This window comes from Pseudomonas mosselii (assembly GCF_003205295.1).
Taxonomy (GTDB): Bacteria; Pseudomonadota; Gammaproteobacteria; order Pseudomonadales; family Pseudomonadaceae; genus Aquipseudomonas; species Aquipseudomonas mosselii_B.
Window position 1 is genome coordinate 57,672 of sequence record NZ_QJRP01000004.1, and the last position, 114,505, is coordinate 172,176.

The 114,505-nt window shown below is 65.3% G+C and carries 97 protein-coding genes (2 of these 97 only partly in view); 39 read left to right on the top strand and 58 right to left on the bottom strand.

All coding sequences use genetic code 11. The features are described 5' to 3' along the window. A protein-coding gene (locus DMX06_RS05190) for a dermonecrotic toxin domain-containing protein (protein WP_110735262.1) crosses the window boundary here: on the bottom strand, window positions 1–2,949 show its 5' portion. It extends 279 nt beyond the left edge of the window; the window shows 2,949 of its 3,228 coding nt (coding positions 1–2,949); its start codon is at window positions 2,947–2,949; its stop codon lies beyond the left edge, outside the window. Between the two features lie 230 nt (window positions 2,950–3,179). On the opposite strand from DMX06_RS05190, the gene DMX06_RS05195 reads away from it, so the two are divergent. The 4 genes from DMX06_RS05195 (at window position 3,180) to trxC (ending at window position 10,365) form a co-directional block, all read left to right on the top strand. Continuing rightward, window positions 3,180–4,922, top strand: coding sequence for a potassium/proton antiporter (locus DMX06_RS05195; RefSeq protein WP_110735265.1), 1,743 nt, complete (start codon window positions 3,180–3,182; stop codon window positions 4,920–4,922). Between the two features lie 35 nt (window positions 4,923–4,957). Then, complete coding sequence (gene mscK / locus DMX06_RS05200) at window positions 4,958–8,263, top strand: mechanosensitive channel MscK (RefSeq protein ID WP_110735268.1); 3,306 nt, start codon at window positions 4,958–4,960, stop codon at window positions 8,261–8,263. 162 nt (window positions 8,264–8,425) lie between these two features. Then, entirely contained in the window at window positions 8,426–9,886 is a 1,461-nt protein-coding gene (selO, locus tag DMX06_RS05205) for a protein adenylyltransferase SelO (RefSeq protein WP_110735270.1), read from the top strand. Window positions 9,887–9,930: 44 nt separating this feature from the next. After that, window positions 9,931–10,365 carry a thioredoxin TrxC gene (gene trxC / locus DMX06_RS05210; RefSeq protein ID WP_110735274.1) on the top strand — a complete coding sequence of 145 codons (435 nt, stop codon included), beginning with the start codon at window positions 9,931–9,933 and terminating at the stop codon, window positions 10,363–10,365. 6 nt (window positions 10,366–10,371) lie between these two features. Here trxC and DMX06_RS05215 read toward each other — a convergent pair whose 3' ends face one another. The 4 genes from DMX06_RS05215 to DMX06_RS05230 form a co-directional block, all read right to left on the bottom strand. After that, a complete protein-coding gene (locus DMX06_RS05215) occupies window positions 10,372–10,728 on the bottom strand; it encodes a helix-turn-helix domain-containing protein (protein WP_110735277.1) in 357 nt (118 codons plus the stop codon). Next, a complete protein-coding gene (locus DMX06_RS05220; RefSeq protein WP_050707314.1) occupies window positions 10,718–11,026 on the bottom strand; it encodes a type II toxin-antitoxin system HigB family toxin in 309 nt (102 codons plus the stop codon). Before DMX06_RS05220 ends, DMX06_RS05215 begins: the two co-directional genes overlap by 11 nt. Window positions 11,027–11,088: 62 nt before the next feature. Continuing rightward, window positions 11,089–11,862: a ParA family protein gene (locus DMX06_RS05225; RefSeq protein WP_046853870.1), complete on the bottom strand. Its 774-nt coding sequence runs from the start codon at window positions 11,860–11,862 to the stop codon at window positions 11,089–11,091. A gap of 52 nt (window positions 11,863–11,914) precedes the next feature. After that, a complete protein-coding gene (locus DMX06_RS05230; protein WP_110735280.1) occupies window positions 11,915–12,820 on the bottom strand; it encodes a LysR family transcriptional regulator in 906 nt (301 codons plus the stop codon). 122 nt (window positions 12,821–12,942) lie between these two features. On the opposite strand from DMX06_RS05230, the gene DMX06_RS05235 reads away from it, so the two are divergent. Continuing rightward, a complete protein-coding gene (locus DMX06_RS05235) occupies window positions 12,943–14,184 on the top strand; it encodes an MFS transporter (RefSeq protein ID WP_110735282.1) in 1,242 nt (413 codons plus the stop codon). 175 nt (window positions 14,185–14,359) lie between these two features. After that, complete coding sequence (locus tag DMX06_RS05240) at window positions 14,360–15,709, top strand: APC family permease (RefSeq protein WP_110735285.1); 1,350 nt, start codon at window positions 14,360–14,362, stop codon at window positions 15,707–15,709. Window positions 15,710–15,789: 80 nt separating this feature from the next. Here the strand turns inward: DMX06_RS05240 and DMX06_RS05245 are convergent, their stop codons facing one another. Continuing rightward, window positions 15,790–16,362 carry a DUF2780 domain-containing protein gene (locus DMX06_RS05245; protein ID WP_110735287.1) on the bottom strand — a complete coding sequence of 191 codons (573 nt, stop codon included), beginning with the start codon at window positions 16,360–16,362 and terminating at the stop codon, window positions 15,790–15,792. 284 nt (window positions 16,363–16,646) lie between these two features. Here DMX06_RS05245 and DMX06_RS05250 point away from each other — a divergent pair, with 284 nt between their 5' ends. After that, window positions 16,647–17,447, top strand: coding sequence for an RHS repeat-associated core domain-containing protein (locus tag DMX06_RS05250; protein WP_110735290.1), 801 nt, complete (start codon window positions 16,647–16,649; stop codon window positions 17,445–17,447). A 37-nt stretch (window positions 17,448–17,484) separates the two neighbouring features. On the opposite strand, the gene fdhA is transcribed toward DMX06_RS05250, so the two are convergent. The 7 genes from fdhA to DMX06_RS05285 form a co-directional block, all read right to left on the bottom strand. After that, complete coding sequence (fdhA, locus tag DMX06_RS05255; RefSeq protein WP_069015871.1) at window positions 17,485–18,684, bottom strand: formaldehyde dehydrogenase, glutathione-independent; 1,200 nt, start codon at window positions 18,682–18,684, stop codon at window positions 17,485–17,487. A 238-nt stretch (window positions 18,685–18,922) separates the two neighbouring features. After that, window positions 18,923–19,780 (bottom strand): formyltetrahydrofolate deformylase, encoded by an 858-nt coding sequence (gene purU / locus DMX06_RS05260; protein ID WP_110735292.1) that lies wholly within the window; start codon window positions 19,778–19,780, stop codon window positions 18,923–18,925. A 12-nt stretch (window positions 19,781–19,792) separates the two neighbouring features. Next, the gene (locus tag DMX06_RS05265; protein WP_110735294.1) at window positions 19,793–20,425 is read right to left on the bottom strand and encodes a sarcosine oxidase subunit gamma; all 633 of its coding nucleotides are present in this window, start codon (window positions 20,423–20,425) and stop codon (window positions 19,793–19,795) included. Window positions 20,426–20,562: 137 nt separating this feature from the next. After that, a complete protein-coding gene (locus DMX06_RS05270) occupies window positions 20,563–23,580 on the bottom strand; it encodes a sarcosine oxidase subunit alpha (protein WP_110735297.1) in 3,018 nt (1,005 codons plus the stop codon). After that, window positions 23,577–23,912: a sarcosine oxidase subunit delta gene (locus DMX06_RS05275; RefSeq protein ID WP_028688435.1), complete on the bottom strand. Its 336-nt coding sequence runs from the start codon at window positions 23,910–23,912 to the stop codon at window positions 23,577–23,579. The genes DMX06_RS05270 and DMX06_RS05275 overlap by 4 nt, the downstream gene beginning before the upstream one ends. A 16-nt stretch (window positions 23,913–23,928) precedes the next feature. Further along, window positions 23,929–25,179: a sarcosine oxidase subunit beta family protein gene (locus DMX06_RS05280; protein ID WP_110735299.1), complete on the bottom strand. Its 1,251-nt coding sequence runs from the start codon at window positions 25,177–25,179 to the stop codon at window positions 23,929–23,931. A 15-nt stretch (window positions 25,180–25,194) separates the two neighbouring features. Then, window positions 25,195–26,448: a serine hydroxymethyltransferase gene (locus DMX06_RS05285; protein ID WP_110735302.1), complete on the bottom strand. Its 1,254-nt coding sequence runs from the start codon at window positions 26,446–26,448 to the stop codon at window positions 25,195–25,197. A gap of 317 nt (window positions 26,449–26,765) precedes the next feature. On the opposite strand from DMX06_RS05285, the gene DMX06_RS05290 reads away from it, so the two are divergent. Beyond that, entirely contained in the window at window positions 26,766–27,806 is a 1,041-nt protein-coding gene (locus DMX06_RS05290) for a threonine aldolase family protein (RefSeq protein ID WP_110735305.1), read from the top strand. Between the two features lie 210 nt (window positions 27,807–28,016). Here the strand turns inward: DMX06_RS05290 and creC are convergent, their stop codons facing one another. From creC to rloA2, 3 genes are all read right to left on the bottom strand, one after another. Then, window positions 28,017–29,450: a two-component system sensor histidine kinase CreC gene (gene creC / locus DMX06_RS05295; RefSeq protein ID WP_110735307.1), complete on the bottom strand. Its 1,434-nt coding sequence runs from the start codon at window positions 29,448–29,450 to the stop codon at window positions 28,017–28,019. Continuing rightward, a complete protein-coding gene (gene creB / locus DMX06_RS05300) occupies window positions 29,450–30,130 on the bottom strand; it encodes a two-component system response regulator CreB (protein WP_110735309.1) in 681 nt (226 codons plus the stop codon). Before creB ends, creC begins: the two co-directional genes overlap by 1 nt. Window positions 30,131–30,231: 101 nt before the next feature. Continuing rightward, entirely contained in the window at window positions 30,232–30,732 is a 501-nt protein-coding gene (gene rloA2, locus DMX06_RS05305) for a retropepsin-like aspartic peptidase RloA2 (RefSeq protein ID WP_110735315.1), read from the bottom strand. 182 nt (window positions 30,733–30,914) lie between these two features. On the opposite strand from rloA2, the gene DMX06_RS05310 reads away from it, so the two are divergent. Beyond that, window positions 30,915–31,802, top strand: coding sequence for an acyltransferase (locus DMX06_RS05310; protein WP_110735317.1), 888 nt, complete (start codon window positions 30,915–30,917; stop codon window positions 31,800–31,802). 94 nt (window positions 31,803–31,896) lie between these two features. Here DMX06_RS05310 and DMX06_RS05315 read toward each other — a convergent pair whose 3' ends face one another. The 11 genes from DMX06_RS05315 to pilM form a co-directional block, all read right to left on the bottom strand. After that, on the bottom strand, window positions 31,897–32,244 hold the full coding sequence (locus DMX06_RS05315) for a YgiW/YdeI family stress tolerance OB fold protein (RefSeq protein ID WP_028689103.1): 348 nt from the start codon (window positions 32,242–32,244) through the stop codon (window positions 31,897–31,899). Window positions 32,245–32,393: 149 nt separating this feature from the next. Further along, window positions 32,394–33,458 (bottom strand): uroporphyrinogen decarboxylase, encoded by a 1,065-nt coding sequence (hemE, locus tag DMX06_RS05320; RefSeq protein ID WP_110735319.1) that lies wholly within the window; start codon window positions 33,456–33,458, stop codon window positions 32,394–32,396. Between the two features lie 238 nt (window positions 33,459–33,696). Then, complete coding sequence (locus DMX06_RS05325) at window positions 33,697–35,115, bottom strand: FAD-dependent oxidoreductase (protein WP_110735321.1); 1,419 nt, start codon at window positions 35,113–35,115, stop codon at window positions 33,697–33,699. 106 nt (window positions 35,116–35,221) lie between these two features. Next, window positions 35,222–39,667 (bottom strand): glutamate synthase large subunit, encoded by a 4,446-nt coding sequence (gene gltB, locus DMX06_RS05330; RefSeq protein WP_110735323.1) that lies wholly within the window; start codon window positions 39,665–39,667, stop codon window positions 35,222–35,224. A 374-nt stretch (window positions 39,668–40,041) separates the two neighbouring features. Continuing rightward, complete coding sequence (locus tag DMX06_RS05335) at window positions 40,042–41,664, bottom strand: AAA family ATPase (protein WP_110735325.1); 1,623 nt, start codon at window positions 41,662–41,664, stop codon at window positions 40,042–40,044. A gap of 15 nt (window positions 41,665–41,679) precedes the next feature. Beyond that, window positions 41,680–42,777 carry a 3-dehydroquinate synthase gene (gene aroB, locus DMX06_RS05340; protein ID WP_110735327.1) on the bottom strand — a complete coding sequence of 366 codons (1,098 nt, stop codon included), beginning with the start codon at window positions 42,775–42,777 and terminating at the stop codon, window positions 41,680–41,682. A gap of 95 nt (window positions 42,778–42,872) precedes the next feature. Next, a complete protein-coding gene (gene aroK, locus DMX06_RS05345) occupies window positions 42,873–43,391 on the bottom strand; it encodes a shikimate kinase AroK (RefSeq protein ID WP_028689109.1) in 519 nt (172 codons plus the stop codon). A gap of 4 nt (window positions 43,392–43,395) precedes the next feature. Continuing rightward, window positions 43,396–44,604, bottom strand: coding sequence for a type IV pilus secretin PilQ (locus tag DMX06_RS05350; protein WP_258378807.1), 1,209 nt, complete (start codon window positions 44,602–44,604; stop codon window positions 43,396–43,398). After that, window positions 44,576–45,589: a pilus assembly protein PilP gene (locus DMX06_RS05355; RefSeq protein ID WP_110735331.1), complete on the bottom strand. Its 1,014-nt coding sequence runs from the start codon at window positions 45,587–45,589 to the stop codon at window positions 44,576–44,578. Before DMX06_RS05355 ends, DMX06_RS05350 begins: the two co-directional genes overlap by 29 nt. Further along, window positions 45,586–46,053: a PilN domain-containing protein gene (locus tag DMX06_RS05360; RefSeq protein ID WP_181427781.1), complete on the bottom strand. Its 468-nt coding sequence runs from the start codon at window positions 46,051–46,053 to the stop codon at window positions 45,586–45,588. The genes DMX06_RS05355 and DMX06_RS05360 overlap by 4 nt, the downstream gene beginning before the upstream one ends. A gap of 68 nt (window positions 46,054–46,121) precedes the next feature. Then, window positions 46,122–47,018: a type IV pilus biogenesis protein PilM gene (gene pilM / locus DMX06_RS05365; protein ID WP_110735335.1), complete on the bottom strand. Its 897-nt coding sequence runs from the start codon at window positions 47,016–47,018 to the stop codon at window positions 46,122–46,124. 166 nt (window positions 47,019–47,184) lie between these two features. Here pilM and DMX06_RS05370 point away from each other — a divergent pair, with 166 nt between their 5' ends. After that, entirely contained in the window at window positions 47,185–49,638 is a 2,454-nt protein-coding gene (locus DMX06_RS05370) for a penicillin-binding protein 1A (RefSeq protein WP_110735337.1), read from the top strand. 188 nt (window positions 49,639–49,826) lie between these two features. Here the strand turns inward: DMX06_RS05370 and DMX06_RS05375 are convergent, their stop codons facing one another. The 3 genes from DMX06_RS05375 to rpmE form a co-directional block, all read right to left on the bottom strand. Continuing rightward, complete coding sequence (locus DMX06_RS05375; protein ID WP_110735339.1) at window positions 49,827–51,095, bottom strand: malic enzyme-like NAD(P)-binding protein; 1,269 nt, start codon at window positions 51,093–51,095, stop codon at window positions 49,827–49,829. A 179-nt stretch (window positions 51,096–51,274) separates the two neighbouring features. Beyond that, complete coding sequence (locus tag DMX06_RS05380; protein ID WP_110735341.1) at window positions 51,275–52,096, bottom strand: thermonuclease family protein; 822 nt, start codon at window positions 52,094–52,096, stop codon at window positions 51,275–51,277. A gap of 2 nt (window positions 52,097–52,098) precedes the next feature. Further along, complete coding sequence (gene rpmE, locus DMX06_RS05385; protein WP_110735343.1) at window positions 52,099–52,314, bottom strand: 50S ribosomal protein L31; 216 nt, start codon at window positions 52,312–52,314, stop codon at window positions 52,099–52,101. A 169-nt stretch (window positions 52,315–52,483) separates the two neighbouring features. Between rpmE and DMX06_RS05390 the strand changes: the two genes are divergently transcribed. The 3 genes from DMX06_RS05390 to DMX06_RS05400 all read left to right on the top strand — a co-directional run bounded on the left by DMX06_RS05390 (window position 52,484) and on the right by DMX06_RS05400 (window position 57,334). Then, on the top strand, window positions 52,484–54,703 hold the full coding sequence (locus DMX06_RS05390) for a primosomal protein N' (RefSeq protein ID WP_110735345.1): 2,220 nt from the start codon (window positions 52,484–52,486) through the stop codon (window positions 54,701–54,703). Between the two features lie 188 nt (window positions 54,704–54,891). After that, complete coding sequence (gene argS, locus DMX06_RS05395) at window positions 54,892–56,628, top strand: arginine--tRNA ligase (RefSeq protein WP_110735347.1); 1,737 nt, start codon at window positions 54,892–54,894, stop codon at window positions 56,626–56,628. Window position 56,629: 1 nt separating this feature from the next. Then, window positions 56,630–57,334, top strand: a complete 705-nt coding sequence (locus DMX06_RS05400) for an SPOR domain-containing protein (protein WP_110735349.1) — start codon at window positions 56,630–56,632, stop codon at window positions 57,332–57,334. 39 nt (window positions 57,335–57,373) lie between these two features. Here DMX06_RS05400 and DMX06_RS05405 read toward each other — a convergent pair whose 3' ends face one another. Then, the gene (locus DMX06_RS05405; protein ID WP_023630210.1) at window positions 57,374–57,799 is read right to left on the bottom strand and encodes an NINE protein; all 426 of its coding nucleotides are present in this window, start codon (window positions 57,797–57,799) and stop codon (window positions 57,374–57,376) included. A gap of 158 nt (window positions 57,800–57,957) precedes the next feature. On the opposite strand from DMX06_RS05405, the gene DMX06_RS05410 reads away from it, so the two are divergent. Continuing rightward, on the top strand, window positions 57,958–58,605 hold the full coding sequence (locus DMX06_RS05410) for a C40 family peptidase (protein WP_110735351.1): 648 nt from the start codon (window positions 57,958–57,960) through the stop codon (window positions 58,603–58,605). 92 nt (window positions 58,606–58,697) lie between these two features. Here the strand turns inward: DMX06_RS05410 and DMX06_RS05415 are convergent, their stop codons facing one another. Further along, window positions 58,698–59,696 (bottom strand): type IV pilus twitching motility protein PilT, encoded by a 999-nt coding sequence (locus DMX06_RS05415; protein WP_110735353.1) that lies wholly within the window; start codon window positions 59,694–59,696, stop codon window positions 58,698–58,700. Between the two features lie 66 nt (window positions 59,697–59,762). Here DMX06_RS05415 and DMX06_RS05420 point away from each other — a divergent pair, with 66 nt between their 5' ends. The 9 genes from DMX06_RS05420 to DMX06_RS05460 all read left to right on the top strand — a co-directional run bounded on the left by DMX06_RS05420 (window position 59,763) and on the right by DMX06_RS05460 (window position 66,327). Then, window positions 59,763–60,449, top strand: coding sequence for a YggS family pyridoxal phosphate-dependent enzyme (locus tag DMX06_RS05420; RefSeq protein ID WP_110735355.1), 687 nt, complete (start codon window positions 59,763–59,765; stop codon window positions 60,447–60,449). Window positions 60,450–60,487: 38 nt separating this feature from the next. Continuing rightward, entirely contained in the window at window positions 60,488–61,306 is an 819-nt protein-coding gene (proC, locus tag DMX06_RS05425) for a pyrroline-5-carboxylate reductase (protein ID WP_110735357.1), read from the top strand. 10 nt (window positions 61,307–61,316) lie between these two features. Further along, entirely contained in the window at window positions 61,317–61,907 is a 591-nt protein-coding gene (locus DMX06_RS05430; RefSeq protein ID WP_110735359.1) for a YggT family protein, read from the top strand. Window positions 61,908–61,995: 88 nt separating this feature from the next. Then, on the top strand, window positions 61,996–63,135 hold the full coding sequence (gene metX, locus DMX06_RS05435; RefSeq protein WP_050707359.1) for a homoserine O-succinyltransferase MetX: 1,140 nt from the start codon (window positions 61,996–61,998) through the stop codon (window positions 63,133–63,135). 7 nt (window positions 63,136–63,142) lie between these two features. Beyond that, window positions 63,143–63,763 carry a methionine biosynthesis protein MetW gene (gene metW / locus DMX06_RS05440; RefSeq protein ID WP_011531735.1) on the top strand — a complete coding sequence of 207 codons (621 nt, stop codon included), beginning with the start codon at window positions 63,143–63,145 and terminating at the stop codon, window positions 63,761–63,763. Between the two features lie 25 nt (window positions 63,764–63,788). Next, on the top strand, window positions 63,789–64,223 hold the full coding sequence (locus DMX06_RS05445) for a DUF4426 domain-containing protein (protein ID WP_028689126.1): 435 nt from the start codon (window positions 63,789–63,791) through the stop codon (window positions 64,221–64,223). Further along, window positions 64,220–64,816 (top strand): RdgB/HAM1 family non-canonical purine NTP pyrophosphatase, encoded by a 597-nt coding sequence (gene rdgB, locus DMX06_RS05450; RefSeq protein ID WP_110735361.1) that lies wholly within the window; start codon window positions 64,220–64,222, stop codon window positions 64,814–64,816. The genes DMX06_RS05445 and rdgB overlap by 4 nt, the downstream gene beginning before the upstream one ends. After that, window positions 64,813–65,991 carry a radical SAM family heme chaperone HemW gene (gene hemW / locus DMX06_RS05455; RefSeq protein ID WP_181427782.1) on the top strand — a complete coding sequence of 393 codons (1,179 nt, stop codon included), beginning with the start codon at window positions 64,813–64,815 and terminating at the stop codon, window positions 65,989–65,991. Before rdgB ends, hemW begins: the two co-directional genes overlap by 4 nt. 9 nt (window positions 65,992–66,000) lie before the next feature. After that, window positions 66,001–66,327, top strand: a complete 327-nt coding sequence (locus tag DMX06_RS05460; RefSeq protein ID WP_110735365.1) for a DUF3392 family protein — start codon at window positions 66,001–66,003, stop codon at window positions 66,325–66,327. 1,305 nt (window positions 66,328–67,632) lie between these two features. Here DMX06_RS05460 and trmB read toward each other — a convergent pair. From trmB to DMX06_RS05480, 4 genes are all read right to left on the bottom strand, one after another. Further along, the gene (gene trmB / locus DMX06_RS05465; RefSeq protein WP_110735367.1) at window positions 67,633–68,355 is read right to left on the bottom strand and encodes a tRNA (guanosine(46)-N7)-methyltransferase TrmB; all 723 of its coding nucleotides are present in this window, start codon (window positions 68,353–68,355) and stop codon (window positions 67,633–67,635) included. Between the two features lie 9 nt (window positions 68,356–68,364). After that, window positions 68,365–69,177: a thiazole synthase gene (locus DMX06_RS05470; protein WP_110735369.1), complete on the bottom strand. Its 813-nt coding sequence runs from the start codon at window positions 69,175–69,177 to the stop codon at window positions 68,365–68,367. 53 nt (window positions 69,178–69,230) lie between these two features. Further along, complete coding sequence (gene thiS, locus DMX06_RS05475) at window positions 69,231–69,431, bottom strand: sulfur carrier protein ThiS (protein WP_050707401.1); 201 nt, start codon at window positions 69,429–69,431, stop codon at window positions 69,231–69,233. Between the two features lie 102 nt (window positions 69,432–69,533). Then, window positions 69,534–69,905: a DUF423 domain-containing protein gene (locus tag DMX06_RS05480; RefSeq protein WP_110735371.1), complete on the bottom strand. Its 372-nt coding sequence runs from the start codon at window positions 69,903–69,905 to the stop codon at window positions 69,534–69,536. 64 nt (window positions 69,906–69,969) lie between these two features. Between DMX06_RS05480 and mtgA the strand changes: the two genes are divergently transcribed. Continuing rightward, window positions 69,970–70,680 carry a monofunctional biosynthetic peptidoglycan transglycosylase gene (gene mtgA, locus DMX06_RS05485; RefSeq protein ID WP_028689133.1) on the top strand — a complete coding sequence of 237 codons (711 nt, stop codon included), beginning with the start codon at window positions 69,970–69,972 and terminating at the stop codon, window positions 70,678–70,680. A gap of 84 nt (window positions 70,681–70,764) precedes the next feature. Here the strand turns inward: mtgA and rpoH are convergent, their stop codons facing one another. From rpoH to ftsY, 4 genes are all read right to left on the bottom strand, one after another. Continuing rightward, window positions 70,765–71,619, bottom strand: coding sequence for an RNA polymerase sigma factor RpoH (gene rpoH, locus DMX06_RS05490; RefSeq protein ID WP_050707365.1), 855 nt, complete (start codon window positions 71,617–71,619; stop codon window positions 70,765–70,767). Between the two features lie 111 nt (window positions 71,620–71,730). Further along, complete coding sequence (gene ftsX / locus DMX06_RS05495; protein ID WP_110735373.1) at window positions 71,731–72,759, bottom strand: permease-like cell division protein FtsX; 1,029 nt, start codon at window positions 72,757–72,759, stop codon at window positions 71,731–71,733. Next, complete coding sequence (gene ftsE, locus DMX06_RS05500; RefSeq protein WP_011531723.1) at window positions 72,756–73,427, bottom strand: cell division ATP-binding protein FtsE; 672 nt, start codon at window positions 73,425–73,427, stop codon at window positions 72,756–72,758. Before ftsE ends, ftsX begins: the two co-directional genes overlap by 4 nt. Continuing rightward, entirely contained in the window at window positions 73,424–75,004 is a 1,581-nt protein-coding gene (gene ftsY, locus DMX06_RS05505; RefSeq protein WP_110735375.1) for a signal recognition particle-docking protein FtsY, read from the bottom strand. Before ftsY ends, ftsE begins: the two co-directional genes overlap by 4 nt. A gap of 234 nt (window positions 75,005–75,238) precedes the next feature. Here ftsY and DMX06_RS05510 point away from each other — a divergent pair, with 234 nt between their 5' ends. Genes DMX06_RS05510 through DMX06_RS05525 form a run of 4 tightly spaced genes read left to right on the top strand, consistent with a single transcriptional unit; the run spans window position 75,239 to window position 79,747 of the window. Then, window positions 75,239–76,594 (top strand): M16 family metallopeptidase, encoded by a 1,356-nt coding sequence (locus tag DMX06_RS05510; protein ID WP_110735377.1) that lies wholly within the window; start codon window positions 75,239–75,241, stop codon window positions 76,592–76,594. Further along, window positions 76,587–78,080, top strand: coding sequence for a M16 family metallopeptidase (locus DMX06_RS05515; protein ID WP_110735379.1), 1,494 nt, complete (start codon window positions 76,587–76,589; stop codon window positions 78,078–78,080). Before DMX06_RS05510 ends, DMX06_RS05515 begins: the two co-directional genes overlap by 8 nt. Beyond that, window positions 78,080–78,694, top strand: coding sequence for a 16S rRNA (guanine(966)-N(2))-methyltransferase RsmD (rsmD, locus tag DMX06_RS05520; RefSeq protein ID WP_110735381.1), 615 nt, complete (start codon window positions 78,080–78,082; stop codon window positions 78,692–78,694). The genes DMX06_RS05515 and rsmD overlap by 1 nt, the downstream gene beginning before the upstream one ends. A gap of 60 nt (window positions 78,695–78,754) precedes the next feature. Further along, entirely contained in the window at window positions 78,755–79,747 is a 993-nt protein-coding gene (locus DMX06_RS05525) for a hydrolase (RefSeq protein ID WP_110735383.1), read from the top strand. Between the two features lie 104 nt (window positions 79,748–79,851). Here the strand turns inward: DMX06_RS05525 and DMX06_RS05530 are convergent, their stop codons facing one another. Both DMX06_RS05530 and DMX06_RS05535 read right to left on the bottom strand, forming a co-directional pair. Next, window positions 79,852–80,706: a sulfurtransferase gene (locus DMX06_RS05530; RefSeq protein WP_110735385.1), complete on the bottom strand. Its 855-nt coding sequence runs from the start codon at window positions 80,704–80,706 to the stop codon at window positions 79,852–79,854. A 35-nt stretch (window positions 80,707–80,741) separates the two neighbouring features. Next, the gene (locus DMX06_RS05535; protein ID WP_050707373.1) at window positions 80,742–81,407 is read right to left on the bottom strand and encodes a TetR/AcrR family transcriptional regulator; all 666 of its coding nucleotides are present in this window, start codon (window positions 81,405–81,407) and stop codon (window positions 80,742–80,744) included. Window positions 81,408–81,552: 145 nt separating this feature from the next. On the opposite strand from DMX06_RS05535, the gene DMX06_RS05540 reads away from it, so the two are divergent. The 6 genes from DMX06_RS05540 (at window position 81,553) to ggt (ending at window position 87,737) form a co-directional block, all read left to right on the top strand. Further along, a complete protein-coding gene (locus DMX06_RS05540; protein WP_110735387.1) occupies window positions 81,553–82,983 on the top strand; it encodes a coniferyl aldehyde dehydrogenase in 1,431 nt (476 codons plus the stop codon). 12 nt (window positions 82,984–82,995) lie between these two features. Beyond that, on the top strand, window positions 82,996–83,481 hold the full coding sequence (locus DMX06_RS05545) for a twin-arginine translocation pathway signal protein (RefSeq protein WP_110735389.1): 486 nt from the start codon (window positions 82,996–82,998) through the stop codon (window positions 83,479–83,481). A 23-nt stretch (window positions 83,482–83,504) separates the two neighbouring features. Then, window positions 83,505–85,103: a GMC family oxidoreductase gene (locus tag DMX06_RS05550; RefSeq protein WP_110735391.1), complete on the top strand. Its 1,599-nt coding sequence runs from the start codon at window positions 83,505–83,507 to the stop codon at window positions 85,101–85,103. Window positions 85,104–85,214: 111 nt separating this feature from the next. Then, entirely contained in the window at window positions 85,215–85,694 is a 480-nt protein-coding gene (gene coaD / locus DMX06_RS05555) for a pantetheine-phosphate adenylyltransferase (protein ID WP_028689146.1), read from the top strand. Between the two features lie 109 nt (window positions 85,695–85,803). Next, window positions 85,804–86,055 carry a YfhL family 4Fe-4S dicluster ferredoxin gene (locus DMX06_RS05560; protein ID WP_011531711.1) on the top strand — a complete coding sequence of 84 codons (252 nt, stop codon included), beginning with the start codon at window positions 85,804–85,806 and terminating at the stop codon, window positions 86,053–86,055. Continuing rightward, window positions 86,055–87,737 (top strand): gamma-glutamyltransferase, encoded by a 1,683-nt coding sequence (gene ggt, locus DMX06_RS05565; protein WP_110735393.1) that lies wholly within the window; start codon window positions 86,055–86,057, stop codon window positions 87,735–87,737. The genes DMX06_RS05560 and ggt overlap by 1 nt, the downstream gene beginning before the upstream one ends. A gap of 249 nt (window positions 87,738–87,986) precedes the next feature. Here ggt and mutM read toward each other — a convergent pair whose 3' ends face one another. Both mutM and DMX06_RS05575 read right to left on the bottom strand, forming a co-directional pair. Next, the gene (gene mutM, locus DMX06_RS05570) at window positions 87,987–88,799 is read right to left on the bottom strand and encodes a bifunctional DNA-formamidopyrimidine glycosylase/DNA-(apurinic or apyrimidinic site) lyase (protein ID WP_110735395.1); all 813 of its coding nucleotides are present in this window, start codon (window positions 88,797–88,799) and stop codon (window positions 87,987–87,989) included. A 3-nt stretch (window positions 88,800–88,802) separates the two neighbouring features. After that, a complete protein-coding gene (locus DMX06_RS05575) occupies window positions 88,803–89,621 on the bottom strand; it encodes an HDOD domain-containing protein (protein WP_181427787.1) in 819 nt (272 codons plus the stop codon). Between the two features lie 231 nt (window positions 89,622–89,852). Between DMX06_RS05575 and DMX06_RS05580 the strand changes: the two genes are divergently transcribed. Next, complete coding sequence (locus DMX06_RS05580; protein ID WP_110735399.1) at window positions 89,853–91,049, top strand: class I SAM-dependent rRNA methyltransferase; 1,197 nt, start codon at window positions 89,853–89,855, stop codon at window positions 91,047–91,049. Between the two features lie 70 nt (window positions 91,050–91,119). On the opposite strand, the gene DMX06_RS05585 is transcribed toward DMX06_RS05580, so the two are convergent. Next, on the bottom strand, window positions 91,120–92,796 hold the full coding sequence (locus tag DMX06_RS05585) for a DUF4153 domain-containing protein (RefSeq protein WP_110735401.1): 1,677 nt from the start codon (window positions 92,794–92,796) through the stop codon (window positions 91,120–91,122). 318 nt (window positions 92,797–93,114) lie between these two features. Here DMX06_RS05585 and ilvD point away from each other — a divergent pair, with 318 nt between their 5' ends. Next, window positions 93,115–94,956 carry a dihydroxy-acid dehydratase gene (gene ilvD / locus DMX06_RS05590; RefSeq protein WP_110735403.1) on the top strand — a complete coding sequence of 614 codons (1,842 nt, stop codon included), beginning with the start codon at window positions 93,115–93,117 and terminating at the stop codon, window positions 94,954–94,956. A 75-nt stretch (window positions 94,957–95,031) separates the two neighbouring features. Here the strand turns inward: ilvD and DMX06_RS05595 are convergent, their stop codons facing one another. Continuing rightward, the gene (locus tag DMX06_RS05595; protein ID WP_181427783.1) at window positions 95,032–96,087 is read right to left on the bottom strand and encodes a haloacid dehalogenase-like hydrolase; all 1,056 of its coding nucleotides are present in this window, start codon (window positions 96,085–96,087) and stop codon (window positions 95,032–95,034) included. A gap of 247 nt (window positions 96,088–96,334) precedes the next feature. Here DMX06_RS05595 and DMX06_RS05600 point away from each other — a divergent pair, with 247 nt between their 5' ends. Continuing rightward, window positions 96,335–97,726, top strand: a complete 1,392-nt coding sequence (locus DMX06_RS05600; protein WP_110735407.1) for an L-cystine transporter — start codon at window positions 96,335–96,337, stop codon at window positions 97,724–97,726. Between the two features lie 126 nt (window positions 97,727–97,852). On the opposite strand, the gene DMX06_RS05605 is transcribed toward DMX06_RS05600, so the two are convergent. The 4 genes from DMX06_RS05605 to DMX06_RS05620 all read right to left on the bottom strand — a co-directional run bounded on the left by DMX06_RS05605 (window position 97,853) and on the right by DMX06_RS05620 (window position 102,547). Further along, window positions 97,853–100,240: a TonB-dependent siderophore receptor gene (locus tag DMX06_RS05605; RefSeq protein ID WP_110735409.1), complete on the bottom strand. Its 2,388-nt coding sequence runs from the start codon at window positions 100,238–100,240 to the stop codon at window positions 97,853–97,855. Window positions 100,241–100,360: 120 nt separating this feature from the next. Continuing rightward, entirely contained in the window at window positions 100,361–101,344 is a 984-nt protein-coding gene (locus DMX06_RS05610; protein ID WP_258378808.1) for a FecR family protein, read from the bottom strand. Further along, entirely contained in the window at window positions 101,341–101,874 is a 534-nt protein-coding gene (locus tag DMX06_RS05615; RefSeq protein WP_110735413.1) for an RNA polymerase sigma factor, read from the bottom strand. The genes DMX06_RS05610 and DMX06_RS05615 overlap by 4 nt, the downstream gene beginning before the upstream one ends. 154 nt (window positions 101,875–102,028) lie before the next feature. After that, window positions 102,029–102,547, bottom strand: coding sequence for a dihydrofolate reductase (locus DMX06_RS05620; protein WP_110735414.1), 519 nt, complete (start codon window positions 102,545–102,547; stop codon window positions 102,029–102,031). 54 nt (window positions 102,548–102,601) lie between these two features. Here DMX06_RS05620 and DMX06_RS05625 point away from each other — a divergent pair, with 54 nt between their 5' ends. Next, window positions 102,602–103,993 (top strand): DUF2868 domain-containing protein, encoded by a 1,392-nt coding sequence (locus DMX06_RS05625; RefSeq protein ID WP_110735416.1) that lies wholly within the window; start codon window positions 102,602–102,604, stop codon window positions 103,991–103,993. Further along, entirely contained in the window at window positions 103,986–105,350 is a 1,365-nt protein-coding gene (locus tag DMX06_RS05630; RefSeq protein WP_110735418.1) for a GTPase/DUF3482 domain-containing protein, read from the top strand. Before DMX06_RS05625 ends, DMX06_RS05630 begins: the two co-directional genes overlap by 8 nt. A gap of 31 nt (window positions 105,351–105,381) precedes the next feature. Here the strand turns inward: DMX06_RS05630 and DMX06_RS05635 are convergent, their stop codons facing one another. The 8 genes from DMX06_RS05635 to DMX06_RS05670 all read right to left on the bottom strand — a co-directional run. Then, the gene (locus DMX06_RS05635; protein WP_110735420.1) at window positions 105,382–105,795 is read right to left on the bottom strand and encodes a hypothetical protein; all 414 of its coding nucleotides are present in this window, start codon (window positions 105,793–105,795) and stop codon (window positions 105,382–105,384) included. Window positions 105,796–105,799: 4 nt separating this feature from the next. Then, window positions 105,800–106,213: a hypothetical protein gene (locus DMX06_RS05640; RefSeq protein ID WP_110735422.1), complete on the bottom strand. Its 414-nt coding sequence runs from the start codon at window positions 106,211–106,213 to the stop codon at window positions 105,800–105,802. A gap of 2 nt (window positions 106,214–106,215) precedes the next feature. Further along, window positions 106,216–107,118, bottom strand: coding sequence for an NAD synthetase (locus DMX06_RS05645; RefSeq protein WP_110735424.1), 903 nt, complete (start codon window positions 107,116–107,118; stop codon window positions 106,216–106,218). 74 nt (window positions 107,119–107,192) lie between these two features. Then, window positions 107,193–108,122, bottom strand: coding sequence for a type VI secretion system-associated lipoprotein TagQ (gene tagQ / locus DMX06_RS05650; protein ID WP_110735426.1), 930 nt, complete (start codon window positions 108,120–108,122; stop codon window positions 107,193–107,195). 78 nt (window positions 108,123–108,200) lie between these two features. After that, window positions 108,201–109,967 carry a formylglycine-generating enzyme family protein gene (locus DMX06_RS05655; RefSeq protein ID WP_110735428.1) on the bottom strand — a complete coding sequence of 589 codons (1,767 nt, stop codon included), beginning with the start codon at window positions 109,965–109,967 and terminating at the stop codon, window positions 108,201–108,203. Beyond that, window positions 109,960–111,162, bottom strand: a complete 1,203-nt coding sequence (locus DMX06_RS05660; protein ID WP_110735430.1) for an FtsX-like permease family protein — start codon at window positions 111,160–111,162, stop codon at window positions 109,960–109,962. Before DMX06_RS05660 ends, DMX06_RS05655 begins: the two co-directional genes overlap by 8 nt. Beyond that, window positions 111,162–111,866: an ABC transporter ATP-binding protein gene (locus DMX06_RS05665; RefSeq protein ID WP_110735432.1), complete on the bottom strand. Its 705-nt coding sequence runs from the start codon at window positions 111,864–111,866 to the stop codon at window positions 111,162–111,164. Before DMX06_RS05665 ends, DMX06_RS05660 begins: the two co-directional genes overlap by 1 nt. Continuing rightward, on the bottom strand, window positions 111,866–114,505 hold the 3' portion of the coding sequence (locus tag DMX06_RS05670) for a serine/threonine-protein kinase (protein ID WP_110735434.1). Its footprint extends 357 nt past the window's final position; the window shows 2,640 of its 2,997 coding nt (coding positions 358–2,997); its start codon lies beyond the right edge, outside the window; it ends in the stop codon at window positions 111,866–111,868. Before DMX06_RS05670 ends, DMX06_RS05665 begins: the two co-directional genes overlap by 1 nt.

The following is a 114,505-nucleotide window of genomic DNA, read 5'->3' on the forward strand; positions in this document are numbered from 1 at the left end:
CGCCGGCAGTGCATCGAACCGCGCGTTGATATCGTCGACGATCCTGCTTAACAGCGGATTGCCTTTCTGGCTGGCGAAATTGCTGTTGTTCGGCCCGAAGTAATGTGTCCCGTCCATGCCGGACCATTCGATCGGTCGCCCAAACAGCACATCGTGAGGCAAGGCCCTGAAGGATACCGACGACAGTGGCCGTACCAATTCGTCATCGCAATCCAGATAGATCATGCCGTGCTCTTCGACGAGACGAAAACGCAAGGCATCCGAGGCTGCCGCATAGTTGTGATTGGTGCCACGCCTGAAGTATCGATAGGTACGGCCTTCCGGCGCCGCGGTCCAGCGATTGAACCAGGCCTGCTCCCTCAGGTCTTGCACATTGACACCAGCCTCGCGCACCGCGTCGACGACCTGCAGGTCGTCGACATCCACGTACAAGGTGAAGACGTAGTCGGGATTGGCGGCGGCATTGGCCTTCATGCGCCCGATCAGATGGCTGGCGGGTGCCTGGTCGCCCATCCAGATCATGCCGACCTCCCGGGGAATCTCGGCCGCCTGCTCGGGCACGAGAGGCAGCTGAGGAAACGTGAAATCCACCACCAGGGCCGGCTTGGGCAGAGTATGTCGCTCCCGCTCATAATCGCTGGCCGAGCCTGACTCCATCTCGTCCCCATATGGCTTTTCGACATGCACGCCGTATGCGTCGGACTCTGGCTCCGGCCCTGACTCCGGCGCCCCCTTGCCGGTCCACACGTACCGCCCATCACTGACCGTCCGCCAGCATCCGGCATCCGCATCGAAGCAGACGGTGACCCTCGAACCAGAGCGCAAGCGGGCGCTATACCTTCCCAGCAAGTTAACTTCGATGCGGTCCATGGGGATGCTCACACTGATTTTCTCCAGCATGGGCTGCTGTGCAATCCCTTCGATCTCCGTCGGTGGAGGGGTCAGGCCGGCGACAACGCCTGGTCCTCGCACCCTGCCAAGAGCACTCCCGCCACCGCGCAGTCCCAGGCGCAGGTCCAGGTCCCAGTAACCATCCTCCGTGGCGCGTAAAAACGGTCCCCACTGCACCGGTTCGCCGTCCGAACGAATACGAAACTGCCCTTCATGCTCGAGCCATTGCACTCGGTAGACGTCATGACGCAGGTTCACATACAGCTTGCCATCCACCCGGAACGTCCCCCTGCCGCCCCCCTCCACGGCCATGTCTTCGCTGCCTGCCACCTTCAGAGCGGCCATGCGCGTCCTGAGCTCCGGCGACAGCGCGTCCAGCACTGGGCGATGCGCCCTGATCTCGGCCATCAGTGGCCATTGCGCGCCAGGAATGCCATCGTCAGCCATCTCGAGCCGCGCCACCCGCTCTTGAGCGCGCGCCTGCTGCGCGGACTCCAGCGCCATGAGCGGCTCACCTTCGAGCAGCGCTTTCGTGGCCTGCAGTTGTGACTTCACCTCACCGACCAGCGGCAACGCATTGAGCAACCCGAACACCACACGCTGGACACCGTCCATCGTGTCCTCCCGGCACTTGGCCGCGACAACCTCGCCCACGCCCACCGCCAGCAAGCCAACGCCCAGGGCGATCGCCACTGGCACCAGCGCCGGAAACACCAGCGTGAGGGTACCCACCACATTGGCCATCACCTCCAGTCCGGTGGCCACGTTCCTGGCGTAGTAGTCGCCACGGGTGCCGATCTCGAACTTCGCATCGGCGTAGTAGCGCTGTTTGATCAGCCGGGTCATGTGATTGGCTGGGTAGGGCAAGCGACCGCCCAGCGTGATCAGGCTGCTCGGCGACCAACGGCCGGTGTCCCGGTCCAGGCTGGACGGATACCGGGCGATGCCACGCAGGGCAGTTTCCACGCCGCAGAAGAACATGCCATCCAGCCGGTCGCCGGCCTGGAAGTGGCTGGCCAGCGAGGCGCGTCGGCGCGGGTCGCGGCACTGGTGGGCAATCCAGTCGCGCATTTCATCCAGATTGGCAAAGCCGTGCAGCGGCGAAGAGTTGCCCGGGATATACAGCACCACGTCTTTCTCGCCAATGCACTGGATCACCAGGATATCCGAGGCGATGTAACCGTAGATGCGCAGTTCGCACATCGCATGCCTGGACGAGATCAAGTTGTCGGTGAAATAGCGATACGAGGTGTTCTCCCAGCTGGTCTGCGGGTGCAAGGTCATGCTCTTGAGCACAAGCTCGGCATGCCGGGCGCTCAGGCTGCCTTCATCGCGCTGCAGCAACGCAGCACGCACCAGCCCCCCCTTGTACTGCATGGCATAGCGGTTCTCATGGTCCGTCCAGAAGCGATCCAGATGCTCCAGGTAGTGTGCCTGCAGGCGGGTTTCCCAAACGAAATCCCGAAACACCTGAGGGTCGAGATCGACCTGATTCGAGGCGTCATAGGTCTGCGGCGTGGTGCGTCGGTAGATCGCCTCGTAAGCCTCACTGTCGCCCAGTTCGGAAACGCCCAGGGGGCCCAACTCATTCACCGCATAGCCCGAGCGGCGCCACTCCATCGGATGCGCCAGGTGATCGAACCAGCTACCGACGCCGCTCTGCTGCCAGTTGCCGATGGTGGCCTGCACCAGCGTCATGGCATGGGCGACCTGCGCCTTCCAGGGGCCGGGACTGATCTTGACGAAACGCACTACCAGGGTCGCCAGGATCAAGTCCTCGGGATCGTCGTCGATGCCATGACGGACCAGGAACTCGCGGATCTTGCGCACCGCGAACGCTTCCGGCGTCTGCAACGTGACTTTCTGGCGGGCAAATACGCGCTCGATCGATGGCAACGGGTCTGGCTCGATGGTGTCTTGCACATCGATGACATAAGGGCCCAGATAGGGGTCTGCGCCTTCGAGCAGGAAGATGTCCGTCTCGGTGTGGACTGCCGGCTCCGGCAGGTAGGGTTCGCCACGCGCGACGATTTCAGGGTGTACGGGGGTATAGCTCATAAAGCGTCCTTCGATACTCGCTGCTTCTGGTCGGCGACAGAATCACCATTCACCAGCCGGTCAGGTGCTACTGATGCACCACCCTGTCCCTACGCCCTCTCGAAACGGTGCTTTTGTCCTGCTCAAACGCTTTACAGCCTGCCAATTCATCAGGTTAGAATCGGTTGGCACGCGACCTGCTAGTTCATGCCTCAGGTCCCTTTCCCCGCGATGTACCGGAGTAATTGCCTTTGGATGCGAGCACCATCAACAGCCTGTTCCTGATCGGCGCACTGCTGGTCGGGGCCAGTATCCTGGTCAGCTCGCTGTCGTCGCGTCTGGGCATCCCCATTCTCGTCATCATCCTCGCGGTCGGCATGATCGCCGGGGTCGATGGTGGCGGCATCATCTTCAACAACTACCCGACCGCCTACCTGGTGGGCAACCTGGCGCTCGCCGTGATCCTGCTCGACGGCGGCCTGCGTACCCGGGTAGCGAGTTTCCGCGTGGCGCTGTGGCCGGCCCTGTCGCTGGCCACGGTCGGCGTCTTGATCACCACCGGCCTGACCGGCATGGTCGCCGCCTGGCTGTTCGACCTGAGCCTGATCCAGGGCCTGCTGATCGGCGCCATCGTCGGCTCCACCGATGCCGCGGCGGTGTTCTCGCTGCTCGGCGGCAAGGGCCTGAACGAACGGGTCACCGCCACCCTGGAGATCGAGTCGGGCAGCAACGACCCGATGGCGGTATTCCTCACCGTCACCCTGATCGACATGATCGCCAGCGGCCAGACCGGCCTGCACTGGAGCCTGCTGACCCACCTGCTGCGCGAGTTCGGCATCGGCGGGCTGATGGGCCTGGGTGGCGGCTGGCTGATGCTGCAACTGGTCAACCGCATCAACCTGGCCGGCGGCCTGTACCCGATCCTGGTGGTGGCCGGCGGCCTGGTGGTGTTCTCCCTGACCAACGCCCTGCACGGCAGCGGCTTCCTCGCCGTATACCTGTGCGGCCTGGTGCTGGGCAACCGGCCGATCCGCAGCCGCCACGGCATCCTGCACATGCTCGACGGCATGGCCTGGCTGGCGCAGATCGGCATGTTCCTGGTGCTCGGCCTGCTGGTCACGCCCCACGACCTGCTGCCCATCGCCCTGCCCGCCCTGGGCCTGGCGCTGTGGATGATCCTGGTGGCCCGCCCGCTGTCGGTGGTCGCCGCGCTGCTGCCGTTCAAGGCCTTCCATGGCCGTGAGAAAGGCTTCATCAGCTGGGTGGGCCTGCGTGGCGCGGTGCCGATCATCCTGGCGGTGTTCCCATTGATGGCGGGGCTGCCCCAGGCGCAACTGTTCTTCAACCTGGCGTTCTTCATCGTGCTGGTGTCGCTGCTGGTGCAGGGCACCAGCCTGCCGTGGATGGCCAAGCTGCTGAAGGTCACGGTACCGCCGGACCCGGCACCGATTTCCCGCTCCGCGCTCGAGGTACACGTCACCAGCGAGTGGGAGCTGTTCGTCTATCGCCTGGGCGCCGAAAAATGGTGCATCGGCGCCGCCCTGCGCGAGCTGAAGATGCCCGAGGGCACGCGGATCGCCGCGCTGTTCCGCGGTGAGCAACTGCTGCACCCGTCGGGCAGTACCGTGCTGGAAGTCGGCGACATGCTCTGCGTGATCGGCCACGAACATAACCTGCCGGCGCTGGGCAAGCTGTTCAGCCAGGCGCCGCAACGTGGCCTGGACCTGCGCTTCTTCGGCGACTTCGTCCTCGAAGGCGATGCCGAGCTGGGTGCGGTGGCCGCACTTTATGGCCTGAAACTCGACGGTCTGGACGCGAATATGCCGCTGGCGCAGTTCATCCGACAGAAGGTCGGAGGCGCGCCAGTAGTAGGCGACCAGATCGAATGGCACGGCACGATCTGGACCGTCGCGGTCATGGACGGGAACAAGATCCAGAAAGTGGGCGTCAGATTCCCCGAAGGCACCCGCCCCGGCCCCGGGCTGTTCCTCTAAACTCCGATTTGCCGCGTAACACAAGAATTCTGCCTATGTCCCTGCGTGACCATTGCCGCGCAGCCCTGCTGGGGCTGTGCCTGACCCTCTCGTTCGCCGCCGGCGCGGTGGAAATCCCGACCACCCCGGGTATCCAGAGCAGCCTGAGCAAGATCGCCGAGCGCAAGCTGCCGGAAACCGAGCAGAAAGCCGTGCAACAGGTGCTGGAACAGACCCTGGCGCTGCTCAACGCCCGCGACGACAGCGAGAGGAAACTCGAAGCCCTCAAGCAGCAGTTGGCCAATGCTCCCCAGGAGATCCGCGACAGCCAGCGCGAGCTGATCAAGCTCAAGGCCAGCAACGCCGTGCCAGTGGCGCAGCGCTACGCCAGCCTGACGGTGCCGCAGCTCGAGCAGATGCTCAGCGAACGCAGCACCCAGCAGGGCGACCTGCAGAAGGCGCTGTCCGAAGCCAACAGCCTGATCATCAACTCGCAGACCCGCCCTGAGCGCGCCCAGGCCGAGATCAGCAGCAACCAGATGCGCGCCCAGCAGATCAACAACAGCCTCAAGAGCGGCAAGGACAACGGCAAGGCGATCAACGCCGACCAGCGCAACCAGCTCAACGCCGAACTGGCCTCGCTCAACGCGCTGACCCTGCTGCGCCGCCAGGAACTGGCCGGCAATAGCGTGCTGCAGGACCTGGGCAACGCCCGCCACGACCTGCTGATCGAGCGCGCCACCCGCCTGGAGCAGGAAATCCAGGACCTGCAGACGCTGATCAACGAAAAGCGCCTGGCCCAGTCGCAACAGGCCGTCACCCGCCAGTCGATCGAGGCGCAGAAGGCCGGCGGCAGCAACCTGCTGGCCACCGAGAGCACCGCCAACCTGCAGTTGTCCGACTACCTGCTGCGCAGCACCGACCGCCTCAACGAGGTGACCCAGCAGAACCTGCGCACCAAGCAGCAGCTCGACAGCCTCACCCAGGCCGACCAGGCCCTGGACGAGCAAATCAATGTGCTCAAGGGCAGCCTGCTGCTGTCGAAGATCCTCTACAAGCAGAAGCAGGCCCTGCCGCACCTGAAGCTTGACCGCAACCTGGCCGACCAGATCGCCGATATCCGCCTCTACCAGTTCGAGATCAACCAGGAACGCGAACAGATGAGCAGCCCGTCCAACTATGTGGACAAGCTGCTGGCCAGCCAGCCCGAGGAAGATGTCACCCCGCAACTGCGCAAGGCCCTGCTGGAAGTGGCGATCACCCGCAGCGACCTGCTCGAACGGTTGAACCGCGAGCTGTCGGCGCTGCTCAACGAATGCATCACCCTGCAGCTGAACCAGAAGCAACTGCTGAGCACCGCCCAGAACCTGCGCACAACGCTGGAAGAGCAGATGTTCTGGATCCCCAGCAACAAGCCGCTGGACTGGCAATGGTTGCGCGAAGTACCCGAGCGCCTGACCACCCAGGTGGCCAGCCTGCCCTGGGGCGCGGGCATCAAGGAACTGGCTGACGGCCTGGTGCAACAGCCGCTGCTGTTCCTGCCGCTGATCCTGGTGATCGGCGCCCTGTTGTGGCGGCGCAAGGCGCTATACCGGCGCCTGGGCAAGGTCCACCAGGACATCGGCCACTTCAAGCGCGACAGCCAGTGGCACACGCCCCAGGCGATCCTGATCAATATCCTGCTCGCCCTGCCGGTGGCCCTGGCCCTGACCCTGGGCAGCTACGCCCTGCAGCTCGACGCCCGTGGGCAGAACGCCAACCTCGGCGCCGCCTTGTGGCAGATCGCCCAGGCCTGGCTGGTGTTCTACACCGCCTACCGCATCCTCGCCCCGGGCGGCGTGGCCGAGATCCACTTCCGCTGGCACAAGCCCCAGGTCGAGTTCCTGCGCGGCTGGGTGCGCCGGCTCGGCACCGTGGTGCTGGCCCTGGTCGGCGTGGTGGCGGTGGCTGAACACCAGCCGTCGGCACTGGCCGAGGACGTGCTGGGCATCGGCGTGGTGCTGACCTGCTACGCCCTGATGGCCTGGCTGCTCAGCCGCCTGCTGCTGAGCAGCCCGGCGCACCAGAACACTTCGTTGTTCCGCAAGGCCGTCGGAGTGGCCTTCACCGCCTTGCCCATCGCGCTGTTCGTGGCGGTGTGCTTCGGCTACTACTACACCGCCCTCAAGCTCACCGACCGGTTGATCTACACCCTCTACCTGCTGCTGTTCTGGCTGGTGATCGAGGCCGCGTTCGTGCGCGGCCTGTCGGTGGCGGCGCGGCGCCTGGCCTACCAGCGCGCCCTGAGCAAGCGCCAGGCGGCCAAGGAAGGGCTTGACGGCGAGGTGGTGGTCGAGGAGCCGACCCTGGACATCGAGCAGGTCAACCAGCAGTCCCTGCGCCTGATCCGCCTGGCCCTGCTCGGCGGCTTCATCGGCGGGCTGTACTGGGTATGGGCGGACCTGATCACGGTATTTGCCTACCTCAACAACATCACCCTCTACGAGTACAGCAGCGGCACCGGCGCGGCGGCCAGCATGGTGCCGATCAGCCTCGGCGACCTGCTCGGCGCCATGGTCATCGCCGGTATCGCCGTGGCCCTGGCCAGCAACCTGCCGGGCCTGCTCGAAGTGCTGGTGCTGTCGCGCCTGAACCTGGCCCAGGGCAGCGCTTACGCCATCACCACGCTGCTGTCCTATGTGATCGCCGGCGTCGGCATCGTCAGCACCCTGGCCACCCTCGGGGTCAGCTGGGACAAGCTGCAATGGCTGGTAGCAGCGCTGTCGCTGGGCCTGGGCTTCGGCATGCAGGAGATCTTCGCCAACTTCATCTCCGGCATCATGATCCTGTTCGAGCGCCCGGTGCGTATCGGCGACACCATCACCATCGGCAACCTCTCCGGCACGGTGAGCAAGATCCGCATCCGCGCCACCACCATCACCGACTTCGACCGCAAGGACATCATCGTCCCCAACAAGACCTTCATCACCGGCCAGCTGATCAACTGGTCGCTGACCGACACGGTCACCCGGGTGACGCTGAAGCTGGGCATCGACTACGGCTCGGACCTGGACCTGGTGCGCGACCTGCTGCTCAAGGGCGCCCACGAGAACCCACGGGTGCTCAAGGATCCGGAGCCGCTGGTGTACTTCCTCAACTTCGGCGAAAGTTCGCTGGACCACGAGCTGCGCATGCACGTGCGCGACCTGGGCGACCGCAACCCGACGCTGGACGAACTGAACCGCTATATCAACCGCGAGTTCAAGGCGCACAACATCAAGATCTCGGTGCGTCAGGTGGAGGTGTTCCTCATGGATACCAAGGGTGGCAAGCAGCAGTTGATCCCGATGGAGCGCAAGCCGGACAGCACGCCTCCCGTCTGAGTGGACGTCAAAGGGGTAACCGCCCAGAATGCCGGCGAGGGCTTCGCCCTCGTTCGCGGGTAAACCCGCTCCCACAGAGCAAGCGCGCCCCCTGTGGGAGCGGGTTTACCCGCGAAGGGCCGCACAGCGGCCCCAATGGCATCGAATCCAGGAGCAGGCCCCGTGAAGTCCCTCGACCAACTCACCTTCGACAACCGCTTCGCCCAACTCGGCGACGCGTTTTCCACCCAGGTCCTGCCCGACCCGATCGCCGATCCACGCCTGGTCGTCGCCAGCGAATCGGCCATGGCCCTGCTCGACCTCGACCCGGCCCAGGCCGCACTGCCGGTGTTCGCCGAGCTGTTCAGCGGCCACAAGCTCTGGGAAGAGGCCGACCCGCGGGCGATGGTCTACTCCGGCCACCAGTTCGGCTCCTACAACCCGCGCCTGGGTGACGGTCGCGGCCTGCTGTTGGGCGAGGTCCTCAACGAGGCCGGCGAGCACTGGGACCTGCACCTCAAGGGCGCCGGCCAGACGCCCTATTCGCGCATGGGCGACGGCCGCGCCGTGCTGCGCTCGTCGATCCGCGAGTTCCTCGCTTCCGAGGCCCTGCACGCCCTGGGCATTCCCAGCAGCCGCGCATTGTGCGTGATCGGCTCGAGCACCCCGGTATGGCGCGAGACCCGCGAGAACGCCGCCATGCTCTTGCGCCTGGCCCAGAGCCACGTGCGCTTCGGCCACTTCGAATACTTCTACTACACGAAGCAACCGGAACAACAGCGGGTGCTGATCGACCATGTGCTGGAGCAGCACTACCCCGAGTGCCGAGACGCCGAGCAACCCTACCTGGCCATGTTCCGCACCATTGTCGAGCGCAACGCCGAGCTGATTGCCCGCTGGCAGGCCTATGGTTTCTGCCACGGGGTGATGAATACCGACAACATGTCGATCCTCGGCATCACCTTTGACTTCGGCCCCTACGCCTTCCTCGACGACTTCGACGCCAACTTCATCTGCAACCATTCCGATGACCGGGGCCGCTACAGCTACGCCAACCAGGTGCCGATCGCCCACTGGAACCTCAGCGCCCTGGCCCAGGCCCTGACCACGGTGATCGAGGTCGAGCCGCTGAAGGAGGCGCTGGGGCTGTTCCTGCCGCTGTACCAGGCGCACTACCTGGACCTGATGCGCCGCCGCCTGGGCCTGACCACCGCCGAGGACGACGACATGGCGCTGGTCGAACGCCTGCTGCAGTGCATGCAACGGGGTGGCGTGGACTACACCCTGTTCTTCCGCCGCCTTGGCGAGCAGCCCGTGGCCCAGGCCCTGCAGGTGGTACGGGAAGACTTCATCGACCTGGCCGGCTTCGACGCCTGGGGCGCCGAGTACCAGGCGCGCTGCGAGCGCGAACCAGGCAACGCCGAAGGACGGCGTGAGCGCATGCATGCGGTCAACCCGCTGTATGTGCTGCGCAACTACCTGGCGCAGAAGGCCATCGAAGCCGCCGAGGCGGGTGACTACAGTGAAGTGCGGCGGCTGCACCAGGTGCTGGGCAAGCCGTTCGAGGAGCAGCCCGGGATGCAGGCCTATGCCGAGCGGCCGCCGGAATGGGGCAAGCATCTGGAAATCAGTTGTTCGTCATGAACCCCGGGGCCGCTACGCGGCCCCAGCAATATCAAGGAGATGAAATGTCCGAACCACTGGTAATCCCCTGCCCCCACTGCAACGGCCTCAACCGCCTACCCGCCGAGCGCCTGGGCGACAGCCCCAAATGCGGCCGCTGCAAACAGGACATGCTGCTCGCTCAGCCCTTCGAACTGAACGAAAGCACCTACGCCGCCCAGATCAAGGGCGACCTGCCGTTGCTGCTGGATGTCTGGGCCGACTGGTGCGGCCCCTGCAAGAGCTTCGCCCCGGTGTTCGAACAGGCCGCGCGGCAGCTCGCCGGCCGCTGCCGCCTGGCCAAGCTCGACAGCGAGGCCAACCGCAACCTCGCCGGCCAGCTCGGCATCCGCTCGATTCCCAGCCTGATCCTGTTCAGGAACGGCCGTGAAGTGGCGCGCCAGGCCGGCGCGTTTCCACTGCAGTCGTTGCTGGAGTGGCTGCGCAGCCAAGGAGTCTAGATACGCTCACACACTGGCCAGAAGGGACTCATAGGGAATCCTCAGACCATCGTGCAAGCGCTTGATCATCGAGAGGCTCAAGCCTCGCTTGCCGTTCAATACTTCGGAAACGCGACCGCTCGGCCCGATATAACGCTCAAGATCACGCGGCGTCAGCCCTTGCTGGTCCATGCAGAACTTGATCGCTTCGATCGGGCCCGCTGAATGAATCGGATAGTGCTTGTTCTCATAAACTTCGATCAATGTCACAAGCACTTCCATTTCATCCGCCTCCGGTGTCCCGGCTTCGGCCTGGAAAATGGCTTCCAGCCGCTTGAAGGCGGCCTGCAGGTCATCGTCACTGCGAATGGGCTTAATATTCATTGATCGTCTCCACGTCGATCTCGTCATAGCGCTTGTGCGTTCCGACGAATTTCACCCAGGCAATACCTGCCCGATACTGCATTTCCACCACGAGCCGGTACTTGTTGCCTCCGATGTTGAATACCACACGATTGTTCGCGCAGATGCTGGCATTGCCAATCTGCGCCTTCACGTCCTGCGGAGAACACCAATCGGCCTTGAGCACCAGGTCATGCCAGCTTTCCAGGGGCGCCTTGGCATCCTCATGCCCGGGCAGCTCCCAGAACCGGACCAACGATCGCTTTGCAATAATTCGCATCCCGGCGCAATCTCCCGTTTTGGGAGATACTAGTCAGGATCGGTACTGCTCGCAAGTACCGTTTAGGCGCTGCGCTCCAGCAAATCATGCAACTCGACGAACTGCTGGGTCAGCTTGTGCCGTGGCTCCAGGTGGATCAGCGGCAGGCTGGCATGGTGGGATTCGCGCATCTTCACCGAACTGCCCAGGTACACCGGCAGCACCGGCAGGCCTTCGGCCAGCAGCTCATCGAGCATCTGCTGGGGCAAGCTGGCCCGTGACTGGAACTGGTTGACCACGATGCCCTCGACCATAAGCTCGTCGTTGTGGTCCTCCTTGAGTTCGTCGATCTCGGCCAGCAGGCCGTACAGGGCCTGGCGCGAAAAGCTGTCGCAGTCGAAGGGTATAAGCACGCGATCGGCGGCGATCAACGCGGAAACCGCGTAGAAATTCAGTGCAGGCGGGGTATCGATGTAGATCCGCTCGTAATCTTCGTCCAGCTCGTCGAGCAGTTTGCGCAGCTTGTTGATCTTGTGCTTGGCCTCGAGCTTTGGCTGCAGGTCGGCCAACTCCGCCGTGGCGGTGACCACGTGCAGGTTATCGAAGGGGGTTTCGTAGATATCAACCTTGTTCTTCTTGGCGAACGGCCCGCTGGACAGCGACTGCTTGAAGAAGTCGGCGATGCCCATGGGAATGTCGTCACCGGTCAGGCCGGTCAGGTACTGGGTCGAGTTGGCCTGGGCATCCAGGTCGATCAGCAGGGTCCGATAGCCTTCACTGGCGCTGACCGCCGCAAGATTGCAGGCAATGCTCGACTTGCCCACGCCACCTTTCTGATTGAACACCACGCGCCGCATGTCAGACCTCCGTGTATCAACGAATGCCCGAGTATGTGGTCAGCGCAGCGGTTTAGCCAGCACCTTCGGGCTGCTCCAGCCCAGCCAGCAGGGCGATGAAGGCATTGGCCATGGCCGAACCGGGCGCCTCGCGACGTACCAGCCACACGGCGGTCATGGCCTCTTCGTCGAGCAGCGTGCGGTACACCACGCCTTCGATGCGCATGCGCTGGAACGAGGCCGGCAGCACCGAAACACCCAACCCTGCCGATACCAGGCCGATGATGGTCATCGCCTCCCCCGCCTCCTGGGCGAAATGCGGGCTGAAACCCGCCTGGCGCGCCAGGCTCAGCAACTGGGCATGCAAGCCACTGCCGTAGCTGCGCGGGAAGAATACGAACGGCTCGTGGGCCAGGGCCTGCATGTGCACACCCTGTTCACTGCCAACGGCCAGCGGGTGAGATGCATTGAGCACGGCCACCAAAGGCTCGCGGAACAACTCGGTGCAGGCGATCCCTTCGGGCAGCGGCATCGGACGCATCAGGCCGATCTCGATGGACTCGTCGAACACCGCCTCGACCACCTCACGGCTGCTCATTTCCTTGAGATTAAGATGAACTGACGGATAGCGCTGGCGGAAGGCACGAATCGCCTGGGGAATCCGCGAAGTGAACGGTGCCGACGAAGTGAATCCGATCTTCATCTCGCCCAATTCACCCAGTTGCGCTCGCCGCGCCACATCGGCCGCCTTCTCCACCTGCGCCAGCACCTGACGTGCTTCTTCGAGGAACAATCGCCCGGCCTCGCTCAACTCGACCCGGCGGTTGGTGCGCTCGAACAGGCGGGCCCCAAGCTCCTGCTCCAGGGCCTGGATCTGCTGGCTCAAGGGCGGCTGGGAAATACCCAGTTGCTGGGCGGCGCGGCCGAAATGCAGTTCCTCGGCCACGGCGATGAAATAGCGCAGATGACGCAGCTCCATGATCGACTCCAAACAGGTCGTAAAACGTCTTAAACAGGTCGAACAATATATTGGATCTAATCATTAGCCAGCTATATGCTTTTTTCATCGCAGCACCGGCCCCAGCGCCCGAGGTACCCTCCGTGAGATCCGCCGTAGTCCCCCTGCCTGCCGAACCCGAGCCTGTCGTCAACGATATCTGGATCGAGAAAGGCTCGCCCGCCTTCATGAAAACCGTGCTGGCCCTGTTCAGCGGTGGCTTCGCCACCTTTGCCCTGTTGTACTGCGTGCAGCCGATGATGCCGCTGCTTTCCCGGGAGTTCTCGATCAACGCCGCGCAGAGCAGCCTGGTGCTGTCGGTGTCCACCGCCATGCTGGCGTTCGGGCTACTGGTCACCGGGCCAATCTCCGACCGCATCGGGCGCAAGCCGGTGATGGTCTTTGCCCTGCTCTGCGCGGCCCTGTCGACCCTGGCCAGCGCGGTGATGCCGAGCTGGGAGCTGGTGCTGGCCGCGCGTGCCCTGGTAGGCCTGTCGTTGAGCGGCCTGGCGGCGGTGGCGATGACCTACCTGAGCGAAGAAATCCACCCGCAGCACATCGGCCTGGCCATGGGCCTGTACATCGGCGGCAACGCCATTGGTGGCATGAGCGGGCGCCTGATCACCGGGGTATTGATCGACTTCGTCAGCTGGCACACGGCGATGCTCACCATCGGCGGGCTGGCCCTGGCAGCAGCGCTGGTGTTCTGGAAGGTGCTGCCCGAATCACGCAACTTCCGGCCCCAGGCGCTGAATCCGCGCAGCCTGCTGGACGGTTTCGTCATGCACTTCAGGGATGCCGGGCTGCCCTGGCTGTTCCTCGAAGCCTTCCTGCTGATGGGTGCCTTCGTCACCCTGTTCAACTACATCGGCTACCGCCTGCTGGCCGGGCCCTATCACATGAACCAGGCGCTGGTCGGGCTGCTGTCGGTGGTGTATTTGTCAGGGATCTACAGCTCGGCACAGGTCGGCGCCCTGGCCGACAGGCTGGGACGGCGCAAGGTGTTCTGGGCCAGCATCCTGGTGATGGCCGGCGGCCTGTTGATGACCCTGGCCACCCCATTGGCGATGATCATCGTCGGCATGCTGGTGTTCACCTTCGGCTTCTTCGGCGCGCACTCGGTGGCCAGCAGCTGGATCGGCCGCCGGGCGCTGAAGGCCAAGGGACAGGCGTCTTCGCTTTACCTGTTCTGCTACTACGCGGGATCAAGTGTCGCCGGGACTGCCGGCGGGGTGTTCTGGCACCAGTGGGGCTGGAACGGGACAGGGCTGTTCATTGCCAGCCTGCTGGCGGTCGCATTGCTGGTGGCGCTGCACCTGAGCAGGTTGGCGCCTAAATCGGGCTGATGCCGGGGCAACTGTGAGGCGCTTGTTGCGCGTGGGAAGGGTCTGAAACGCCTCACTCAATACTCGATTAAAATCCAGGTTAATAATCAACATTAGCAACTCTTTGTTTGTCAGCATCCACCCAAGTGGATAAAAATCGATCAACCACAACTACAAGAAAAGCCAGGATCGATCGATGGCCAACGCCTCCTGCTCCGCCCCCGCGCAACTGCGCCGTGTCCTGGGCCTTCCCGCCCTGGTGTTCTTCGGCCTGGTGTACATGGTCCCGCTGACCATCTTCACCACCTATGGCATCGTCACCGAACTCACAGGTGGCCGTACCGCTGGCGCCTACCTGGTCACCCTGCTGGCCATGCTGTTCACCGCCACCTCCTACAGTTTCATGGTCAAGCGCTTCCCGGTCGCGGGCTCGGCGTACTCCTACACCAACATGGCCTTCGGGCCGAGCGTGGGTTTCCTCGCCGGCTGGTCGCTGTTGCTCGACTACCTGTTCATCCCGATGATCAACTACCTGCTGATCGGGCTGTTCCTCAACATCGCCTTCCCGGCCATCCCGGCCTGGACCATCGTGCTGGCCGCCATCGCCCTGGTGACCGTGCTCAACGTGGTCGGCATTCACTCGGTGGCCAAGACCAGCAACCTGATCGTCGGCGCGCAGATTGTCTTCATCGGCGTGTTCGTCGCCCTCTCGTGGCAAGGCCTGGCCGGGCAACCGGTGGACCTGCTGGCGCCATTGCGCGGTGATGGCAGCGCCCCGGGCTTTGGCGCGTTGATGGCGGGGGCGGCGGTGCTGTGCCTGTCGTTCCTCGGCTTCGATGCCGTGTCGACCCTGGCCGAAGAATGCAAGGATGCCCGCCGCGACGTGCCCCGGGCGATCATCCTCACCACCCTCGGCGCCGGGCTGCTGTTCACCGTGCTGGCCTATGTCAGCCAACTGGTGCTGCCGGGCAGCAGCTTCGCCAACACCGATGCCGCGGCCAACGAAGTGATGATGAAAGCCGGCGGGCAGTTCCTCGCCAACTTCTTCACCGCCGCCTTCGTCGCCGGCAGCCTCGGTTCGGCCCTGGCCTCCCAGGCGGCGGTGTCGCGCATCCTGTTCACCATGGGCCGCGACCGCGTGCTGGCGCAGCGCAGCTTCGGCTACCTGTCGCCGCGCTTCGGCACACCGGTGTTCGCCATCCTGCTGGTGTCGGCGTTCTCGCTGCTGGCGCTGGTGATCGACCTGGCCACCCTCGCCTCGCTGATCAGCTTCGGCGCACTGGTGGCATTCTCGGCGGTGAACCTGGCAGTGGTGAAGACGCACTTGCTGGATGACAGCACGCAACGCAGCCCGATGGGCCTGCTGCGCTATGGTGTGGTACCGCTGGTGGGACTGGGCCTGACCTTGTGGCTGTGGACCAGCCTGTCGGCGTTGACGCTGGTGATCGGCTTGTGCTGGTTCGCGTTGGGGTTGGCCTACCTGGCGGTGCTGACTGCCGGATTCCGTCGGCCGGTGCGGATGGTGGATTTCTCCGAAGCTGCGTGATTCCACACTTTGTGCAGAACCTGGGGGCGCCTCGCGCCCCTTTCGCGGCACAAGGCCGCTCCAGTGCCCGTGTCAGGCGCTCAGACCGATGGCTGGCTCAACGGCGCAGGGGTGTTCCACAGGCTGCCCAGGTTCTGCAGCAACGACCCGGCAATTCCCTGCTGCCCCAGGTACTGCAGGATCAACGGCGCGAACTGCCCGATCATCCCGGTATCCATCCCCAGCGCCTTGAAGGCGGTGTCCAGGTCGTTGCGGTTCTGCACCTCGCCCCCCAGTGCATTGCTCAGCGCCGAGCTGTTCTTGTCATTGCCGAGCAACTGCCCCAGGCCGCTCAGCCCTCCCAGCGCATTGGTGCCCGACAGCAGGTCCAGCCCGGGCACGGCCTTGGTCAGTTGCCCATAGTCGTCGCCGCTGAGGTTGTTGCGCGCCAGCCCCAGCATCGCCCCGGCGCCGCCGATGGCTTGTTCGGGGGTGATCTTCAACTCACTGCCCAAGGTGTTGAGGAGGTTGGCCTGGCCTGCCGGAGCCTGCACCTGACCCTGTTGATTCGGGCTCTGCATGGCCGAGACGGCGTTGGCCGCGTCGCTGAGGTTGAAGGCGAACACCGGGCTTGCGGCCAGGGTCATCAGGGTTGCCAGGGTGAATGCTTTCATCGGGAGGGACCTCGTCGGCCGGAATGGCCGGGAAACGAGGGGTTGGACTGGAGCGTCGGGGGTTTGTTCCGGGCCGGCCATCGGTGCTCATTGCAAGGCCCGCGATGGACATTTACTGGCCAGCTCTGTTTTCCACCGCACTGGCCAGCGCATCCGCCTGCCCCCAGGCGATCTGGAATCTGCTGAAGGATAGGTAGGGGGGCCGCAGCCTAGCATTTTTGCCAGTTGTCTATTGCCAGACCACCCGGCAGAGTCAAACTCCACTTCCTTGCTTTGGAGCTCGTATGAAACGGGAGTCAATACAACACGCTTCACCGACGCTGCTATCAACTGATATGTCCGGTTCAGTATTACGGCATCACCCTCTAGTAGCAATGCAAGCTTTTTCATACACCGCCTATGGAAGTGAGAAGTCACCCTCCCCGGCAACATCATTACTTGGTTTCAACGGTGAACTTCGCACCCCCATCGGAGGCTACCTGCTCGGAAACGGCTACCGCACCTACAATCCTGCACTGATGCGGTTCAACTCTCCAGATAGTTTAAGTCCGTTCGAAGCTGGAGGGCTCAATCCTTATTCATATTGCTCAGGGGATCCAATCAACAATATCGACCCCAGCGGCCATATGCAGCGTGCCTCGAAACAAACCCAACTGTCCCCTCGACAACAAATCGGTAGCATCCTAAGCCGGCAAGTAGAGCTCAAAACAAAAATAAACTCAATAACAGCTGAAATAAGTATAAATAAAAAGGCAGAAGAAAAACTAAATCCAAAACTTGAAAACATCCAGGCCAGTCTCAAAAAAGATCGTGGCCTGAAAAATAGCCGCTCAGGTCTACATTCCAGTGAGAGGGCCAAAGCAGAAGAACGCAAGGACAAGATTCTCGGTGAAATGGTTGGTCTTGAGAAGGCACGCACCGCACTACAAAACAAAGTGACCGAATACCAAGATAGCTTCAGAAAGCTAAATACCGAACTTGACGTTATCGAGGACACTATTGGCACTACAGCGTTCAATGCAATATACGACGACATCATGCAGCCCGCCGACTCAAATTCAAGTACACGCAGCAATACAAACTAAAGAGCAGAGCCCCTTCGTGGGGCTCTGGCTGTTCTTATCAAGCAGCACTAAACGTCCTATGCGGATCAATCACAAACTTCTTCGGCACCCCCGCATCAAACTCCCCATACCCCTCCGGCGCCTGGTCCAGGCTGATCACCTGTACCCCCACCACCTCTGCGATATTGATGCGATCCCACATGATCGCCTGCATCAACTGGCGGTTGTACTTCATGGTCGGGGTCTGCCCGGTGTGGAAGCTGTGGGACTTGGCCCAACCCAGGCCGAAGCGGATGCTCAGGGCACCGATCTTGGCAGCGGCATCCACCGCGCCCGGATCCTCAGTCACGTACAGGCCGGGGATACCGATCTTGCCGGCCACGCGGGTCACCTGCATCAGCGAGTTGAGCACGGTGGCCGGGGCCTCGTGCTTGGCGCCTTCATGGCCATGGCCGCGGGCCTCGAAGCCGACAGCGTCAACGGCGCAGTCCACTTCCGGCTCACCGAGGATATCGATGATCTGCTCGTGCAGCGGGGTGTCCTTGGACAGGTCGACCACTTCGAAACCTTGCGACTTGGCGTGGGCCAGGCGGGCCGGGTTGAGGTCGCCGACGATCACGCAGGCGGCGCCCAGCAGGCGGGCGGAAGCGGCGGCGGCCAGGCCGACCGGGCCGGCACCCGCGACGTAGACGGTGCTGCCCGGGCCAACACCTGCGGTGACGGCGCCGTGGTAACCGGTGGGGAGGATGTCGGACAGGCAGGTCAGGTCGCGAATCTTCTCCATGGCCTTGTCGCGGTCCGGTAGTTTCAGCAAGTTGAAGTCGGCGTAGGGCACCAGCACGTACTCGGCCTGGCCGCCGGTCCAGTCGCCCATGTCGACATAGCCGTAGGCGCCACCGGCGCGCGCCGGGTTGACGGTGAGGCAGACGCCGGTGTGCATCTCCTTGCAGGAGCGGCAGCGGCCGCAGGCGACGTTGAACGGCACCGACACCAGATCACCGATCTTCAGGCGTTCGACATCACGGCCCATTTCGACGATTTCACCGGTGATTTCATGACCCAGCACCAGGCCGACCTGGGCGGTGGTGCGGCCGCGGACCATGTGCTGGTCGGAGCCGCAGATGTTGGTGGAGACCACCTTGAGGATGACACCGTGCTCGATCTTCTTGCCGCGCGGGTCCTGCATCTTGGGGTAGTCGATCTTCTGCACCTCGACCTTGCCCGCGCCGAGATACACCACTCCACGGTTACCAGACATGCTTCTTACCTCGCTTGATTTGTATTTATGCAGCGGTGGTGGAAAGCGCCGCCTTTTCCGTGGGCGGCCTGTGTTACTGGAATGAAGAGGATTGTGGGCTGGATGGGAGGTGGGGCGGTGACTGGATGCGACAGGGGGATGCCTGTTTGCGGCGCAAGATCTGTCGTAAAAAAGCATCGCGGGGCAAGCCCGCTCCCACGCGGTATACGTGGGAGCGGGCTTGCCCCGCGATGGTGGCTCAGAGAACGACGGTGCGATTGGCGTTGAGGAACACCCGCCGCTCGATGTGATACCCCACCGCCCGCGCCAGGGTCAGGCATTCGATATCGCGGCCTTTGGCGATCAGGTCCTCGGGATAGTGCGCATGGTCCACCACCTCCACGCCCTGGGCTATGATCGGCCCTTCGTCCAGGTCGTTGTTGATGTAGTGGGCGGTTGCGCCAACCATCTTCACACCTTTGTTGTAGGCCTGGTGATACGGCTTGGCGCCCTTGAATCCGGGCAACAGCGAGTGATGGATGTTGATCGCCCAGCCATCCAGCCGCCGGCACAACTCCGGCGACAGCACCTGCATGTAGCGGGCGAGGATCACCAGTTCGGCGCCGCTCTCCTCGATCACCTGCAGCACCTTGCGCTCCTGCGCCGGCTTGTCGTTCGGGTCGAGGGCGAAGTGGTAATAGGGGATCTTGTGCCAGTGGGCCAACGGTTCGAGGTCGGGGTGGTTCGATACTACAGCGACCACGTCCATCGTCAGCTGGCCGATGCGCTGGCGATACAGCAGGTCGTTCAGGCAGTGGTCGGCCTTGGACACCATGATCACCACCTTGGGGCGGTGATTCGGCGCGGTCAGCTCGAACGCCATGCCGAAGGCTTCGCTGCGCTCGGCCAGGCCTGCGCGAAAACCGTCCTCGTCGAAACCATCGGGGACGCGGAACTCCACACGAATGAAGAACCGCCCCGACAGCCGGTCATCGAAGGAATGGTGCTCGGTGACGTAGCAGCGCTGCTCGTAGAGATGACGCGTCACCACATCGACCGTGCCGAGCATGCTCGGGCAGTCGGCAGTGAGAATCCAGGTGTCCGGTGCCCGACTCATGGGTAATGCTCCTTACGCTTCGATGGCCAGGCCGTATTCGGCCGACGCGTCCTGCAGCCACAGCCACCAGTAGTCGGAGAAGCTGCGGCGGATCACCAACTCCCAGGTGTCCTCGGCGGTGCGGCGGATCACCAGTTGCGACTTGGCGAACACAGTGCCGACGGCCTTGCCCACCGGGAAGTTGTTCGGGTGTACATCATAGCTGGTGGATTTCATCAGCACGTCGCGCACATTGGGGCCGCGCAGCTCGAGCAAGGTCTGCCCGCCGCTGACGTTGACCACCTGGATATGCTGACCGTCGAGGGCGTCGCGCAGCTTCTGCTCGACGGCGAACTCCTGGCCGCCGGGAACGATCAGCAGCCACTCGTCCGGGCCTACCCACTGCAGCGACATCTCGTTGTTGGCGACCACGGTCAGGGCCACCGGCAGCTCCAGGCCGAGGGCCTTGTGCACGCCGCCGGCGAAGGCCTGGTCATGGGCATTGCCACGGATAGTCAGGTGGCCGAGGAGTTTCTTCTCCCGCAGGGTCACGCCTGCGTTCTTGCGGCCCTTGCCGACCAGGCTGGCCAGGTCGGCGTGGTGCAGCGGCGACTGGGCCTTGGCATCGCTGCCGGGGTTTTGCTGGAAGACGTTGATAGCGCTCATTTCTTACCTGCCTTGAATTCTTGTGCGAAGAACCACACTGACCTCGTGGGAGCGGGCTTGCCCCGCGATAGCGGCATCAAGGCCACCATCGCATCGCGGGGCAAGCCCGCTCCCACAGAGATCACGTCATCCTGGAATCAAACGTTCTGCCGCTCACCCTTCGGATCGAAGAACACCGAAGACACGATCTCGGCCTCGATCACGCTGCCATCGGCCTGGGGCGAATACACCCGCTCGCCCAGGCGCTTGAGGCCGCCCTTGACCACGCCCATGGCGAACGAATAGCCCAGGGAGTTGGCCGCGTAGCTGGAGGTAACGTGGCCGACCATGTCCATCGGGATCGGTTGCTTGGGATCGAACACCAGCTGGGCGCCTTCCGGCAGCCACACGTTCGGGTCCACAGGCTTCAGGCCAACCAGCTGCTTGCGGTTCTCGCGCACGGTGTCCTCGCGGTTCATGCCGCGCAGGCCGATCCACGAGAAGGCTTTGTTGCGGCCCACGCACCAGCTCATGTTGAGGTCGTCCGGGGTCATCGAACCGTCGGTGTCCTGGCCGACGATGATGAAGCCCTTCTCGGCGCGCAGTACGTGCATGGTCTCGGTGCCGTACGGGGTCAGGTTGTACTTTTTACCGGCCTCGACGATCTGCTCCAGCACGCCCATGGCGTAGTTGGCCTGGACGTTGATCTCGTACGACAGCTCGCCGGTGAACGAGATACGGAACACCCGCGCCGGCACACCGCCGACCAGGCCTTCCTTCCAGCTCATGAACGGGAAGCCTTCCTTGTCCAGGTCGATGTCGCTGACCTCGGCCAGCAACTTGCGGCTGTTGGGGCCGGACAGGGTCATGGTCGCCCAGTGGTCGGTGACCGAGGTGAAGTACACCTTCATCTCTGGCCATTCGGTCTGGTGGTACAGCTCCAGCCACTGCAGCACGCGGGCGGCGCCACCGGTGGTGGTGGTCATGATGAAGTGGTTGTCGCCGACGCAGGCGGTAACGCCGTCGTCGAAGACCATGCCGTCTTCCTTGCACATCAGGCCGTAGCGGGCCTTGCCCACGTCGAGCTTGGTCCAGGCGTTGGTGTAGATGCGGTTGAGGAATTCGCGTGCGTCCGGGCCCTGGATGTCGATCTTGCCCAGGGTCGAGGCGTCCAGCAGGCCGACGCTGTCACGCACCGCCTTGCATTCGCGGGCCACGGCGGTGTGGATATCTTCGCCGGGCTTGGGGAAGTACCACGGGCGCTTCCACTGGCCGACGTCCTCGAACTCGGCGCCGTTCTTGATGTGCCAGGCATGCAGGGCGGTGAAGCGCACCGGCTCGAACAGGTGGCCGCAGTGCCGGCCTGCTACCGCGCCGAAGGTCACCGGCGTGTAGTTGGGGCGGAACATGGTGGTGCCCATTTCCGGGATGCCGATCCCGAGCGAGCGGGCGGCGATGGCCAGGCCGTTGATGTTGCCCAACTTGCCCTGGTCGGTGCCGAAGCCTAGGGCGGTGTAGCGCTTGACGTGCTCGACCGACTCGAAGCCTTCGCGGGTGGCCAGCTCGATGGCGGCGGCAGTGACATCGTTCTGCTGGTCGACGAACTGCTTCGGCGCACGGGCGGTGCCCTTGTCGTGGGGCACCTGGAACAGGGCCACGGTGGCCTCTTCCTTGCGCGCCAGGGTTTTCGGCAGGGTACCGACGCTGGCCTTGAAGCCGGCTTCGGTGGCCGCACGCACACCGCCCTCGAAGCCGTCGGCGATCACATCGCCCAGGGCATAGACGCCGTTCACGCCACCGACGCACACGCGTTTCTGCGGGGCATCGCCCGGCACGAAGCCGAGGATGTCTTCGCGCCACACCGGGCGACCGCCCAGGTGCGAGGCCAGGTGAACCACCGGGCTGTAGCCGCCGGAGGTGGCGATCAGGTCGCAGTCGAGGGTTTCACCTGGGCTTGTGACCTTGTGCGCCTGCACATCGATGGCCGCCACGCGGGCACCGGTGACGTGCTTGCTGCCCTTGGCCTCGATCACGGCGCTGGAGGTGAGGATGCGAATGCCCTTGGCACGTGCTTCCTCGACCAGCGATCCGCGTGGGTTGTGGCGGGCGTCGGCGATGGCGACCACTTGCAGGCCAGCATCGTGCCAGTCCAGCGCGGCGCGGTAGGCGTGGTCGTTGTTGGTCGACAGCACCAGCTTGCGGCCCGGCGCCACGCCATAACGACGCACGTAGGTAGAGACGGCGCCAGCGAGCATGTTGCCCGGCAGGTCGTTGTTGCCGTACACCAGTGGACGCTCATGGGCGCCGGCGGCCAGCACCACGCGGTTGGCACGTACACGGTGCACCCGCTGACGCACCTGGCCGATCGGGGCGCGGTCGCCAAGGTGGTCGGTGAGGCGCTCGTGGATGGTGAGGAAGTTGTGATCGTGGTAGCCGTTGACCGTGCTGCGCGGCAGCAGGGTGACTTCCGGCAGGTTTTCCAGCTCGGCCACCACGGCATTGACCCAGTCAGCGGCCGGTTTGCCGTCCAGCGTCTCGCGGCTGTCGAGCAAGGTGCCGCCGAACTCTTCCTGCTCATCGGCGAGGATCACCCGGGCACCGCTGCGGGCGGCAGCCAGTGCAGCGGCCAGGCCGGCAGGGCCGGCGCCGACGATCAGCACGTCGCAGTGCTGGTTCATGTAGTCGTAGCTGTCCGGATCGTTCTGCAGCGGCGCACGGCCCAGGCCCGCCGCCTTGCGGATGTACTTCTCGTAGGTCATCCAGAACGACTTGGGATACATGAAGGTCTTGTAGTAGAACCCGGGCGGCATCATGTTGCCGCCGACCTTGCCGATGATGCCCATCATGTCGTTGTTGACGTTCGGCCAACCGTTGGTGCTGGTGGCCACCAGGCCTGCATAAAGGGCCTGCTGGGTGGCGCGCACGTTGGGGATCTGGGTGGCTTCGCTGGAGCCGATCTGCAGGATCGCATTCGGCTCTTCGGTGCCGGCGGCGATGATCCCGCGCGGGCGCGAGTACTTGAAGCTGCGCCCGACGATATCGACACCGTTGGCCAGCAGCGCGGCGGCCAGGGTGTCGCCGGCATAGCCCTGGTAGGTCTTGCCGTTGAAGCTGAAGTTCAGCACCTTGCTGCGGTCGATACGGCCGCCGCTGGCGAGGCGATAGGTCTGGCTCATACTTTTTCCCCTTGGCCCTTGGCGGTCGCTGGCGCGGTGCTCTGTTTCGAGGCGGCGGTGACCTGAGGCTTCTCGCCGATCTTGTAGGTTTCCAGGATCTCGTAGGTCACCGTGTCGCGGGTGACGTTGAAGTACTGGCGGCAGCCGGCAACGTGGTCCCACAGCTCGTGGTGGATGCCACGCGGGTTGTCGCGGAAGAACATGTAGGTGCCCCACTCCTCGTCGGAGCAGGCGTTGGGGTCCAGCGGGCGGGCGATGTGCGCCTGGCCCGACGCGTGGAATTCTTCCTCGGAGCGCAGCTCGCCGCAGTGGGGACAGAAGATTTGCAACATGACGGTTGTCTCCGGGTCAGTGGGCGACGGCAGCGGCGCCGTGTTCGTCGATCAGCGCGCCGTTGTAGAAACGGTCGATGGAGAAAGGCGCGGCCAGCGGGTGCATCTCGCCCTTGGCCAGGCTCGCGGCGAACACGTTGCCCGAGCCCGGGGTGGCCTTGAAGCCGCCGGTGCCCCAGCCGCAGTTGAAGAACATGTTCTTCACCGGGGTCTTGGAGATGATCGGGCAGGCGTCGGGGGTGGTGTCGACGATGCCGCCCCACTGGCGGTTCATGCGCACGCGGGAGAGGATCGGGAACATCTCGACGATCGCCTGCAGGGTGTGCTCGATGACCGGGTAGGAGCCGCGCTGGCCGTAGCCGACCCAGCCGTCGATACCGGCACCGATCACCAGGTCGCCCTTGTCGGACTGGCTGATGTAGCCGTGCACGGCGTTGGACATGATCACGCTGTCGATGATCGGTTTGATCGGCTCCGACACCAGTGCCTGCAGCGGGTGCGACTCCAGCGGCAGGCGGAAGCCCGCCAGCTTGGCCATGTGCCCGGAGTTGCCGGCGGTGACCACGCCGACGCGCTTGGCGCCGATGAAGCCCTTGTTGGTTTCGACACCGATCACGGCGCCATTCTCTTTACGAAAGCCAATCACCTCGGTCTGCTGGATCAGGTCCACGCCCAGGGCGTCGGCGGCACGGGCGAAGCCCCAGGCCACGGCGTCGTGACGGGCCACGCCGCCACGGCGCTGCACGGTGGCGCCGAGGATCGGGTAGCGGGTGTTCTTCGAGCAGTCCAGGTACGGGATCTCGGCCGCGACCTGCTCGGTGCGGATCAGCTCGCCATCCACGCCATTGAGGCGGTTGGCGTTGACCCGGCGCTCGGAGTCGCGGATGTCCTGCAGGGTGTGGCACAGGTTGTAGACGCCGCGCTGGGAGAACATCACGTTGTAGTTGATGTCCTGGGACAGCCCCTCCCACAGTTTCATGGCGTGTTCGTACAGGTGCGCCGACTCGTCCCACAGGTAGTTGGAGCGCACGATGGTGGTGTTGCGGGCGGTGTTGCCACCGCCCAGGTAGCCCTTCTCGACCACCGCCACGTTGGTGATGCCGTGCTCTTTCGCCAGGTAGTAGGCGGTAGCCAGGCCATGGCCGCCACCGCCGACGATGACCACATCGTAGACCTTCTTCGGGGTCGGCGTGCGCCACATGCGCTGCCAGTTCTCGTGGTGGCTGAGGGAGTGCTTGAAGAGGCCGAAGCCCGAATAACGTTGCATGGTGTTCTGCTCCACTCAGCGGTAGACCGGGAAGTCGGCGCACAGGGCTGCGACGTTCTTGGCCACATCGGCCTCGACATCGGCGTCGCCCAGGTTGTCCAGCACATCGCAGATCCAGCCGGCCAGTGCCACGCACTGGGCGACCTTGAAGCCACGGGTGGTGACGGCCGGGGTGCCGATGCGCAGGCCCGAGGTGACGAACGGCGACTGCGGGTCGTTGGGCACGGCGTTCTTGTTGACGGTGATATGGGCGCGGCCGAGGGCGGCGTCGGCGTCCTTGCCGGTCAGGCCCTGGCGGATCAGGCTGACCAGGAACAGGTGGTTGTCGGTGCCGCCGGAGACCACGTCGTAGCCGCGGTCGATGAATACCTGGGCCATGGCCTGGGCGTTTTCGATGACCTGCTTCTGGTAGCTCTTGAACCCAGGTTCCAGCGCTTCCTTGAAGCACACCGCCTTGGCGGCGATCACATGCATCAGCGGGCCGCCCTGGGCGCCGGGGAATACGGCGGCGTTGAGCTTCTTCTCGATCTCTTCGTTGGACTTGGCCAGGATCAGGCCGCCACGCGGGCCGCGCAGGGTCTTGTGGGTGGTGGTGGTGACCACGTCGGCGAAGGGAATCGGGTTCGGGTACAGGCCGGCGGCGACCAGGCCGGCGACATGGGCCATGTCGACGAACAGCAGCGCGCCGACTTTATCGGCGATCTGACGGAAGCGTGGGAAATCGAGGGTCTTCGAGTAGGCCGAGAAACCGGCGACGATCATCTTCGGCTTGTGCTCGACCGCCAGGCGCTCAACTTCGTCGTAGTCGATCAGGCCGGTGGTGGTGTCGATGCCGTACTGCACGGCGTTGTACAGCTTGCCCGAGGACGACACCTTGGCGCCGTGGGTCAGGTGGCCGCCGTGGGCCAGGCTCATGCCCAGGATGGTGTCGCCGGCCTGCAGCAGGGCGAGGTATACGGCGCTGTTGGCCGATGAGCCGGAGTGCGGCTGGACGTTGGCGTAGTCGGCGCCGAACAGCTGCTTGGCGCGTTCGATGGCCAGCGCCTCGACCTTGTCGACATGCTCGCAGCCGCCGTAGTAGCGCTTGCCCGGGTAGCCCTCGGCGTACTTGTTGGTCAGGCCGCTGCCCTGGGCCTGCATCACGCGCTTGCTGGTGTAGTTCTCCGAGGCGATCAGCTCGATGTGATCTTCCTGGCGCTGCTCCTCGGCATTCATCGCCGCCAGCAGTGCGTCGTCATAACCCTGGATCTGGTCTTGCTTGCTGAACATCGTGTATCTCCCGGCAGCGATCGTTTCTTGTCTGGTGAGGGTTTTCCCACCCTTTGCAGCGATGGTATGACCGGGCACGGCGGTACAGATGCCTGCGCGCGCCTTGCAATGGCGCGTTTACGACATTGGCTGCAGTGTTTGTCTGTGCCGGCCTCTTCGCGGGTAAACCCGCTCCCACAGGGTGTGGCGCAATCCCTGTGGGAGCGGGTTTACCCGCGAAGAGGCCGGCACAGGCGACGCAAGCCTGGGCCTGTATAGGCAACCGCCAAATCGATGGTTTAGAGTGCGATCCTGCGTCGTACAAAAGGACAGGCGTCATGACCGACAACAACCAACAATTCGCCAGCGACAACTACTCCGGCATCTGCCCCGAAGCCTGGGCCGCGATGGAAAAGGCCAACCACGGCCACCAACGCGCCTACGGCGACGACCAGTGGACCGAACGCGCCTCGGAATACTTCCGCAAGCTGTTCGAGACCGACTGCGAGGTGTTCTTCGCCTTCAACGGCACCGCCGCCAACTCCCTGGCCCTGGCCTCGCTGTGCCAGAGCTACCACAGCGTGATCTGCTCGGAGACCGCCCACGTCGAGACCGACGAATGCGGCGCGCCGGAATTCTTCTCCAACGGCTCCAAGCTGCTGACCGCCGCCAGCGTGAACGGCAAGCTCACGCCCGACTCGATCCGCGAAGTGGCGCTCAAGCGCCAGGACATCCACTACCCCAAGCCACGCGTGGTGACCATCACCCAGGCCACCGAAGTGGGCACGGTGTACCGCCCTGACGAGCTCAAGGCGATCAGCGCCACCTGCAAGGAGCTGGGCCTGAACCTGCACATGGACGGTGCGCGCTTTACCAATGCCTGCGCGTTCCTCGGCTGTTCGCCGGCCGAGCTGACCTGGAAGGCCGGGGTCGATGTACTGTGCTTTGGCGGTACCAAGAACGGCATGGCGGTGGGCGAAGCGATCCTGTTCTTCAACCGCGACCTGGCAGACGACTTCGACTACCGCTGCAAGCAGGCCGGGCAGTTGGCGTCGAAGATGCGCTTCCTGTCGGCGCCCTGGGTCGGGCTGCTCGAGGACGGCGCGTGGATGCGCCATGGCCAGCATGCCAACCACTGCGCACAGTTGCTGGCGTCGCTGGTAAATGATTTGCCGGGGGTGGAACTGATGTTCCCGGTGGAGGCCAACGGGGTGTTCCTGCAGATGCCGGAGCATGCGCTGGAGGCGCTGCGCAACAAGGGCTGGCGGTTCTATACCTTCATTGGCAGCGGTGGAGCGCGCTTCATGTGCTCGTGGGATACGCAAGAAGCCCGGGTGCGGGAACTGGCGGCGGACATCCGAGCCATCTTCGGCGTCTGATCCAATGCAGGAAGGGTCCTGCCTTCTTTCGCGACACAAGGCGGCTCCTGCGGCCTTGTGTCGCGAAAGGGCTGCACAGCAGCCCCATGCCTCATCTGGCCCCGACAGGAAACAACAGCCCGATTCAAGCGGCCAACCACCGCCCGGTCTCTCTATCCTCTCTCATACCCTGGGCTGGCCACTTCGCGGGGCAAGCCCGCTCCCACAGGGTCAGCTAAATCGCCGCACCGGCAACCAGAGCCGCACCCGCACCCCACCCTCGACGTTATCCACCGCCAACGCCCCACCATGCAACTGCATCACCTCGGCCACGAAGTTCAACCCCAGCCCGGTGCTCTTGCGCCCGGTCCCGGGCCTTGGCAGCGAATAGAACCGTTCGCTGACCCGCCCCAGGGCATACTCGGGAATCGCCTGCCCCTGGTTGAACAGGCTCAGCGCCACTCGCTCGCCGTCACGCTCAAGCTCGAAAGCCAGCGCGCCACGCTCGGGGGTGAAATCCAACGCGTTGTCCAGCAGGTTGGCCAAGGCCTGGCGCATCAGGAACGGATCGCACAGTAACCTGACATCAGCCGGGATGCGCTGGCGCACCTGCAGGCCGGCGCCGTCGATCCTCGCACCATGGGCCAGCAGCAGCTCGTCGATCAACGCCGCCACCGCCACCTGCTGCTCATCTTCCAATGCCTGCATCTGCTCGACCCGCGCCAGGTTGAGCAGGCGCTCGATCATCTGCTGCAGGCGCTCGCTCTCGCGCTCGATATTGCCGGCAAAGCGCGCCCGCTGCTCTTGCGGCATGTCGCCCTGCAGCAGCTCCGAGGCGCCCCGGATCGCCGCCAACGGGCTCTTGAGCTCATGGGTGAGCGTGTGCACGTAGCGCTCGACATAGGCCTTGCCTTCCAGCTGGGTGCGCATGCGCTCCACCGCCGTGGCCAGTTGCAGCAATTCGCCGCCCTTGTAGTGCGGCAACGCGGCGCGCTCGCCCTCGCTGACCGCCTGGGCATAGTGAGTGAGCCGACGCAGCGAGCGAGTCAGCCACCACGACAGCGCCGCGCCCACCAACAGCCCCAGCACGATCAGCCCCAGGCCGAGGTACAGCAGGCGCCGCTCGGAGCGGTCGATGTACGGCTGCAGCGAGCTGTTGGGCTTGGCCACCGTAACCACGCCGATGATCCGGCCACCGTCGAGGATCGGCGCCGCCACATGCATCACCGAAGTGCTTTCGTCGTCCGGATCGCTGCGGGTCGAACGGGCGCCGTACTGGCCGCGCAGGGTCAGGTAGACATCGTTCCAGCGCGCGTAGTCCTTGCCCAGGTCCTTGCCGCTGGAGTCGAGCAGGACAATGCCCTTGGCGTCGGTCACGTAGATCCGGTGGCTGACCTGGTTCTTCGCCAGCCCCCAGATCTGCGCGCTCGGGCGCCGCTCACCATAGGCGCCGAGCACCTGCGACAGGCGGCTCTGGGTCAGGGTGCCGTTCTTCACATCGTCGTGAAGGATCTCGGCCAGCAGGTTGGCGGTGTCCACCAGTGTTTCTTCCGATGATTGCCTCACCACCGGGCGGATTTGCTCACGTACCGTGTTGAGCAGGAAGTAGCCCGCCAGGCCGACGAACAGGAAGTACACCAGGAAGATGCGAATCCCCAGGCGCATCAGGCGTGTTCCGGGCTGTAGCTGTAGCCCAGGCCGCGGTGGGTCTGGATCGCCTCGGCGTCGGGCGCGACCTGGCGCAGCTTGGCGCGCAGGCTCTTGATATGGCTGTCGATGGTGCGCTCGTAGCCGACGTCCGAGGCCACGCCGAGGCCGTCGAGCAGCTGTTCACGGCTGAATACCCGCCGCGGTTGTTCGAGCAGGCTCTGCAGCAGACGGAACTCGTGGCGGGTCAGTGTCAGCGCCTGACCACGGTAGCTGATGCGCATGGCCAGGGTATCGAGCTGGAACGGCGTGCTTTCGCTGGCCGCGTCCGCTCTGGGCACCATGCGCTTGAGGATGGCCCGTACCCGCGCCGCCACCTCACGAGGGCTGAAGGGTTTGACCACGTAGTCGTCGGCACCGATCTCCAGGCCCAGCACCCGGTCGATCTCGGCGTCGCGGGCGCTGAGGAACATCACCGGCACCTCGCTGAAGCGGCGCAGCTGGCGGCAGGTCTCGAAGCCGCTGATGTCGGGCAGGCCGATGTCGAGGATCACCAGGTCGGCCGGGCGCAGGCGCTGCTGCTCGACGGCGGCGCTGCCGAGGGTCACCCATTCGGTGCTGTGGCCGTCGGCCTGCAGGGCGTAGACCAGGGTGTCGGCGATGGCGGATTCGTCTTCGACGATAAGGATGTGGGGCATCTGAGCGGCAAGCCTCAAGCTGCAAGCTTCAAGTGAAAGCGGATCGCGGCAACTTACACCGATCCGCCGCTTCTTGCAGCTTGTCGCTTGCCGCTGCCGCATCAGCAGTCCGGCTTGCCCGCCGTGAACTTCTTCGCCGGGTTCACCGCCGCCTTGAACTCGCGCAGGGCCTTGGCGCCCACCAGCAGCGGGTAGTTGAAGCTGCTGCGATCGACCAGGTTGACCTCAACGGTACGCTTCACATCGCCCAGGCACAGTTCCAGGTCGACCACCGGGCGGCGTGACAGCTCGGGGGCATCGCCTTCGTCTTCCTCGTCGGCGCGGTTCTTGATCTTGCTGATGCGCGCCAACTTGTGTTCGTAGACCTTGCCATTGGCATCCTTGGTGGCCAGGCGGAAACGCACCCATTCCTCGCCGTCGCGGGTAAACAGCTCGATATCCTTGGCCGACAGCGACGCGGTGTAGGCACCCGTGTCCATCTTCGCCTTGAGGGTCTCGCCGATCTCCGGCAGGGCGATGTTCTCGTAGCGGCCATACAGGGTGGGCTCGGCGGCCATCACCGGCAGCGCCAGAAGGGACAGCAGGGCAAGCAGGGGTTTCACGGGGCAGGCTTCCTTGAGAGGGGTCAGTGCTTAGACTGCGCAGGCAGGATAGGTTCGTTGCAACAGGTTAAACAACATAATGTGAAACATTTGTCCCAGCTAATGGGCGTACGACGTTTGGCTAAGGGCCAGACCCTGCTTATCATTGCCAACCGTTCACCTAACACAACAAGAGTCCCTTTATGCGTCGCCTGCTGACCGGCATCCTCACCCTCACTTTGCTGCTGCTCAACACCCTGGTGCTGATCGGCCCGTTGCTGGTCTTCGCCCTGCTCAAGCTCGTGCTGCCAGGCCGTGGCCGCGACTACGCATCGGCTGCGGTGATGTGGATCGCCGAGACCTGGTCGGAGATCGACAAGGCCATCTTCGCCCTGTGTATCCCCACCCAATGGGATATCCGCGGCGTCGACACCCTGCGCCAGGACACCTCGTACCTGTGCGTGAGCAACCACCAGACCTGGGTCGATATCCCGGCACTGATCGAAAGCCTCAACCGCCGCGTGCCATTCTTCAAGTTCTTCCTCAAGAAGGAGCTGATCTGGGTACCGCTGCTGGGCCTGGCCTGGTGGGGCCTGGACTACCCGTTCATGAAGCGCTACAGCAAGGCCTTCCTCGACAAGCACCCCGAACTCAAGGGCAAGGACCTGGAGATCACCAAGGCCGCCTGCGAGCTGTTCAAGCGCCAGCCGGTGACCGTGGTCAACTACCTCGAAGGCACCCGCTTCACCGAGGCCAAGCGCCAACAGCAGCAGTCGCCCTACCGCCACCTGCTCAAGCCCAAGGCCGGCGGCGTGGCCTTCGTGCTGGCGGCGCTGGGCGAGCAACTGGATGCGCTGCTCGACGTGACCATCGTCTACCCGGGCGACAAGGCACCAGGGTTCTGGGACCTGCTCAACGGCAGCATCAGCCGGGTGATCATCGACATCCGCGTACGCGAGCTGGACCCCGCGCTGAGCGAGGGCGACTACGAGAACGACCCGGCCTTCCGCCAGACCGTGCAGTCCTGGGTGAACCAGCTGTGGGTGGAGAAGGACCAGCGGATCGAGGAATTACGCGCCGAAATGCGCTGAAGCCAATGGCATCAACGCGGGCAACCCTGCTCTCGCGAGACGAGAACCGGGCTTGTGCCGCGAAAGGGCTGCAAGGCAGCCCCATAAGTGCCGATCAGTTGATGATCTCGACAATATCCACATCCACTTCGCGACTCATCAGGTGCTTCTCCACCTCGCCGGTCAGCTTGACCTTGGTCTTGTCGTTGAAAGGGGTCGGCGGCAGGTCTTCATCGTCGATCTCGACGGTGATGGTGCCGGTGTTGTCCTTGAATTCGTACTTGTCGTCGTTGTTGATCTTCTTGGTCACAAAGCCCTGCAGCACCACCGGGGTGTCGTCGGCGGCATCGTTGGCGGCAGCGACCGTGGTCACGGCCTGGGCGCCAGGGCCGGTGTAGCCGGCGGCCAGTGCGGCAGTGCTGAACAGCGGGGCGAGGATCAGGGGCAGGTAGCGGGCTTTCATGGTGATCGGGTCCTGTTTGCGTTTTGATGGCCCCAGATTACCGACGATCGCTGAATTGAAACTTAATACGAAAAATCGCGGGGCAAGCCCGCTCCCACGCCATATACAAGGGGCGTGGGAGCGGGCTTGCCCCGCGATCGGTCTGACGCTTACTGGTGGTACTGCGCCGACAGCTCATGCACGGCGTTGATGAACACGCCGGCGTGCTCCGGATCGACCTCGGGGGTAATGCCATGGCCCAGGTTGAACACATGGCCACTGCCCTTGCCATAGCTGGCGAGGATGCGTGCCACTTCCTTGCGGATCGCCTCGGGCTTGGCGTACAGCACGGTCGGGTCCATGTTGCCCTGCAACGCCACCTTGTCGCCGACGCGGCGGCGGGCGTCGCCGATTTCGCAGGTCCAGTCCAGACCCAGAGCGTCGGCACCGGCATCAGCAATGCTTTCCAGCCACATACCGCCGTTCTTGGTGAACAGGATGACCGGTATCTTGCGCCCTTCGTGCTCGCGGATCAGGCCGCTGACGATCTTGCGCATGTAGGCCAGGGAGAACTCCTGGTAGGCCGCCGCCGACAGGTTGCCGCCCCAGGTGTCGAAGATCTGCACAGCCTGGGCGCCGGCCAGGATCTGGCCATTGAGGTAGCTGGTGACCGACTGCGCCAGCTTGTCCAGCAGCAGGTGCAGGGCCTCGGGGTTGTCGTAGGCCATGGCCTTGGTCTTGCGGAAGTCCTTCGATGAGCCACCTTCGACCATGTAGGTGGCCAGGGTCCACGGGCTGCCAGAGAAACCGATCAGCGGCACGCGACCGTTGAGCTCGCGGCGGATGGTGCTGACCGCGTCCATCACATAGCCCAGGTCCTTCTGCGGATCGGGAATCGGCAGCGCCTCGATGTCCGCCAGGGTGCTGATGACCTTCTTGAAACGCGGGCCTTCGCCGGTCTCGAAGTACAGGCCCTGGCCCATGGCGTCGGGGATGGTGAGGATGTCCGAGAAGAGGATCGCCGCGTCCAGCGGGTAGCGGTCCAGCGGCTGCAAAGTGACCTCGCAGGCGAACTGCGGGTTCATGCACAGGCTCATGAAGTCGCCGGCCTTGGCGCGGCTGGCGCGGTACTCCGGCAGGTAGCGGCCGGCCTGGCGCATCATCCATACCGGGGTGACGTCTACGGGTTGCTTGAGCAGTGCACGCAGGAAACGATCGTTCTTCAGGGCAGTCATGTCGGCATCCGGAAAAAAAGTGCGGGCATTTTCTCAGACGCGGGCGCAAAAGGCACGGCCATGGCCATGCGTTTTGTCTATTGGGTGCCTTGGATCAAGCGTTTTTGTATACAAAAATTGAACCTGGGGCTGCTTCGCAGCCCTTTCGCGGCACAAGGCCGCTCCTACAGGTGAATGCGATCCTCTGTAGGAGCGGCCTTGTGCCGCGAAAGGGCCGCAAAGCGGCCCCGACAATCGATCAGACTTCGAGGTAGTCCAGGATCCCCTCAGCGGCCGTGCGGCCCTCGAAAATGGCCGTTACCACCAGATCCGACCCCCGCACCATATCACCACCGGCAAACACTTTCGGGTTGCTGGTCTGGTGCTTGAACTTGCCCTTCTCCGGTGCCACCACGCGGCCCTGGCTGTCCAGCTGGATGCCATGCTGCTCGAACCACGGCGCCGGGCTCGGGCGGAAGCCGAAGGCGATCACCACGGCGTCGGCCGGGAGGATCTCCTCGGAGCCCGGGATCGGCTCGGGGCTGCGGCGGCCACGGGCGTCCGGCTCGCCGAGACGGGTCTCGACCACCTTCACACCTTCGACCTTGTCCTCGCCGACGATGGCGATGGGCTGGCGGTTGTAGAGGAACTTCACGCCTTCTTCCTTGGCGTTCTTCACCTCTTTGCGCGAACCCGGCATGTTGGCTTCGTCACGGCGATAGGCGCAGGTCACGGCCTTGGCGCCCTGACGGATCGAGGTGCGGTTGCAGTCCATCGCGGTGTCGCCACCGCCCAGGACCACGACCTTCTTGCCCTGCATGTCGACGAAGTCTTCCGGCGACTTCTCGAAACCCAGGTTGCGGTTGACGTTGGCAATCAGGAAGTCCAGCGCGTCATGCACGCCTGGCAGGTCCTCGCCCGGGAAGCCACCCTTCATGTAGGTGTAGGTACCCATGCCCATGAACACCGCGTCGTACTCGGCGAGCAGTTGTTCCATGGTGATGTCCTTGCCCACCTCGGTGTTCAGGCGGAACTCGATGCCCATGCCGGTGAAGACTTCGCGGCGATTGCTCAGCACGGTCTTTTCCAGCTTGAACTCGGGGATGCCGAAAGTCAGCAGGCCGCCGATCTCGGGGTTCTTGTCGAACACCACCGGGGTCACGCCCGCGCGCACCAGCACGTCGGCGCAGCCCAGGCCCGCCGGGCCGGCACCGATGATGGCGACGCGCTTGCCGGTGGGCTTGACCTTGGACATGTCCGGGCGCCAGCCCATGGCGAAGGCGGTGTCGGTGATGTACTTCTCCACCGAGCCGATGGTCACCGCGCCAAAGCCGTCGTTCAGGGTGCAGGCCCCTTCGCACAGACGGTCCTGCGGGCACACACGGCCGCACACTTCCGGCAGGGTGTTGGTCTGGTGCGACAGTTCAGCCGCGGCCAGGATGTTGCCTTCGGAGACCAGCTTCAACCAGTTGGGGATGAAGTTGTGCACCGGGCACTTCCATTCGCAATACGGGTTGCCGCAGCCCAGGCAGCGGTGCGCCTGCTCCACGGACTGCTGTGGCTTGAAGGGTTCATAGATTTCGACGAACTCCTTCTTGCGCTGGCGCAGCAGTTTTTTCTTCGGGTCCTTGCGGCCCACCTCGATGAACTGGAAGTCGTTGCTCAGACGTTCAGCCATTTTTCAAAACCTCTTTACCGCAGTTGCCGGCCTTGGGCCGCAAGCTGCAAGACAATCACTTGAGCAGGACAGGCCCCGCGCACAGGGCCGTCACTTGCAGCTGTTCTTACTGCGGGTTGGCACGGGTGCTGGACAGCAGTTGCTTGAGATTGGCCGCCTTCGGCTTGACCAGCCAGAAGCGCCGCACGTAGTCGTCCAGGTTCTCGGAGAGCTCACGCCCCCACTCGCTGCCGGTTTCCTCCACGTACTCGCCCAGGACCCGCGCCAGATGGCTGCGGTAGGCCTCCATCGCCTCACCACTGATGCGCTGGATTTCCACCAGCTCGTGGTTGAGCTTGTCGACGAAGCTATTGTCCATGTCGAGCACGTAGGCGAAGCCGCCCGTCATGCCAGAACCGAAGTTGTAACCGGTCTTGCCCAGGACGCAGACAAAGCCGCCGGTCATGTATTCACAGCAGTGATCGCCGGTGCCCTCTACAACAGCGTGGGCGCCGGAGTTACGCACAGCGAAGCGCTCGCCCGCGGTGCCGGCGGCGAACAGCTTGCCGCCGGTGGCACCGTACAGGCAGGTGTTGCCGACAATGGCGCTGTGCTGGGTTTCGAATGGGCTGCCGGCAGGCGGCACGATGGTCAGCTTGCCACCGGTCATGCCTTTGCCGACGTAGTCGTTGGCATCGCCTTGCAGGTACAGGTTCAGGCCACCGGCGTTCCACACGCCGAAGCTCTGGCCCGCGGTGCCCTTGAAGCGGAAGGTGATCGGCGCCGCGGCCATGCCCTGGTTGCCGTGCAGCCTGGCGATTTCGCCGGAGATGCGCGCACCGATGGAGCGGTCGCAGTTGCAGATGTCGAGGCTGAACTCGCCACCGGCCTGGTCGCGGATCGCCGGCAGGGCCATGGCGACCATCTTCTCGGCCAGCTCGCCCTGGTCGAACGGCGGGTTCCTGTCCACTTCGCAGAACTGCGGCTTGTCGACCGGGATGTGCGAGCTGCCCAACAACGGCGACAGGTCGAGGTGATGCTGGCGCTCAGTGTCGCCCGGCAGCACGTCGAGCAGGTCGGTGCGGCCGATCAGCTCGCCCAGGCTGCGCACGCCGAGCTTGGCCAGCCACTCGCGAGTCTCTTCGGCGACGAAGGTGAAGAAGTTGATCACCATGTCGACGGTGCCGATGTAGTGGTCCTTGCGCAGCTTGTCATTCTGGGTGGCGACGCCGGTGGCGCAATTGTTCAAGTGGCAGATGCGCAGGTACTTGCAGCCCAGGGCGATCATCGGCGCGGTGCCGAAACCGAAGCTCTCGGCGCCGAGGATGGCGGCCTTGATCACGTCCAGGCCGGTTTTCAGGCCACCGTCAGTCTGTACCCGCACCTTGCCGCGCAGGTCATTGCCACGCAGGGTCTGGTGGGTTTCGGCCAGGCCCAGTTCCCACGGGGCGCCGGCATACTTGATCGAGGTCAGCGGCGAAGCGCCGGTGCCACCGTCATAGCCGGAGATGGTGATCAAGTCGGCATAGGCCTTGGCCACGCCCGCGGCGATGGTGCCGACGCCGGCCTCGGCCACCAGCTTGACCGACACCAGGGCCTGCGGGTTGACCTGCTTGAGGTCGTAGATCAGCTGGGCCAGGTCCTCGATCGAGTAGATGTCGTGGTGCGGCGGCGGCGAGATCAGGGTCACGCCCGGCACCGCATAGCGCAGCCGTGCGATCAGGCCGTTGACCTTGCCGCCCGGCAGCTGGCCGCCCTCGCCGGGCTTGGCGCCCTGGGCCACCTTGATCTGCAGCACCTCGGCGTTTACCAGGTACTCAGGAGTCACGCCGAAGCGGCCGGTGGCCACCTGCTTGATCTTCGAGCTCTTGATAGTGCCGTAGCGGGCCGGGTCTTCACCGCCCTCGCCGGAGTTGGAGCGCGCGCCCAAGCGGTTCATCGCCTCGGCCAGGGCCTCGTGGGCCTCCGGCGACAGCGCGCCCAGGGAGATGCCGGCAGAGTCGAAGCGCTTGAGGATGTCCTCCAGCGGCTCGACCTGCTCCAGCGCCAACGGTTGCTCGGCGACCTTGACCTTGAGCAGGTCGCGGATCATCGACACCGGCCGCTGGTCGACCAGCGTGGTGTATTCCTTGAACTTGGCGTAGTCGCCCTGCTGCACGGCGGCCTGCAGGGTGTTGACCACGTCCGGGTTGTAGGCGTGGTATTCGCCGCCGTGGACGAACTTGAGCAGACCACCCTGCTGGATCGGCTTGCGCGCGCTCCAGGCCTCGGCGGCCAGCAGCTTCTGGTCGCCTTCGAGGTCGACGAAACGCGCCCCCTTGATGCGGCTCGACACGCCCTTGAAGCTCAGGCCGACCACTTCCTCGGCCAGGCCCACGGCTTCGAACAGCTGGGCGCCACGGTACGAGGCGATGGTGGAGATGCCCATCTTCGACAGGATCTTCAGCAAGCCCTTGGAGATGCCCTTGCGGTAGTACTTGAAGACTTCGTCCAGGTCGCCCAGCACTTCGCCGGTGCGGATCAGGTCGGCCAGCACTTCGTAGGCCAGGTACGGGTAGACGGCCGAGGCGCCGAAGCCCAGCAGCACGGCGAAGTGGTGCGGGTCACGGGCGGTGGCGGTCTCGACCAGGATGTTGCTGTCGCAGCGCAGGCCCTGTTCGGTCAGGCGGTGGTGCACCGCGCCAACGGCCAGCGAGGCGTGCACCGGCAGCTTGCCCGGGGCGATGTAGCGGTCGCTCAGCACCAGCTGGGTCTTGCCGCCGCGCACAGCCTCTTCGGCCTGGTCGGCGATGTTGCGGATGGCCGCTTCGAGGCCCACGCTTTCGTCGTAGTTGAGGTCGATCAGCTGACGGTCGAAACCTTCGCGTTCCAGGTTCATCAGCGAACGCCACTTGGCGGGCGAGATGACCGGCGAGCTGAGGATCACCCGCGAGGCGTGCTCGGGGGACTCCTGGAAGATGTTGCGCTCGGCACCCAGGCAGATTTCCAGGGACATCACGATCGCCTCACGCAGCGGGTCGATCGGCGGGTTGGTCACCTGGGCGAACTGCTGACGGAAGAAGTCGTACGGCGAGCGCACGCGCTGCGACAGCACGGCCATCGGCGTGTCGTCACCCATCGAACCGACCGCTTCCTGGCCCTGCTCGCCAAGCGGACGCAGCACCTGGTCACGTTCCTCGAAGGTGACCTGGAACATCTTCATGTATTGCTTGAGCTGGTCGGCGTCGTAGCTGGCCACGCCCTGGTCGTCGGTCAGCGTCGCCTGGATGCGCGTGGCGTGCTGACGCAGCCAGCGCTTGTACGGGTGGCGCGACTTCAGGCGGTTGTCGATGGCATCGGTGTCGAGGATCTGCCCGGTCTCGGTGTCCACGGCGAGGATCTGGCCCGGGCCGACACGGCCCTTGGCCAGGACTTCCTCGGGCTGGTAGCCCCATACGCCGATTTCCGAGGCGATGGTGATGTAGCCGTTGGTGGTGGTCACCCAGCGCGCCGGACGCAGGCCGTTGCGGTCGAGCAGGCACACCGCGTGGCGGCCTTCGGTCATGACGATGCCGGCCGGGCCATCCCACGGTTCCATGTGCATGGAGTTGTATTCGTAGAAGGCGCGCAGGTCGGCGTCCATGGTCTCGACGTTCTGCCAGGCCGGCGGCACCAGCATGCGCACGCCGCGGAACAGGTCGATGCCGCCGGTGACCATCAGCTCCAGCATGTTGTCCATGCTCGAGGAGTCGGAACCGACACGGTTGACCAGCGGGCCGAGCTCTTCGAGGTCGGGGATCAGGTCGTTGGCGAACTTGGTGCGCCGGGCCATGGCCCAGTTGCGGTTGCCGGTGATGGTGTTGATCTCGCCGTTGTGGGCGAGGAAGCGGAAGGGCTGGGCCAGCGGCCACTTCGGCAGGGTGTTGGTGGAGAAGCGCTGGTGGAACACGCAGATCGCGGTCTGCAGGCGCTCGTCGCCCAGGTCTGGATAGAACGCCGCGAGATCGCGCGGCATCATCAGGCCTTTGTAGATGATGGTCTTGTGCGAGAAGCTGCAGATGTAGTGGTCGGCGTCGTGGGCGTTGGCCACGGACGAGCGGCGACGGGCACTGAACAGCTTGATGGCGAACTCCTGGTCGCTCAGGCCTTCGCCGCCGATGAACACCTGCTCGATCTGCGGCAGGCGCTCCAGGGCCAGGCGGCCGAGGACGCGGGTGTCGATCGGCACCTTGCGCCAGCCGACCAGCTTGAGGCCGGCGTTGACGATCTCGCGGTCCATGTTGGCGCGGGCGGCCTGGGCTTTGACCGGGTCCTGGTTGAAGAACACCATGCCGACGGCGTACTGCCTGGGCAGCTCGACGGCGAAGTGTTCCTGGGCCACGGCACGCAGGAATTGATCGGGCTTCTGCATGAGCAGACCGCAACCGTCGCCGGTCTTGCCGTCGGCGTTGATGCCGCCGCGGTGGGTCATGCAGGTCAGCGCCTGCATGGCGGTTTGCAGAAGGTGGTGACTCGGCTGCCCCGTCATATGGGCGATCAGGCCGAAACCACAGTTGTCCTTGAATTCTTCGGGATGGTACAGACCTGTTTTCATAGACACTTTCTCACCAGGTTCACCTCTCAACCGGAGGCAAATCTCTTTTTTAACAACCACTTACCATCCACGCCGATCAAACGCCAGCTTTTTTGCGGTGGTCATGGAAAACCATTGTTGCACAGCGACAGCGACGCCCACAAATTTTCATGTCTCACCATTGAAAATTTATGTCGCAATTTTGAATGTTTTTACGCCATGCGCCGTGATAGCGGCTTGGCTAGAGTCTGAAGCGTTTCAGCCATGACTGCAACACAGGGCTTGTGGCCGGCAGTCTGGGACAGAAAAGCCTGCCGCGCTCGGGCGCAGCAGGCTGATCGAAAGCTAGAAGTCGCTCAGCAACTGGGCGGCGGGGTGTTGCCGCCCGGAAGGTATCAGCGGGCCGTGGCCAGCTCTTGTTGGACGCTGCCGACGGTACGTGGCCAAGGTTTACCAGCCTGGACCTTGGCTGGCAAGTTCTTGATTGCCGCAGCGGCGGCGTCGCGGCTGGCGAAGTTGCCGTAGGTGACGACGTACAGCGGCTTGCCCTGCAGGTTTTTCTTGAAGTAGCGATAGTCGCCACCCTGCGCCTTGACGAACGACTGGGCCGACGCCTCGGAGCTGGTGCCGAAGATCTGCACCACGTAATTGCCCGGTTTCTGGCCCGCATACCAGCTGCTGTTGCCGGCGCTGCCTGCGGCGGGTTTCTCGGCAGGCTTGCTGGCGGGCTTGGCGCTGGCGACCTGGGTGGGGGCCGGGGCCGGCTTGGAAGGTGCAACCGGTTTTGCCGGTTGGGTTGCGACAGGCTTAGATACAGGCGCAACCGGCTGCACCGGAGCGCTGGTCACCGGCTGGGCAGGGGCCGGTGCCGGGCTGGCGGTGGCACCTTGCGGCGGCGCGATGGTGGTCACGGTCGGCGGCACGGCGGCTGACGGCGCGGCAGGCTGCAGAGCGGTATCACCCGCAGGCCCACCCTCTTCGCCCTCGCCCATGCCGGCGGCCTGGGCCAGGGGCTCGCGCATCACCGGCTGCGACTGGCCGACCAGCGGCAGCGGCATCGGCTGCGAGGAGCCGGAGAACTCGATGGCGGGCGCGCCGCCGTTGCCGCCCTGCCCCAGTGGCAGTTGCGCCTGGGCGGCCGGCGCTTCGGTCGGGGCCTTGTCGCCCTTCTTGGGCATCAGGACCGCCGCGCCAACGGCGACCACGACCACTGCGGACAACGCGAGCACATGTTTCTTAGGCATTTTGAACCCCATGGATGGTCGCTTGACCGTTGTACGGCTGGCGATCATGGCTTCGATCAAGGTATCGCGGGCGACCTGGTTGATGTTCCCAGGCCAACCGTCGGAGTTTTCGTGGATGTCGACGATCTGCTCGGCGCTGAACACCTCGATGCCCCGGCCTGCACCTTCCAGGCGCTGCTCCAGGTACTCGCGGGTCTCTTCCTCGCTGTACGGGGCCAGCTCGATGACATGGAAGCGCTCGCCATCGGCATTAAGCTCCTCCAGTCCGGCGATCAGCGAAGGTTCGCCGAACAGGAACACATGCGGGCGCCCTTCGGCCACGCCTGCCGCCAACTCCAGCAACGCTTGGAGTGCCGACTCGTCGAGTTGTTCCGCGTCGTCCACCAACAGATAGACTTCCTGGCCGGTCAGCGCCAACTGCACCACCTGCGACAGGATCGCCTGCACCTCCGGCTGCGCCACGTTCAGCGACTGCGCCACCTGGCCCAGCACGCTGGCCGCGTCACTGGCGCCACGGGCGGACACCACCACGCTCTGCACCGACTGCTTGTTGGTACTGGCCACCAGGGCCTGGCGCAGCAGGGTCTTGCCGCTGCCCACCGGGCCGCTGACCACCAGCATCAGCTGGCTGTAACGCGCCAGGTGATGCAGCTGGCCCAGCACCGGCTTGCGCTGGGCGGGGAAGAACTTGAAGCCGGGCACCCGCGGTGCGAACGGATCGTGGCTCAACTGGTAATGGTCGAGGAACGCCTCATCGGCATGCAGACTGGTCATTGCGTTGTCACAACCTCAAAGCTGGGCCACGATCGCGCGGTAATCCGCCGCCAGGGTGGCCTGAAGAATCTCTGTCGAATAGTCGTCGGTGACGACGGCCTCGCCCAGCTGGCGCAGCAGCACCAGGCGCAGGCGTCCGTCGAGCACTTTCTTGTCGACCGCCATGTGCTCCATGAAATGCGCCGGGGTCATTTCCTGTGGTGGCACCACCGGCAATCCTGCGTCCTGCAGCAGGCGAATTCCGCGATCGCGCGCCGGCTGGTCGATCCAGCCCAGGCGCATGGACATTTCCAGGGCCATGACCGTGCCCGCCGCCACGGCTTCGCCGTGCAGCCAGACGCCATAGCCCATGTGTGTTTCGATGGCATGGCCGAAGGTATGGCCAAGGTTGAGCGTGGCACGCACGCCCGATTCGCGCTCATCGGCGCCGACCACGGCGGCTTTGGCCGCGCAGGAGCGGCGGATGGCTTCTGTCAGGGCAACGGAATCCAGGGCGCGCAGCGCCTGCATATTGTCTTCGAGCCAGGCGAGGAACGGCTTGTCGCAGATCAGGCCGTACTTGATGACTTCGGCCAGGCCTGCGGACAGCTCGCGCTCGGGCAGGGTCTTCAGGCTGGTGGTGTCGATCAGCACCGCGTTGGGCTGATAGAAAGCGCCGACCATGTTCTTGCCCAACGGGTGGTTGATGCCGGTCTTGCCGCCCACCGAAGAGTCCACCTGGGACAGCAGCGTGGTCGGCACCTGGATGAAGTCGACGCCGCGCTGGTAGCAGGCCGCGGCAAAGCCGGCCATGTCGCCGATCACGCCGCCACCGAGGGCAACCACGGTGGTGCGACGGTCATGGCGGGCGGTGAGCAGGGCGTCGAAGATCAGCTCCAGGGTTTCCCAGTTCTTGTGGGCCTCGCCGTCAGGCAACACCACGGGCAGCACCGAATAGGCGCCCAGGGTCTTGCTCAGGCGTTCGAGGTACAGGGGCGCGACGGTCTCGTTGGAGACGATGGCGACCTGCCGCCCGGCAATGTGCGGCGCCAGCAGTTCAGGCTGGTCCAGCAGGCCTTCGCCAATGTAGATCGGGTAGCTACGTTCGCCCAGGTCGACCTTAAGTGTCTGCATGTATCCCCACAATGTGCTTGGACGCGGCGGCGGTGCAGCCTCGCGCGGTGACGTTCAACCCCGTCTCGGCGTTGGTCGCCGAGGATAGACCCCGCTCAGCGGGGCGGCAACTTCTGCAGGCGCTCGAGAATGTCGAGCACCACCATGCGTGGTGGCCGTTCGTCGGTTTCCACAACCAGGTCGGCGATTTCGCGATAAAGCGGGTCGCGCGCCTCCAGCAGGGCACGCAACGTGGCTTCCGGATTGGCGGTGCGCAACAGCGGTCGGTTGCGGTCACGGGAGGTGCGTCCCACCTGCTGCTCCACCGAGGCGTGCAAGTAGACCACCCGTCCGCCGGCGCGCAGCGCCGCACGGTTGGCATCGCGCATCACCGCGCCGCCGCCGGTGGCCAGGACCACGCCATCGAGCGCGCTGAGCTCGGCAATCATCGCCTGCTCGCGGTCACGAAAGCCCGGCTCGCCTTCCTTGTCGAAGATCCACGGGATGTTGGCGCCGGTTCGCAGTTCGATTTCCTTGTCGGAATCCTTGAACAGCAGGCGCAGCTCTTTGGCCAACAGGCGCCCGATGGTGCTTTTACCAGCGCCCATGGGCCCCACAAGTATCAAATTTCGCACAGAATCAACGACTCACAGCAATCGCCTGGTCACTCATGATACGCGGAGTCAGGAAGACCAGCAGCTCGGATTTTTTCTCTTGTAATGCATCGCGTCGAAACAGCCGTCCAACATACGGCAGATCGCCAAAAAATGGCACCTTGTCGACCACTTTGTTCTGCGACGTCGAGTACACGCCACCAATCACAATGGTCTGCCCATCGGTCACCCGCACCTTGGCGTTGACCTCGTTCTTGCGGATCGGCGGCACATCGTTGAGGGCATTGATGAAGTCCGGCTCGTCCTTGGTCACCCGCACCGCCATGATCACCTTGTCGTCCGGCGTGATCTGCGGCGTCACCTCCAGCGACAGGGACGCCTCTCGGAAAGAAACCGACGTGGCGCCACTGCGGGTGGTTTCCTGGTAGGGCACTTCGGTGCCCTTGAGGATGCGCGCGGTTTCCTTGTCGGCCGTGACCACCTTGGGCTGGGAGATGATCTCGCCATTGCCGCTTTTTTCCATGGCGCTGAGCTCCAGATCCAAAAGTATGTCGCTGCGCAGCAAGCCCACACCGAGTCCGGCAGCGGCGCGTTCGACTCCGAGGTCGACGAACAGGTCGCCGCCCAACTGGCGGTCTGTGCCATAGAGAGGGCCACCCCAGCGCACGCCCAAGGCCTTTTCGTAATCAACATTGGCCTCGACGATCCGTGCCTCGATCATGACCTGGCGCACCGGCACATCCAGCTGCGCGACCAGCCTGCGCAGTTCGGCGAGTCGGGCGGCAGGCTGGGTGGCTACCAGTGTATTGGTGCGGGCGTCCACACCGAGGCTGCCGCGCCCGGCCAAGGCACCGTCGTCGGCCAGGCTCGCCAGCAGAAGCTCCGCCAACTCGCCGGCCCCGGCATGGAAGACAGGGATCAATTCACGCTGCAGGGGTTCTAGCAATACTTCCTGGCGCATGCCCTGGACCTGTCCGGCGAGCTCCGCCACGGGGGCAACCAGCAGCACATTGCCCTCCTGGCGCCTCCCCAGCCCTTTGCTGCGCAGCACCAGGTCAAGCGCCTGATCCCAGGGCACACCCTCCAGACGCAAGGTGATCCGCCCTTGCACCGAGTCGCCGGCCACCAGGTTGATACCCGCGTAGTCGGCCATGACCTGAAGCACCGAACGCAGTTCGACATCCTGAAAGTTGAGCGACATCGGCTCACCCTGAAACGTCTCGGACTGTGCCATCTGAAGCCCCAGCATCAATAGCGCGCCGCTCAACCATTGCCTCGGTCTCATCCCTGACCACTCCTTGTTCACGCTTTCCAAGAACCAGATGCCTGGGACGTGCTTGCCAGCGCCCATCGATGTAGATCCGTTCCTGGACCTCCACCCGGTCGACCTCGATGGCCACCACGACAGCCTCTTCGAGCCCCAGCCGCTCGCCTTCCGCGATCCGGTACAGGCGACCCGCGGAGCGCAGTAATGCCTGTCGCTGTCCCGCCCGGCAGAGACTGCCGACCATCTCCAACCGTGCCAAAGGGATGTGCGCCAGCCCACTGCCCTCTTTCGCAAGCAACCAGGCCCGAAACGGATCGAATGCCGTCCTCGACAAGACTGCCTGGGCCGGCTCATCCGCCAATGACGCCGGGACCGGCAACTCTTCCCCAGGGTGGTAGGCATGCAGTCGTAACTGAGCATCAACTCGCCCGCCCCCCTCATCTTTCAGTGCCAGCCTGAGCCGCTCCACGCTCAACAGACGCAATTGCCGTAGCCATTGCTCCAGCCACAGGCGCAACGCCGGATACGGCCCCGACACCGCGATTTCCAGCGGTTGCACTCGATACACTGAAGCCTGCTGCGCCTGCTGCACCTCGACTTGCTCGAATACCAGGCCATGCTCATGTCCCGATAACGCCAGCTGGTCGAGCAGCTCACTCATGCCCTCCCCCACAGCCAGCCGCCATCGTGCCGCCTGCAAAAGCGTCCGTGTATGCTCGAGCGCCTGCTTTTCAACATCCAGTTCGACGAGGCGCGCCCTTCGCCCCTCCAGTTCGTCCTGTAGCTGGAGCTGTAGCCGGACAGACTCGGCATGCCCCTGAACCGGATCACGCAGACGAACCAGGTAGCCCACGCAAGCGACCATGAGCGCGAGCGACAGGCACACAATGAACCTCACCACTCTCGACAGGCCAGCCAGCACCTGCCAGTCGAGGGGCCACAGGCGGTTCACGACTCGCCCGCCAGCAATCGCGCCGCCAGCAGGAACTCGTCACCCTGGACATGACGCCTGAGATGTACGAGTTCGAGGTCCCGCACCATGCCCACTTGCTCCAGATCGCGCATGAACCGGGCGACCACCGACGCAGAGGCTGCCAGACCGCCCAGGCGCAAACGCCCTGCCTCGACATCCACCTCCGTCAAGCGAGCACCTTCTGGCAGGGCCTGCTCAAGGGCGAGGAACAGGCCGGGCATCTGCGACCGCCCAGCGCCCAGTGCGGACACTGCGGCATGCTCGGCCTGCAGCGCCACCCGCCTGCCGCGCAACTGGTCGATCTGTCTCAATGTGGCATCGAGCCGCCCAAGTTCCGCCTGATACGAGGCAACGACCAGTGATTGCCTGACCAGACGCGACCGCGCCATCTGATCGAGCCATATGACCCCGCACAGCGCCATTACCAGGGTGACAACCAGCATGATCTGAAATCGTCGCACAACCCTGGCCCTGCGCTGCTCACGCCAAGGCATCAGGTTCAGTCTCGCTATCATGCCCGGCCTCCCATTGCCAGCCCGCAGGCCAAAACCATCGCAGCTACGCGCAGGCCATTCATTTCCAGCAGGCCGGTCAGAGGGCGCGGGCAACCCACCTGGCATTTCACGCCCAAGTGCTCTCGCAAATACGCCGCGCGGCCTTCATCGGCAGCGCAGCCGAACAGGGCAACTTCGTCTGCGGGCGCCTGCTCACCCAATCGCCAGAGGCTATCGACAGCCTCATCCCATTGCCCCGGCGAGCCCAAGGCGAGCCGCTGGCGCTGCGGCGCGGGCCTGCCGTGCCAGCGGTGCATGACCACTTCGCCCGGCTCCAACTGCAGCAGCACAGCTCCGCGAGCCGGCACCTCAGGCAACAACGCTCGCCGTAGCGCGAAGCTGTCCACCTCCACGGCCTCAAGCTGCAATCCGGCCCTGGAGAACACCCGCTCCAGCGGATCGAGCTGGCTTTGCCGGCAGGCCACCACCAGTACCTCGAACTGCCCGGGATCGTCGGCGCATACCCCCTGCACCCAGAAGTCCAGGGCCAGGTCCTCCAGCGGGAAGGGGAACAGTTGCTCGGCCTGTGCCAGCACGGCTGCCTCGACCTCAAGGTCGGCGAGCCCGGCAGGTAACCGGCAAACCTTGCAGATGACCTGGGAGGCGGGCAGTGCCAGGGCGACCCGGAACTGCCTCGTCCGGCATTGAACATGGGCCCGCCGCAACCCCATGACCAGCCCTTCTGCCTCGTCGGATACGGCGCAGCCAGGCAGCGCAGGCTCGAAGCGCTCCTGCGCCCACCCCTGCACGCGCCAACCGCCGCGCTGGCGGTGCAGATGCAGCATCCGTATGGAGCCGGAGGCAATTTCCACCCCCAGCAGTGAACCGGCGTCCCTGCCAAAGCGTCCAAGCATGGCTGTTCCTTCCTGGTCATCGGCAGCCCGCGCCGTTGCGGCGCGAGCGGTCGTCCCGCGCCCCGGGCGGTCACCCGGAGGGACGAAAAATGCTTATAATGGCCAGCGTTTTTCTGTCCGCCGGCCCCGCGCGCAACCCACTCCTCAACCTGGACACCCAAAAGCCTTGATACGTCTGCTGAAGTTCTTCTGGTGGTCTCTCGTCGCCGTCATCTGTGCGCTCGTGCTCGGTGTGAGCGGTGCGTTTCTGTATCTTAGCCCCAGCCTGCCCTCGGTCGAGTCGCTCAGAAGCGTCCAGTTGCAAATCCCCCTGAGGGTGTACAGCAGCGACGGCAAGCTGATTGCCGAGTTCGGCGAGATGCGGCGCTCGCCGATCAAGTTCCAGGAAATTCCCCCACAGTTCATCCAGGCGCTTCTGTCCGCCGAGGACGACAATTTCCTCAACCACTACGGGGTCGACCCGAGCAGCCTGATGCGCGCGGCATCGCAGTTGCTCAAGTCCGGGCATATCCAGACCGGCGGCAGCACCATCACCATGCAGGTGGCGAAGAACTTCTTCCTCACCAGCGAGCGCAGCTTCTCGCGCAAGACCAACGAGATCCTGCTGGCCCTGCAGATCGAACGCGAGCTGACCAAGGACGAGATCCTCGAGCTCTACGTCAACAAGATCTACCTGGGCAACCGCGCCTATGGCATCGATGCCGCGGCGCAGGTGTACTACGGCAAGTCGATCCGCGACGTGAGCCTGGCGCAGATGGCGATGATCGCAGGTCTGCCCAAGGCGCCATCGCGCTTCAACCCGCTGGCCAACCCGGTACGCGCCAAGGAGCGCCGCGACTGGATCCTCGGGCGCATGTACAAGCTCGGCAAGATCGACGAAGCCAGCTACCAGGCGGCCCTGGCCGAACCGCTGAACGCCAGCTACCACGTGCCGACTCCGGAGGTGAACGCCCCCTACGTCGCCGAGATGGCCCGCGCCGAGATGGTCGGCCGCTACGGCAGCGACGCCTATACCGAAGGCTTCCGCGTCACCACCACGGTCCCGAGCGACATGCAGCAGATGGCCAACAGCGCGGTGCTCAACGGCCTCAGCGAGTACGACGAGCGCCACGGTTACCGCGGCCCCGAGGCACGCTTCCCGGGCAAGACGCGCGCGGCCTGGTTGCAGGAACTGGGCAAGCAGCGCCCCCTCGGCGGCCTGGAGCCGGCCATCGTCACCCAGGTCGAGAAGACCGGCCTGAAGGTGATGACCCGCGGCGGCCTGGAAGAGAATGTGGCCTGGGACACCATGAAGTGGGCCCGCCCGTACCTGAGTAGCAACTCGCAGGGGCGTTCGCCACAGTCGCCCGCCGACGTCGCCCAGGTCGGCGACCTGGTGCGCCTGCAGCGCCTGGAAGACGGCAAGCTCAAGTTCAGCCAGGTGCCCGGTGCCCAGTGCGCCCTGGTCACCCTCGACCCTTACAACGGCGCCATCCGCGCCCTGGTCGGCGGCTTCTCCTTCGAGCAGAGCAACTACAACCGCGCCATGCAGGCCAAGCGCCAACCGGGCTCGAGCTTCAAGCCCTTTGTCTACAGCGCCGCGCTGGACAACGGCTACACCGCCGCCAGCCTGGTCAACGACGCGCCGATCGTGTTCGTCGACGAGTACCTGGACAAGGTCTGGCGTCCGAAGAACGACACCAATACCTTCCTTGGCCCGATCCGCATGCGCGAGGCGCTGTACAAGTCGCGCAACCTGGTCTCGATCCGCCTGCTGCAGGCCATGGGCGTGGACCGCACCATCGACTACATCGCCAAGTTCGGCTTCAACAAGCAGGACCTGCCGCGCAACCTGTCGCTGGCACTGGGCACAGCGACCCTGACTCCGATGGAGATCGCCACCGGCTGGAGCACCTTCGCCAACGGCGGCTACAAGATCAGCCCGTACCTGATCGAGCGCGTCGAAAGCCGCAACGGCGAAACCCTGTTCACCGCCAACCCGGCACGGGTGCTCCAGGGCAGCCAGGACCAAGCCGGCCTCGCCGCCCCCGAACAGGCGATCAGCGTCGCGCCGATGCCGGGCGAAGCACCGTCGGCCCTGGGCCAGGTCGCCCCGGCACCGCAGGTACCCGCCGTGGCCGAGCAGATCATCGACGGCCGCACCTCGTACATTCTCACCAGCATGCTGCAGGACGTGATCAAGCGCGGCACCGGCCGCCGCGCCCTGGCCCTCGGCCGCGCGGACCTGGCGGGCAAGACCGGTACCACCAACGAGTCCAAGGACGCCTGGTTCTCCGGCTACAACGCCGACTACGTCACCACCGTCTGGGTCGGCTTCGACCAGCCGGAAACCCTGGGCCGACGCGAGTACGGCGGCACCGTGGCGCTGCCGATCTGGATGAGCTTCATGGGTGCGGCACTCAAGGACAAGCCCGAACACGCCCCGGCCGAGCCCGAAGGCATTCTCAGCCTGCGCGTCGACCCGGTCAGCGGCCGCGCCGCCACGCCGGGCACACCCAATGCCTACTTCGAGCTGTTCAAGGCCGAGGACTCGCCGCCGTCCGTGGACGAGCTGGGCAATGGCGCGGCACCAGGCAGCCCGCTGCCGGCGGACGAAGCGGCGCCGATGGATCTGTTCTGACCAGGTAAACGACAAACCTCAAAGGCAACTTCGATCCTGTGGGAGCGGGTTTACCCGCGAAGGCTTCAGCGAAGCCAACGATGCTTTCGCGGGTAAACCCGCTCCCACAATGGCTTCGGTGAATCCAAAAGCAAACAAAAAGCCCCGACTCTTACGAGCCGGGGCTTTTTCATGACGCTACGACCGGATCAGCCGTTGAACACGTCATCCACGCTTTTCAGCGGGTAGTGCTTCGGATACGGCAGGGTGGCCACGCCGGATTCGATGGCGGCCTTGGCCACGGCATCGGAAACCACGGTGATCAGACGGGCATCCAGCGGCTTCGGAATGATGTACTCGCGACCGAACTCCAGACCTTGCACACCGTAGGCTTCGCAAACTTCCTTGGGCACCGGCAGCTTGGCCAGGTCCTTCAGGGCGATGGCGGCGGCAATCTTCATTTCTTCGTTAATGCGCTTGGCGCGAACGTCCAGGGCACCGCGGAAGATGAACGGGAAGCCCAGTACGTTGTTGACCTGGTTCGGGTAGTCGGAACGACCGGTGGCCATGATCACGTCGCTGCGGGTGGCGTGAGCCAGTTCCGGAGCAATTTCCGGGTCCGGGTTCGAGCAGGCGAACACGATCGGGTTGGCGGCCATCGACTTCAGGCCTTCGGCGCTCAGCAGGTTCGGACCGGACAGACCGACGAACACATCAGCGCCGTCCAGGGCATCGGCCAGGGTGCGCTTGTCGGTGGCGTGGGCGAATTGGGCCTTGTACTGGTTCAGGTCGTCGCGGCCAGCGTGGATCACGCCGCTGCGGTCGATCATGAAGATGTTCTCGACCTTGGCACCCATGCTTACCAGCAGCTTCATGCAGGAGATGGCAGCGGCACCGGCGCCCAGGCAGACGATCTTCGCCTCCTCGAGCTTCTTGCCGGCGATTTCCAGGGCGTTGATCATGCCCGCGGCGGTAACGATGGCGGTACCGTGCTGGTCATCGTGGAACACGGGAATGTCGCACTGCTCGATCAGGGTGCGCTCGATCTCGAAGCACTCAGGCGCCTTGATGTCTTCCAGGTTGATGCCGCCGAAGGTGATGGAGATGCGGCGAACGGTGTCGATGAAGGCCTGCGGGCTCTCCGACTCGACTTCGATATCGAACACGTCGATACCGGCGAAACGCTTGAACAGAACACCCTTGCCTTCCATTACCGGCTTGGAGGCCAGCGGGCCGAGGTCGCCCAGACCGAGGATGGCGGTGCCATCGGAGATCACCGCAACCAGGTTGCCCTTGCCGGTGTACTTGTAGGCCAGCTCCGGATCACGGCCGATCTCGCGCACGGGTTCGGCGACGCCTGGGCTGTAGGCCAGGGCGAGGTCACGGGCGGTGGCGGTGGGCTTGGAGAGCTCGACGCTCAGTTTCCCCGGACGGGGCTGGGCGTGGTATTCGAGAGCGGCGGTTTTCAGGTCTGACATGATGGGCATTCCGCTGTTTACTGTTCTGACGGACCGCCGAGGATACGCAAAGAGCCGGGGGGCGACAAGACTGCCCGGTCACTATGTGTCAAGGCCTTTGGCCTACGACTTTACGCTATAACCCACGGGGCTTACGGAAGCCAGTGTGTACAATCCAGCATAAGAATGTCTACAACTATTTAGCCTGGAACAGTCGCCAGCATGCTCGGATCGGTCAATGGCAACAGCCAGCGTCGCTGCCCGGGCTTGAGCCCGCCCTTGCGGGATCGATCCAGCACCCAGCCACGCGCCTCGACCTGGCGTCCCTTGAGGTTAGCGAAGAAGCTGGCGGGAAAGCGCTGCTGCAGACGAGCGGGAACCTGCAGCACTACCGCATCGTCGAGCTCCAGCCAGATACCGCCGCGGTTGCGCTCGATACCCTTGATCTGGCCGCCGATCACGGCAAAACCGGACTGCCTGACATCCCCCGCACGTACAACCGGCGACTGTCGCCACAACGCGGTTCCGGCGTTGCGCGCCTGCTGCTCGGCCTGTTGCTGACAGCCCGACAAGGCCACGTTGGGGGCGATGGCGACCCGGTAACCGAGGCCTTCGCTGAGCAGTTGTGCTTCGAGATTGTCGCCAGTACGGCTATAGATGTGCGCCAGGGTACGGCCGTACTTGTCCTTGGGCTCTTCGCCCGGAACCAGGCCGACGCGGCCATCGCTGGCCTCGACCAGCGCCTGCAGGCGCCGCTTCGCGGCCTCGGCGTAGGGCTCGCTGGTGCGACCCTTGCGACCGATCTCGGGCGCATTGATGCCGATCAGCCGCACATTGCGCCCGTCACTCAGACGCAGGGTATCGCCATCGACCACCTGGCGCACCGTCACCTGCTGCGGCTGCTCGGGCAACGGACAGAAAGCCTGGGCCGGAAAATACCAGATCGCGCCCACAAAAAAGGCGCCCACAAGGGGCGCCTTCTTTTGCAGCAACGCGAACCTCGAAAGATTCGCCATGCGCATGATTACTTCTTGGCACCGAACATGCCGAAGCGATCGGCGAACTTCTGTACGCGACCACCGGTGTCCAGGACTTTCTGCTTACCGGTGTAGAACGGGTGGCACAGGTTGCAAACGTCGATCGCCAGGACGCTGCCCAGGGTCGAACGGGTTTCAAACTTGTTGCCGCAGCTGCAGGTGACTGCAACTACTTCGTAGTTCGGATGAATATCTGCTTTCATGGTCACTTCCTCGAGCTGCGTGCCGCCACCCAACACCTATTGTTGAATACCGCACGTAATTAGGCGGCGAATAATACCAGAGCACGGCCGCAGCGCAAGTTGTCGCTTGCACCGACCGTCGTCTGCTAGGCTCGCCTGATTTGTGAAATGCCCTCCAGAGACCTTCCGCGTGTCCGACGTCATCCTGCGCCTTGCCCTGCCCTCGCCCCTGCGTCGCCTGTTCGACTACCGGGCGCCCGCGAGCATGGCGCGCCAGGCACTGACACCCGGCATGCGCCTGCGCGTGCCGTTCGGCCGCCGCGAGATGATCGGCGTGCTGGTGGAGGTCGCCACGCACAGCGAAGTCCCCGCCGACAAGCTCAAGCCGGCCAGCGCCCTGCTCGACCCGGTTTCGCCCGTGCCTCCCGCACTGTTCAAGCTGTGCCTGTGGACAGCCCAGTACTACCAGCACAGCCTGGGCGACACCTTGAGCTGGGCCCTGCCGACCCTGCTGCGCCAGGGCGAGCTGGCCGAGGCGCGCCAGGAGCGCTTCTGGCACGTCGCCCCCGGCGCACGCCTGGAGGACCCGCGCATCGCCCGCGCCCCGCGCCAGCGCGATGCCCTCAAGACCTTGTCGCAGCACCCCCACGGCGTGGCCCACAGCCTGTTGAGCAAACTCGGCCTGAACAAGGACAGCCTCGACCTGCTGCTGGCCAAGGAACTGGTGACCGTCGAGATCCGCCGTCACCTGCCCGCCGCACGCCACGAGCACTGGCTGGCCCAGCCGGAGCTGCCGCTCAACGAGGAGCAGCGCGCGGCGTTCGAGGCGGTGCGCGCAGGCTTCGGCGCCTTCCACGCCTACTTGCTGGCCGGCGTTACCGGCAGCGGCAAGACCGAAGTCTACCTGCAGCTGATCCGCGAAACCCTCGAAGCCGGCAAGCAGGCGCTGATCCTGATCCCCGAGATCAATCTCGGCCCGCAGACCCTGCAACGCTTCGAGCAGCGCTTCAACGCCCGCATCGCCCTGCTGCACTCGGCGGTGGGCGACCGCGAGCGCCTGGACGCCTGGCTGGCGGCCCGCGACGGCGACGCCGACATCATTATCGGCACCCGCTCGGCGCTGTTCACGCCAATGAAGAACCCGGGCCTGATCATCATCGACGAGGAGCACGACGGCTCCTATAAACAGCAGGAAGGCCTGCGCTACCACGCCCGCGACCTGGCCGTCGTCCGCGCCCACCAGGAGAACATCCCGATCCTGCTGGGCTCAGCCACGCCGTCGCTGGAAAGCCTGCACAACGCCCATAGCGGCCGCTACGGCCTGCTGCGCATGAACCAGCGCGCCGGCGGTGCCAAGGCACCACGCTTCCTGCGCCTGGATGTGCGCAGCCTGCCGCTCGACAGCGGCATCAGCGGCCCGCTGCAACAGGCTATCCGCCAGACCCTGGAGGCTGGGCAGCAGGTGCTGGTGTTCCTCAACCGCCGCGGCTTCGCCCCGACACTGCTGTGCCATGACTGCGGCTGGCTCTCTGAGTGTCCGCGCTGCGATGCGCGAATGACCGTGCACCAGCGCTCCGCCGTGCTGCGCTGCCACCATTGCGGCTACGACGAACGCCTGCCATTGCAGTGCCCACAGTGCGCCCACGTCGACCTGCGCCCGGTGGGGGCCGGTACCGAGCGCGCCGAAGAGCGGCTCAAGGTGCTATTCCCCGACTACCCGATCCTGCGCGTGGACCGCGACAGCACCTCGCGCAAGGACGCCATGCACAACCTGTTCGCCACCATCCAGCGCGGTCAGCCGAGCATCCTGGTCGGCACCCAGATGCTGGCCAAGGGGCACCACTTCCCCCGCGTCACCCTGGTTGCGATTCTCGATGCCGACGGCGGACTGTTCTCCGGCGACTTCCGCGCCAGCGAGCGCATGGCCCAGCTGATCGTCCAGGTCGCCGGTCGCGCCGGACGCGCCGAGGAACCGGGCAAGGTCATCGTGCAGACCCACCTGGCCGACCATCCGCTGCTGGTGCAACTGACCGAGCAGGGCTACTTCGCCTTCGCCGAGCAGGCCCTGAGCGAACGTCGCGCCGCCGGCCTGCCGCCGTTCGCCCACCTGGCCCTGCTGCGTGCGGATGCGCACAAGCCGGGCCAGGCCGAGAGTTTCCTCGACGAAGCCTGCGCCGCCGCCGAGCGGGTCATGGCCGAACAGGGCCTGCACGGCATCGAGCTGCTGGGGCCGGTCCCGGCACCCATGGAACGACGGGCGGGCCGGTTCCGCGCGCAACTATTGCTCCAGGCCAATGCCCGGGCTCAGTTGCATCGACTGATCAGTGCCTGGTTGCTAGTGTTGGAGCAGATGCCATCGGGGCGGCAGGTGCGCTGGTCGCTGGATGTCGATCCGGTCGACCTTTACTGACTGTTTCAGGGTTGTCGTGGGAGCGGGCTTGCCCCGCGATGGCGTCATCGCGGGGCAAGCCCGCTCCCACGCCGACAATGGCTTGTGCCCCAAAAGGTTGGCAACCCGCCCCCGGCAACGGATAATGCCCAGTTTTTCCACCTGCGCATCGAAGCGCTCACCGCGCTTGCGGTCGAAAAGAGAATCCCATGAAAGACACCATTCGCCAGCTGATCCAGCAAGCCCTCACCCAACTCGTCGCCGACGGTGTGCTGCCTGAAGGGCTGACGCCGGCGATCCAGGTGGAAAACGCCCGGGACAAGACCCACGGCGACTTCGCCAGCAACATCGCCATGATGCTGGCCAAGCCAGCCGGCATGAAGCCCCGCGACCTGGCCGAAAAACTCATCGCCAGCCTGCCGGCCAGCCCCGACATCACCAAGGTCGAAATCGCCGGCCCCGGCTTCCTGAACTTCTTCCAGAACACCGAGGCCCTGGCCACCCGCCTCGACGCCGCCCTGGCCGACGAGCACCTGGGCGTGCGCAAGGCCGGCCCGGCCGAGAAGGTGGTGATCGACATGTCGGCGCCGAACCTGGCCAAGGAAATGCACGTCGGTCACCTGCGCTCGACCATCATCGGCGACAGCGTGGCCCGCGTGCTGGAATTCCTGGGTGACAACGTCATCCGCCAGAACCACGTTGGCGACTGGGGCACCCAGTTCGGCATGTTGATGGCCTACCTGCAGGAAAACCCGATTACCAGCGACGAGCTGTCTGACCTGGAAAACTTCTACCGCGCAGCGAAAAAGCGCTTCGACGAATCTGAAGAGTTCGCCACCCGCGCCCGCGGCCTGGTGGTCAAGCTGCAGGCCGGCGACCCGGACTGCCTGGCGCTGTGGACGCGCTTCAAGGACATCTCGCTGTCGCACTGCCAGAAGACCTACGAGCTGCTCAACGTCAAGCTGACCATGGCCGACGTGATGGGCGAGAGCGCCTACAACGCCGACCTGGCCAACGTGGTCGCCGACCTCAAGGCCAAGGGCCTGCTGGTCGAGGACCAGGGCGCCCAGTGCGTGTTCCTCGAGGAATTCAAGAACGCCGAGGGCGAGCCGCTGCCGGTGATCGTGCAGAAGGCCGACGGCGGCTACCTGTACGCCACCACCGACCTGGCCGCCGTGCGCTACCGCAGCAACAAGCTCCAGGCCGACCGCGCCCTGTACTTCGTCGACCAGCGCCAGGCCCTGCACTTCAACCAGGTGTTCGAAGTGGCCCGCCGCGCCGGCTTCGTCGGCCATCCGATGAAGATGGAGCACATGGGCTTCGGCACCATGAACGGCGCCGATGGCCGCCCGTTCAAGACTCGCGATGGCGGCACCGTCAAGCTGATCGACCTGCTCACCGAAGCCAAGGACCGCGCCTACGCGCTGGTCAAGGAGAAGAACCCGTCGCTGGCCGAGGACGAACTGCGCCACATCGGCGAGGTGGTCGGCATCGGCGCGGTCAAGTACGCCGACCTGTCCAAGCACCGCACCAGCGACTACAGCTTCAACTTCGAGCTGATGCTCAACTTCGAAGGCAACACCGCGCCGTACCTGCTGTACGCCTACACCCGCGTGGCCGGCGTGTTCCGCAAGCTCGGCAAGGGCTTCGACGAAGTCGACGGCAACATCGTCCTGCAGGCAGCGCACGAGCAGGACCTGGCCGCGCGCCTGGCGCAGTTCGGCGAGATCCTCAACAACGTCGCCGAAAAAGGCACGCCGCACGTGCTGTGCAGCTACCTGTACGACCTCGCCGGCCTGTTCTCCAGCTTCTACGAGAACTGCCCGATCCTTTCCGCCGAAACCGCCGAACAGCAGCAGAGCCGCCTGCGCCTGGCTGCCCTGACCGGCCGCACCCTCAAGCAGGGCCTGGAACTGCTCGGCCTGGAAACCCTGGAGCGCATGTAAGTTGGCTGCAAAGAAGAAACCCGCACCCAAGCGCGGCGCCAGCCGCTCCCAGCCGCCTGCCAGCAAGCAGCCGATCCCGGGCTGGGTGTGGCTGGCGGTCGGCCTGACGGTCGGCGCCTTCATCGTCTTCCTGATGAAACTCGAGCCCGGCGGTGACGACATCAAACGCACCAAGCCCGAGCAGCACAAGCCGGAGAAAGTCGCCGAGGCGAGCAAGACCACCACGCCGACACCACAGCAGCCGGTGAAGCCGAAGTACGACTTCTACACCCTGCTGCCGGAGTCGGAAGTGATCGTGCCGCCCGAGGCCGTGCCTGAGAAGACCCCACCGGTACCGGCGCAGCCGCCTGTGCCGAGCACGCCGGTCACGCCAGCGGAAGCGGCGAAGATCGACACCGCCCGCGCCCAGGCCGCGCTGCTGGGGCAGACGCCGCCACCGCCGCCACCAGTGATCAAGCCGGCGGCCACCACGCAGTTCTTCCTGCAGGCCGGCTCGTTCCGCAAGCAGGCAGATGCCGACAAGGTTCGCGCGCAGATCATCCTGCTCGGCCAGGCGGTCAAGGTGGAGTCGGGCACGGTCAAGGAAGAAACCTGGTACCGCGTGATGGTCGGCCCGTTCAGCAACCGCGAGCAGCTGACCGTGGCGCAGAAGCAACTGGCCGGTGCGGGCTTCAGCAACCTGCTGCTGCAACAGCGGCGCCAGTAACGAACAAGGCCTTGCCGCACTCCGCGACAAGGCCTTTTTTCATACCCGGCGACGCTCGGCGTTGACCTGGGAGATCTGGCTGTTGAGCGTCCAGAAGTCATACAGCACACCCAGCAGGAACAGACCGCCGGTGAACAGGTAGATCAAGGCACTGATCCACTTGCCCTGGTACAGCCGGTGCACGCCGAAGATGCCCAGGAAGGTCAGCAGGATCCACGCCAGGTTGTAATCCACGCCACCCGACTCGAAGCGCATGTCCGCCTCGCGGTCCATCGACGGGATCAGGAACAGGTCGATCAGCCAGCCAATACCCAGCAGCCCGAGGGTGAAGAACCAGATCGTCCCGGTGATCGGCTTGCCGTAGTAGAAACGGTGCGAGCCGGTGAAACCGAAGATCCACAGCAGATAGCCGAGGACCTTGCTGTGGGTGTCGTGCGAAGGGGCACCCTGTTGATAACCATTCATTCGAAGCCCTCGTGGGATAGCCGAAAATTTTCTAACGAAAAATGTGACTTTTTCGTTTTGACCCGACATATGGTACGTGGCTGTGCGACCAACGGATCAGAATTTGATCAAAAAGCTGTTATAAAGTTGCGCGCCAACACTTATAAAGAGCTTCATCTATGCCACCTTTCTTCAAGACATGGCTGACCCTCTGCCTTTTATTGCCCCTGGCCGCCCACGCCACCAACCGTGAGCAACGACTTCCAAGCGGATTCACCGGTTACACGACCAACGCCGATACCACGGTGAAACGCGCCCCGATCCAGTACCGCAGCACCACCAGCCTGCGCGCGCGCCCGGCCAATGCGGCCAAGCAGCACGCCGTGGGCATGCAGGCGGTGGCGATGTCGCCCAAGCAAAGCAGCGAAGTGCTCAGCCGTGCGGTGAACGTGCTCGGCACGCCCTATCGCTGGGGCGGCAGCAGCCCGAAGAAGGGCTTCGACTGCAGCGGCCTGGTCAAGTATGCGTTCAACGATGTGGCGGATGTCGACCTGCCACGCACCTCCAATGCCATGGCCCAGGGTCAGGGCGTCAAGGTGGCCAAGGGCGACCTCAAGCCAGGCGACCTGATCTTCTTCAACATCAAGAGCCGTCGGGTCAACCACGTCGCCATCTACCTGGGCAACGACCGCTTCATCCACGCGCCGCGCACCGGCAAGCGGGTGAGCATCGACAGCCTGGAGAAGCCTTACTGGCAGAAGCACTACGTGGTAGCCAAGCGCGTGCTGCCCAAGCAGCAACAGGCGCTGAGCCTGGCCAAACGCTGAAACCCCAATCGCGAGACAAATCGCACCGGCGCACCGCCGCTCCCACGGACCAGGCAAGGCTGGCATGGGAGCGGGCTTGCCCCGCGATCGTTTTAAGACGTATCGATTATCCCCCGCGCCTCCAGCGCCTGCAGCGCCCCCTCCATCGTGCACATCCCCACCGCCGCACCAGCCTGCATCAGCGAATGGATCTGCGCCAGGCGCCCCTCGCGGATCAGGTTGCGCACCGCAGGCGTCGCCACCAGCACCTCCCGCGCCGCGACACGCCCACCGCCTGATCGCCGAACCAGCACCTGCGCGACCACCAGCCGCAGGGAGTCAGCCAGCATGCTGCGCACCGGCGGTTTTTCCTCCGGCGCGAACACCTCCACCAGCCGGTCGATACTGTTCACCGCCGACCGCGTATGCACCGTGGCCAGCACCAGATGCCCAGTCTCCGCGGCGCGCAACGCCAGGCGAATGCTGTGCAGATCGCGCAGCTCGCCGATCATGATCACATCCGGGTCCTGACGCAGGGCGCTGCGCAGGGCCTGGGCAAAGTCACGGCTATGCAGGCCGATCTCACGCTGGTTGACCAGGCTGCGCTGACTGCCGTGGATGAACTCGATCGGGTCCTCGAGGGTGACGATATGCAATGCGTATTCGCGGTTGAGCCGACCGATCAGCGCCGCGAGGGTGCTCGACTTGCCGCTGCCGGTGGCACCACCGACCAGGACCAGGCCATCCCGGTACCGGGAGATGATTTGAAACACATCCACCAGTTCAAGTGCCTCCAGACAGGGCACGCTCGCGGGGATCAAACGTACGCTGGCACTCGGACCATTGCGCTGGCGGAACAGGTTCAGCCGAAAACGCCCCAGTCCATCCAGGCTCACCGCCAGGTCCAGCTCATCCCCGGCCGCCCACTGCCGCCGCTGCTCGCTATCAAGCAGACCCGCCATCCCGTCTTCCAGCGCCCCTGCCGTCAGCAGCGCAAGGTCCAGGCGCTGCAACACCCCATCCACACGCAGCAGCGGCCGCTCGCCAGCAGCCAGATGCAGGTCGCTGGCACCGACGGCCAAGGCCCGGCCCAACAGGTCGGTCACATCCATGAGACTCCCCAACGGCGATCAAGCAGGTAGAATGCCGCAGACCCCCAAAGCCGTCGGCGACGAACCATGTCCACCCTAGCAGACAACATTGGCGCCATTGCCACCCGCATCGACAGCGCGGCCAGGGCCGCCGGACGCGACCCGGCCAGCATCCAGCTGCTGGCAGTGAGCAAGACCAAGCCCGCCAGCGCGATTCGCGAGGCCTACGCCGCCGGGCTGCGCGATATGGGCGAGAACTACCTGCAGGAAGCCCTGACAAAACAACAGGCGCTTTCCGACCTGCCCTTGATCTGGCACTTCATCGGCCCCATCCAGTCGAACAAGACCAAGGCTATCGCCGAGCATTTCGACTGGGTACATTCCGTGGACCGCCTGAAGATCGCCCAACGTCTCTCCGAGCAGCGCCCTGCTGGCCTGGCGCCGCTGAACATCTGCCTGCAGGTCAACGTCAGCGGCGAGGACAGCAAGTCCGGCTGCATGCCCGACGAGCTGCCGGCCCTGGCCCAGGCGGTGAACGCTTTGCCCGGCCTGCGCCTGCGCGGCCTGATGGCGATTCCGGAGCCGACCGAGGACCGCGCTGAACAGGAGGCCGCCTTTGCCATCTTGCGCCAGCTCCAGAAGCAGCTGGGCCTCGGCCTGGACACCCTGTCGATGGGCATGAGCCATGACCTGGAAGCCGCGATCGCCCAAGGTGCGACCTGGGTCCGCATCGGCACCGCCCTGTTCGGTGCCCGCGACTACGGACAGCCCTGAATCCATGCTTAACTCACTCTTTCCCTCAAGGACCTGACATGAGCAAGACTCGTATTGCCTTTATCGGTGCCGGCAACATGGCCGCCAGCCTGATCGGCGGCCTGCGCGCCCAGGGCCTGGACGCCGCGCAGATCCGCGCCAGCGACCCGGGTGCCGAAACCCGCGCGCGGATCCAGGCCGAACACGGCATCGAAACCTTCGAAAGCAACGCCCAGGCCATCGAGGGCGTGGACGTGATCGTGCTGGCGGTCAAGCCGCAGGTCATGAAGGCGGTCTGCGAAACACTGAAGCCGAACCTGAAGTCCGGCCAGCTGGTGGTGTCCATCGCCGCCGGCATCACCTGCGCCAGCCTGCAGGCCTGGCTGGGCGCGATCCCGGTGGTGCGCTGCATGCCCAACACCCCGGCGCTGCTGCGTCAGGGCGTCAGCGGCCTGTACGCCACCGGGGAAGTGTCGACCGAGCAGCGCCAGCAGGCCGAACAGCTGCTATCGGCTGTCGGCACCGCCTTGTGGCTGGACGAAGAACAACAACTGGATGCCGTCACCGCCGTCTCCGGCAGCGGCCCGGCCTATTTCTTCCTGCTGATCGAAGCCATGACCGCCGCCGGCGAGAAACTCGGCCTGCCGCGTGAAACCGCCTCGCAACTCACCCTGCAGACCGCCCTGGGCGCCGCCCGCATGGCGGTTGCCAGCGACGTCGACGCCGCCGAGCTGCGCCGCCGCGTAACCTCGCCGGCCGGCACCACTGAAGCGGCGATCAAGTCGTTCCAGGCCAGCGGTTTCGAGGCGATCGTCGAGCAGGCACTTCAGGCCGCGGCGAAACGTTCCGCCGAACTGGCCGAACAACTGGGCAAATAAGGAGCCATTGATGAATGCATTGTCCGGCGCCGCGATCTTCGTGGTGCAAACCCTGGTCAGCCTGTACCTGGTGATCGTCCTGCTGCGCTTCGTGCTGCAGCTGGTCAAGGCCGACTTCTACAACCCGCTGAGCCAGTTCGCCGTGCGCGCCACCCAGCCGCTGCTCAAGCCGCTGCGCCGGGTGGTCCCCAGCGTCGCCGGCCTGGACACCTCCTCGCTGCTGCTGTCGATCCTGATCCAGGCGCTGCTGATGGCCTTCGTGCTGATGGTCACCTACGGCACCTTCGGCGACATACTGCACCTGCTGATGTGGTCGATCCTGGGCATCACCTCGCTGTTCCTGAAGATCTTCTGGGTGGCAATGATCGTCATGGTCATCGTCTCGTGGGTCGCGCCGAACAGCCACAACCCGGCCGCCGAACTGGCCTACCAGATCAGCGAGCCGGTGCTGGCGCCGTTCCGCCGCCTGGTGCCGAACCTCGGCGGCATGGACATTTCGCCGATCTTCGCCTTCATCGCCATCCAGGTGATCCAGTCGTTCCTGATGCCCCAGCTGGCGGCCTACGCCGGCATGCCACAAGAGCTGTGGCGGATGATCTGACCCGCCCTGCATCCAGCGGCAAGCCTTTGCTTGCCGCTGGGGGTAGCGCTCTTTAGACTTACGCCTCCGTCAAGCGTGAGCAGGGTCGATGTCCACTGTCCTTCCCGAAGATTCCGTCGGTCTGGTAACACCGCAGATTGCCCGGTTCGATGAACCGCTGGCCCTGGCTTGTGGCCGCTCCCTGGCCTCGTACGAGCTCATCTACGAAACCTATGGCACCCTCAACGCCGCCGCCAGCAATGCCGTGCTGATCTGCCATGCGTTGTCCGGCCATCACCATGCCGCCGGCTACCATGCCGCCACCGACCGCAAGCCGGGCTGGTGGGACAGCTGCATCGGCCCCGGCAAGCCGATCGACACCAACCGCTTCTTCGTGGTCAGTCTGAACAACCTGGGTGGCTGCAACGGCAGCACTGGTCCCAGCAGCCTCAACCCGGCCACCGGCAAGCCCTACGGCGCCGATTTCCCGGTACTGACCGTGGAGGACTGGGTGCACAGCCAGGCGCGCCTGGCCGACCGCTTAGGTGTACAGACCTGGGCCGCCATCGTCGGTGGCAGCCTCGGCGGCATGCAGGCCCTGCAGTGGACCATCACCTACCCGGACCGCGTGCGTCACTGCGTGGATATCGCCTCGGCGCCCAAGCTGTCGGCGCAGAACATCGCCTTCAACGAAGTGGCGCGCCAGGCCATCCTCACCGACCCCGAGTTCCACGGCGGCTCGTTCCAGGACCAGGGCGTGATCCCCAAGCGCGGCCTGATGCTGGCACGCATGGTCGGCCACATCACCTACCTGTCCGACGACTCGATGGGCGAGAAATTCGGTCGCGAGCTCAAGAGCGACAAGCTCAACTACGACTTCCACAGCGTCGAGTTCCAGGTCGAGAGCTACCTGCGCTACCAGGGCGAGGAGTTCTCCGGCCGCTTCGACGCCAACACCTACCTGCTGATGACCAAGGCGCTGGACTACTTCGACCCGGCCGCGGCCCATGGCGGCGACCTGGCCGCGACCCTGGCCCATGTCACGGCGGACTACTGCATCATGTCGTTCACCACCGACTGGCGCTTCTCGCCGGCCCGCTCGCGGGAGATCGTCGACGCCCTGATGGCCGCGCGCAAGAACGTCTGCTACCTGGACATCGACTCGCCCTACGGCCACGACGCCTTCCTCATCCCGACGCCCCGCTACATGCAGGGTTTCGCGAACTACATGAACCGCATCGCCCTCTGAGGACAGCATGAGAGCCGACCTGGAAATCATCCAAGACTGGATCCCCGCCGGCAGCCGGGTCCTCGACCTGGGCTGCGGCAACGGCGAACTGCTGGCCTCCTTGCGCGAGCGCAAGAATGTCACCGGCTATGGCCTGGAGATCGACGCCGACAACATCGCCGCCTGTGTGGCCAAGGGTGTCAACGTCATTGAGCAGGACCTGGACAAGGGCCTGGGCAACTTCGCCAGCAACAGTTTCGACGTGGTGGTCATGACCCAGGCCCTGCAGGCCGTGGAGTACCCCGACCGGATCCTCGACGAGATGCTGCGGGTGGGCCGCCAGTGCATCATCACCTTCCCCAATTTCGGCCACTGGCGCTGCCGCTGGTACCTGGCGACCAAGGGTCGCATGCCGGTTTCGGACTTCATGCCGTATACCTGGTACAACACCCCGAACATCCACTTCTGCACCTTCGAAGACTTCGAGAACCTGTGCCATGAGCGTCACGCCAAGGTCCTCGACCGCCTGGCCGTCGACCGTCTGCACCGTAACGGGTTGGGCGGGCGGCTATGGCCTAATCTTCTAGGTGAGATCGGTATCTATCGGGTCAGCAGCCCGGGCCTGCAGGAGCATCAACTCGCGGTCTGACTCTCGCGAACGGAGGAATGGGATCATGCGTCGACTAGCACTGTTTCTGATCAGCCTGTGCCTGGCCTTGCCGGTGCTGGCTGCCGATGCCGCCAAGCCGGAACGCAAGGAAGTCTTCGGCGATGTGACGGTCCACTACAGCGCCTTCACCTCGAGCATGCTGCAACCGGACATCGCCGCCGCCACGGGCCTGACCCGCAGCAAGAACCAGGGCGTGCTCAACATCGCCGTGCTCAAGGCCGAAAAGCCTTCGACAGCGGTGGTCAGCGGTACGGTGAAGGACCTGACCGGGCGCAGCAACCCGCTGTCGTTCAAGCAGATCACCGATCAGGGCGCGGTCTACTACATCGCCCAGTTCAAGATCGACCAGGCCGAGACCGTCACCTTCGACATCAACGTCGAAACCGGCGGTGTCAGCCATAAACTCAGCTTCAACCAGGAAGTGTTCCCAGGCGAATGATGAATCTTACGCAACTCGTATTGGCTAGCCATAACGTCGGCAAGCTCAAGGAACTGCAGGCCATGCTCGGCGAGTCCGTGCACCTGCGTTCGATCGGCGAATTCAGCCAGGTGGAGCCGGAAGAGACCGGCCTGTCGTTCGTCGAGAACGCCATCCTCAAGGCGCGCAATGCCGCACGCATCTCCGGCCTGCCGGCGCTGGCCGACGACTCGGGCCTGGCGGTGGACTTCCTCGGCGGCGCGCCGGGCATCTACTCGGCGCGCTACGCCGACGGCAAGGGCGACGCGGCTAACAACGCCAAGCTGCTCGAAGCGCTCAAGGACGTGCCTGAAGACCAGCGCGGCGCGCAGTTCGTCTGCGTCCTGGCCCTGGTACGGCATGCCGACGACCCGTTGCCGATCCTCTGCGAAGGCCTGTGGCACGGCAGCATCCTGTTCGAGGCCAGCGGTGAGCACGGCTTCGGCTACGACCCGCTGTTCTGGGTCCCGGAGCGCCAGTGCTCCAGCGCCGACCTCGCCCCGGTCGACAAGAACCAGCTCAGCCACCGCGCCCGCGCCATGGCCCTGCTGCGTCAACGTCTGGGCCTGGCATGACCGAAAAGCTGTTCGTGCAACCGGCGGGCCTGATCCTTCCCGAGCTCCCGCCGCTGTCGCTGTACATCCATATTCCCTGGTGCGTGCGCAAGTGCCCGTACTGCGACTTCAACTCGCACCAGGCCGGCCCGAAGCTGCCTGAAGCCGAATACATCGACGCCCTGCTGGCCGACCTCGACCAGGAGCTGCCTGCCGTCCAGGGCCGCTTCATCAGCACGATCTTCTTCGGCGGCGGCACTCCCAGCCTGTTCAGCGCCGATGCACTGGGTCGCCTGCTGCGTGGCGTCGAGCAACGCATCCCGTTCGCCCCGGACATCGAGATCACCCTCGAAGCCAACCCGGGCACCTTCGAGCAGGAGAAGTTCAAGGCCTACCGGCAGACCGGCATCAACCGTCTGTCCATCGGCGTGCAGAGTTTCCAGCCCGCCAAGCTCGAGAAGCTCGGGCGCATCCACAATGGTGCCGAAGCGGTGCGCGCCGCCGACATGGCCCGTGCGGCAGGCTTCGACAACTTCAACATGGACCTGATGCACGGTTTGCCGGACCAGTCGCTCGACGACGCCCTGGGCGACCTGCGCCAGGCCATCGAACTGGCGCCGACGCACCTGTCCTGGTACCAGCTGACGGTAGAGCCGAACACGGTGTTCTGGAACCAGCCACCTGAACTGCCCGCGGACGACATCCTCTGGGATATCCAGGAAGCCGGCCAGGCGCTGATGGCCGACCACGGTTACCGCCAGTACGAAGTCTCGGCCTACGCCCAGGCCGGTCGTGCCGCGCGGCACAACCTGAACTACTGGCGCTTCGGCGACTTCATCGGCATCGGTGCCGGCGCCCATGGCAAGCTGTCGTTCCCCGACGGACGCATCCTGCGCACCTGGAAGACCCGCCTGCCCAAGGACTACCTGAACCCGTCCAAGCCGTTCAAGGCCGGCGAGAAGCTGCTGCCGGCCGATGAGCTACCCTTCGAGTTCCTGATGAACGCCCTGCGCCTCACCGACGGCGTGGAGGCCGAACTGTTCAGCCTACGCACCGGCCTGCCCCTGGCACAACTGGCCGAAGCCCGCCGTGAAGCCGAACAAAAGGGCCTTTTGCGGGTCGAACCGGATCGGCTGGCAGCCACGCCGCGTGGCCAGCTGTTCCTCAACGACCTGCTGCAGTACTTCTTGAATTAAGGATGACCCATGGACCTGGTACTTGACCTGCTCTCGACCGTTTCCCGCTGGAGCCGCAGCAACCTGTCGGAAATCTCGCTGGCCCTGGTGGGCTGCCTGCTGGTGCTGTTCGGCACCGATATCAAGGGCTGGGTGGAGGGCCGCCTGGGCGGCCTGGCCGGTGCCCTGCGGGTGCCGTTCATGGCGTTGCTGGTGATGATCGGCAGCGGCGCGGCACTGATCTATGCGACGCCATGGGTCGTGAAGGGGCTGGGGCAGTTCAACAACTATGCGCTGGCGCCGGTACTGCTGGTGGTGCTGGTGTTGATTGGCGTGGTGGCTGATCGGCGGGGCTGAGCGCTTGCTAAAAGCCGCCCTGGCGAGCCAGGACGGCTTCTCACCCGACTAACCCTTAGCGGGCATCGTCAAAGTGATCGCGCAGGAAGTCCCTGGCGGTCCTGAAAACGATCAGGATCCGAACCAGCTTCCAGACACGGCTCAGCGTATTCAGCAAACGCTTCATATGCCTTGGCCTCAGTGTTGGCTGGGCCAATCTTCCAGCGTCTAACCGGCACTTCGACACCTTCGGAGATCATGTGGGGTGGTCTCCAGTGAAGTGGCTGGGTAGATGGCCCTTCGAAACTCTGCCGGCGCGGTTCGTAGGCCGCGTCGAAGGGGCCGAGACAGCAGAACGAATTCGCTTCCCGGCCCGCCACTGGAAATTCCCCCATGAGAGCGGGGCAATCTTACGACAGCGAAAGGTTCAAGGCTGTTACCTGCTCAGTCACACTTGATGCCTGATATTTCCGTGATTGACGCACTCCACGAGTACTCCTAGTATCGCGTTTGTGGGTGGTCTCCAGTGACGCTTGAAATGCACAGGCTGAGGATTCGTAACCCGAAGCCCGCATAAAAAAGCCGCCTTTAGCTAGGCGGTTTTTTTTGGCTGCAGGCAGACCTGGCTGGCGCCCTGCCGATGTCTTCCAAGGTGCTGGTGTTGATTGCCGGGGCGGCTGATCGGCGGGGCTGAGCGCTTGCTAAAAGCCGCCCTGGCGAGCCAGGGCGGCTTCTCACCCGACTAACCCTTAGCGGGCATCGTCAAAGTGATCGCGCAGGAAGTCCCTGGCGGTCCTGAAAACGATCAGGATCCGAACCAGCTTCCAGACGCGGCTCAGCGTATTCAGCAAACGCCTCATATGCCTTGGCCTCCGTGTTGGCTGGGCCAATCTTCCAGCGTCTGACCGGCACTTCAACGCCTTCGGAAATCGCGTGAACCATCTCCAGTGAAGTGGCCAGGTGAGTGGCCCTTCGAAAACTTCACCGGCGCGGTTCGTGGGCCGCGTCGAAGGGGGCGAGACAACGGATTGAATTTGTTCCCGGCCCGACACTGGAAAAAATCACATGAGAGCGGCGCGATCTTACGCCAACTGGAATGGTGAAGCTGTTACTCGCCAAGTCACACGTAATGCTGGATATTTCCACGATTGACGCGATCTCCAGGCAACCCTAGTATTTGAACCGTGAACTGTCTCCAGTGAAACTGAAACACGCAGGCCAAGGATTCGTAACCCGAAGCCCGCATAAAAAAACCGCCCTTCTAAAGGCGGTTTTTTTGTACCTGCCATTTCGCAGGTTTGAAGGTCAGCGCCGAACGAACTTGGCTCAGTCCACCTTCTCGAACTTCAGATCCCACACCCCATGCCCAAGGCGCTCACCGCGGCGCTCGAACTTGGTGATCGGACGCTCTTGCGGGCGCGGCACGTAGGCGCCATCAGCCGCCTGGTTGCGATAGCCGGGCGCTGCGCTCATCACTTCCAGCATGTATTCGGCATAGGGCTCCCAGTCGGTCGCCATGTGGAACACACCACCGGGCTTGAGTTTGCGGCGCACCAGCTCGGCGAACTCCAGCTGAACGATCCGGCGCTTGTGGTGACGCGCCTTGTGCCAAGGGTCCGGGAAGAACAGCATCAGGCGATCGAGGCTGTTGTCGGCCACGCAGCGGTTGAGCACTTCGATGGCGTCGCAGTCGTATACCCGCAGGTTCTTCAGGCCCTGGGTCAGCACGCCGTTGAGCAGTGCGCCGACACCCGGACGGTGCACTTCGACACCGATGAAGTCCAGCTCGGGCGAGGCGGCGGCCATTTCCAGCAGCGAATGGCCCATGCCGAAGCCGATCTCCAGGGTGCGCGGCGCCGAACGACCGAACACCTGGTCGTAGTCCACCGGGCTGTCGGTCAGCGGCAGGATGAACAGCGGACCGCCCTGCTCCAGGCCGCGTTGCTGGCCTTCGGTCATGCGCCCGGCACGCATCACGAAGCTCTTGATGCGGCGGTGCGGGCGGGCTTCGCCGTCTTCGGTGATCGGCGTTTCTTGCGATTCAGTCATCTGGGGCTCTTACTTGATCAGACCTTCCAGCGGCGAGGACGCGCTGGCATAGAGTTTCTTCGGCATGCGCCCGGCGAGATACGCCATGCGGCCGGCAAGGATGGCGTGCTTCATGGCCTCGGCCATCAGCACCGGCTGCTGGGCGTGGGCGATGGCCGAGTTCATCAGCACCGCCTCGCAGCCCATCTCCATGGCGATGGTGGCGTCGGAGGCGGTCCCCACGCCGGCATCGACCAGCACCGGCACCTTGGATTCCTCGAGGATGATCTGCAGGTTGTAGGGGTTGCAGATACCCAGGCCGGTACCGATCAGGCCGGCCAGCGGCATGACGGCGATGCAGCCGGCTTCGGCCAGCTGGCGGGCGATGATCGGGTCATCGCTGGTGTAGACCATTACATCGAAGCCGTCCTTGACCAGCACTTCGGCGGCCTTGAGGGTTTCGATTACATTGGGGAACAGGGTCTTCTGGTCGGCCAGCACTTCCAGCTTCACCAGCGTCCGCTTTTCGTGGGACTTGTGGCCGTCGAGCAGCTCACGGGCCAGGCGGCAGGTACGCACCGCCTCGACCGCGTCGAAGCAGCCCGCCGTGTTCGGCAGGATGGTGTACTTGTCGGGCGACAGCACATCGAGCAGGTTCGGCTCGCCCGCGTTCTGGCCGAGGTTGGTGCGACGCACGGCCACGGTGACGATTTCGGCACCCGAGGCCTCGGTGGCCAGACGGGTTTCCTCCATGTCACGGTACTTGCCGGTGCCGACCAGCAGGCGCGACTGGAAAGTGCGCCCGGCCAGGACGAAAGGCTTGTCGCTGCGAACGTTGCTCATCGATGTTCCTCTGGAAAGGTTACGGGGCTTCTGGATGAATCGGCGGGACGCGCTCAACCACCGCCAATGGCATGAACCACTTCGACCTGGTCGCCTTCGCTCAATCGCGTGCTCTCGTGCTGGCTGCGCGGCACGATGTCCAGGTTCAGTTCCACCGCCACCCGGCGACCGGCCAGCTCCAGCCGGCCCAGCAGCGCCGCGACGCTCTCGCCCTCGGGCAGTTCGTAAGGTTCACCGTTCAATTGAATGCGCATGCGCACGGCCACCATTGTTCTTTGGGGCCCGCATTCTAGCGCCGATCCACCCCGCAACCCAAGGGCGATGCGCGCCATTAGTCGCGATTGTGGACCGTTCGGTCAGCCCAGGCGCCAGGCGGCCAGGCCCAGGCACAGCCAGCCGGCGAGCAAGCACAGGCCGCCCAGCGGAGTGATCATGCCAAGCTTGCCCAGGCCGCTCAGGGTCAGTACGTAGAGGCTACCGGAGAACAGCACGATACCCACGGCGAACAGACCGCCGGCCCAGCCGACCAGGCGCCCCGGCAGGTGCGCCGACAGCACCGCCACACCGAGGATCGCCAGGGCGTGCACCAGCTGGTAGGTCACGCCGGTATGGAAGATCGCCAGGTAGTCGGCGCTGAGACGGCTCTTCAGGCCATGGGCGGCGAAGGCGCCGAGGGCGACGCCAGTAAAGCCGAAGAACGCGGCGAGCATCAGGAAGCTGCGAAGCATGGGACGACTCCTCGGGAGGGGTCTGTATAATGGCCCGTTCCAACGGTCCGGCCAAGCCATCACCATGCTGTCATCTCTTCTGCGCCGCCTTTCCCGCGCCCTACTCTGGTTCGCCGCCGGCAGCGCCGCCGTGGTCCTGGTGCTGCGCTGGGTTCCACCGCCCGGCACCGCGCTGATGGTCGAGCGCAAGGTAGAGTCGTGGTTCAGCGGCGAGCCCATCGACCTGCAACGCGACTGGACGCCCTGGGAGGACATCTCCGACGAGCTCAAGGTCGCGGTCATCGCCGGCGAGGACCAGAAGTTTGCCAGCCATTGGGGCTTCGACATCCCGGCGATCCAGGCGGCGCTGGCCTACAACGAGCGTGGTGGCAAAGTGCGTGGCGCCAGTACCCTGACCCAGCAGGTGGCCAAGAACCTGTTCCTGTGGTCCGGGCGCAGCTGGCTGCGCAAGGGGCTGGAGGCCTGGTTCACCGCGCTGATCGAGCTGTTCTGGTCAAAGGAGCGGATTCTCGAGGTCTACCTGAACAGCGCCGAATGGGGCAAGGGCGTGTTCGGTGCCCAGGCCGCGGCACGCTATCACTTCGGCGTGGACGCCAGCCGCCTGACGCGACAACAGGCCGCCCAGCTCGCCGCGGTGCTGCCTAGCCCGATCAAGTGGAGTGCCAGTCGGCCAAGTGCCTATGTGGCGAGCCGGGCGGGCTGGATTCGCCGGCAGATGAGCCAGCTGGGCGGGCCGAGCTACCTGATGCAGCTGGATACTTCGCGTAGGCTTTGAGGCGCGCCCCCACGCTCTACAACATACGAAAAAGCCGCTGTCTCTTGCGAGAACAGCGGCTTTTTCACTCCAGCCAGGCGCCGATCAGATCGCGATCAGTGCCTTGACCTTGTTCATCGCGTTCTTCTCCAGCTGGCGAATACGCTCGGCCGAAACGCTGTACTTCTCAGCCAGCTCATGCAGCGTGGCCTTTTCCTCGGCCAGCCAGCGCTGATAGAGGATATCGCGGCTGCGATCGTCCAGGCCTTGCAGCGCTTCATGCAGGTTGCTGGTGGAGTTATCGCTCCAATCGGCGTCTTCCAGTTGCACGGCCGGGTCGTAGCGGTGGTCTTCCAGGTAATGCGCGGGTGACTGGAAGGCGCTGTCGTCGTCGGCTTCGGCCGCCGGGTCGAAGGCCATGTCCTGGCCGCTCAGGCGGCTTTCCATCTCGCGCACTTCACGGGGCTCGACGCCGAGGCTTTCCGCCACGCGATGCACTTCGTCATTGTTCAACCAGGCCAGACGCTTCTTTTGGCTGCGCAGGTTGAAGAACAGCTTGCGCTGGGCCTTGGTGGTGGCCACCTTGACAATGCGCCAGTTGCGCAGGATGAACTCGTGGATCTCGGCCTTGATCCAGTGCACCGCGAAGGACACCAGACGCACGCCCATTTCCGGGTTGAAACGCTTCACCGCCTTCATCAGGCCGACGTTGCCTTCCTGGATCAGGTCGGCCTGGGCCAGTCCGTAGCCTGCGTAGCTACGGGCGATGTGTACGACGAAACGCAGGTGGGCCATCACCATTTGACGAGCGGCCTCAAGATCCTGCTCATAGTAGAGACGCTCGCCCAGATCACGCTCCTGCTCCGGCGACAGCAAGGGGATGCTGTTGACCGTGTGCACGTAGGCTTCCAGGTTTGCACCGGGAACCAGGGCATAGGCAGGTTGCAACGATGTGGTCATTCAAGTACCTCCGGCTTACAGACTCGTGCCTTGTGGGCACTGCCAGCATAGACAAGGAACCGTTGTACAAGTTCCAGAATGAAAAATTTGTCAATACTGGCCATGAAACATTTATCGCGGTGCCAGCTCGTTCAGGTGACGAGCGACGGCGATCCATGCACCGATATACCCCAACAGCACCGCCCCGATCAAGAGTGAAAGACCATCGGAGGCCGGTACGCCACCCAGGGCGAAATCACTGCCGTACAGACCGGACAGCCCGACCACCGCGTCATTCAGCCAGTTCAGGCCGAACGCCAGGATGCCCCAGGCCAGCACGCCCGCACCCAGGCCGTACAGCGCGCCCATGTACAGGAAAGGCCGGCGTACGTAGCTGTCGGTGCCACCGACGAGCTTGATCACTTCGATCTCGACCCGGCGGTTTTCGATATGTAGACGAATTGTGTTACCGATTACTAACAGCAGAGCGGAAATCAGCATCACCGCCAGGCCGAAGACGAACCGGTCACCCAGCTTGAGGATCGCCGCCAGGCGCTCGACCCACACCAGGTCCAGTTGCGCCGCTTCCACCCGAGGCAGCTCGGACAGACGCTGACGCAAGGTTTCCAGGGCGGGTTTGTCGACCTCGATCGGGGTCACCACCACAACGCCCGGCAGCGGGTTGTCCGGCAGCTCGCGCAGCGCCTCGCCCAGACCCGACTGCTGCTGGAACTCTTCCAGTGCCTGCTCGCGGCTGACGTACTGGGCCTCGGCGACGCCCGGCATGCCCTTGATCTCGTCACGCAGGGCCTCGCCATCGCGGCTGCTGGCGTCGAGCTTGAGGTACAGCGAGATCTGCGCCGCGCGCTGCCAGGAACCGCCGAGTTTCTCGACGTTCTTGAGCAGCAGCGACAGGCCCATGGGCATGCTCAGCGCCACGGCCATCACCAGGCAGGTGAAGAAACTGCCGATCGGCTGCTTGCCCAGGCGGCGCAGGCTGTCGGCCAGGCTGGCGCGGTGGCTTTCCAGCCAGGCGTGCAGCAGGGTGCGCAAGTCCGGGCCGTCATCGTCGTGATCGCCGCGCTTCTTCTTCGCCGGTTGCGGGTCGGCGGCCTTGGGCGCGACGCGCTCGGAAACCTTTGGTGTACGTGTGGTGCTCATTGCCCGGCCTCCCCATCGCCGATCAAGCGGCCGCGTTGCAGCGTCAGCATGCGGTGGCGCATGCGCGCGATCAGCGCCAGGTCGTGACTGGCGATCAACACCGTGGTGCCCAGGCGGTTGATGTCCTCGAACACGCCCATGATCTCCGCGGCCAGGCGCGGGTCGAGGTTGCCGGTGGGCTCGTCCGCCAACAGCAAGGCGGGCTGGTGAACGATGGCGCGGGCGATGCCGACCCGCTGCTGCTGGCCGGTCGACAGGTCGGCCGGGAACAACTCACCTTTGTCGCTCAACGACACGCGCTCCAGCGCCGAGTCCACACGCTTGGCGATCTCGGCCTTGGACAGCCCGAGAATCTGCAGCGGCAGCGCGATGTTGTTGAACACCGTGCGGTCGAACAGCAACTGGTGGTTCTGGAACACCACGCCGATCTGCCGGCGCAGGAACGGGATCTGTGCGTTGCTGATCTGGCCCAGGTCCTGCCCGGCCAGCAGCAGCTTGCCGCTGGTCGGACGCTCCATGGCCAACAGCAGGCGCAGCAGGGTGCTCTTGCCGGCGCCGGAGTGGCCGGTGACGAACAGGAACTCGCCACGACGCGCCCGGAAGCTCAGTTCGTGCAGGCCGACGTGGCCGTTGGGATAGCGCTTGGCTACCTGTTCGAATCGGATCATGAAGGTTCCCGCTCGGCGAACAGCGCCTTGACGAAGGGTTCGGCCTCGAAGGTGCGCAGGTCGTCGATACCCTCGCCCACACCGATGAAGCGGATCGGGATGTTGAACTGCTTGGCCAGGGCGAAGATGACACCGCCCTTGGCGGTGCCGTCCAGCTTGGTCAGGGCCAGGCCGGTCAGCTCGACGCTCTGGTTGAAGTACTTGGCCTGGCTGATGGCGTTCTGCCCGGTACCGGCGTCGAGCACCAGCAGCACCTCGTGGGGCGCCTCGGCGTCGAGCTTGCCGATCACCCGACGGACCTTCTTCAGCTCTTCCATCAGGTTGTCCTTGGTGTGCAGGCGACCGGCGGTGTCGGCGATCAGCACATCGACGCCCCGGGCCTTGGCGGCCTGCACGGCGTCAAAGATTACCGAGGCCGAGTCGGCGCCGGTGTGCTGGGCGATTACCGGGATCTGGTTGCGCTCACCCCAGACCTGCAACTGCTCCACCGCCGCAGCGCGGAAGGTGTCGCCGGCGGCCAGCATGACCTTCTTGCCTTCGAGCTGCAGCTTCTTGGCCAGCTTGCCGATGGTGGTGGTCTTGCCGGCGCCGTTCACGCCGACTACCAGGATCACGTAGGGTTTGCTCTGCGCCTCGATCTTCAGCGGCTGCTCGACCGGACGCAGCAAGGCGGCCAGCTCGTCCTGCAGCGACTTGTACAGGGCGTCGGCGTCGGCCAGCTGCTTGCGGGCGACCTTCTGCGTCAGGTTCTGGACGATGGTCGAGGTGGCCTCGACGCCGACGTCAGCGGTCAGCAGGCGGGTCTCGATCTCGTCGAGCAGGTCGTCGTCGATGACCTTCTTGCCCAGGAACAGGCTGGCCATACCTTCGCCGATGCTGGCGCTGGTCTTCGACAGGCCCTGCTTGAGGCGGGCGAAGAAGCCCTGTTTGGCAGGCTCGGCGGCGACTGGCGCAGGATCGACGGCAGCCGGAGCGACAGGCACTTCTGGTTCAGGCTCGACCACAGGGGCAACCACCACCGGGGCGGGCTCGGGCACCACCACCTCAGGGGCCGGGCGCTCGGGAATGACCGGCGGCGCCTTGGGTTCGAGGTCCGGCACCAATGCAACCGGCTCTTCCGCGACCGGCAGCACCAGGTTGCTCACGGGGGTAGCTGGCGTTGGCTCGGCCTCGACTGCCGGCAGGTCAGTTGCATGCGCGGGCAAGCCCTCTGCCACAGGAGCCTGCGGCGCCTGTACCTGAACAACAGGCTCAGCCTCGACCACCAAGGCAGGCTCGACCGGGACTTCCGCCGGCACAGGCTGAGCGGCTTCGACCACCTGGGTGGGTTGCACCACCTGTGGAACAACCGGCTCGGGCTCGACCTGCACGCTTTCCGGCGCGGGCTGGGGTGCCTCGGCCAGCGGAGCGGGCTGCTCGCCAGGAGGCTGCTGTACCACCGGCGCCTCGACGGGCGGTTGGGGGGCTTGCGGCTGTTCGGCGACAGGTTGCTCCGGCTTCTTGCGGAACCAGCTGAACAGGCCTTTCTTCTCGCCAGCCGCGGCCGGCGCTTTTTTGTCGTCGTTGGAACCAAACATGGAAGACGGCTATCTCAGGGTAGCGATGCGCCAGCAGTGGCGCATCGGGAATTCTTGAGTCACGCAGAACAGACTACTGTGAAGCCAGCGGGTTCATGCGCAACGTTTTGTCGTAAGGGCCTGCGGGCCAGAACGGCGACAGGCATGGTCGCCAGGCAACCGGATCAGTATCCTAGCACCTCCTGGCCCGCCGACGCTAAACCCAAGCGGGCCGCCGAACAGGTTGAACACCGTATGAATGCTCTAGCCCGCCGCGCCGCTGGCCTGTTGCTCGGCACGCTGTGCCTGCCGCTGGCGGCCTTCGCCGCCGATGTGCAACCCACCCACGAATTCATCCTCGACAACGGCCTGAAGGTGGTCGTGCGCGAGGATCACCGTGCACCGGTGGTGGTTTCGCAGATCTGGTACAAGGTCGGCTCCAGCTACGAGACGCCGGGCCAGACCGGTCTGTCCCATGCCCTGGAACACATGATGTTCAAGGGCAGCGCCAAACTCGGCCCCGGCGAGGCCTCGCGCATCCTGCGCGATCTCGGCGCCGAGGAGAACGCCTTCACCAGCGACGACTACACCGCCTACTACCAGGTGCTGGCCCGCGACCGCCTGCCGGTGGCCTTCGAGCTGGAAGCCGACCGCCTGGCCAGCCTACGCCTGCCGGCCGACGAGTTCAGCCGCGAAATAGAGGTGATCAAGGAAGAACGCCGCCTGCGCACCGACGACCAGCCCAACGCCAAGGCCTTCGAGCTGTTCCGCGCCATGGCCTACCCGGCCAGCGGCTACCACACCCCGACCATCGGCTGGATGGCCGACCTCGAACGCATGAAGGTCGAGGAACTGCGCCACTGGTACGAGTCCTGGTACGCGCCGAACAACGCCACCCTGGTGGTGGTCGGCGACGTGAAGCCCGACGAGGTGAAGGCCCTCGCGCAGAAGTACTTCGGCCCCATCCCCAAACGCGCCGTGCCGCCGAGCAAGCTGCCGCTGGAGCTGGCCGAGCCGGGCCTGCGCCAGCTCACCCTGCACCTGCGCACGCAACTGCCCAGCCTGGTCTACGGCTTCAACGTGCCCGCCCTGGCCACGGCCAAGGACCCGCGCAACGTCAACGCCCTGCGCCTGATCTCGGCCCTGCTCGACGGCGGCTACAGCGCCCGCATGCCGGCGCGCCTGGAGCGCGGCCAGGAGCTGGTGGCCGGTGCCTCGTCCAGCTACAACGCCTTCACCCGCGGCGACAGCCTGTTCATGATCTCGGCCACGCCCAACGTGCAGAAACACAAGTCCCTGGCCGAAGTGGAAAAAGGCATCTGGCAGTTGCTCGACGAGCTCAAGACCACGCCACCAACCGCCGAGGAACTCGAACGCGTACGCGCCCAGGTGATCGCCGGCCTGGTCTACGACCGCGACTCCATCAGCAGCCAGGCCACCACCATCGGCCAGCTGGAGACCGTCGGCCTGTCCTGGAAACTGATCGACAGCGAGCTCGACGACCTCAAGCGCGTGACCCCGCAGGACATCCAGGCCGCCGCCCGCACCTATTTCACCCGCGAACGCCTGAGCGTTGCCCATGTACTGCCCGAGGAGTCCGCTCATGAGTGATCGCAGCGCACCGCGCTACACCCTGTTCGGCCTGGCGATCATCGTGCTGGTGGTGGCCGTCGCCGCGCTGCTGGCGCGCCCGGCCCAGTCCGACAGCCAAGGCAAGGCAGACACCGCGGCCCGCCCGGCCAACACCCTGCAATCGCTGGCCGAACTTGACGGCAAGGCCCCCAGCCGGCGCCAGCTGAACATCCAAAACTGGACCACCGCCGAAGGCGCCCGCGTGCTGTTCGTCGAGGCCCGCGAGCTGCCGATGTTCGACCTGCGCGTGACCTTCGCCGCCGGCAGCAGCCAGGACGGCGGCACCCCGGGCCTTGCCACCCTGACCAACGCCATGCTCAACGAGGGCGTGGCCGGCAAGGACGTCACCGCCATCGCCGAAGGCTTCGAAGGCCTTGGCGCCGACTTCGGCAACGGTTCGTACCGCGACATGGCCGTGGCGTCGCTGCGCAGCCTCAGCGCCAGCGACAAGCGCGAGCCGGCGCTGAGGCTGTTCACCGAGGTGGTGGGCCAGCCGGCCTTCCCCGAGGATGCTCTGAAACGCATCAAGAACCAGCTGCTGGCCGGTTTCGAGTACGAGAAGCAGAACCCGGGCAAGATCGCCGGCAAGACCCTGTTCGCCAACCTCTACGGCAAACACCCCTACGCCAGCCCCAGCGACGGCACCGCCGAAACCATCCCGGGCATTACCCTGGAACAGCTGCGCGGCTTCCACGCCAAGGCTTATGCTGCCGGCAACGCGGTGATCGCCCTGGTCGGCGACCTCAGCCGCAGCGAAGCCGAAGCCATTGCCGCCCAGGTCTCCGCCGGCCTGCCCAAGGGCCCGGCCCTGGCCAAGCCCGAGCAGCCTGTCGAGCCCAAGCCGGGCCAGACTCATATCGACTTCCCGTCCAAGCAGACCCACCTGATGCTGGCCGAGCTGGGCATCGACCGTAACGATCCGGACTGGCCGGCCCTGTCGCTGGGCAACCAGATCCTCGGTGGCGGCGCCTTCGGCACCCGCCTGATGAGCGAAGTGCGCGAAAAGCGCGGCCTGACCTACGGCGTGTACTCGGTGTTCAGCCCGATGCAGGTGCGCGGCCCGTTCATGATCAACCTGCAGACCCGCGCCGAGCTCAGCGAGGGCACGCTCAAGCTGGTCCGGGATATCCTTGCCGACTACCTCAAGAGCGGCCCGACCCAGCAGGAGCTGGACGATGCCAAACGCGAGCTGGCCGGCAGCTTCCCGCTGTCCAACGCCAGCAATGCCAGCATCGTCGGCCAGCTGGGCGCGATCGGCTTCTACAACCTGCCGCTGAGCTGGCTGGAAGACTTCATGCAGCAGTCCCAGGCGCTGACCGTCGAGCAGGTCAAGGCCGCCATGAACAAGCACCTCGCGGCGGACAAGCTGGTGATCGTCACCGTCGGCCCGAAGGTAGCCCAGCAGCCCCTGCCGGCCCCCACTGACAAACCCGCCGAGCAGCCGCTCGGCGTACCGGAGCACTAATGGCAAGACCCAACACCCCAGCGCGCCCGGCACCGGGCGCCAGCAAGGGCCCCGGCCAACTGCGCATCATCGCCGGCGAGTGGCGCAGCCGCCGCCTGGCCGTGCCGGATGGCGAAGGCCTGCGGCCGACACCCGATCGCGTGCGCGAGACCCTGTTCAACTGGCTGGCGCCGCATATCGAAGGCGCCTTGGTGCTCGATGCCTTCACCGGTAGCGGCGCGCTGGTGCTGGAGGCTTTGTCCCGGGGCGCCGAGAACGCAGTAGCGTTGGACAGCAACCCGGCCGCCATCGCCAATCTCAAGAACAACCTCGAGCTGCTGCGCTGCCCGCGCGGGCAGATCCTGCAGACCGACGCCCTGCGCTACCTGCAAGGCCCGGCCAAGCAGCAGTTCGACGTGGTGTTCCTCGACCCGCCGTTCCACCAGGACCTGCTGGCCAACACCTGCAACCTGCTGGAGCAGGGCCAGTGGCTGCGCGAGCAGGCGTGGATCTACACCGAAAGCGAAGCCGTGCCCTCCTCGCTGTCGATGCCGGGCAACTGGCGCCTGCATCGCGAGAAGAAGACCGGCCAGGTGCACTACGCATTGTGGCAACGAGCGGGCACCGACCAATAGCGCAGGTACAACGGCGATGTTTCATGGCACTCTAGGCTGGCACATCACGAGTCGCCCAGCATGCCCAGCCTCACTGCCACCTTCCGCCCGGCCGCCGGCCTGTCCAACCCCCACCTGCAGACACTGTGGGGGCCTCTCTGGCGCAAACTCCCGGACCTGCCACGCAACCGCGAGCGCCTGTGGCTGGCCGACGGCGACTTCCTCGACCTCGACTGGCACGGGCCACACCAGCCCGACACGCCGCTGGTGCTGGTGCTCCATGGCCTCACCGGCTCGTCCAGCTCGCCCTACGTCAAAGGCTTGCAACTTGCCTTGCAGGGGCGTGGCTGGGCCAGCGTCGCGGTGAACTGGCGCGGCTGCTCGGGCGAGCCGAACCTGCTGGCGCGCAGCTACCACTCCGGCGCCAGCGAAGACCTGGCCGAGACCATCCGCCACCTGCGAGCGCAGCGGCCCCTGGCGCCGCTGTATGCCGTGGGCTACTCGCTGGGCGGCAATGTGCTGCTCAAATACCTGGGGGAAAGTGGCTCAGCCAGCCAACTGGAAGCGGCGGTGGCGGTGTCGGTGCCATTTCGCCTGGACCAGTGCGCCGACCGCATCGGCCTGGGATTCTCGAAGATCTACCAGGCGCATTTCATGCGCGCGATGCTGGCATACGTGCAGGACAAGCAGCGGCACTTCAAGGACAAGGGGCACCATGAGGGGCTGGCGACCCTCGAACGCCTGGGGCCGTTGCATAACCTGCGTACCTTCTGGGACTTCGATGGCAAGGTGACCGCGCCGCTCAATGGCTTCAGCGATGCCCATGACTACTACCGCCGGGCGTCCAGCCGCTATTACCTGGGAGAGAACCGCACGCCGACGCTGATCATCCATGCTGCCGATGATCCGTTCGTGTTCGGTCATAGCTTGCCGGCTGCGGACGAACTGGCGCCACTGACGCAGTTCGAACTGCACAAGCGCGGTGGTCATGTGGGGTTCGTCGAGGGTAGCCTGCGCAATCCGGGGTATTACCTGGAGCGGCGGATTCCGCAATGGCTGATGGACGGGCCCTAGTCCCCTCCCAGGAATATGGCTCAGGGTGGGCTTCGTGGGAGCGGGCTTGCCCCGCGATGGCATCGCCAGCCCATCGCGGGGCAAGCCCGCTCCCACGTTATCAATCAATCGCCAGTGGCCACGCCGCGCTGCGAATCGTTGATCCACTCACTCCACGACCCGGCATACAACCGCCCCAGCGGGTACCCCGCAAGCGCCAGGGCAAACAGATTGTGGCATGCGGTCACGCCAGAGCCGCAATAGGCCACCAGGTCCTGCGGTGAACGGCCAGCCAGCTTTTCGGCAAAACGCTGCTTCAGCGTGTCAGCCGGCAGGAAACGCCCGTCAGCGTCAAGGTTGTCGGTGAATGCCGCGCACTGGGCGCCCGGAATGTGCCCGGCCACCGGGTCGATCGGCTCCACCTCGCCACGAAAACGCGCCAGCCCGCGGGCATCGATCAGGGTCAGCGCCGGATCGTCCAGGCGCTTGCCCAGGTGCGTGGCGTCGATCAGCAGCTTCATGTCCGGCTCGCCGCTGAACGTCCCCTCGCGACGCACGGGCGGGTCCAGGCTCAACGGCAGATGGGCGGCATGCCAGGCCTTCAGGCCGCCATCGAGAATGAACACCGCATCGCGCTTGCCCAGCCAGGCCAGCAGCCACCAGGCGCGGGCGGCGAAGGCGCCGGGACCGTCGTCGTAGAGCACCACCTGGCTGTCGTTGTCCACGCCCCATTCGCGCAGGCGTTCCACCAGCCGCTGCGGATCGGGCAACGGGTGACGCCCCGTGCGGCCCTTGACCACCGGCCCGCTCAGGTCACGCTCGAGGTCGGCGAAATGCGCCCCGGCGATATGCCCCTCGGCATAGCTGCGTTGGCCGTAGTCGACGTCCTCCAGGGCAAAGCGGCAATCGAGGATCACCAGGCCGGGCGCGTCCAGGCGTTCGGCCAGCTGTTGCGGGGTGATCAGTTGCGCAAGGGGCATGACAATCTCCTGATGAATGGCTCGAAGACCCCGGATCACTGCTCCAGGGCCTGGTTGAACGGGACATGGAACTCATCGCACAACGCCTGCACCGCGGCTCGCGAGCCTGGGGTGACATACCCCAGTTCCAGCACCACCACCTGATAGACGCCGCGCATGAACGCTTCTTCACCCAGGTGCGCGCAATGCTCGCGGGTGGTGCTGAGAAAACGCACCCAGGAGGTCAGCACGATCCAGGCGTTGATGGTCAGCGACTCGATCTGCGGGCCATCCATGCTCAGGATGCCGGCCTCGACGAAGCCCCGGTAGATCGCCTGCCCCTGCAGCAGGCAGCGCCGCGAGAAGCGCCGGTAACGGGCGGCCAGCTCCGGGTCGCTGTCGAGCAGGTGCTCCAGGTCGCGGTGCAGGAAACGGTAGTTCCACATCGCCGCCAGCAGCGCCTTGAGGTAGAAGCGCTTGTCCTCGACAGTGGCGATGCGGCCCTGGGGCGGACGCAGGAAGCTGTCGACCAGCTCTTCGTACTGGTTGAACAGCACGGCGATGATCGCCTGCTTGTTGGGGAAGTGGTAGTACAGGTTGCCGGGCGAGATCTCCATGTGCGCGGCAATGTGGTTGGTGCTGACGCAACGCTCGCCCTGCTGGTTGAACAGCTCCAGGCTGCTCTGCACGATGCGCTCTCGGGTCTTCATGCGCGGGGCCATGCTCAGCTCCAGTCTCCAGCTTGATTGATCGGGCCCATCTTACGGCTTCCCGCAGGTCGGGTGCACCGCCGGCCAGGTGAAAAATAGTGCACCATCGTACCAATTAGAGTATATGCTCTATTCAATTATCATCCCCGGAGCCGCCATGACCTCGCCTGCCGTCCTCCCCCCTGTGCAATCCGACCTCGACCTGCAAGCGACGTTCGACGCCCTGCGTCGGGCCTTCGCCGCCAACCCGATGCCCCCGGCCGCGCAACGTCGGCAGTGGCTGAAAAGCCTGCGCGAGGCGCTGCTGGCCGGGCAGGAGACGCTGATCGCGACCATCGACGCCGACTTCAGCGGCCGCAGCCGCGACGAGACCCTGATCGCCGAGCTGATGCCGTCGGTCCTCGGCCTGCGCGATGCGGAAAAACAGCTGGGGCGCTGGATGCGCGCCTCACGGCGCAAGGTTGGCCTGGCCTTCCAGCCCGCCAGCGCGCGGGTGCAGTACCAGCCACTGGGGGTGGTGGGGATCATCGTGCCGTGGAACTACCCGTTGTTCCTCGCCATCGGCCCGCTGACCGGGGCCCTGGCCGCCGGCAACCGGGTGATGCTCAAGCTCAGCGAGTCCACACCCGCCAGCGGACAGGCCATCAAGGACCTGCTCGCGCGCGTGTTCCCCGGCGACCTGGTCAGTGTAGTACTGGGCGAGGTGGAGGTCGGCCAGGCCTTTGCCCGCCTGCCGTTCGATCACCTGCTGTTCACCGGGGCCACCAGCGTCGGCCGCCACGTGATGCTGGCAGCCGCGCAGAACCTCACCCCGGTGACCCTGGAGCTGGGCGGCAAGTCGCCGGCCATCGTCTCGGCCGATGTGCCGCTGAACACCGCCGCCGAACGCATTGCCTTCGGCAAGACCCTCAATGCCGGGCAGACCTGCGTCGCCCCCGACTACGTGCTGGTGCCCCGCGAACGCCTGGGCGCCTTCGCCGATGCCTACCGGCATGCCGTGCACCGCTTCTATCCGCGCCTGACCGACAACCCCGACTACAGCGCGATCATCAACGAGCGCCAGCTCGCCCGCCTCAACCGCCTGCTCGACGATGCCCGCGAGCAAGGCGCCCAGGTGGTCGACCTCTACCCCGACGAGCCCCGCCAGGGCCGCCACCTGCCGCCGCACCTGCTGCTGCAGGTGAACGACAGCATGCAGGTGATGCAGGACGAGATCTTCGGCCCGTTGCTGCCTCTTGTGCCCTACGACCGCCTGGACGACGCCCTGGCCTATATCAACCAGCGTCCCCGGCCCCTGGCGCTCTACTACTTCGGCTACGACAAGGGCGAACAGGCACGGATACTGCGTGAGACCCACTCCGGTGGCGTCTGCCTCAACGACACCCTGCTGCACGTGGCCCAGGACGACCTGCCGTTCGGCGGCGTCGGCCCGTCCGGCATGGGCCACTACCATGGCCACGAGGGTTTCCTGACCTTCAGCAAGGCCAAGGCCGTGCTGGCCAAGCAGCGTATCAATGCCGCCAAGACGATCTACCCGCCCTATGGCAAGGCCTTGCAGCGCCTGGTCTACAAGCTGTTCATCCGCTGAGTGCCGGCGCCTGTGCATCGCCGCGACCTGCTCAGGTTCAGCTTCGGCGCCAGCCTGTTCCTGGGCGCCACCAGTTTGGTCGGCTGCTCGCCGCAGAAGGCCTCGCCCGGTTATCAGGTCCTGCGCGATGACGACCTGCCTCTGTTGCAGGCCCTGGTACCCGTCGTGCTGGCAGGTACCCAGGCGTCCACCGAATTGGTGCTGCACAGCCTCGACCACAAGCTGGCGGCGCTGTCGCCCGCCATGCTCAAGCTGACCCGGCAACTGTTCGACGTGCTCACCCTGCCCCTGACCCGAGGGCCGCTGACCGGTATCTGGGGCGGCTGGGCCGACGCCACGAACAGTGAGCTGGAGCGCTTTCTCGAACGCTGGCGGGACAGTTCGCTGAACCTGCTGCGCCAGGGCCATGCCTCGCTGCTGCAACTGCTGCTCATGGCCTGGTATGAGCGCCCCGAGGCCTGGGCGGCTTGCGGCTACCCAGGGCCGCCGAAGATCTGACCCACTGACAAGAGCATCGCCAAATGCCCGTCCCCGACCCGTTTCGCCAAGGCCTTGAACGAGGCTGGATCACCCACGATGGCTCGCGCCTGGAGCAGGACCTGAGCCTGGAAGCCGACGTCGCCGTGATCGGCAGCGGCGCGGGCGGCGCCACAACCGCCGAACGGCTGAGCGCGGCCGGCCTGAAGGTACTGCTGATCGAGGAAGGCCCGCTGAGAACCAGCAGCGACTTTCAACTGCTGGAGCACGAGGCCTATGCCGATCTCTACCAGGAGGGGCTGGGCCGCCTGAGCAAGGATGGCGCCATCACCATCCTGCAGGGCCGGGCGGTGGGCGGCACCACCCTGGTCAACTGGACCTCAAGTTTCCGCACGCCGCCGCAGACCCTGGAGCACTGGGCCCGTGAACATGGGGTCAAGGGCCTGGACAGCGACAGCCTGAAGCCCTGGTTCGAACGCATGGAGCAGCACCTGGGCATCAGCCCCTGGATGATGCCGCCCAATGCCAACAACGACGTGTTGCGGCGCGGCTGCGAGGCACTCGGCCTGCGCTGGGCGGTGATCCCGCGCAACGTGCGCGGCTGCTGGAACCTGGGTTACTGCGGCATGGGCTGCCCTGTCAACGCCAAGCAGTCGATGCTGGTCACCAGCATTCCCGCCACCCTCGAGCAAGGCGGCGAGCTTCTCTACCTGGCCCGCGCCGAGCGCTTCAGCCACGACGGCCAACGCATCGACCACCTGCAATGCCAGGCCCTGGACACCCAGGGGGTCCAGCCCACGGGCCGCCAGGTGCGGGTGCGCGCCCGTCATTACGTACTGGCCGGCGGCGGCATCAACAGCCCGGCGCTGCTGCTGCGCTCCGACGCGCCCGACCCCTACCGGCGCCTGGGCAAGCGCACCTTCCTGCACCTGGTCAACTTCAGTGCCGCGCAGTTCGAGGCGAAGATCGACCCGTACTACGGCGCGCCGCAGTCGATCTACAGCGACCAGTTCCAGTGGCGGGACGGCGTCGCCGGCCCGGTCGGCTACAAGCTCGAAGTCCCGCCACTGCACCCGGCCCTGGCCAGCACCCTGCTCGGCGGCCATGGCCAGGACAATGCCCTGCGCATGGCCGAGCTGCCCCATACCCACGTGATGCTGGCGCTGCTGCGCGATGGTTTCCACCCGGACAGCCCCGGCGGCCAGGTGGAGTTGCGTGACGATGGCTCGCCGGTGCTCGACTACCCGGTCAACGACTACCTGCGCGACGGGCTGCGCCGGGCCTGGCACAGCATGGCGCAGATCCAGTTCGCCGCCGGGGCTCGACGGGTGCTGCCGGTGCATGGCGATGCCCGGTATGTCGATAACCCGGAACACGCCAAGGCGTTGATCGACAACCTGCCCCTGGAACTGTTTCGCATGCGCCTGGGCAGCGCCCATGTCATGGGCGGCTGCGCCCTGGGCGAGGACCCGCGCCAGGCGGTGTGCGACAGCCTGGGTCGGCATCACCAGCTGGAAAACCTGTCGGTCCACGACGGTTCGCTGTTCCCCACCAGCATCGGCGCCAACCCGCAGCTGTCGGTCTATGCCCTGACCGCCCTGCTCAGCGAGGCGCTGGTCGGCCGCCTGGCACTCGGCGCATGACAGCCAATAGCCATGCTGTCTATAGTGCCATCGACCAGCCACGCGACTTGGCCGGGCGCAATCGCTGCGCTACCATCCGACTCCCCAACGCACTCCAGCCAGGATGACGCGATGAACCGAGTGTTGTACCCGGGTACTTTCGACCCCATTACCAAAGGCCATGGCGACCTGGTCGAGCGCGCTTCGCGCCTGTTCGACCACGTGATCATCGCCGTGGCGGCCAGCCCCAAGAAGAACCCCCTGTTCCCCCTGGAACAGCGGGTAGCGCTGGCCCGCGAGGTCACCAAGCACCTGCCCAATGTCGAAGTCATCGGCTTCTCCTCGCTACTGGCGCATTTCGCCAAGGAGCAGAACGCCAATGTCTTCCTGCGCGGCCTGCGCGCGGTGTCCGACTTCGAGTACGAGTTCCAGCTGGCCAACATGAACCGCCAGCTGGCGCCGGACGTCGAGAGCCTATTCCTCACGCCGTCCGAGCGCTATTCGTTCATTTCCTCGACGTTGGTCCGGGAAATCGCCGCGTTGGGCGGCGATATCAGCAAGTTCGTCCACCCTGCCGTGGCCGACGCGCTGACTGAGCGCTTCCGCAAGTAAGCCTCGCGGTCACGATGTCGCGCCCGCGTGCACTGCGGGCGCGAATCCGGCACAATTGTGCCCATCGCTTTGAAACATGCCCGGGCCCAACGCCCCGGCCGGAGTCCCCATGTCCCTGATCATCACCGACGATTGCATCAACTGCGACGTCTGCGAACCCGAGTGCCCGAACGCCGCCATCTCGCAAGGCGAAGAGATCTACGTGATCGACCCGAACCTGTGCACCCAGTGCGTCGGCCACTACGACGAGCCCCAGTGCCAGCAGGTCTGCCCGGTGGACTGCATCCCCCTGGATGAAGCCCACCCGGAGACCGAAGACGAGCTGATGGCCAAGTACCGCCGGATCACCGGCAAGGCCTGATGCCGTTCGTCGCCGCGCTTCGCCACGCAGCCCTCGGCGCCCTCCTGGCGCTGCTGGCCCCTGGCGCCCTGGCCGCCGGGCCAGGCCAGGCGGCGATCGCCAGCCCGCACGGTGAAGCCACCGCGGCGGCAAGACAGATCCTGCAGCAGGGCGGCAACGCCTTCGATGCCGCCGTGGCCATCGGCGCCACGCTGGCCGTTGTCGAGCCCTATGGCTCCGGCCTTGGCGGTGGCGGGTTCTTCCTGCTGCGCGAGAGCGCCGACAGCCCACGCTATGCCTTCCTCGACGCCCGCGAGCGCGCCCCGGCCGCCGCCCGGGCCGACATGTACCTCAAGGACGGCCAGCTGCAGCCGGGCCTGTCGGTCAATGGCCCACTGGCCGCGGCCATCCCCGGCCTGCCCCAGGCGCTGGCCGACCTGGCCGCGACCCACGGCAGGCTGCCGCTCAAGGACAGCCTGGCCCCGGCCATCCGCCTGGCCAACCAGGGCTTTGCCGTCGACCGCATCTACCGCGACCGCGCGACCATGCGCCTGAGCGCCCTGCGCGACAATGCCGAAAGCGCCCGGTTGTTCCTCGCCGGCAACGACGTACCGGCGCTCGGCACGGTGATTCGCCAGCAGGAACTGGCCGCGACCCTGCAGGCCATGGCCGAGCATGGGCGCGACGGTTTCTACCGTGGCCCGACGGCCCAGCGCCTGGTCGAAGGCGTGCGCCAGGCCGGCGGCGTCTGGACCCTCGATGACCTCGCCGGCTACCACACTGCCTGGCGCGAGCCGCTGCGTTATCAGCTGGCCGACCAGCGCGAGCTGATCAGCAGTCCGCCGCCCTCAGCCGGTGGCGTGGCCCTGGCCCAGAGCCTGGCCATGCTCCAGCGCCTGCCCTGGCAGAGCGCCGAGCCCGTGCAGCGCAGCCATTATGTGATCGAAGTGCTGCGCCGGGCCTACCGCGACCGCGGGCTGCTGGGCGACCCGGACTACATCGCCAACCCCATCAACCGCCTGCTGGCGCGCCAGTACCTGACCGGCCTGGCCGACAGCATCGACGTGCACCAGGCCACCCCCAGCAGCGCCCTGCCGCCGTCACCCGCCTGGCGCGAGGGCGACCACACCACCCACTTCACGGTGATCGACGCGCACGGCAATGCCGTGTCCGCCACGCTCTCGGTCAACCTGCCGTTCGGCGCAGCATTCAGCGTGCCCGGCACCGGCGTGGTGCTGAACAACGAGATGGACGACTTCGCCGCCGACCCCACCGGCAGCAACAGCTATGGGTTGGCCGGCAGCCAGGCCAACGCGGTGGCGGCGGGCAAGCGGCCCTTGTCGAGCATGAGCCCGACCTTTATCGAAAGCCCGAGCCAGTTCGCCAGCTTCGGCACCCCGGGCGGCAGCCGGATTCCGAGCATGGTGGTGCTGTCGGTGCTGGGGTTCCTGGAAGGCCGGCCGGTGGCCGAATGGCCGGCGACACCGCGTTATCACCATCAGTACCTGCCGGATGTGGTGGAACATGAGCCGGGGACATTCAATGCAGGGCAGAAGGCCGAGCTTGAAGGGCGTGGGTATCGGCTGAAGGATATCGGGCGCCAGTACGGGAATCAGCAGGTGCTGTATTGGGACAAGGCTGGCGGGACCGTGGAGGCGGCCAGTGATCCCAGGGGTGTAGGGCAGGCAGCAACAGGTAACTGAGCCTTCTCGCCCTATCGTCCGCAAGCCGGCTCTTACAGATTGCATGCTGCGCCATCAGGCTGCAGAGTCCCTGTGGGAGCGGCCTTGTGTCGCGAAAGGGCTGCGTAGCGGCCCCAGGATCTCAGTGTCAATGCAAAGATCGCCGGGGCCGCTTTGCGGCCCTTTCGCGACACAAGGCCGCTCCCACAGGGCAAACGTAATCTACGAATACTCTGCTGGACAGTTACTCCCAAAGGTTCAGCGCTGACGCTAACGTTGGCATTTCGGGCAGAACACGCTCGCCCGCTGCCCCAGTTTCACTTCGCGCAGCTCGGTACCACACAGCTTGCAAGGCTGGCCCCCGCGTCCATAGACGGACAGTTCCTGCTGGAAGTACCCCGGCTGGCCATCGCCACCGATGAAGTCGCGCAAGGTGGTGCCGCCCTGCTCGATGGCCGCTGCCAGCACCCGCTTTATCTCGATCGCCAGCTTCAGGTAACGGGCCCGGGAGATACCGCCCGCCTCGCGGCGCGGGTCGATCCCGGCGGCGAACAGCGCTTCGGTCGCGTAGATGTTACCCACCCCCACCACCACCGCGTTGTCCATGATGAACGGCTTGACCGCCATCGACCGTCCCCGCGACAGCTGGAACAGCCGCTCGCCGTCGAACAGGTCGGTCAGCGGCTCCGGCCCCAGCCGGATCAACAGTTCGTGGTTGAGCGGATCGAGGCTCCAGAGCATGGCCCCGAAGCGGCGCGGATCGGTGTAGCGCAGCATCAGCCCCGACTCGAGCTCGATATCCACATGTTCGTGCTTGGCCGCTGGCAAGCCCAGCTCGACCAGACGCAGGTTGCCCGACATGCCCAGGTGGCTGATCAAGGTCCCGACCTCGGCGTTGATCAGCAGATACTTGGCGCGGCGCTCGACGCTGACGATGCGCTGGCCCGACAGGCGCACGTCGAGATCTTCCGGGATCGGCCAGCGCAGGCGCCGGTCGCGCACCACCACGCGGCTGACCCGCTGCCCTTCCAGGTGGGGCGCGATGCCGCGCCGCGTCGTCTCGACCTCTGGCAGTTCCGGCATGGCTCAGTGCCCGCCCATTTCGCGGATGTTCTGCTTGAGCTGCTCGAAGTCGTAATCGGTCAGGCCGATGTAATCCAGCACCAGCGGCCCGACCACTTCCCACTCATGGTCCACAGTCTGATTGCCCAGCACGCGGTAGGACGCGCAGATGTGCTCGGACATCTTCAGCACCGCCAACAGGTTCTTCAGCTGGGTCTGGGTATTGCGCGAGGACTCGTCGCGGAACACCGCCAGGGCGTTGTGGTGGTTGGCGATGGCGGCGCTGATGTGCTCCGGCAGGCGCCAGGACTTGGCGGTGAAGTAGCCGACCACCGAGTGGTTGGTGTTGAACACGCGGTTCTCGGTGTCCACCACGCGGATCTCGTCATTGGCCTTGGCGTAGGACTCTTCCAGCACTTCCATGTAGTTGGGGAAGCGCTTGTGCATCAGCGGCACGCCGCAGTCGTGGAACAGGCCCAGGGTGTAGGCCTCATCCACCGCCTGGATGCCGGTGCGCTTGGCCAGGGTCAGGCAGGTCATGGCCACGTCCTGGGCGGTGTCCCAGAACGGGTTGAGGGTGACGATGGTCTCGTCGGTCATCTCACCCCTGATCGACTGGGCGTTGATCAGGTTGATGATCGAACGGCTGCCCAGCAGGTTCACGGCGCGCTGGATCGAACCGATCTTGTTCGCCAGGCCGAACTGCGCCGAATTGACCAACTTCAGCAGGGCCCCGGAAAGCCCCGGATCCTGGCTGATCAGCTTGGCGATGGTCTCCAGGTCCGGGTCGGGCATGTACTGCTCGAACTGCAGGTCGACCATGATCTGCGGCTGCGGCGGGATGGTGATGCCCTGCAGGGCTTGCTGGATCTGTTCGGCGGTAAGTTCCTGGGACATTCGTGCATTCTCGCTGGGGACGGGGGATTCTAACCCTGTACGCCGGCAGGGTAACTATCAGTGGATCGTTGGATCCAAGAATTTCTTTAGCCGTGGGCGCGAACCACTTGGTCGCACCCACCAGCGAACCTGAGGCCAACACGGTATACTCCCGCTCTTTTTTCCCGGAGCGACGTCATGTCCCTGCCCAGCCTTCGCCTCAAAGCCAATGCCGACCGCCGCCTGCGCGCCGGCCACCTGTGGGTCTACAGCAATGAAGTCGACGTCGCCGCGACCCCGCTGCAGAGCCTGAAGGCCGGCCAGCAGGCCATTCTCGAAGCCGCCAACGGCAAGCCCCTGGGCGTGGTGGCCATGAGCCCGAACAACCTGATCTGCGCCCGCCTGCTGTCGCGCGACGTCAAGCTGCCGCTGGACAAGTCGCTGCTGGTGCACCGCCTGAACGTCGCCCTGTCGCTGCGCGAGCGCCTGTTCGACAAGCCTTGCTACCGCCTGGTCTACGGCGACTCCGACCTGCTGCCGGGCCTGGTGGTCGACCGCTTCTTCGACATCCTCGTGGTGCAACTGGCCTCGGCCACCATGGAAGCGCACAAGGACGACGTCATCGCCGCCCTGGTCCAGGTCCTGAAGCCGAGCGGCATCCTGTTCAAGAACGACTCCGCCGCCCGTGACGCCGAAGGTCTCGGCCGCTATGTCGAGACCGTCTACGGCGAAGTGCCGGACTGGGTCGCGCTGGAAGAGAACGGCGTGAAGTTCGAGGCTCCGGTTCGCGAAGGCCAGAAGACCGGCTGGTTCTACGACCACCGCATGAACCGCGCCCGCCTGGCCCCCTACGTCAAGGGCAAGCGCGTACTCGACCTGTTCAGCTACATCGGTGGCTGGGGCGTGCAGGCCGGCGCGTTCGGCGCCAGCGAAGTGTTCTGCGTGGATGCCTCCGGCTTCGCTCTTGACGGTGTCGAGCGCAACGCTGCGCTGAACGGCATCAGCGAGAAGCTGACCTGCATCGAAGGCGACGTGTTCGAGGCCCTGCGCGAGCTGAAGGCCGCCGAAGAGCGTTTCGACGTGATCATTGCCGACCCGCCCGCCTTCATCAAGCGCAAGAAGGACCTGAAAAACGGCGAGGCCGCCTACCGTCGCCTCAACGAACAGGCCATGCGCATGCTCACCAAGGACGGCATCCTGGTCAGCGCCTCGTGCTCGATGCACCTGCCCGAGGACGATCTGAACAACATCCTGCTGACCAGCGCCCGCCACCTGGACCGCAACCTGCAACTGCTCGAGCGCGGCGGCCAGGGCCCGGACCATCCGGTACACCCGGCCATTGCCGAAACCCGCTACATCAAGAGCATCACCTGCCGGTTGCTGCCCAACAGCTAAGCGGTGTTTGTTCCGGGGCCGCTCTGCGGCCCCTGCTCCCTCAAACGGTCACTCTCGTGCGCGCCAACCGCTATCGCCTGAAGTCCGGCACCAGCTCCTGGCCATCGATACTGAGCGTCTTGTAACGCGGAGCCACCAGTTTCACCGCGCCCTCGCGAATGCCCTTGGCCAGGCCTTCGAGGTTTTCCATGCTGCCGCTCAGGCTGCCCACCTCACGCCACTCGCGCTCCTCCCAGGTGAACACGAACACACTCGATGCATAGGTGTGCCGGGGGATCATCAGCACTTCATTGTGCCCATCACCATCCAGATCGACCGCCCACAAGTAGCATCCCTTGCCACCGCACTGGCTTTGCCCAAGGGTCGAGTCGGCCAGTGACTCGCTGGTGGATTGCACGGGCCCCAGCCACTCGAACTTCGGACCATGGGTTTCGACCACTTCCGGCCGACGCACCTGCGCCATCAACCCCAGCAATTGCGCGCGGCGGCCCGCATCGAACAGCTCATCCGTTTCCAGCCGTTTCTCGAGCTGCTCGAAGGCTGCACGCCCTGACTGACCGAGGTCGCGGTACAAGGTCCCGACATCGAACTCGGTGATCGGCGTGCGTCCGTCGAGCAGGCGCTCGACCTGATGCTTCGCACTCAATGCCTGCGGGTCGAGCAACGGCGTGTAGAACAGCACCACCAGCAACGCGCTGAGCAGGGCAATCCACGGATTGCTCACGCGCAGACTGTTCAGCCAGCCCCGGCGCGAAGTCACCACCGCCCATACCGCCGCCAAGCCATGTACCAGCATCACGCTCACCAGCAACACAGCCAGGATCCGTGAAGGTGTCAAACCGTACTGATCGATGCGCAACCAGCTCGCGTAGGCCGCCAGGCCCACCAGCACCGGCAGGCACACCAGGCTGGCATCCACCAGGCGCTTGAGCGGCACTGGGTAGACGCTGGCTTGTCGGCCATCCTGGAATACCCCGTTGACCAGGAACAGGTTGATGCCTGCCAGCACCAGCAGGAGGCTGGTCGAGTAGCCGGTGTCCCACACCGCCTGCAGGCCGGAAAACGGCAACGTCAGGGTGAACAGCACGGCGATCAGTGCGCTGAGCGGCAACAGGAAGCGGCACAGCGTCAGCAGGATGCCGCGCAGCAGGCCGATGATCTTTTCGTTCTCCCGCCCCATGCGCATCCCCAGGGAGAACACCACCGGCAGCACCAGCCAGAGAAATACCGGAGATTCCACCGCATCCCTGACCTGCGGTATGCCGAGCATGCCGAACAGCAGCGCACACAGCCACAGCAACTGCCAGAACAGGCCGGTCAGCATTTGCGCCAGGAAAAGGATGAACACGTTGTTCCAGGCATGCCGGAACAAGTCCTCATAGCGCGGCTGCCCGCCTTCACGGGTCGGCCAGGCAAGAATGAATGCGGTGCCTATGTAGCCCAGCACGACGGCGGCCAGGAACCAGGTCTGCTGCAGCCAGCCCATACACCCGCTATCGAGGACCCAGGCACTGATCCCACTGATCAGCAGGGTCAGGCCCAGCACCAGCCAGCCGGTGCCACGCTGCAGCACCGCGCTGCCGAGCAGTTGCAGGTTCACGCCGGCCACCACCACCGCGGCGCACAGGGCGACCGACAGGTTGAAGCCGAGCAGCTCGCCCTGCCCCTTCACGGTGGCGAGCAGCACCAGGCCCTGGATCAGGCCGATGACGACGTAGAACAATAAGGAGCGGCTAGGCGCTGGCATTGCAAATCCTTTTGGCCAGTGGGACAGGAAGCGCGCAAGTCTACCCAAACCCGCCCGGGACACGCCAAGGCCTTTACCTTGCGGGCTGGCGACAGCCAATTATCACAACGCCATTCCCTCCCGGGCGCGGCGGTGTAGAATCGAGCCATTCATCGCCAGACATCCCCGGCGGGTTTATGAGCTCTGGTCGAGCCTGCGGCGATCCCGCGCGGTCCTTCGACCCCCATCCTTGCCAGCGGCAACCGGCCTTCGGCGTTTCAGGACAAGAGAAGCTCACTCCCTATTTACGTGACGTGATTTAGCCGCCAGGAGCGCTCCATGCCTGATTATCGTTCCAAGACTTCCACCCAAGGCCGCAACATGGCCGGTGCCCGTGCCCTGTGGCGCGCCACCGGGATGAAGGACGAAGACTTCAAGAAACCGATCATCGCCATCGCCAACTCGTTCACCCAGTTCGTCCCGGGGCACGTACACCTGAAGGACCTGGGCCAGCTGGTCGCCCGCGAGATCGAACGCGCCGGTGGCGTGGCGAAAGAGTTCAACACCATCGCCGTGGATGACGGCATCGCCATGGGCCACGACGGCATGCTGTACTCGCTGCCCAGCCGCGAGATCATCGCCGACGCCGTCGAGTACATGGTCAACGCCCACTGCGCCGACGCCATCGTCTGCATCTCCAACTGCGACAAGATCACCCCCGGCATGCTGATGGCCGCCCTGCGCCTGAACATCCCGGTGATCTTCGTCTCCGGCGGCCCGATGGAAGCCGGCAAGACCAAGCTGGCCAGCCACGGCCTGGACCTGGTCGACGCCATGGTCATCGCCGCCGACTCCACCGCCAGCGACGAGAAAGTCGCCGAGTACGAGCGCAGCGCCTGCCCGACCTGCGGTTCGTGCTCCGGCATGTTCACCGCCAACTCGATGAACTGCCTGACCGAGGCCCTGGGTCTGGCCCTGCCGGGCAACGGCTCGACCCTGGCCACCCACTCGGACCGCGAACAGCTGTTCCTCACTGCTGGCCGCACCATCGTCGAGCTGTGCAAACGCTACTACGGCGAGAACGACGAGTCGGTGCTGCCGCGCAGCATCGCCAACTTCAAGGCGTTCGAGAACGCCATGATGCTCGACATCGCCATGGGCGGTTCGACCAACACCATCCTGCACCTGCTGGCCGCGGCCCAGGAGGGCGAGGTGGACTTCGACCTGCGCGACATCGATCGCCTGTCGCGCAAGGTGCCGCAGCTGTGCAAGGTGGCGCCGAACATCCAGAAGTACCACATGGAAGACGTACACCGCGCCGGCGGCATCTTCAGCATCCTCGGCTCGCTGGCCCGTGGCGGCCTGCTGCACACCGACCTGCCGACGGTGCACAGCCCAAGCATGGAGGAGGCCATCGCCAAGTGGGACATCACCCAGACCGATGACGAAGCCGTACACACCTTCTTCAAGGCAGGCCCGGCCGGCATCCCGACCCAGACCGCGTTCAGCCAGTCGACCCGCTGGGAAACCCTGGACGACGACCGCGAGAACGGCTGCATCCGCAGCTTCGAGCACGCCTACTCGCAGGAAGGCGGCCTGGCCGTGCTGTACGGCAACATCGCCCTGGACGGCTGCGTGGTGAAGACCGCCGGTGTCGATGAGTCGATCCATGTATTCGAAGGCAGCGCGAAGATCTTCGAGAGCCAGGACAGCGCCGTGCGCGGCATCCTCGCCGACGAAGTGAAGGCCGGCGACATCGTCATCATCCGCTACGAAGGCCCGAAAGGCGGCCCGGGCATGCAGGAGATGCTCTACCCGACCTCGTACCTGAAGTCCAAGGGCCTGGGCAAGGCCTGCGCCCTGCTCACCGACGGCCGCTTCTCCGGTGGCACCTCGGGCCTGTCCATCGGCCACGCCTCGCCGGAAGCGGCAGCGGGCGGCGCCATCGGCCTGGTACGCGATGGCGACAAGGTGCTGATCGACATCCCCAACCGTTCGATCAACCTGCTGGTCAGCGATGAAGAGCTGGCCGAGCGCCGTATCGAGCAGGACAAGAAGGGCTGGAAACCGGTTGAAGTGCGGCCACGTAAAGTAACCACTGCTTTGAAGGCCTACGCCCTGCTGGCCACCAGTGCCGACAAGGGCGCGGTGCGCAACAAGGCGATGCTCGAAGGGCTGTGAGGCTCAGAGGGCAATAAGAAACCGGCGCCTGGTGCGCCGGTTTTTTTATGCCTGCCCGCGACAGGCCATGACACCCTACTGAATCTGCTCCGGCGTCACGATCACCCAGTTCTTGTCCGCCGTCACCGGCAACCCCTCCTTGGCCTGGGCCGCCGCGTTCTTGGCAATCATGCCGTTGAGCTGGTCCATGTACTTGGCCTTGCGATTTATCCACAGGTGGATGCCGCCCTTGTCCACGTCAACGCCGTGGAACTGCATGTAACCATCGCTGGTCGGGGTGTCTCCCCCCACCAGCACCGGCTTCTTCCACTCATCGATGTAAGTCAGGATGGCTGCCTGCTTGCCAGCCATCCAGGTGGCCGGTGTCCACAAGTAAGGCGTCAGCTCCAGCCCTTCGTTGGCCTTGGGGTCGTAGTGCCCGGCGGTGATCTGCTTGCGCGCGGTGGTCAGTTGGCCATTGGCGCGGTCCTTGAGCAGCAGGCTCACGCCGATCACGTTCTGCGGTTTGACGTTGTAGCCGTACTTGGGATCGGAGGCGACCATGCGCACCAGCTCTTCGGAGGCCGCGGAGATCACATAGACCTCGATGCCGTTCTCCATCAGCTTGTTGTACAGCTCGGCCTGGCCGGTGAAGACCTTGGGCGGCTGCACCTCGATGGTCTTGACCTGATCCCCCTCGAAATAGGTACTGGGGATCGGCTTGCCCGAGGCCATCAGCTCGTCGACCTGCTGCTTCAGCTCCTTGAGGGTGAAGCCCGAGAACACCTGGGCCACCCAGGGGTAGCAGACCATGTCGTCGAGCTCGCACAGGCGGTAGTAGTAGCTGAACAGGCTCTCCTTGTGCTCGGCGGTGTCCTTGAACGGGATCAGCTTGAGCGAGGGGTCGAGCTTGTCGCGGGTCAGCAGGCCCTTGTTCTCCATGAACGGCAGCAGCGCTTCCTCGAGGTCGAAGCGATAGCTGGTGTTGTCCATGTCGAACACCGCGTAGTTTCCCTTGTTGGCATTGGCGGCAATCATCGCGTCGAGCTTCTGCGCGGCCTCGGCCGGCCAATGTTTCAGCTCGGTGGCCGCCCAGCTGCTGGCGCTCATCAGCAGGGCCAGGCCGCCGGCAAGGATTCTCGGAGCAGACATCATGTGCGGTTCTCCAAAAGACGTGGCCGCTCAACCCTAGACCTGATTTGTGACAAGCAGGCATGCATGAGCGACCCCGAGAGAACCGCAAACGCCATGTTCATTGCCAAAAACGACCAGACGTTATTCCATAAACGACTATGCAAATTACTTTTAGGTATAAATTCGTTTGTTTTCAGGCTGTTAGCATTTCCGTTCGTAATCGCTCACAGAGGCGATGCCTCTTTTGCCTTTTCCTGGAGCTTCAATGAACCTGCCGCTGTCACTCAACCTGCTGGCGTTCCTGGCCCTGCTGCTGGGCCTGGCGCAAACCCGCCGCACCGACTGGAGCCTGGCCAAGAAAGTGCTGCTGGGCCTGGTGCTGGGCGTGGTGTTCGGCCTGGTCCTGCACACGATCTATGGCGCCGGCCACCCGGTGCTCAAGGCTACCCTCGGCTGGCTCGACCTGGTCGGTAACGGCTATGTCGGCCTGCTGCAGATGATCGTCATGCCGCTGATCTTCGCCTCGATCCTCAGCGCCGTGGCGCGCCTGCACAACGCCTCGAGCCTGGGCCGGATCAGCGTGCTGAGCATCGGCACCCTGCTGCTGACCACCGCCATCGCCGCGCTGATCGGCATTGTCCTGACCAACCTGTTCGGCCTCAACGCCGAAGGGCTGGTGGCCGGCGCCCAGGAAAGCGCCCGCCTGCAGGCCATCCACAACGACTACGCGGGCAAGGTCGCCGACCTCAACATCCCGCAGCTGCTGCTGTCGTTCATCCCGAGCAACCCGGTAGGCGACCTGGCCCGGGCCAAGCCGACCTCGATCATCAGCGTGGTGATCTTCGCTGTGTTCCTCGGCATTGCCGCGTTGCAACTGGTCAAGGACGACAAGGACAAGGGTGAGCGCGCCCTGTCGGCCATCGATGTGCTGCAGGCCTGGGTGATGCGCCTGGTGCGCCTGGTGATGAAACTCACCCCCTATGGCGTACTGGCCTTGATGACCAAGGTGGTGGCCAGTTCTAACCTCGAGGACATCCTCAAGCTGGGCAGTTTCGTGGTGGTGTCGTACATCGGCCTGGGCCTGATGTTCGTGGTCCACGGGGTGATCCTGGCGCTGACCGGCGTCAGCCCCCTGCGCTTCCTGCGCAAGGTGTGGCCGGTACTGACCTTCGCCTTCACCAGCCGCTCCAGCGCCGCCAGCATTCCGCTGAACATCGAGGCGCAGACGCAGCGCCTGGGCGTGCCGCAGTCGATCGCCAGCTTCAGCGCCTCGTTCGGCGCGACCATCGGACAGAACGGCTGCGCCGGCCTGTACCCGGCGATGCTCGCGGTGATGGTGGCTCCAGCCGTGGGCATCGACACCTTCGACCCGCTGTGGATCGCCACGCTGGTGGCCATCGTCACCCTCAGCTCGGCCGGTGTGGCCGGCGTGGGTGGCGGCGCGACCTTCGCCGCGCTGATCGTGCTGCCAGCCATGGGCTTGCCGGTGGAACTGGTGGCCTTGCTGATCTCGGTGGAGCCGCTGATCGACATGGGGCGTACGGCGCTGAACGTGAATGGTTCGATGACGGCTGGGGTGGTTACCAGCCAGTTGCTCAAGCAGACCGACCAGCAGGTGCTGAGCGGGGATGAGCATGCCGAGTTGAGTCATTCCTGATAAATCGCTGGGGGCGCTTTGCGCCCCTTTCGCGGCACAAGGCCGCTCCTACAAGGGGATCGCGATCCTCTGTAGGAGCGGCCTTGTGCCGCGAAAGGGCTGCAAAGCAGCCCCGGCGATTCAGGCTCAGTACGCCGCCCGCAACGACAACGTGAAGTTGCGCGGCTCGCCATAGAAGTTCGAGCCCCACGCACTGTCCACACGCTCGTAGTACACCCGGTCGAACAGGTTGTTGGCGGTCAGCGTCGCCGACAGATGCTTGTTGAATCGATACCCCACCTGCGCCGTGGCCACGCTGTAGCCGCCCTGGACGAAGTCCACGCCATTGCGCGTGTAGTAGGTGGAACTGACCACCCGCACGCCGCCACCGACACTGAACCCTTCCAACGGCCCATCGGCGAACGCATAGCGCGTCCACACGTTGAAGTTGTGCTTGGGCGTGATGCTGATGCCCTGATAGTCGGCCTGGCGCCCCGACTCCAGGCGGGTGAAGGCGTAGCCGGTGCTGACGCTCCAGTTGTCGGTCAGGTTGCCGGACAGCTCGGTTTCCCAACCCTGACTGCGCACCTTGGCCTGGGCCTCGTAGAACGGCGTCTGGCCAATCTGCTGGGCGCGGTTCTCGTCGTAGATGCGAAACACCGACACGCTGCCGTTCAGGCGACCGTCGAAGAACTCCCGCTTCAGGCCCAGTTCATACTGCTTGCCCTCGCGCGGCGCCACCGTGCTGTTGCCGCCGGCCATCTGCGTCTGCGGCTTGTACACGGTCGTGTAACTGGCATACGCCGACAGCTCAGGAGTGAGCTTGGCGACCAGCGCACCGTAGGGGATCACCTTGCGGCGAACACTGCTATGAGGGTCGGAGAATTCGTTGAAGAACGGGTTGGCGTTGTGGCCATCGCTGTCAAACCAGATCACCCGGCTGCCGAGGATCACATCCAGCCAGTCGTTGGCGCTGACCTTGGTACGGGCATACAGCCCGTACTGGTTCGACTTGGACGCGTTGCCGTTGTCCATCACGTAGTCGATCCTGGGAATGTTGATACTGCCCGGATCGAACACGTTGATATCGAAGTACTCCCGGCCGCCGTAGCGGAAATCCTTGTCCACATGCTGGTAGTCGGCGCCCACCGTCAGCTCATGGGTTCGCCCGAACGCCTCGAACGGCCGCGTCACGAAGCTGTCCAGGCCCAGGGTCTTGATATGGGTGTAGTAGTTGTAGGCCACCGCCGAACTGGCGCCGGTCTCGGGATTCACCGAACCGTCGGTCCAGGTGAAGTCGCGCGTCGGCGTCTCGGCGTCGCGGTAGGTCAGCGAGGTCTTGAACTGGCCACCGTCGTCCAGCGCATGGTCGACCTCGAAGAAGCTTTCCCAGACCCGCTCGTCCAGTTCGTTCCACTTTGCGTCGACGAAGGTCGAGCGCTTGACGTCGAGCAGCTTGCCGCTGTCGTAGGCCGGCAGGCCGAACGCGGGCACCGACTTGTTGCGCTGGTAGGCGCCGCCCAGGGTCAGGGTGGTGGCCGGTGACAGGTCGTACTCAAGACGCCCGTACATCATCGGGCGCTCGTTCTGAGCATGGTCGACGAAGGCCTGGTTGTTCTCGTAGGCGGTGACGAAGCGCCCGCGCAGGCTGCCGTCGCTGTTCAGCGGCCCGGTGACATCCACCGTGGAGTGGTAGCGGTCATAGGTGCCCGCCGACAGCTCGCCGGACAGGGCGAACTGCCCCAGCGCCCGCTTGCGCACCAGGTTGATGGTGCCGCCGGGCTCGCCCGCGCCCTGGTACAGGCCGGACGGCCCGCGCAGCACTTCGACGCGGTCGTACATCGCCAGGTCGAAGGCCGTGGCCATGTCGCCCTGCCCGGTGGGCTGGGTGACGCCATCGACCTGCACCATGTCGACCGGGAAGCCGCGCATGTAGACATCGTTGAGGTTGGAGCCGGTGTTGTAGCTCTTGATCGTGGTGCCGGTCACCTGCCGCATGGCGTCTTGCAGGCTGTTCATGTTCTGGTCGTCCAGGCGCTGGCGGGTCATCACCGAGACCGACTGCGGGATGTCCTTGAGCTTCTGCTCGCCCTTGCCGATGGTCAGCGCACCCGTGGTGTAGGAACCCGAACCTTCGGTGGTGGCGCCTAGCTGACTGCTGTCGATCTTCACCGCGCCCAGTTGCATCGCGCTGTCGCCGGCAGCGCGATGGCGCTCCAGGGTGACGCTGTCACCGTCAATGTAGGCGGCGCTCAGGCCGGTGCCCTGAAGCAGGCGGGCCAGCGCCTGGTCCTGTGGATAACTGCCGCTCAGGCCTGCCGAGCGCAGGCCCTGGGTGAACTCGCCCGGCACCAGGACCTGGATCCGGGTGACCGCACTGAAAGCCGCCAGGGCCGAGTCCAGTGACTGCGCCGGAATGTCGAAACGGTAGACCTGCGCCTGGGCGGCGGCGTGGACCTGTCCAGGTCCGGCCAACGCGGCGCCGCCAAGCGCGATGGCCAGGCCGAGCACGGCCCGAGTGGCGGTAGTTTTCATTAGTGAGGCTCCCCGAGATCGTTCAAGTCGTCGACTGGCGCGGCACCGTCTGAGAGTGCTTATTATTTGCGCCTACGAAATCAAGGACGTCGGTCGAACGGGAATCCCCGAAAATATTTTTCAGCCTTCGCGCAGGATGCGCAGGTAGGGGCTGTATTGGTCGGCGCGCACGCCCAAGGTGTGGGTCAGGGCCTTGAGTACGGCGTCCGGCTTGTCGATGTCGAACACCCCGGAGACCTTGCGCTGACGCAGGCCATCGCCCAGCACCAGGGTCTGCCCTGGCCAGTAGCGGTTGAGCTCGGCGACCACTGCGCCCAAAGGCTGCTGGCTGAACACCAGTTGCCGCTCACGCCAGGCGAAGGCGCGGCCAGGCTCGAAGCCATGTACCGCGCCCGGCCCGCTGGCCGTGTACTCCACCGCCTGCCCGGGCTCGAGGAACACGCCCTGGCCGGCGCCGGCATGGACCTGGACCTTGCCCTGGGCCAGTTGCACACGGGTCTGTCCGTCCGCCTCAGCGACGCTGAAACGCGTGCCGACCACTCGCACCCAGCCATCGCCGGCTCGCACCACGAACGGTCGGGCCGGATCGCGGGTCACCTCGAACCAGGCCTCGCCGCGCAACAACCGGACACGCCGCTCGTCCGCAGCCAGCTCGACCTGCAGGGCGCTGTCGGTGTTGAGCTGGATCCGCGAGCCGTCCTCCAGCTGCAGGCTGCGCGTCTCGCCCGTGGTGGTGGCATAGTCGGCGCGCCAGCGGTCGAGCCAGGGCGTCTGGCCGAGCAGCACGCCCAACAGCAGCGCGGCCGCGGCAGCACTCGCCACCTTGGGCCAACTGCGTCGCCGGGGAGCACGCCAGGCGGCCTGCTGCTGCTCACGCAGGCGCCTGGCCGGGGCTTGCAGGGCGCCCAGCAGGTCGAGCACTTCTTCCCAGGCCTTGGCATGAGCCTGTCCCTGCGCCCGCCAGACGGCGAACGCCTGGCGTTCGGCCAGGGTGACGTCCTCGGCGTGCAGGCGGTAGTACCAGGCCGTGGCTTCGGCGAACAGGCGCTCGCTTTCGGGCAGGTCGCTCATGGGATCGGTCGCACTCTCGGGATGACGGCTCATGGACGTTGCCCCCTCGCTTCACCGGCCAGCCGCGCCTGGATGAAGGCACGGCAGTCGAGCAAGGCCCGCCGCAGCTGGTACTCGACGCTGCGCGGCGTGACCTGCAGGCGCTCGCCGATCTCGCGGTAGGTGCAACCTTCGACATGATAGAGCAGGAAGATATGCCGGGTCGCCTCGGGCAGTGCCTGGATCGCCGCCTGCATCAGCGCCTGCTCCTGCTGCGCGGCCAGTTGGTCGTCGGCGCCGGGGGCGTCGCTGGCCAGCTCCTCGCTGGGCTCGCCGCCATCGAGGCGCTCGCGGCGAATGGTCTGGCGCTGATGATCGCGCACCAGGTTGCTGGCAATCGTGAAGAGGAAAGCGGGCAGGTTGTCGATCTGCTTGTCGGCAGGCAAGCGTGCCAGGCGCAGGAAGGACTCCTGGGTCAGGTCGGCGGCCACCTGGGTGCTGCCGGTGCGCCGTGCAACGAACGCCTCGAGGGCCTTCTTGTGCTCGGTGAACAACCGGGCGATCTGCTTGTTCCACGAGGACACGGCACATCCTGGCTCTGAGTCTCAAGAGGAGCGAACGCTAGCAGAAGATGATATTTGTTCGCAATTGTAACTACCGCGCTTCAGCACGGCCGCCCAGCGCAAACCTGTAGGAGCGGGCTTGCCCCGCGATGGGCTGCGCAGCAGCCCCAGGTTTTCAGACCTTGTCCCAGACTTCGAAGTGATAAACCGGCCCCTGCCCCTCGGCAGGTTGCGGCTCACTCGAGCTCAGTTGCCACTGTCCGCGATCGAACGCTGGGAACCAGGCATCGCCCTCCGGCGACAGCTCCACCCGGGTCAGGTACATCCGGCTCACCAGCCCTTTATCCAGCGCCTGCCCATACAGCTGCGCGCCGCCAATCAGCATCAGCTCGCCGACGCCCTGCTCCCGCGCCCACTGCTCGGCGCGCACCAGTGCCTCTTCCAGCGAAGCGAACACCTCGGCACCTTCCAGTTGCAGCCCGGACTGACGGCTGACGACGATATTCAACCGCCCCGGCAGCGGCCGGCCCAGCGAATCCCAGGTCTTGCGCCCCATGATGATCGGCTTGCCCAGGGTGGTGGCCTTGAAGTACTTGAAATCCCCCGGCAGGTGCCAGGGCATGGAGTTGTCGATGCCGATCACACGGTTCTCGGCGAGCGCCGCGATCAGGCTGAGGGGGAGTGATGTGTTCATGCCGGCGAGGATAGCACCGGGCGCGTGGGTTATGCTTCTCCCCTGACCTGTGCAATGGAAGAGCTTGTGACGGCACCGACTCCACTCGACAAGCGCTGGCTAACCGAAGCAATACGCCTGCGCGAGGAACACGCCGGTCCCCTGGAGGACCAGGAAGCCAACCGTCGCGCCCGCCAGCAAGGCGGCGACCTCGCTACCCGCATCGAGGCCCGCGCCCTGTGGCTGGCCGAACGCGACGGCATGGACACGGCACTGCGCCACTGGAAGCAGGGCGCGCGCCTGGCGTTGCTGGCGCTGATGGTCCTGGCCGTGCTCAGCGGCGCCGGCCTGGGCCTGGCGGCCCTGGGCGACGGGCAGCGCCCGGTGAACGTATTCTGGGCCTTGGGCAGCTTGCTTGGGCTTAACCTCATACTGCTCTTCGGCTGGACCGTGGGCTTCTTTTTCGCCGGCGAGCAAGGCGCAGCGCTGGGCCGCCTGTGGCTGTGGCTGAGCGAGCGCCTGGCCCGTGACGCCAAGGCCGCGCAACTGGCCCCGGCGCTGCTGGTGCTGTTGCAGCGCCAGCGCCTGAACCGCTGGTTGCTCGGCCTGCTGGTGCATGGCCTGTGGCTGCTGGCGATGCTCGCCGCGCTGGGCATGCTCCTGGCCCTGCTGGCGACCCGACGCTACGGGTTCGTCTGGGAAACCACGCTGCTCGCCGCAGAACCCTTCATCAGCCTGACCCAGGCCCTTGGCGCCCTGCCCTCGCTGCTCGGCTTTGCCGTGCCGGACGAAACCATGATCCGCGCCAGCGGCGACACCCTGCCGGCACTTGATCTGGCACGCCAGGCCTGGGCCAGCTGGCTACTTGGCGTGGTCCTGGTCTGCGGCCTGCTGCCGCGCCTGGCGCTGGCCGCGCTGTGCCTGTGGCGCTGGCGCCAGGGCCGCGAGCGGCTGGCGCTGGACCTCGACCTGCCCGGCTACGCCCAACTGCGCGACGCGCTGATGCCGCGCAGCGAACGCATCGGCGTGCAGGACCCCGCCCCCGACGCCCTGCCGCGCTTCGAAGCAGGCCAGCTGGAAAGCGGCAGCAGCGGCGCCTTGCTGGTCGGCCTGGAGCTGGACGACCAGCGCCCATGGCCACCCACCCTGCCCCGGTCGGTCACCCACGCCGGCGTGCTCGACAGCCGCGAATCGCGCAACAAGCTGCTCGAGCAACTGGGCCGCTTCCCTCCGGCGCGCCTGGCCATCGCCTGCGACCCACGCCGCTCGCCGGATCGCGGCAGCCTGGCGTTGCTCGCCGAGCTGGCGCGCAATGCCGGTGCCACCCGTATCTGGCTGCTGCAGGCGCAACCGGGCCAGGCCCTGGACGCGGCACGCCTGGGCGACTGGCACGAGGCCCTCGACCGCCTGGGCCTGACCCACGCCGACACCTCGCCCGTGACCTGGCTGGAGCATGGCCATGACTGAGCCGCTGAAACTGGCCGTGGTCGGCCACACCAACGTCGGCAAGACCTCGCTGCTGCGCACCCTCACCCGCGACGTCGGCTTCGGCGAGGTCTCGCACCGCCCCAGCACCACCCGGCATGTGGAAGGCGCACGCCTGTCGGTGGACGGCGAGCCGCTGCTGGAGCTGTACGACACCCCTGGCCTGGAAGACGCCATCGCCCTGCTCGACTACCTGGAGCGCCTCGAACGCCCGGGCGAGCGCCTGGACGGCCCAGCCCGCCTGGAGCGTTTCCTCCAGGGCAGCGAGGCGCGCCAGCGCTTCGAACAGGAAGCCAAGGTGCTGCGCCAGCTACTGGCGAGCAACGCCGGCCTCTATGTGATCGACGCCCGCGAACCAGTGCTGGCCAAGTACCGCGACGAACTGGAAGTGCTGGCCGGTTGCGGCAAGCCGCTGCTGCCGGTGCTCAACTTCGTCGCCAGCAGCCAGCACCGCGAGCCCGAATGGCGCGAGGCCTTGGCGCGCCTGGGCCTGCATGCGCTGGTGCGTTTCGACAGCGTGGCCCCACCCGAGGACGGCGAGCGCCGCCTCTACGAAAGCCTGGCGCTGCTGCTGGAAGATGCCCGCCCGGCGCTGCAACGGCTGATCGACGACCAACAGGCCCAACGCCTGGCCCGCCGCCACAGCAGCAAGCGCCTGGTCGCCGAGCTGCTGCTCGATTGCGCCGCCTGCCGGCGCAGCGTCGAGGCGGAGCCTGCCGCCGAGGCGCGGGCCATCGAAGCCCTGCGCCAGGATGTGCGCCAGCGCGAACAGCGCTGTGTCGAGGCGCTGCTCAAGCTGTATGCGTTCCGCCGCGAGGATGCCAATGCCGGTGACCTGCCGCTGCTTGACGGCCGCTGGGGCGACGACCTGTTCAACCCGGAAACCCTGAAGCTGCTCGGTGTGCGCCTGGGCAGCGGCGTGGCGGCCGGTGCTGCGGCGGGCGCGGGCGTGGACCTGCTGGTGGGCGGCCTGACCCTGGGCGCCGCCGCGCTCGCGGGCGCCATCGCCGGCGGCGCCTTGCAGACCGCGCGCAACTACGGTTCGCGGCTGATGGGCAAGCTCAAGGGCCAGCGCGAATTGACGGTGGATGACGCCGTGCTGCGCCTGCTGGCGTTGCGTCAGCAGCAGCTGGTCACGGCGCTGGAAGGGCGAGGCCACGCGGCGCAGGACAGCATTCGCCTGGCACCCGCGGACGACAAGGGCTGGCGCGAGGGCAAGCTGCCCGAGGCGCTGCGCAAGGCCCGGGCGCATCCGCAGTGGTCCACGCTCAATAGCGGGGCGCGGGTCAGCCAGGCCGAGCGGCAGGAGCAGGTGGAAGCCCTGGTGGCAGAGCTGTAGCGCCGTTCGCGGCGCGAACCCGCGATGATGGCTAGTGATTAGCCTTACGCCTCTGCTCCCGGTACTGCGTCAGGAGAACGCGCATTTCTCTGTATCTATTGCTATTGAGCAACAGCAAAGCAACCAAGGCTGCCAGAAGGCTGCTCGTGTAGATGAACATGTTGGGTCGGTACCCAAAAGTCGGCAGCGCGATCACCAGACTGGCCAGACACATCCCCGCCACGAGCCACGTCCCCCATGCCCGCCCTCGAACCACAGCGCCATGGGCCAACATGAAGACTGCCAGCATCAGGAACAGGCTCGAAGCAAAGACTCCGTCCCTTGGACAGTTCCGACAGTACGTGCTCCACACCAACGCAAACGTCCAGGCCACGGCAATGATCGACGAGAAGTAGGCGCCGATGAATACACCGAAGTAACGCTTCAGAAAAGGCTTGAGCGTCATTGCGCTAACGCCGCACCCTGCGCAGTTCCACCAACCGCTGCCGCATCTCCCGGTGCCGCTGGCTGTTGAACACCAGCAGCGCGAGCAATGGCAGCGCCAGCAGGATTGCCAGCAAGACAGCATTCACACCACTACCGAGCAAGCTCAACGCCATCAGCAAAGCCACAGTCGGCACAGGGAGCACCACCCATACAGCCCAAGTGAAGCCCCGGACCATCGCGAAATGCCCGGCGCACAGCAGCAAGACCAGCACTGCGCTGGATATCATGGTGAACGACGGATTGTCCGGGTGATTGCGCCAGTGACTGTCAATCCACAGGGTCGCTGACAACGCCGCCGACATGAGGCAAATGAAAAAGCCCAGCAAGAACGTCGGAAAGTAACGACGCATGAAGGTCTGGAACGCTGCAGGCTTCATCGTTACTCGACCTCCTCGTAAAGCCCCACGGCGATGCTCTGTACCGTGGCACTGCCAGCCAGGCCGAAGGTAGCGCCGAGCGAGTCACGCATCAGGGTCTTCGTGGCGTGGCTGATCTCGGTCGGGGTATAGCGCTTGGTCATGGTCCCTGCCGCCTGCCGCAACTTGATCTGCTTGGCCGTCAGGCTCGGATGCCTGATCGACAGCAGCTCGTCGGTCAGCGCCTTGCGCTGCTGACGGCTGAGACTCCTGGACAACTCCAGCCAGCTACGCCCGGTCGCGGCCTTGTGCACCTGCAGGTACTTCAACGTGCTCAGGCCCGACGCGCCGACACCCAGCAGTGAGACGCCATCAAGCACCTTCGAGGCGGCCTGGTACCACTCGCTTTCATCAAGGGCATCGTTGGCCGCCGGATTGGTCACTTCGCGTACTGTGCGCATCACACCGATGCCGCACTGGATGCTGCTGGCGGTGGCGGCGGCGCCACCGATGTAGGTAAGCACCAGGCTGGTGCCACCGGAAAAGGGAGCGGCAATGGTGCCACTGAATACCACAAACCAGCCGATCACCGCGCCTGCACAGGAGAGGGTCGTATTGACCGCCTCCTTGACCACCCGCGACTCACGCGGATTGTGCTGCAATTGCTGGGTGTACTGGTCAGGGGTCTGGTATTTCTTGATCTCGCGCAGGATCACGCGCTTGGGACGGATGCTGCAGATCGGCTGGAACTCGCGCAGTGTAACGACGTTGTAGTCGGCGTCGATGTACACCACACCGGCACCGACGATACGCGGATCGGCGTCGATGGCCGCGAACATCTGCGGCAGGTTGATCCGTCCCTGGATGCGCTGGCGTGCGAGGAACTGGGAGTTGTTGGCCAGGGAGTTGACCAGAAGATCTGTCACGGGGTGGTTTCCTTACACAAATAGCAGCACACCTGTGGGAGCGGGTTCACCCGCTCCCACAAACGCTCAAAGCATCACACGTTCGGGCACGGCACCGGCGCCCAGTCACCCATGTCCGGGTTGCGGCACATGGCATTGACCTGGTCGGTACCGGCCTTGGCCACCTGCTGGGCCTCGGCTTTCTTGCCGTTGGCGTTCTGCAGGGTCTTCTCGGTGGCCACGGCTTCCTGCGGCACGTCCTTGGTCACCTTCTTGGCCGGCTGGACCTTCTTCACCTCTTTCTTCTTGCCGGTGGTCGCTACTTTCGGCGGCTCGGCCACGGCGACCACGTCGGTACGCGCGACGCCGACCTGCTTGAGGTCCTGCTCGTAGGCCTGGGTGTAGTTGTTCAGGTTCTCACCCAGGCGACCGTTCACGGTGGTCAGCAGGTTGTTCGACTCCTGCAGGCCGGCGACGATCTCGGCCAGGCGCTTGCGCCCCTCGGTGTCGTTGATGCGGCCAGACTTGCGGTTCTGGATCAGGCTGGCGAACTCACGCTGGTAGCACGACTGCGACGACTTGGCGTAGGCCGTGGTGCGATCCAGATCGGCGGCGCTCTTGTCGATATCGGTGGCGTACGAGGCGATACGCTGCTTGTCGTCGCTGATCTGTTTCTGGCGCTCGGTGTAGTAACCGGCCGCGCCGCCGACCAGGGCGCCACCGGCGGCACCGATGGCGGCGTTGCGACCACGGTTTTCCTTGTCGACCAGGGCGCCGGTCAGGGCGCCGCCGACCGCGCCAAGCAGCGCGCCGGTGGCGACCGAGCGGGTCATGTCACCGTCGGTGGAACGCAGGTGCTGCACCGGCTCGTAGCAGTTGGGGTAATACTCGACCTTGGTCGTGGCGCCGACCTTGGACACAGGCGAGCTGGCGCAACCGCTCAACAGCACGGTGCTGAACCCGGCTGCCAGCAGCAGCGCGGTACGGGCCTGGGATGCAGTGATCAGGGGTTTGCGGGTGAACATGGTCTGGTTTCTCTTCTTGGGTTTCTCGGTATCCGGGGGCTTCGTGCCACCCGGGAGTCCTTTCTGTCGAAGCTGTCCTTAGGGTCGCGGGGCGGCCGATGCCAGCAGCTCCTTGAGGATCGTCGCCGGATCGGCCCGCCGGTTCTGGCGGTACTCCCCGACGTGGCGGACGAACAGGGTGGCGCGGGTCACCAGGCTGTTGCCCAGGACCGGCTTGCGATTGAGCTCTTCCCTGACCCGCTGGAACTGCGCCTGGATCACCGCGTCGGTGTAGCGCGTGCCGCTGGCCAGGTTGTCGATGTAGATCGCCACGGCGCCGTCGAGGGCGGCGCGGCCATTGGCGATGGCGGCGCCGTACATGCGCGCGCTGGTCTGGTCGCCCGAAGCCTCGGCCTTGGCCTGGGTGTTCTGCAGGTTGGTCAGGCGGATGTTGTAGTTGTTGACCGTCTCGGCCACCAGGGCGGCGGACTGGATCAGGTTGCCGGCGGCCTCTTCGCGCTGGCGGGCGATCAGCGAGACGTTGCGCTTGAGCTCTTCGTTGACCAGGCCGAGTTCGGCCTGCTGGCGCGGGTCGGTGGCGGCGGCGATGATGCTGTCCAGGCGCTTGGTCGGGTCCTGGGCGGCCTCGATGTCGTCGGTCAGGCCGGCCAGCCGGCCTTCCTTCTGCCACTGCTCGAACAGCTCCTGGTAGCGCGAGCGCGGCGCCGACAGGGCGCCGATGGCTACGCGAAAGCCAGTGGTCTCGTTGCGCTGCTCGGTGCCGTCGGCGCCGAACAGCGGGTACTCGCGGCGCATGCCGGTGAACAGGGTGCCCTCGCCCTCGAGGTAGTTGCCGCCCTTGACCACGAAGCCACCGTAGGCGCCCTGCAGGCGCCCGGCGTTGACCAGCTGGAACGATTCCTGGACCATCTCGGCGGCGTTGCCGATCACGTCGAACAGGCCCAGCGGGTTGGGTTGCTTGGTACCGATCGGCATCAGCCGCGCCGCCTGCCCGGTGCCACCGGCGACCTGGTTGAACACCGCGAAATCGGCCAGCGGCCCTTCACTGTCGGCGCCTTCGACCTTGCGCGGGAACAACCGTCCTTCCAGCTCCTGGCGGCTGACCGCCGAACCGCCACGGGCGGCGAACTCCCACTCCACTTCGGTGGGCAGGCGCACGAAGCCGGTGCCGCCGTCCTCGGCCTTGCTGCCACGGCCACTGACCGGCAGCAGGTCGCGGTGATGCTTCATCAGCCAGGCGCTGTAGACGGCGGCGAAGCGCTCGGCTTCGAAGCGCGACAGCTTGACCTTGGGCAGGCGTCCCGCCGCGTCGTTGTTCGCCTCGCAGGCCGGCGGCGCGTCGCCGCCGGCCAACGACGGTGCCTGGGCCATCACCTGGGCGTACTGGCGGGCGGTCACTTCGTACTTGCCGATGAAGTACATCATCGGCGTGAGCGGGCTGCCTTTGTCGACCTTCGGCAGGATCGGGCCGACGGCCTTCTGCCACTGCGGCGCCAGGTCCTGCAGGCTGAACTGGCCGTTGATGAAGTCGCGCCGGTAACCGGAGATGAACGACTGCTTGTAGCCGGCCTCGCCTTCGCTGAACGGGTAGCCGAGGTTGACCTCGCGGTCGTCGAGGCTGCCCTGGGCCAACACGTAGACGCTGCGCAGCACCAGCTCACCGCCACAGGGCAGCGGCAGGCTGACATCGCCCGGCAATGGCTTGGGATTGTCGAACTTGCTGTCGGCCCCGGCCGGGGACTGCACGGCCGGCTTGGCCTTGTCGTCGCCATCGGCCTGGGAGCAGGCTCCCAGGCTCAGCGCGGTGAGGATCAGGGCGGCAGCCCCGAGACGGCGATCAGACATCACGTATTCCTTGGCAAGCCTCGATACGCGCCACCCGCCAGCCGCCCAGGGCGGCGGCGGCAGTGCTGGCCAGCAGCACGGCACACAACGCAACGAGGTAGTGCATGGGCAACAGGTGGCTGGCGAACTCGCCGGGCACCTGCATGAAAAGTCGGTTCAGACCGTGCTCGGCCAGCAGGTACAACAACCCCGCCACGACGGCGGCCAAAAGGCCGCTGTAGAGCGCCTGGAGCACCACGAACAACAGCAGCGCAGCGGTGCCGAAGCCCAGCAAACGCAGCACAGCCAGCTCGCGCTGCTTGCGCTCCACCGCCGCCACCGCGCCCGCCGCGATGGCTGCCACGGCGCCGGCCACGGCCAGGCTGGCGATGATCCAGAACACCAGATCGAGATTGCGGCTGAGCGACTGCACCTGGGCGATCTGTGCGGCCTGGGTCGAGACCAGCAGCTTGCGTTCGGCGAAGAACTGGCGCAGCGGCTCGACATCGGTCAGTTCGCGGGCATACAGGCGGAACGCCGGGTAAACCCGCTGCGCCACGGAGCCCTGCGCCTCGCCCTGCCAGTCCAGTGCCGGCACCGCGCGGCCATCGCGGTAATCCTCGACAGCCTCGAGCAACTGCAACGATGCGAACAGGCCATCGCGCTCAAACGCAGCCAGGGGCAACACGCTGGTGACCTGCAGGCGCGTCTGGCGCCATTGCATCTGCCCGGCCTGCTGGCGGCTGAAGCTGGCCTGCAGCTCGTCTCCGGCCCTGGCGCCGAGCTTTTCCGCGGCGGTAAAGCTCAGCACCACCTGTTGCAGCCCCGCCGGAGGAGCGACGTGCGCCAGCAAGGGATCGCCCTCTGCGGTGGGCAGCATTTCAACCGTCAGGCCACGCCCGTGGGCGGGCAAAAGCAGTTCAGCGGTGGCGGCGATCTGCCGGGTCCGGGGGATGGCGAAGGCTACTCCCGGATGTTGTGCCAGTTCCTCTACGAATTCGGCGCGAAAGCGCCCACCGCCCAGGGGAATGATCTCGCGCACGCCCGGATCGCGCTGCAGGCGCTCGGTCAGGCTGCCGACCAGGCCGAACTTCAGGCCGAACAGCACCAGCAGCGGCGCGATCACCGCTACCAGCGCCAGTACGCCGCACGCCGACAGCCGCGCATCGTTGCGATAGTCCTGCCAGGCCAGCCCGGCGATCAGCAGCGGGCGCATCAGGCGGCCCGCTCCAGCGTTGCCGTGACGCCGCCGTCGGCCTCGCGCCGACAGGCCATGCGCAGCACCGTCAGCCCGGCCTGGCGTGCCAGGCCTTCGTCGTGGGTGGCGACCACACAGGTCACCTGGCGCGCCTCGGCCTCGCGCAGCAACAGTTGCATCACCCGCTCGGCGTTGACCGGGTCCAGCGCAGCGGTCGGCTCGTCGGCCAGCAGCAGCGTCGGGGCATGGACCAGGGCACGGGCGCAGCTGACCCGCTGGCGCTGGCCAAGGGACAGGGCGGCGGGTTTCTTGCCCAGTTGATCGTGCACATCCAGCGCTTCGGCCAAGCGCTCGACGCTGCCGTCATCGTCGAGCCCCAGCAATTGGCGCGGCAGACGGATATTGCCGCGCACATCGAGAAAACCCAGCAGCCCACCCGCCTGCAGCACATAGCCGAGGTGCCGGCTGCGCCAGCTGGCCAAGCGGTCGAGCTGTCGGCCGCGCCACAGCCCGGCGACATCCTCGCCACCAAGGACGAAGCCCTGCGCCGCATCCGGCGCCAGCACCAGCGCCAGCAGGTCGAGCAAGGTGCTCTTGCCGCAGCCGCTGGGGCCGACCAACGCCACCCGCTCACCCACGGCCAGGTGCAGCCGGTCGACTTGCAGGCTGTAGCGCTGGGCACCCTGCCCGCGCGTCTTGCGCACCCCGTCCAGGCGGATCATCACGGCAGCGTCGACAGCGGAACACGGTACAGGGCGTCACCCGGCTCGGCTTTGCCGAAGCGCACCCAGTTGGCCATGTCGTTGTGGAAGGTTTCGTACAGGCGGATCTTCGAGTCCAGTTCGTCGATGAAATCTTCCTGCTCGGCCACCGACAGCGACAGCCACAGGTCCTGGGTCATGCTCAGGGACTTGCTGCGGTACGGCAGGCCATCGAGGTACTCGCCGAGCACCCCGCCCTGGGCCAGGTTGGCACCCTTGCGCAGGGCGCCGGGGTCGCGGCTCATATAGGCACTGGCGCTGGCGATCTCGTTGAAGAAGTCGCCCGGCGAGCTGCGGGTCTTGCGCGCGGCATCGACGATCAGCTTGAGCGACTGCTGCAGGTCGTTGAGCTGCAGCTTGGTGAGCATCACGCACACCTGCAGGGTCGGCAGCGTCGGGTTGGTCAGGTCGCGGTCGGCGGTCCAGGCGCTGACCAGCTGCGGCGCCTGGCTGGCGCCATGGCGGCCAAGGAAGTCCATGTGCATGGCGTAACCGATGGCCTGGGACTTGGCCGACAGCCCCGAGGCCGAGGTCAGCAGCGGCACCGGCTGTGGTTGCTGGTTGCGCACCTGGTGCACCAGCTCGGCGAAGGTCGAGCCGATCTCGCGCACGCGCTCGCCGAACGCGCCGACCTCGCCACCCGGCACGCCGACGTAAAGGTCGCCGATCTGCGGATTGCTGTCGGCGGTGAGCACGCGGTACTGGCTTTCGGCCGAGCCGTGGTTCTTCACCCCCGACGGGGTGCGCAGGTGCAGGGCGTAGATCTTGATCTGCTTGCTCAGCGCGGCCTGGCGCACTTCGGCCTCGTTCATCTGGGTGCTGCTGAACGGGTCGTTCTTGCGCAGTGCGCCGGCATCGCTGACCAGCAAGATGAGGCGCCCGCCGTAGCCGGACCAGTCCATGCCCTCGACCGCCTGCATCACCCCGGCGAAAGCGTCCTCGTTGAACGAATGGCTGGAAACGCTGGTGGCCCTGACCTGCGAGGCGGCCTTGAGGAAGCGCGCCGGATCGCGGCCCTCCTCCAGGCTGACCAGGGTCTTGCTCAGGTACTCGAGGCCCGGGGTGCGCTTGACGCTGTTGCGAAACCCCACCAGGCCGAAGCTGACGCTGTCCAGCTCGCCCCGGGCCGCCAGTTGCTGCTGCAGCTCGCTGACCACCTGGCGTACCCGGTCGATATAGGGCTGCATGGACACCGAGGTGTCCACCACCAGGACGATGCCGGTACGGAAGCTGTTGTCACCGACCGCCGCCACGCCGGCCGCCTTGGGCGCGCTGTCGCGGGCACTGGCGCCGGGGTCGATCGAGGCGATGTTGAGCAGTTGCACCGGCTGGCCGCCGGCGTCGAAGCTTTCGCGGTAGTCGAAGATCGGCATCAGGTAGAACTGGTTCTGCGGCACGGCGCTGGCCGCCGGCTCCAGGGCCATCACCTGCGGCACCTGGTCGGGGTGGTTCTGCGCCTTGAGCAGGCTGTCGCGGGCCTGGGCGGTGTCGTCGAGCAGGTGCTGCACATCGTCCACCTGGCGCATGAACATCACCGGCGAGCGGCCCGAGCGCTCGGTGAACTTGAGCACCAGGCTCTGTTTCCAGTCGCTGGTCTGCGCGGCCGGCAGCCAGCCATCGCGCTGGCCATCGCTGGCGGCGCCGACCTGGACCCAGGCCTGGCCGCCGACATCCTTGCGCTGGTAGACGTAGAGCACGGAGAAGGCCGGCAGTTTATCGCCCGTGGCATCGCCGGGCTCGGCCACCAGCTGGGCGTCGGGCTTGGTCAGCACACGCTGGAACAGGGTCTTCTTGCCGGGCATCAGCAATGGACGGCCATCGTCCGAAGCGGCAACAGGCGTGATCTTGGGTTCGGCGGGGGCCACGCTGGTGGCGGGCGTCTGCGCCACCGGCGTTTCAGGCGCGGGCGCGTCACTGCCGCCGAGCAGCCAGAAGAAAGCGCCCCCCAAACCCAGCGCCGCCGCGATCGCCACCGCCAGCACGGCCTTGGCCGGTTTGTTCGATCCGGACTTCACGACGGGCGCGGGCTTGGGTTCGGGCCGCCGGGCAGGCTCGCCCACGGGAAGGGCCTGCGGAATGTCGATGGACACCGGTTGCGGGATGGCTGGCGGCGGGAGCGGCAGCGGGCGGACCAATGTGCTGTCGTTGTCCTCGACCGGTACCTGCACCGTCAGGCGGTCCAGCGCGGCCAGCAACGCCGCCGCGTCGGCAAAGCGCTCGTTGGGATCCTTGGCCAGCAGGCCACGCAGGATGTCCTGGTAGCGGCCGTGCTCGATGGGCAGTTCCGGCAGCGGCTCGGTCAGGTGCGCCAGCGCCGTGGACAGCGCGTCGGTGCCGCTGTACGGCAGCTTGCCGACCAGGATCTCGTAGAGCACCACGCCCAGCGCATACAGGTCGGCGCGGCCGTCGATCTCCATGCCGCGCGCCTGTTCCGGGCTCATGTAGCTCGGCGTGCCGACGGCGAAGCCGGCCTGGGTGAACTGGGTGCGGTCATCCAGTGACTTGGCGATGCCGAAGTCCGACAGCACCGCGGTGCCGTCGGCGCGGAACAGGATGTTGGCCGGCTTGACGTCGCGGTGCACCAGGCCCTGGGCATGGGC

Excerpts from the sequence above, each read along its gene's own strand:
- trmB (WP_110735367.1), bottom strand. The coding sequence starts at position 68,355 with ATGACTGAATCGCAAGAAACGCCGATCACCGAAGACGGCGAAGCCCGC.
- DMX06_RS05600 (WP_110735407.1), top strand. The coding sequence starts at position 96,335 with ATGAACCTGCCGCTGTCACTCAACCTGCTGGCGTTCCTGGCCCTGCTG.
- DMX06_RS05245 (WP_110735287.1), bottom strand. The coding sequence starts at position 16,362 with ATGAAAGCATTCACCCTGGCAACCCTGATGACCCTGGCCGCAAGCCCG.
- DMX06_RS05510 (WP_110735377.1), top strand. The coding sequence starts at position 75,239 with ATGAATGCTCTAGCCCGCCGCGCCGCTGGCCTGTTGCTCGGCACGCTG.
- DMX06_RS05580 (WP_110735399.1), top strand. The coding sequence starts at position 89,853 with ATGTCCCTGCCCAGCCTTCGCCTCAAAGCCAATGCCGACCGCCGCCTG.
- DMX06_RS05460 (WP_110735365.1), top strand. The coding sequence starts at position 66,001 with ATGGACCTGGTACTTGACCTGCTCTCGACCGTTTCCCGCTGGAGCCGC.
- mtgA (WP_028689133.1), top strand. The coding sequence starts at position 69,970 with ATGCTGTCATCTCTTCTGCGCCGCCTTTCCCGCGCCCTACTCTGGTTC.
- DMX06_RS05225 (WP_046853870.1), bottom strand. The coding sequence starts at position 11,862 with ATGCGGCGCGTGGTGTTCAATCAGAAAGGTGGCGTGGGCAAGTCGAGC.
- DMX06_RS05525 (WP_110735383.1), top strand. The coding sequence starts at position 78,755 with ATGCCCAGCCTCACTGCCACCTTCCGCCCGGCCGCCGGCCTGTCCAAC.
- DMX06_RS05535 (WP_050707373.1), bottom strand. The coding sequence starts at position 81,407 with ATGGCCCCGCGCATGAAGACCCGAGAGCGCATCGTGCAGAGCAGCCTG.
- DMX06_RS05585 (WP_110735401.1), bottom strand. The coding sequence starts at position 92,796 with ATGCCAGCGCCTAGCCGCTCCTTATTGTTCTACGTCGTCATCGGCCTG.
- rpoH (WP_050707365.1), bottom strand. The coding sequence starts at position 71,619 with ATGACCACATCGTTGCAACCTGCCTATGCCCTGGTTCCCGGTGCAAAC.
- DMX06_RS05410 (WP_110735351.1), top strand. The coding sequence starts at position 57,958 with ATGCCACCTTTCTTCAAGACATGGCTGACCCTCTGCCTTTTATTGCCC.
- DMX06_RS05530 (WP_110735385.1), bottom strand. The coding sequence starts at position 80,706 with ATGCCCCTTGCGCAACTGATCACCCCGCAACAGCTGGCCGAACGCCTG.
- ftsY (WP_110735375.1), bottom strand. The coding sequence starts at position 75,004 with ATGTTTGGTTCCAACGACGACAAAAAAGCGCCGGCCGCGGCTGGCGAG.
- DMX06_RS05275 (WP_028688435.1), bottom strand. The coding sequence starts at position 23,912 with ATGTTGCAAATCTTCTGTCCCCACTGCGGCGAGCTGCGCTCCGAGGAA.
- DMX06_RS05285 (WP_110735302.1), bottom strand. The coding sequence starts at position 26,448 with ATGTTCAGCAAGCAAGACCAGATCCAGGGTTATGACGACGCACTGCTG.
- DMX06_RS05540 (WP_110735387.1), top strand. The coding sequence starts at position 81,553 with ATGACCTCGCCTGCCGTCCTCCCCCCTGTGCAATCCGACCTCGACCTG.
- DMX06_RS05420 (WP_110735355.1), top strand. The coding sequence starts at position 59,763 with ATGTCCACCCTAGCAGACAACATTGGCGCCATTGCCACCCGCATCGAC.
- ggt (WP_110735393.1), top strand. The coding sequence starts at position 86,055 with ATGCCGTTCGTCGCCGCGCTTCGCCACGCAGCCCTCGGCGCCCTCCTG.
- DMX06_RS05610 (WP_258378808.1), bottom strand. The coding sequence starts at position 101,344 with ATGAGCCGTCATCCCGAGAGTGCGACCGATCCCATGAGCGACCTGCCC.
- DMX06_RS05325 (WP_110735321.1), bottom strand. The coding sequence starts at position 35,115 with ATGGCTGAACGTCTGAGCAACGACTTCCAGTTCATCGAGGTGGGCCGC.
- DMX06_RS05630 (WP_110735418.1), top strand. The coding sequence starts at position 103,986 with ATGACTGAGCCGCTGAAACTGGCCGTGGTCGGCCACACCAACGTCGGC.
- fdhA (WP_069015871.1), bottom strand. The coding sequence starts at position 18,684 with ATGTCTGGTAACCGTGGAGTGGTGTATCTCGGCGCGGGCAAGGTCGAG.
- ftsX (WP_110735373.1), bottom strand. The coding sequence starts at position 72,759 with ATGAGCACCACACGTACACCAAAGGTTTCCGAGCGCGTCGCGCCCAAG.
- DMX06_RS05640 (WP_110735422.1), bottom strand. The coding sequence starts at position 106,213 with ATGAAGCCTGCAGCGTTCCAGACCTTCATGCGTCGTTACTTTCCGACG.
- DMX06_RS05230 (WP_110735280.1), bottom strand. The coding sequence starts at position 12,820 with ATGGAGCTGCGTCATCTGCGCTATTTCATCGCCGTGGCCGAGGAACTG.
- trxC (WP_110735274.1), top strand. The coding sequence starts at position 9,931 with ATGTCCGAACCACTGGTAATCCCCTGCCCCCACTGCAACGGCCTCAAC.
- DMX06_RS05315 (WP_028689103.1), bottom strand. The coding sequence starts at position 32,244 with ATGAAAGCCCGCTACCTGCCCCTGATCCTCGCCCCGCTGTTCAGCACT.
- DMX06_RS05605 (WP_110735409.1), bottom strand. The coding sequence starts at position 100,240 with ATGAAAACTACCGCCACTCGGGCCGTGCTCGGCCTGGCCATCGCGCTT.
- DMX06_RS05560 (WP_011531711.1), top strand. The coding sequence starts at position 85,804 with ATGTCCCTGATCATCACCGACGATTGCATCAACTGCGACGTCTGCGAA.
- DMX06_RS05415 (WP_110735353.1), bottom strand. The coding sequence starts at position 59,696 with ATGGATGTGACCGACCTGTTGGGCCGGGCCTTGGCCGTCGGTGCCAGC.
- metW (WP_011531735.1), top strand. The coding sequence starts at position 63,143 with ATGAGAGCCGACCTGGAAATCATCCAAGACTGGATCCCCGCCGGCAGC.
- DMX06_RS05635 (WP_110735420.1), bottom strand. The coding sequence starts at position 105,795 with ATGACGCTCAAGCCTTTTCTGAAGCGTTACTTCGGTGTATTCATCGGC.
- hemE (WP_110735319.1), bottom strand. The coding sequence starts at position 33,458 with ATGACTGCCCTGAAGAACGATCGTTTCCTGCGTGCACTGCTCAAGCAA.
- DMX06_RS05470 (WP_110735369.1), bottom strand. The coding sequence starts at position 69,177 with ATGAGCAACGTTCGCAGCGACAAGCCTTTCGTCCTGGCCGGGCGCACT.
- metX (WP_050707359.1), top strand. The coding sequence starts at position 61,996 with ATGTCCACTGTCCTTCCCGAAGATTCCGTCGGTCTGGTAACACCGCAG.
- rpmE (WP_110735343.1), bottom strand. The coding sequence starts at position 52,314 with ATGAAAGCAGATATTCATCCGAACTACGAAGTAGTTGCAGTCACCTGC.
- purU (WP_110735292.1), bottom strand. The coding sequence starts at position 19,780 with ATGAGTCGGGCACCGGACACCTGGATTCTCACTGCCGACTGCCCGAGC.
- DMX06_RS05350 (WP_258378807.1), bottom strand. The coding sequence starts at position 44,604 with ATGGCACAGTCCGAGACGTTTCAGGGTGAGCCGATGTCGCTCAACTTT.
- DMX06_RS05655 (WP_110735428.1), bottom strand. The coding sequence starts at position 109,967 with ATGTCTGATCGCCGTCTCGGGGCTGCCGCCCTGATCCTCACCGCGCTG.
- DMX06_RS05625 (WP_110735416.1), top strand. The coding sequence starts at position 102,602 with ATGGAAGAGCTTGTGACGGCACCGACTCCACTCGACAAGCGCTGGCTA.
- ftsE (WP_011531723.1), bottom strand. The coding sequence starts at position 73,427 with ATGATCCGATTCGAACAGGTAGCCAAGCGCTATCCCAACGGCCACGTC.
- DMX06_RS05290 (WP_110735305.1), top strand. The coding sequence starts at position 26,766 with ATGACCGACAACAACCAACAATTCGCCAGCGACAACTACTCCGGCATC.
- DMX06_RS05660 (WP_110735430.1), bottom strand. The coding sequence starts at position 111,162 with ATGCGCCCGCTGCTGATCGCCGGGCTGGCCTGGCAGGACTATCGCAAC.
- pilM (WP_110735335.1), bottom strand. The coding sequence starts at position 47,018 with ATGCTTGGACGCTTTGGCAGGGACGCCGGTTCACTGCTGGGGGTGGAA.
- gltB (WP_110735323.1), bottom strand. The coding sequence starts at position 39,667 with ATGAAAACAGGTCTGTACCATCCCGAAGAATTCAAGGACAACTGTGGT.
- DMX06_RS05270 (WP_110735297.1), bottom strand. The coding sequence starts at position 23,580 with ATGAGCCAGACCTATCGCCTCGCCAGCGGCGGCCGTATCGACCGCAGC.
- DMX06_RS05665 (WP_110735432.1), bottom strand. The coding sequence starts at position 111,866 with ATGATCCGCCTGGACGGGGTGCGCAAGACGCGCGGGCAGGGTGCCCAG.
- DMX06_RS05360 (WP_181427781.1), bottom strand. The coding sequence starts at position 46,053 with ATGCTGGTTGTCACCCTGGTAATGGCGCTGTGCGGGGTCATATGGCTC.
- DMX06_RS05480 (WP_110735371.1), bottom strand. The coding sequence starts at position 69,905 with ATGCTTCGCAGCTTCCTGATGCTCGCCGCGTTCTTCGGCTTTACTGGC.
- mscK (WP_110735268.1), top strand. The coding sequence starts at position 4,958 with ATGTCCCTGCGTGACCATTGCCGCGCAGCCCTGCTGGGGCTGTGCCTG.
- DMX06_RS05265 (WP_110735294.1), bottom strand. The coding sequence starts at position 20,425 with ATGAGCGCTATCAACGTCTTCCAGCAAAACCCCGGCAGCGATGCCAAG.
- DMX06_RS05620 (WP_110735414.1), bottom strand. The coding sequence starts at position 102,547 with ATGAACACATCACTCCCCCTCAGCCTGATCGCGGCGCTCGCCGAGAAC.
- thiS (WP_050707401.1), bottom strand. The coding sequence starts at position 69,431 with ATGCGCATTCAATTGAACGGTGAACCTTACGAACTGCCCGAGGGCGAG.
- hemW (WP_181427782.1), top strand. The coding sequence starts at position 64,813 with ATGACCGAAAAGCTGTTCGTGCAACCGGCGGGCCTGATCCTTCCCGAG.
- DMX06_RS05250 (WP_110735290.1), top strand. The coding sequence starts at position 16,647 with ATGAAACGGGAGTCAATACAACACGCTTCACCGACGCTGCTATCAACT.
- argS (WP_110735347.1), top strand. The coding sequence starts at position 54,892 with ATGAAAGACACCATTCGCCAGCTGATCCAGCAAGCCCTCACCCAACTC.
- DMX06_RS05215 (WP_110735277.1), bottom strand. The coding sequence starts at position 10,728 with ATGAATATTAAGCCCATTCGCAGTGACGATGACCTGCAGGCCGCCTTC.
- DMX06_RS05310 (WP_110735317.1), top strand. The coding sequence starts at position 30,915 with ATGCGTCGCCTGCTGACCGGCATCCTCACCCTCACTTTGCTGCTGCTC.
- proC (WP_110735357.1), top strand. The coding sequence starts at position 60,488 with ATGAGCAAGACTCGTATTGCCTTTATCGGTGCCGGCAACATGGCCGCC.
- DMX06_RS05240 (WP_110735285.1), top strand. The coding sequence starts at position 14,360 with ATGGCCAACGCCTCCTGCTCCGCCCCCGCGCAACTGCGCCGTGTCCTG.
- creC (WP_110735307.1), bottom strand. The coding sequence starts at position 29,450 with ATGCGCCTGGGGATTCGCATCTTCCTGGTGTACTTCCTGTTCGTCGGC.
- rsmD (WP_110735381.1), top strand. The coding sequence starts at position 78,080 with ATGGCAAGACCCAACACCCCAGCGCGCCCGGCACCGGGCGCCAGCAAG.
- tagQ (WP_110735426.1), bottom strand. The coding sequence starts at position 108,122 with ATGTTCACCCGCAAACCCCTGATCACTGCATCCCAGGCCCGTACCGCG.
- DMX06_RS05380 (WP_110735341.1), bottom strand. The coding sequence starts at position 52,096 with ATGCGCATGGCGAATCTTTCGAGGTTCGCGTTGCTGCAAAAGAAGGCG.
- DMX06_RS05515 (WP_110735379.1), top strand. The coding sequence starts at position 76,587 with ATGAGTGATCGCAGCGCACCGCGCTACACCCTGTTCGGCCTGGCGATC.
- mutM (WP_110735395.1), bottom strand. The coding sequence starts at position 88,799 with ATGCCGGAACTGCCAGAGGTCGAGACGACGCGGCGCGGCATCGCGCCC.
- DMX06_RS05430 (WP_110735359.1), top strand. The coding sequence starts at position 61,317 with ATGAATGCATTGTCCGGCGCCGCGATCTTCGTGGTGCAAACCCTGGTC.
- rdgB (WP_110735361.1), top strand. The coding sequence starts at position 64,220 with ATGATGAATCTTACGCAACTCGTATTGGCTAGCCATAACGTCGGCAAG.
- aroB (WP_110735327.1), bottom strand. The coding sequence starts at position 42,777 with ATGCAGACACTTAAGGTCGACCTGGGCGAACGTAGCTACCCGATCTAC.
- DMX06_RS05595 (WP_181427783.1), bottom strand. The coding sequence starts at position 96,087 with ATGTCTGCTCCGAGAATCCTTGCCGGCGGCCTGGCCCTGCTGATGAGC.
- creB (WP_110735309.1), bottom strand. The coding sequence starts at position 30,130 with ATGCCCCACATCCTTATCGTCGAAGACGAATCCGCCATCGCCGACACC.
- DMX06_RS05220 (WP_050707314.1), bottom strand. The coding sequence starts at position 11,026 with ATGCGAATTATTGCAAAGCGATCGTTGGTCCGGTTCTGGGAGCTGCCC.
- DMX06_RS05405 (WP_023630210.1), bottom strand. The coding sequence starts at position 57,799 with ATGAATGGTTATCAACAGGGTGCCCCTTCGCACGACACCCACAGCAAG.
- DMX06_RS05550 (WP_110735391.1), top strand. The coding sequence starts at position 83,505 with ATGCCCGTCCCCGACCCGTTTCGCCAAGGCCTTGAACGAGGCTGGATC.
- DMX06_RS05335 (WP_110735325.1), bottom strand. The coding sequence starts at position 41,664 with ATGACCAGTCTGCATGCCGATGAGGCGTTCCTCGACCATTACCAGTTG.
- ilvD (WP_110735403.1), top strand. The coding sequence starts at position 93,115 with ATGCCTGATTATCGTTCCAAGACTTCCACCCAAGGCCGCAACATGGCC.
- DMX06_RS05280 (WP_110735299.1), bottom strand. The coding sequence starts at position 25,179 with ATGCAACGTTATTCGGGCTTCGGCCTCTTCAAGCACTCCCTCAGCCAC.
- DMX06_RS05445 (WP_028689126.1), top strand. The coding sequence starts at position 63,789 with ATGCGTCGACTAGCACTGTTTCTGATCAGCCTGTGCCTGGCCTTGCCG.
- DMX06_RS05375 (WP_110735339.1), bottom strand. The coding sequence starts at position 51,095 with ATGTCAGACCTGAAAACCGCCGCTCTCGAATACCACGCCCAGCCCCGT.
- coaD (WP_028689146.1), top strand. The coding sequence starts at position 85,215 with ATGAACCGAGTGTTGTACCCGGGTACTTTCGACCCCATTACCAAAGGC.